The sequence below is a fragment of the Pseudomonas khavaziana genome (assembly GCF_036704165.1).
In the GTDB taxonomy this organism is placed as follows: Bacteria; Pseudomonadota; Gammaproteobacteria; order Pseudomonadales; family Pseudomonadaceae; genus Aquipseudomonas; species Aquipseudomonas khavaziana.
The window spans coordinates 4,082,562-4,197,904 of the sequence record NZ_CP129946.1 but is presented as its reverse complement, the minus strand read 5'-3'; the positions used below and the strand labels follow the sequence as shown (position 1 = coordinate 4,197,904).

Below are 115,343 nucleotides of genomic sequence, written 5' to 3'. Positions count from 1 at the left end.
CTTGAATCAACGCTGGCATGGCGGCTGTCCCCGATGAAGAAAAAAGTGGTTACAATCAGTTTATGTTTAAACATAATGTCTTGAGCTTAAGTGACATAAAGGACCCGAAGCAAATGGAATCTACCTTGAGTGAGGGCGAAGTCGCCCAGTTGCGTGCGTCGGCGTCCAAGGCCTGTTGCCTGCTCAAGGCCCTGGCCAATGAAGACCGGCTGTTGATCCTGTGCCAGTTGACCCAGGGCGAGCGTAACGTCGGCGAGCTGGAAGCCCTGACCGGCGTGCGCCAGCCCACCCTGTCCCAACAGTTGGGCATCCTGCGCGATGAAGGGCTGGTCGCAACCCGTCGTGAAGGCAAATACATTTTCTACGGTCTGGCCAGCCACGAAGTGATTCAAGTAATGAAGACCCTGTCCGGCCTGTATTGCGGCGCGGTCATAAAAAGCTGGGCGTGACGCCATCCGGCAGCGACCCTTGTGTGCATTGACTCAAAAAGGCAGTAGACAATGACCGAACAACACTGGGGACCCACCATCAGTGGCGATATCGTCGTCATCGGCGCCGGCTCGGCAGGCATCGGCCTGTTGGCCAGCCTGCTCAAGCGCGACCCGCACCTGAACATCACCCTGATCGAACCCAACGACTACCACTGTTACCAGCCGGCCTGGACCCTGGTGGGCGGTGGCGCCTACGACCTGGCAAAGACCCGCCGCCCTCTGGCCGACGTATTGCCCAACGGCGTCAGTTGGGTGCAGGCCGCCGTCAGCGAACTGCTGCCCGACGAGCAAACGCTGGTGCTCGACAGCGGCCAGCGCGTGACCTGGAACAACCTGATCGTCTGCCCCGGCCTGCGCCTGGCCTGGGAGAAAATCGAGGGCCTTCAAGACACCCTCGGCCGCCACGGCGTGACCTCCAACTACAGCTATGAGCATGCCGCCTACACCTGGCAACTGGTGCAGCAACTCAAGGGCGGCAAGGCACTGTTCACCCAGCCGGCCATGCCGATCAAATGCGCCGGCGCGCCGCAGAAAGCCATGTATCTGTCGTGCGACCACTGGCTCAAGCAGGGCAATCTCAACAATATCGACGTCGAGTTCAATCTGGCCGGCGCCGCGCTGTTTGGCGTAGCGACCTTTGTGCCGCCATTGATGGAATACGTCGAGAAATACAAGGCGCGCCTGGCGTTCAATTCCAACCTGGTGAAAGTCGACGGCCCGGCGCGCACAGCCTGGTTTGAAGTGAAGGACGCCGAAGGCAAGGTGAACGTCGAAGAGAAAACCTTTGATATGTTGCACGTCGTACCGCCGCAGGTGGCCCCGGACTTTATCCGCCAGAGCCCGCTGGCCGACGCCGCCGGCTGGTGCGAGGTGAACCCCCACAGCCTGCAGCACCTGCGCTACCCGCATATCTTCGGCCTGGGGGATGTGTGCGGCACCAGCAACGCCAAGACCGCCGCCGCCGTGCGCAAGCAGATCGTGGTGGTGGCCGAGAACCTGCTGGCCCTGCGCAAACAGGCGCCGCTGCCGCTCAAGTATGACGGCTATGGCTCCTGCCCGCTGACGGTGGAGAAGGGCAAGGTGGTACTCGCCGAGTTCGGCTACGGCGGCAAGCTGCTGCCGACCTTTCCCCTCGACCCGACCCGGGCGCGTCGCTCGATGTGGTTCCTCAAGGCCACGTTGCTGCCGTGGTTCTACTGGAACGGCATGCTCAAGGGCCGCGAGTGGCTGACCCGCCTGAGCAAGGTGGACTGAATGCTGCTGGCAAGTATCCTGGGGGTATTGATGGGCCTGGTCATGGGCCTGACCGGCGCCGGCGGCGGCATCCTAGGGGTGCCGGCACTGGTGCTGGGGCTGGGCTTGAGTATGACCCAGGCGGCCCCGGTGTCACTGCTCGCAGTGGGCGCGGCGGCGGCAGTGGGCGCGATTGATGGCTTGCGCCATGGGCTGGTGCGTTATCGCGCGGCGCTGTTGATCGCATTGCTGGGTGCGCTGTTTTCGCCGTTGGGCGTGTTCGTCGCCCACCAATTGTCGGAGCAACTGCTGATGGGCCTGTTCAGCGCCTTGATGGTGCTGGTGGCTTGGCGCATGTTGCGGCGCGAGAAAGTCGAAGCCGGGCCAAGCGACCATGGCTCGGCCTCGTGGGGCCAGAAGAACTGCATGCTCAACCAGCAGACCGGGCGCCTGGCCTGGACGGCCAAATGCACGGCCACCCTGGCTGCATTGGGCGCGGTGACCGGCGCAGTCTCGGGGTTGCTTGGCGTCGGCGGCGGCTTCCTGATCGTGCCGGCGTTCAAGCAACTGACCGACGTGCAGATGCGTGGGATCGTCGCGACCTCGTTGATGGTGGTCAGCCTGCTCTCGCTGATCGGCGTGGTGGGGGCGTTTCATGCCGGGGTTAGCATCGAGCCGGTAGGCTGGGTGTTTATCGGCGCAAGCGTCGTCGGCATGCTGGCCGGACGACGCTTGTGTTCGGTGATTCCCGCGCGGGCCTTGCAAGTGGGGTTTGCTAGCCTGTGTGTAGTGGTGGCTGTCGGGATGTTACTCAGCGCAGCTCTCCGACCCTAACTCGAACTCTAGTTCATATGTGTGAGCTGGCTTGCCTGCGATAGCCATAGGTATCTACACAACTGCTTGCTCTTGCGCTGTTGCTGTTGCTGTTGCTCTGGCTTTTGATCTTGATCTCAGGGACAGGCCCATGGTTACTTTTGTGCTTTTACAAAAGTGGCACGCCGTAAGGGCGTAACCTTAAGTGGCCGTTACCGCAGCAACGGATGTGTACTCGGTCTGATTCAACATCCTGGTCGGCTGTCAGGCCGCCATCGGGAGCAAGCTCCCTCGCCACAGGTTCAGGGCCACGCCAAAGTTATTGCTGCGATAGCATCATCTCGGCATTTCCGATGCTATGAGATGAGTGCATTGCCGCCCGTTGCACCCATGCCGTTCACCGTCTATGATTTGCCCCGTCACTGCAAAATCAGTGATCGGGTTTGGTCACCCGTCCAATGTCAGGCGCACAAGCGCCAAACGTAGTATTTCAGGCGTTTTTTTGTGCCTGCGATAGTGCTTTATGGTGGGCTGTGCGCGGGGCACTTTCGAGTGCGCCGGGTGCCTGACATCCCGGTTGACCAACCTGCGTACGGCCTACCACCTTTCGTTTGGTCACGAGGGTGGTGGCTCCATTAATGTCAGGAGCTTCATAGTGAAAAAACCTACACCCAATCCCCCAGAGCAGGCTGATGGACATCCGCTTTTTTGCGTGCGTCCCGATCTGAGTACAGAAGATGCGCTGAGCAATGCCAGTGAAATTCTTGAGAGTGCTGTCATAACGGCTCATGAGGCTGGCGAACATATGTCTGGCGTCCATCGCGAGCAATTGATGACACTGGTGCAGTCAGTTGAAATGGCGCAGATGTTGGTAGACGCTGCACTGGCTCGTGAGTTTCCCGTGGCCGGATCGCCAGTTTAAGACGTTTGTTCTTAATACAAAGCAGTAGTGATGTGGGAGTGGGCTCCTGGCGATTGCGTTGAAACACTTGAATATTTGTCGAATGAGCCACTGCTATCGGGGGCAGGTCCCCTCCCACAGTTTTGACCGTGCACGCTTGAGACATGGCGAGCTGAACGTATCTCAGGTTACTGTTCTCTAAGCAGTGGATTTACCGGCCTTGCGCGTCGGCTCACCAAGGTCACCGAATGGATAAATACACCCCCCACACCTGGCAGCCCCACGAGCGCCCGAGCCTGCCCGGTTCGCCGTCGACGCCGCTGCACCCCACCCACAAGCGCTGGCTGTACGCGATGGTCGGAGTGCTGGTGGCGATCACCGGTGGCCTGGGTAACGCCCTGGTCATCGCCAACCTGCAATACCTGCAAGGCGCCCTCGGCGCGACTACTGCGGAAATGGCCTGGTTGCCCGCCGCCTATGTAATGACCAACGTGTGCATGAACCTGCTGCTGGTGAAATTTCGCCAGCAGTTCGGCCTGCGCGCGTTTACCGAGGTGTTCCTGGTGCTCTATGCGCTGGTGACCTTCGGGCACTTGTTCGTCAACGACCTCAACTCGGCCATTGCCGTGCGCGCCGCCCATGGCATGGTCGGCGCTGCGCTGAGTTCACTGGGCCTGTACTACATGATCCAGGCGTTCCCGGCCAAGTGGCGTTTGAAAGCCCTGGTGCTCGGCTTGGGCACCGCGCAGCTTGCGTTACCGTTGGCGCGGTTGTTTTCCGAAGACTTGCTGCAGATCGCCGAATGGCGCGGGCTATACCTGTTCGAATTGGGCCTGGCCTTGATCTGCCTGGGCTGTGTGTTCCTGCTCAAGCTGCCACCCGGCGACCGCTTCAAGACCTTTGAAAAACTCGACTTTCTCACCTTCGCCATCCTCGCCAGCGGCGTGGCCTTGCTCTGCGCGGTGCTGTCGTTGGGGCGTATCGACTGGTGGCTGGAAGCACCCTGGATCGGCGTGGCCTCGGCCTGTTCCCTGGTGCTGATCATGACGGGGTTGGCCATCGAGCATAACCGCAGCAACCCGATGCTGATGACGCGCTGGCTGGGCAGCGGCGCGATGATTCGCCTGGCCTTGGCGGTGGTGCTGATCCGTATGGTGCTGTCCGAGCAATCCACCGGTGCGGTGGGGTTCATGCAGATGCTCAACATGAGCTACCAGCAGATGCATACCCTGTATGTGGTGATGCTGGCCGGCGCGATCGCCGGGCTGGTGGTCAGCGCATTGACGATCAACCCGGCGCACCTGCTGATGCCCCTGGTGATTTCCCTGGCGCTGATGGCCACAGGCTCGGTGATGGACAGTTTCTCCAGCAACCTGACCCGCCCGCAAAACCTCTACATCAGCCAGTTCCTGCTAGGCTTTGGCGGCACGTTCTTCCTCGGGCCGACCATGGTGCTGGGCACCAAAAACGTGCTGACCAACCCACGCAACCTGGTGAGCTTCTCGGTGATGTTCGGGATTTGCCAGAACCTTGGCGGCCTGATTGGCGCGGCCTTGCTCGGCACCTTCCAGATCGTGCGCGAGAAGTATCACTCGAGCATGATCGTCGAGCACCTGACCTTGATCGATCCACGTGTGGCAGCGCGGGTGCAGAGCGGCGGTTCGGCCTATGGCGGGATCGTCGCCGACCCGGAGCTACGCAACCTCATGGGCATCCGCAGCCTGGCCACGGCGGCCACCCGTGAGGCGAACGTCATGGCCTACAACGATGTCTTCATGCTGATCGCGATTATCGCGATCCTGACCATGCTTTGGATCTTTACCCGCAGCCTGTGGTTGATGAGCACCACCAAGGCAGCAACCCCTCCCGTTCAACCCAGCGGCGCTTCTTCATGACCGAACCGACTTCTACCACCACGACCACCAACGCCATCGCCGCGACCCCGGAAGGCACCACGCCCCCCGGAGCCACGGTGACTGAGCCGCGTTCCCTGCGGGTGCGTATCGTCTCGTCCCTGGGCTTTGCCGCGATTGCCATCATCGGTGTGTTGATCGTGCTGTATGCCTGGCAGCTGCCACCGTTCAGCAGCGCGGTGGAGACTACCGAGAACGCCCTGGTGCGCGGGCAGGTGACGATTATCGGCCCGCAGCTCAGCGGTTATGTATTCGAAGTGCCGGTGCAGGATTTCCAGTATGTGAAGGCCGGCGACCTGCTGGTGCGCCTGGACGACCGCATCTATAAGCAGCGCCTGGATCAGGCCTTGGCGCAACTGGCGGTGCAGAAGGCGTCGCTGGCCAATGTCGTGCAGCAACGCAACAGCGCCGAAGCAACCATCAAGCTGCGCCAGGCCGCGTTGGTCGATAGCCAGGCCCAGGCGCGCAAAAGCACCGCTGACTTGCGCCGCAACGAAGAACTGATCAGCGACGGCTCTGTGTCCAAGCGCGAACTGGACGTGACCCGCGCCGCCAATGCCCAGACCATCGCCGCCGTGGCCCAGGCCCAGGCCAGCTTGGAAATTGCCCGCCAGGACCTGCAGACCGTCATCGTCAACCGCGGCTCCCTGGAAGCAGCCGTGGCGAGTGCCGAGGCGGCGGTGGAACTGGCACGGATCGATTTGTCCAATACCCGCATCACCGCCCCCCGCGACGGCCAGCTCGGGCAGATCGGCGTGCGTCTGGGCGCCTACGTCAATTCCGGCGCGCAATTGATGGCCCTGGTGCCCAAGCAACTGTGGGTGATCGCCAATATGAAAGAAACCCAGATGGACAATGTGCAGGTGGGCCAGCCGGTGACCTTCACCGTGGACGCGCTGAACCATCGCAAATTCCATGGCACGGTGCAGCACATCTCACCGGCAACCGGGTCCGAGTTCAGCTTGTTGCAGGCGGACAACGCCACCGGCAACTTCGTCAAGATCGCCCAGCGCGTGCCAGTGAGGATTACCGTAGACCCGGATCAGGCCGAGAGTGAGCGGTTGAGGCCGGGGTTGTCGGTGGTGGTGAGTATCGATACTGCGGGGCGCCTGAAAAATTCACCACCCTGACCCTGACACAATGCGGAACAAAATGTGGGAGGGGGCTTGCTCCCGATAGCAGTGGATCAGTCATATCTGTAGTGACTGTCACACCGCAATCGGGAGCAAGCCCCCTCCCACATTTGCTCACCTCTGTTCTGACGTTCGGGTTACAGCACCAAGTGTGGCAACCACAACGACAACGCCGGGATGTAGGTGACGGCGATCAACACCAGAAACAGCACCGCATAGAACGGCAGCAGGGCGGTCACGGTTTTTTCGATGCTGACCTTGCCCACCGCCGCGCCGACGAACAATACCGCGCCCACTGGAGGCGTGATCAAGCCGATGCCGAGGTTGACCAGCATGATCATGCCGAAGTGCACCGGGTCGACGCCGATGCCGAGGATCACCGGCATCAGGATCGGCGTGAGGATCAAAATCAGCGGCGCCATGTCCATTACCGTGCCGAGCAACAGCAGCATGACGTTGATGCACATCAGGATCACGTAGCGGTTGTCCGACAGGGTCAGGAACAATGTGGTGATCTTCGCCGGGATCTGCATCAGGGTCATGATGTAGCCGAAGCTGGCGGCGAAGGCGATGAGGATCATCACGATGGAAATGGTGCGCACCGTGCGGTGCATCAGCTTGGGCAGTTCGCTCCACTTGTAGTCGCGGTAGATGAACATGGTGACGAAGAACGCCCACAGCACTGCGATGGCCGCGGACTCGGTGGCGGTGAAGATGCCTGACAAGATGCCGCCAAGGATGATCACCATGGCCATCAGTCCCCAAAGGGCATCAGCGCAGATTTTCAGCGCCTGCTTGAGCGGGATGACTTCGCCTTTGGGGTAGTTGCGCTTTTTCGCGAAGATCAGGCACAGCACCATCAGGCATGCGCTCATTAGAAGGCCCGGCACCACGCCGGCCATGAACAATGAGGCGATCGACACCGTGCCGCCGGCGGCCAGGGAGTAGAGCACCGAGTTATGGCTGGGCGGCGTCAGCAGTGCCTGTACCGAGCCACTCACAGTCACCGCCGTGGCGAACTCACGCGGGTAGCCACGGCGTTCCATTTCCGGGATCAGCACCGAACCGACCGAAGCGGTATCGGCCACCGACGAGCCGGAAATCGCGCCGAAAAACGTCGAGGCCATGATATTGACCAGGGACAGGCCGCCACGCACAAAGCCCACCAGCACCCCGGCAAACGCCACCAGGCGCCGCGACATGCCGCCCTCGGCCATGATCGCACCGGCCAACACGAAGAACGGAATCGCCATCAGCGAAAACTTGTTCACCCCGCCCGCCACCTGGATCATCAAGGCCTGGAAGGGAATGTCGATCCACCACGCGCCGATCAGTGCCGACAGCCCTAGGGCGTAGGCCACCGGCATGCCAATCAGGATCAGGGCGATAAAGCTGCCCAGCAGAATCAATGCGTCCATAGTCAGGCAGCCCCTTCGCTTTCTTCCACCAGGTCAAAGCGCACAACGCGCCGGTTGCTCTGGTCCCCGAGCAGGAGTTTTTCCACCACAAAGATCAGGGTCAGCAGACCGCCAATGGGGATCGGCATGTACGTGATGCCCACGCGCAGGGTGGGAATGGCGCTCATGAACTGGTTCCAGGTCGATAGGCACAGCTTGGTGCCCCAGAGGGTCATGAACAGGCAGATGGTGCCCATCAACAATTGCGAGAAGATGCCGACGATGCGGCGTTGGGCGGGGGGCAGGCGGTCGGTGACCATCGCCACCGACATGTGCGCGCCGGCGCGGTAACTGGCGGCAGCGCCGATAAAGGTGAACACCAGCATCAGCAGGATGGCGGTGGGCTCCGGCCAGCTGGAACCGGTGCCGAGGATGTAGCGGGCGAAGATGCCCCAGGGAATGATCAGCGCCACCCCCAGGACCGAGAGGCCGGCGACCCAGATGCAGGTCATGTAGATACGGTCGTTGATGCGCAGCAGTAGATTCTTCATGGCGTTCACCGTGACCGGGCGCGTCGATGCCGACCGCGCCGGGCCTTATGCAAGGAGCTGGGAGGTTATTGAACGGCGTCGATGCGCTTGATCATGTCTGCATAAGGTGCGCCGTACTTGGCGCGCACCTGGGCGGTGGCGTCGTAGAAGGGCTTTTTGTCGACCGTGATGAACTCGACACCGGCAGCCTTGAGTTTTTCCTCGCTGCTGGCGGATTTCTTGTCCCACAGCACGCGCTCGTCGGCCTGTGCGGCCTTGGCGGCTTGCGTGACCATGTCCTGCTGCGCTGGCGTGAGCTTGTTCCAGGTGATTTTCGACATCACGATAGGCTCGGGCAGAATCAGGTGCTCGGTAAGGGTGTAGTACTTGGCGGTCTGGTAGTGGTTATGTTCCAGCAGGGTCGGCGGGTTGTTTTCCGCGCCGTCGATGACCCCGGTCTGCAAGGCGCTGAAGATTTCGCCGGTGTCCATGGCGATGCCATTGGCGCCCATGGCGTTGAAGGCGTCGATGAACAACGGGTTGCCCTGCACGCGGATCTTCATGCCCTTGAGGTCTTCGATCTTGCGCACCGGCTTCTTGGTGTAGAGGTTGCGCGTGCCGCCATCCATCCAGGCCAGGGCCACCAGGCCGAACTCGGAGTTGGTGATCTTGGCGAGGATTTCGTCGCCGATCTCGCCATCGATGACCTTGCGCATATGCGCCTGGTCACGGAATACGAACGGCAGGTTGAACACGTTCACATCCGGTACCACCGGGCCGACGATGCCGAGGCTGACGCGGGTCATCTGGACTGCGCCGACCTGGGCCTGTTCGACCACTTCCTTCTCGGAACCGAGCACTCCGCCCGGGAAATACTTGAAGGTCAGCTCGCCGTTGCTTTGCTGCGTCAGGGCCTTGCCCATGTTTTCTTCGGCGACCACGGTGGGGTAGCCGGCGGGGTGGATGTCGGCGAATTTGATTTCCAGCGCGTGGGCGGCGCTGCTGAGGGTGATGAGTGCGGCGGCGAGCAAGGTGCGTTTGAAGTCCATGGGGTGTCACTCCTGTCTTGTTATTGTTGTATTCAAGGCACAGCAGTACAGCTAGAGGATGAAGTGCGGTTCGGCCAGTCCCTTGACGCCCGGGTTGAGCGCGAATACGCCGCCGGACAGCGACTGTTCACTCGCATCGTCACGGATCGAGGTGACGTACAGGGTGTCCAGGCGGCTGCCGCCGAAGGCGCACATGGTGGGTTTTTTTATCGGTACGGTGAGGGACTGGTCGAGGCGACCGTCCGGGGTAAAACGGTGGACCAGGCCGGCATCGTTGGCGCAAATCCAGTAACAGCCATCCGCGTCGACAGCTGCACCATCGGGCCTGCCGAGGAAACCATGCATGTCCACAAACACCCGGCGGTTGGACGGCGTGCCGGTGTCGATGTCGTAGTCGAATGCCCAGATCTGCTGCACCAACGGGTGTGAATCAGAGGCATACATTGTGCGGCCATCGGGGCTGAAGGCCAGGCCGTTGAGGGTGATGAAACCATCGAGCTGCGCACAGGGCGCCGTGCCAGACGCATAGCGATAAAGAGTGCCCTCAGCGGCGTTCAAACCCATGTTCAGCACCATGCTGCCCGCCCAGAAGCGGCCTTGGCGATCGCAGCGGCCGTCGTTCAAGCGCATGTCCGGGCGCGGGTGTTCGACACCGGCCAAGAGCCTAGTGTCGAGGCTGCCGTCATTGTGGGGCGTCAGCTCAAAGAAGCCGGTTTCCATGCCTGCCACCCAGTTGCCCGCTTGAGTGCGTGCGATGCAGGCGAGCATTTGTGGCGCCTTCCATGCGCTGAGGTAGCCGGTGGAGGCGTCCCAGCGTTGCAGGCCGCCGTTGGGGATATCCACCCAATACAAGGCGTTTTCTTCGGGCACCCACACCGGGCATTCGCCCACGGCGTTGCGGGCGTCGACAATCAATTCAGCGCTCATGGCTACTCATTCCCTTGGGTTGCTATGCACTCAGTCACCGAACGGCCCTGCCGCGCAAAAGGCCCCGCCCTGGTAGACCGCAGCCGGGTCATCGGCGGCCACTGGCGGCTGGGTTTCGACCTGGGCGCGGAACACTTCGGAGCTGTCCTTGGGCGCAAAGCCCAGGTGCGCGGCGTAGCGGTTGTCCCACCAAGTGTCGAGGTTGGCCGACATGCCGTAGACCACGGTGTGGCCGACATCGGGCGTATACAGCGCGCGTTCGAGCAACTGGGTCAGGTCATCGAAGCTCAGCCAGGTGTGCATCATTCGGCGGTTCTGGGGTTGCGGGAACGAGGAGCCGATGCGGATGCTCACGGTCTGGATGCCGTAGCGGTCGAAGTAGAAACTGGCCATGTCCTCGCCGTAGGACTTGGACAGGCCGTAGTAGCTGTCCGGACGGCGCGGGGAGTGGGCGTCGAGTTGTTCGCCCTGCTTGTAGAAGCCGATCACATGGTTGGAGCTGGCGAAGATCACTCGCTTGACCCCATGGCGGCGGGCGGCTTCGTAGATATGAAAAATACCGCTGATATTGGCACCAAGCACTTCTTCGAACGAGCGCTCCACCGATACGCCGCCAAAGTGCAGGATGGCGTCGACGCCTTCCACCAAGTGGTGCACAGCGTGTTTATCGGCAAGGTCGCAGGGCTGTACCTCTTCGTGAGCGCCGGCAGCAGGGGCCATGTCGGCGATGTCCGACAGGCGCAGGACCTTGGCGTAAGGGCGCATGCGTTCGCGCAGGACTTTGCCGAGGCCGCCGGCGGCGCCTGTGAGCAGTAGGCGGTTAAAGGGAGCGGGCGTTGTGGTGGTCATGGGCATTCCAGATTTTTGTTGTAGGTTGTCGTATGACTATAGGGAAATAGTGTTAGGGATTCCCTGTGTTGTCAACGCCCTTCCAGACAAGTGACTTTCAATGTAGGAGCGAGCTTGCTCGCGAAAAGCGGCAACGATAACGCGTGTTTTCTGAATAAACGCGGTGCCCATAGGTTTCTCGCGAGCAAGTTCGCTCCTACAAAAGCTCTCCCGCATTTAAAGCAGTGATATCGGATAGCTGACAAATATCCGGTTCTCATCAAACTCGTTATTGCTGAAATCCCGGCGCATGGTGGAGTTGCGCCACCGCACATTGAGGTTTTTCAACGCACCACTTTGCACCGTGTAGGCCAGCTCCGATTCGCGTCCCCATTCCTTGCCATCGGTGATCGCCCCGGTGTGCACGTTACTGCCACTGATATAGCGGTTCATCAGGGTCAGCCCAGGGACGCCGAGCACCACGAAGTTGAAGTCATGGCGCAACTGCCAGGATTTTTCCTTGGCGTTGTCGTAGCTGGCGTTATAGCTGTCGTTGGCCAAGGTGCCGCCACTGGTACCGTTGACGCGCATCCACAGGCTGTCGCCGGTGAGCTTCTGCAGGCCGACGTAGAAGGTGTGGCCGTTGTATCTGGCTGAGAACAGGGCGGAAACGGTCTTGTTATCCAGGTCGCCGGCCAGGGCGCTGCCGTCTTCCTTGCCGTTGAAGAAGCCGAGGTTGGCGCCCAGGGTCCAGTCGCCCACGGGTTGGCTGTGGGTCAGATTGAGGTATTGCTGCTGGTAGATATCGGTGAGTTCGGCGTACCACAGGCCAACCTGGGTGCGTTTGTCATTGAAGGTGTATTCGCCGCCACCGAAGTTGAAGCGGTCGGAGGTGAAGGCGGCTTTGCCGTTCATGAACATATCTTCCATGCTCGCGTCGTTGCGCGGGCTGTTGCCGCGAAACTGGCCGCCGTAGAGGGTCAGGCCGGCTATCTCATTGGACGTGACCTGGCCGCCACGGAAGGTCTGGGGCAGGGAACGGCCATCATCGGAGCGCAGGATTGGCAGCACCGGCATCCATTCGCCCACCTTCAATTCGGTCTTCGATAGCTTGGTCTTCAGCGCCACGCCCAGGCGGCCGAAGTTATCGGCGGGGCGGCCATCGTCATGCACCGGCAGCAATTGGGTGCCGGCGGTGCCTTTGCCGCCATCGAGTTTTTGCGAATACAGGCCCAGCACATCGATCCCGAAGCCCACGGTGCCTTGGGTAAAGCCGGACTTGGCGTCGAGAATGAAGTTCTGCGTCCACTCTTCGGCCTTGCCCTGGGGGTTGGTCGGGTTGGTGAAGTTGCGGTTGAAGTAGGCGTTGCGCAGGTTGAGCGTGGCCTTGGTGTCGTCGATAAAACCCTCGGCCTGGACGGCCAGGGGTAGGGTGACGGCCAGGCTGCCGAGGCTGATAAGGCCCAGGCGCGCAGAGCAATTGCGGGCGAATTGACTCACAGTGAGGCTCCCTTTCTTTTGTTGTTTTTATTATTTGTTATACGTCGTCGTACAACATTGAGCGGGATATTTGCGGGGTTTTCGGGGTGTGTCAAGCAGAAGTTATACGATGACCTGGCGAGCCTTGATATAAAGCGGGCATGGTCAAATGTGGGAGGGGGCTTGCTCCCGATGGCGGTGTATCAGTTGGAATGAATGTGACTGACACACTGCTATCGGGAGCAAGCCCCCTCCCACATTTGACCGAGTTCAACTTTAAAAAATTGCCGTGGATTTATCCCGCCAGGACCATCGGCGGCAGGGTGCCAAGGAGTGAAACCGCGGCCACTGCACAGACCCCCAACAGCCACTCCACCATCACACTGGCTTTCAAGCTGCCCAGTCGCTGTTCGCAGCGATCAAGGCGCAGCCGGTTCAGCAGCGCCAGCGCCAACATACCCAGCACCAGCATCACCTTGATCAACAGAATCAGGGCGAAACCACTGAACAACGGCGTGGGCCACAGTTGCCCGGTGAGCACGCGCACGTTGATCAAGCCGGTTACCAGCAAGCCTGCGACCAGGCCATAACCCACGCCGCTGAAGCGGCGCAGAATCGGCTCCAACCGGTGCTCTTGCGCGTGTCTGAGGATCAGCACCAGAACCAGCAACCCACCCAGCCAGGCCCCTACGCACAGCAGATGCACCACCTGGTTGAGGATCAGCAATTGCCCACTCAGCCCATCGAGCATGGCGCCATGGCCAACGGGGGCCAGGGTCGCCAGCAGCAGGGCGATCAATGGCATGCGCAAGACTGGCCAGGGCTTGATCAGCGCGATCACCAGCAGCAGGTTCAGCAGCAGATGCCAGGCCCATACCTGGCCGAAGAAGGTCTTGCCCAACACCAGTTGCACTGTGGCCGGTTGCAGCGCCGCATCCCAACTGCCGGCCATGCTGGCGGTGATCAACAGCAACCACACCAGGCCGGAACCGAGTCCCACCCAGGCCAGGCCACGGGTGATGCGCAGCAATTGCCGGTCCAATGCCGGCTGCCTTTGAGTGCCGAGCAGCCAGGGCCTGAACACCCAGGCCCCGAACATCAACAGCACCACCACGAAATGCAGGAAGCGGCACAGCACCAGCAACGTCGCCATGGGTTATTGGCCGACCTTGAAGCTGTATTCACCGTTGCTCTTGTGGGTGTCGACCGACACCGCGTTCCATACCACTTTGTAATTGCCCGCCGCGAGCGGTGCAGCAGGTGTCACTACCAGGACTTTCTTGTCGGCGTCCGGGGTTTCCAGGCCCTTGATGGCGACTTCGGTGCCGTCCTTGCTCAGGGATACCTTGGTGAACGTCGCCTCGACGCCTTCGCTGAAGGTCAGGCGCAGGTCTTTCGGCGCGGCGACGCTGCTGTCGGCCGCAGGTTCTGCACTCTTGAGGTGGGCATGGGCAAACGCTGCCGAAGCGCCCAGCAGGGATGCCAACAGCGTAACGGTAGTCAGGGCTTTCTTGATCAACATTGTTCAATACCAATCAATGGGAAGGACAAGCAGTGTACGAAGTTTGCACCGCGCCTGTCGCCCCGATCTAGAGCCGATGGTAGTCTTTAGGCCGTGTTGTTGTCAGGGAGCCCTTATGGGCAATCACAAGAGTGGAATTCGTCGGGTCAACGTCGAAAAAATCCTGTTGGCCGCAGAAAAAGTCTTCGCCGAAAAAGGCTATGGCAGCACCGCCATGGCCGACATCGCCGAAGAGGTGCAACTGCCGCGCTCTAACCTGCATTACTACTTCACCACCAAGAGCGAGCTGTACAGCGCGGTGCTGTTCGACCTGCTCGAGTTGTGGAAGCAGGACGCCCTGAGCTTCGAGACGTTCGACGACCCGCGGGTGGTGCTCAGCAGTTATATCCGCGCCAAGATGCAGCGCTCGCGGACACGACCTTATGGCTCCAAGGTCTGGGCCAATGAAATCATCCACGGCGCGCCGACCCTCGGTGAGGCATTGGATGAAAGCCTGTACGACTGGGCCAAGATGAAGGAGGCGAAAATTCGCCAGTGGGTGGAAGACAAACGCATCCTGCCGGTGGAGCCTTCAAGCCTGCTGTACATGATCTGGGCCTCGACCCAGCACTATGCCGACTTTGATCACCAGGTGAAGATCCTGAACGACCACCAGCCGTTGTCGGACATGCAGTTCGAGAAGGCGATCCAGACCGTGACCAGTGTGATTTTGCGGGGGATTGGGTTGGAGCCTTGAGTGGGATGGTGGGGCTTAGGGCCCCATCGGGAGCAAGCCCCTCCCACATTTGACTGTATTCACAAGTCAAAATGTGGGAGGGGGCTTGCTCCCGATAGAGATCTAAAGGGCTACACAGCCTCCCGGTATGGGTTCCTCGGATCCTGGGTCCAATTCAAAAACGGCTTGCCCGTGTCCATCGGCACCATCTCGATACAGTCCGCCACCGGGCAGGTGATCTGGCACAGGTTGCAGCCTACGCACTCATCATCGATCACCTCATATTTATGCGTGCCATCCACCTGCTTCAAGCTGGCAATCGCCTGGTGGGAGGTATCTTCACACGCAATATGGCAACGCCCACAGCCAATGCAGGTTTCTTGGTCAATCTTGGCGATGACCTGGTAGTTGATATCCAGGTACTTCCAGTCCGTGGTATTGCCCACCGCCCGCCCGGAAAAGTCCTGCAGGCTGGTGTAACCCTGGCTGTCCATCCACCGCGACAAGCCATCCTTCATCTCTTCAACGATGCGAAACCCATGCAGCATCGCCGCTGTGCATACCTGCACCGCGCCGCAGCCCAAAGCGACGAATTCCGCGGCATCGCGCCAGTTGCCTATACCGCCGATACCGCAGATCGGCAGGCTTTGGGTCTGAGGATCACGGGCAATTTCAGCCACCATGTTCAAGGCAATCGGCTTCACTGCCGAGCCGCAGTAACCGCCATGGGTACTCTGGGTGCCGACCATCGGCAGGGCGACCATGCGTTCCAGATCCACGCTGGTAATGGAGTTGATGGTATTGATCAGCGACACCGCATCCGCACCGCCGCGATACGCTGCCCGCGCCGCCACGCGGATGTCGGTGATATTCGGCGTGAGCTTGACGATCACCGGTAACGAGCAGTAGGTCTTGCACCAGCGCGTTACTTGCTCCACATACTCCGGCACCTGGCCGACGGCGGCGCCCATGCCGCGTTCGGGCATGCCGTGGGGGCAGCCGAAGTTCAGTTCAATGCCGTCGCAGCCGGTGGCCTCCACCAGGGGCAGGATGTTTTTCCAGGATTCTTCAACGCACGGCACCATCAGCGATACGATCAGCGCACGGTCGGGCCAGTCCTTTTTGACCTGGGTGATTTCCCGCAGGTTGATCTCCAGGGAACGGTCGGTGATCAGTTCGATATTGTTGATGCCCAGCACTTCGCGATTGGCGCCGTAATGTGCTGAGTAACGCGACGACACGTTGACCGCTGCCGGGTCTTCACCCAGGGTTTTCCACACCACGCCGCCCCAGCCAGCTTCGAAAGCGCGGACCACGTTGTAGGCTTTGTCGGTGGGTGGTGCGGAGGCCAGCCAGAATGGATTAGGAGCCTTGATACCGGCGAATACAATCGAGAGATCGGCCATTACGCAGCCTCCACATTCAGCATGAGTTGAGCGTGCATGGCCTCGGCGGCCAGCTTGCCATGTTGCACGGCCTGGACGGTGAGGTCCTGGCCGAGGCTGACGCAATCACCGCCGGCATACACGCCAGGGATGCTGGTGCGCAGCTGTTCGTCGACGAAGATGCGCTCGCCCACACGGTGCAGTTGCTGAGCCAATGGGTCATGCAGCGCGTCGCCGTCAAACCCTTGGCCGATGGCCTTGAAGATCGCGTCGGCGGCCAGCTCGAAGGTTTCGCCGGTGGGCAGCAGGCGACCGTTGTCCAGGCGGGTGCGGGCGAAACGCATGCCGCGTACGCGCCCCTGATCGTCGAGCAACACTTCTTCGGGTTGGGCCCAGGTCAACAGCCGCACCTGATTGGCCTTGGCGATGTCCTGTTCGTGGTGGGTCGCGCCCATGTCCGCCAGACCGCGGCGGTACACAAGGTTCACATCCCGGGCACCGAGGCGAGCCATCTGCACGGCCATGTCGATGGCGGTATTGCCGGCGCCGAGTACGATGCAGCGGTCGGCCAGGGGCAATTGGCTGAGGTCATCGGCCTGGCGCAGTTCGCGGATGTAGTCGGTGGCGGCGAGTAGGCCCGGGGCCTCTTCGTGGGGTAAGCCGAGCTGTTTGCTGGCGGCCAGGCCGAGGCCGAGGAACACCGAATCGAACTGCTGGTGCAGTTCGCTCAAGCTCAGGTTGTCGCCCAGGCGCTGGCCGTGGCGAATTTCGATGCCGCCGATCTGCAGGAGAAAATCCAGTTCCTTCTGGGCAAAATCATCCACCAGTTTGTACTTGGCGATCCCGTATTCGTTCAGGCCACCGGCTTTTTCCCGGGCTTCGAAGATCACCACCTCATGGCCGTGCAATGCGGCACGGTGGGCACAGGCCAGGCCCGCCGGCCCGGCGCCGACTACGGCGATGCGTTTGCCGGTGGGTGCGGCGCGCTGGAACGGGTGCTCGTTGAAGTGCGCGTTGTCGATGGCGTAGCGTTGCAGCAGGCCAATCAGCACCGGGGCGCATTCTTCGGCGTTGTTGCGCACGCAGGCTTGCTGGCAGAGGATCTCCGTGGGGCAGACCCGGGCGCAACTGCCGCCGAGGATGTTGGCCGAAAGGATTTTCTGCGCGGCACCCTGGACGTTGTCGGTGTGGATATTGCGGATGAACGACGGAATGTCGATCTCGCTGGGGCACGCATTCACACAGGGCGCGTCGTAGCAGTACAGGCAGCGCGAGGCTTCCAGTTGGGCCTGGCGGGCGTTGAGGGGCGGTGCCAGGTCGGTGAATTGGCTGGCGAGGGTAGCCCCGTCTTCGCGGGGATGGGGGAGGTGGGTCAGGGTCTGGATCACGGTGTGGGCCTCACGGTTTTTGTTTTGCCTCTGGCGGGCGATCGTTCCCACGCTCTGCGTGGGAATGCCTCAATGGACGCTCTGCGTCTGCTCTCGGGACGCAGAGCGTCCCTGGCTGCGTTCCCACGCAGAGCGGGGGAACGATCATCGAGGGGAAGGTCAGCGTTTTACGGCTGTAGGTCTGGAATGCTCCGCCCGCTTGCTCAACTGCTCAAACACCGACGGATACGCCGGCCGCTCCACATAGCGCCCGGCACCGCGTTCGGCGCGCAGGTCGCCATCGGCCCAGACCAGCTTGCCCTGGCTGATGGTGTGGCTCGGCACGCCACGTACGGTCTTGCCTTCGAAGATGTTGAAGTCGACCTGCTGGTGGTGGGTCTTGGCGGAAATCGTTCGCGTGCCTTGCGGATCCCACAGCACCAGATCGGCATCGGCACCTACGCGCACCGCGCCTTTACGTGGGTAGAGATTGAAGATCTTCGCGGTGTTGGTGGAGGTCAGTGCAACGAACTCCTGCATCGACAGGCGCCCGGTATTGACGCCTTCGTGCCACAGCAGCGCCATGCGGTCTTCGATGCCGGCGGTGCCGTTGGGGATCTTGCTGAAGTCGTCACGCCCGGCGGCTTTCTGTTCGGCGCAAAAGCAGCAATGGTCGGTGGCGGTGGTGTGCAGGTTGCCCGATTGCAGGCCGTGCCATAGAGCCTCCTGGTGCCCGCGCGGGCGGAACGGCGGGCTCATCACATAGCCGGCGGCGGTCTGCCAGTCGGGGTGCTGGTAGACGCTGTCATCCAGCAGAAGGTGGCCGGCGAGCACTTCGCCGTACACCGCCTGGCCCTTGCCCCGGGCATAGGTGATCTCATCCAGCGCTTCCCTGGTCGACACATGCACCAGGTACAGCGGCGTACCGATGGTCTCGGCAATACGAATCGCCCGGCTGGCCGCTTCGCCTTCCACCTGGGACGGGCGCGACAGCGGATGCGCTTCCGGCCCGGTGATACCCTGGGCCATCAGCTTGCGTTGCAGGTGGTACACCAATTCGCCGTTTTCGGCATGTACGGTGGGCACCGCGCCCAGTTCCAGGCAGCGTTCGAAGCTGGCCACCAGGGTGTCGTCGGCGGCCATGATCGCGTTCTTGTAGGCCATGAAATGCTTGAAGCTGTTGACGCCGTGATGGCTGACCAATTCGGCCATTTCCTCGCGCACCTGCTCGCTCCACCAAGTGATTGCCACATGAAAGCCGTAGTCGGAGGCGGACTTCTCCGCCCAGCCGCGCCACTGGTGAAACGCTTCCATCAGCGATTGCTGCGGGTTGGGAATCACGAAATCGATGATCGATGTGGTGCCACCGGCCAAGCCCGCCGCCGTACCACTGAAAAAGTCTTCACTGGCCACTGTGCCCATGAAGGGCAGTTGCATATGGGTATGGGGGTCGATGCCGCCCGGCATCAGGTATTGGCCGCTGCCATCGAGTATTTCAGTGCCGGCGGGAATCTCCAGATCCGTGCCAATGGCGCGAATTAGACCGCCTGCGCATAAAACATCGGCGCGGTAACTTTCATCATGGGTAATAACGGTGGCGCCACGGATCAACAGCGACATGTCGAGTTCCTCACAGGCTTGACCGGCTTGTGCCAGTTCTAAGTGTTGTAATACTGCACGCCGATGGTCGGTTGATTCCTGTCATCGGTGACAGGAATAGAAACTAGCCCGAGTTTTTGGATTGGGCAAGAAGATTTTTCCTCAGCTTTTTCTGATATTAAATTACTGATTTATATAGTGAAAATTATAAATTCACCAAAATGTAGCAACGCCTCACCGTTTTGACGCACTTGACAGGTTCTGCTTTTGAACAACATTTCTTATTGCAAATCAGGCGCTTGAGATATGCCGCTTGACGGCGTCGGCAAATAAAAATAATTGTGTTGCACCAGATTGAGTCCGGACGGTTTGGATAACTTTGGCGTTATGTAGCCTGCGTAACGTGAATAGTCGCCTTGATGCAATCTGAAAGTTGAATAACATCAGCACCTTATATAAACGGTGCGGGTTCAAGTTAGGGTGTCGGCACGGTAATTGAGTGCAGTGGCGGCTGGCGGGAGCCCGTGATGTCATGTTGTTTACGCGGTACTCCGGCCACCTGGACACAACGTTCAGGTGAGCAAAAAATAATTTTAAAAAAACCGTGGAGCGGCCATGCAACAGAACAGATCGCAAGTCATCGAGCGCAACGGCCTGTACGAACTCGACGCCGGCCCCGACGTCCTCGACAGCCCTCGCTACAACCACGACATGGCACCCACCAAGGTGCACGAGCGCACCTGGAACAAGTGGCACATCACGGCGCTGTGGGTCGGCATGTCTATCTGCGTGCCCACCTACACCCTGGGCGGTGTGCTCACCGCGTATTTCGGGCTGTCGGTGGGCGAGGCGCTGATGGCGATCCTGCTGGCCAATATCGTGGTGCTGATCCCACTGACCCTCAACGCGTTTCCCGGCACCAAGTACGGCATACCGTTTCCGGTGTTGCTGCGTTCATCCTTTGGCATCCTTGGCTCCAACGTGCCCTGTCTGATCCGTGCGCTGGTGGCCTGTGGGTGGTTTGGTATCCAGACCATGTTCGGCGGGCTGGCGATCCACCTGTTCCTGGGTTCGATTTTCGACGGCTGGAAGGCCCTCGGTGGCACCGGCGAGGTGATCGGTTTCATGATCTTCTGGTGCCTGAACCTGTGGGTGGTGCTGCGTGGCGCAGAGTCGATCAAGCGCCTGGAAACCTTATCGGCGCCGCTGCTGGTGGCCGTGGGGGTTGGCCTGCTGGTGTGGGCAATGCCGAATGTGTCCCTCAGCGAACTGATGGCGATCCCACCCAAGCGCCCTGAAGGCGCGAGCCTCACCGGCTACTTCATGGCGGGGCTGACGGCGATGGTGGGGTTCTGGGCCACCTTGTCGCTGAACATTCCCGACTTCAGCCGCTACGCCAAGAGCCAGAAAGACCAGATCCTCGGGCAGATTTTCGGCTTGCCGCTGACCATGTTCCTGTTCGCCGCCCTCGGCGTGATCATGACCGCCGCCTCGGTAAAACTGGTGGGGGTCAGTGTCTCTGACCCGGTGACCCTGATCGGCCATATCCAGAGCCCGGTATGGGTGGCCGTGGCGATGGCGCTGATCATTGTCGCCACCTTGTCCACCAACACGGCGGCGAACATTGTCTCGCCCACCAACGACTTCCAGAACATCGCGCCCAAGCTGATCAACCGCACCACGGCGGTGATCCTGACCGGCCTGGTCGGGCTGGCGCTGATGGCCCATGAGTTGCTGAAAAAACTCGGCTTGATCGTTTCCGATGTGAGCCTGGAGACGGTGTATTCCAACTGGCTGCTGGGCTATTCGAGCCTGCTGGGGCCGATCGCCGGGATCATGGTGGTGGACTATTTCATTACCCGCAGACAGCAGCTGGACCTGGCGGGGCTGTACCGCGATGACGTGTACCCGGCCTGGAACTGGAGCGGTTTTATCGCCTTTGGTGTGCCGGTGGTGCTGACGCTGCTGTCTCTGGGCAGCGATGCGTTCAGCTGGTTCTACAGCTATGGCTGGTTCACCGGTTCGGCGTTGGGTGGAGTGTTGTATTACGGCTTGAATGCCAAGCGTGCGACCAACCCAGTGGCTGCCAAATCACCGTTGCAGTGAATGTGAAATGCAAACCAAATGTGGGAGGGGGCTTGCTCCCGATAGCAGTCATTCAGCCAATGCATGTGTGACTGGCCCCCGCAATCGGGAGCAAGCCCCCTCCCACATTTGGACCGCGTTCCACCTGTTGCAATCATAAGAAATACAGACTGAGGAGATCCCCATGAACGCTGCCATCGACGTTCTGCAATCGACCCATCAGCACATCAACCGCGACCGTTTGTGGCAGTCGCTGATGGACCTGGCCAAACTCGGCGCCACCCCCAAGGGCGGGGTGTGTCGCCTGGCCCTTACCGACCTCGACCGCAAGGCCCGCGACCTCTTCGTGCAGTGGTGCGAAGCGGCCGGTTGCACCGTGACCGTCGACGGCATCGGCAATATCTTCGCCCGCCGCCCGGGCCGTAATCCCGACCTGCCCCCGGTGATGACCGGCAGCCACATCGACACCCAGCCCACCGGCGGCAAGTTCGACGGATGTTTTGGTGTGTTGGCTGGCGTGGAGGTGCTGCGTACGCTCAATGATCTAAAGATCGAAACCGAGGCGCCATTGGAAGTGGTGGTGTGGACCAACGAAGAAGGCTCACGCTTCCCGCCGTGCATGATGGGCTCCGGGGTGTTCGCCAAGAAATTCAGCCTGGCCGAGACCTTGGCCAAGGTCGATGTGGATGGCGTCAGCGTGGGTGAGGCGTTGAACGCCATTGGCTACGCCGGAACCCGGCCTGAGAGCGGGCATAAGGTTGGCGCGTATTTTGAAGCCCATATCGAACAGGGGCCGATCCTGGAAGATGAAAAGAAAACCATCGGTGTGGTCCTCGGCGCCCTCGGGCAGAAGTGGTTCGACCTGAAATTGCGTGGCGTGGAAGCCCATGCGGGGCCGACGCCCATGCACCTGCGCAAGGACGCCCTGGTGGGCGCGGCAGCGGTGGTGGCAGCGGTGAATGCGGCCGCGCTGGGGCACCAGCCGCATGCATGCGGCACCGTGGGTTGCCTGCAGGCGTATCCGGGCTCGCGCAACGTAATTCCCGGTGAAGTGCGCATGACCCTCGACTTTCGTCACCTGGAGCCTGCGCGGTTGGATTCGATGATTGCCCAGGTACGCCAGGTGATCGATGACACCTGTGCCAAACATGGGCTGACTTACGAGATGGAACCCACCGCCGATTTCCCGCCGCTGTACTTTGACAAAGGCTGCGTCGATGCCGTGCGCGATGCGGCCAATAGCCTGGGCCTGTCGAACATGGATATCGTCAGCGGGGCAGGGCACGACGCGATCTTCGTCGCCGAACTGGGCCCGGCGGGGATGATCTTCGTGCCGTGTGAAGGTGGTATCAGCCATAACGAAATCGAGAACGCCGCACCGGATGATTTGGCGGCGGGGTGTGCGGTGTTGCTGCGCGCGATGGTGGCCGCTTCAGCGGCCATTGCCAGCGGCAAGCTGGCGGCCTGAAACGCGGTAAAAATGTGGGAGGGGGCTTGCTCCCGATAGCGGTGTGTCAGGTACGTGTGTATTAACTGAACCACCGCTATCGGGAGCAAGCCCCCTCCCACATTTGAACTGTATTTGAAGTTATACCCAGATGGCATCCCACAGTGGGTAGTCGCCAATCCGCTCGACCAACCCCGCTCGCAATGGATTGGCCACCACATACCGGGCCATTTTCACCAAGTCATCTTCCTTGCGCAGGGCACGGTCGTGGAAGCTCTCCTGCCATAACCGCCCCTTACGGCCGCTTGCACCATTCACGGTGCGCGTGCTTTTCGTTTTCACCTGACACATCAAATCCGCCAGCGAGCCTTTTCGTAGCTCGATGATCCAATGAAAGTGGTCGGGCATGATCACCCATGCCAGAGACTTCGCCAGCCCTTGGTACTGGGCGATGCGAAATTGCCAGACCACCAGGCGACCGAGATGGAAGTTGTTGAATATCGGTAGGCGTTCATGGGTGTTGGTGGTGATGAGGTAGATGCGATTCGACTCGCTGAATCGACCGATGCGCAGGCGGTGTGAAGCGGGTAAATCTGCCATTCCCTGGCCCTCTCAGATGTGTCTAGAGAGGCTAGGTCGCAGAGCAAGAAGCTGGTGGGCAGGCTTTTGGCCGGATGTGTCTGGAAGGGCGCAATCGGGGGCAAGCCCCCTCCCACATGAGTTCCGCGATGTTCATACATTGTGTGTCTGGCGCAGAACCAATGTGGGAGGGGGCTTGCTCCCGATGACGGTCGGTCAGTCAATGATGCAGTGTTTGAAATACCGCAATCGGGAGCAAGCCCCCTCCCACATTTAGGGCTGTGCTAGGTCGTAGAATGATGTCAGGCCCCTGGCTGCCAGCCGCCGCCGAGTGCGGTCACAAGTCCCACACTCGCCTGCAACTGCCGCGTCTGCACTGCCTGCAATGTCCGCTGCGCCTGCAACGCTGCCGTCTGCGCGGTGACCACATCCAGGTAACTAACCGCCCCGGCCTGATAGCTGTTCATCGCCAGGGCTTGGGTATACCGTGCCGCATCCGCCGCCGCTTGTTCATCCTGCGCTTGCTGCTGCAAATCCCTTAGCTGGCCCAGGTTATCTTCGACCTCTCTCACGGCTTTCAACACCTGACTACGGTACTGCGCCGAGGCCTCTTCAAACTCGGCCTCGGCCTGGCGTTCGTTGGCACTCAACCGGCCGCCATCAAAGATTGGCAGATTCACCAGCGGTCCCAGCGCCCAATAGCGATTGCCTGCCGACAGCAGGTTACCCACGCCTTGGGTTTGCCCGCCCATCAACCCGGTCAGGTTGAAATCCGGATACCACGCGACCTTGGCCACGCCGATATTCGCGTTGGCCGCAAACACCCGCCGTTCCGCCGCGGCGATATCCGGGCGGCGTTGCAGCAGGTGGCTCGGCAACTGCGACGGAACCCCTGGCAACGCAAGCAACTGCGGGCTGGGCGGCAATGAAAAATCGCTGGCCGCCACCCCCACCAATTCACCAATGGCATGTTCGGTCAGGTTGCGTTGCCCGCGCACTTCATCGCGTTCGGCCTTGGCTTGCGCCAGTTGGTTTTGCGCGCGTGTCAGGTCCAGCTCCGAAGCGATCTGGCCTTCATAACGGCTGCGGGTCAGTTGTAGCGCCTGGCTGAAATCCTCCAGTGAGCTGTCGAGTATCCGGCCCTGTGCATCCAACCCGTTGAGCTGCACATACAAGCTGGCCAATTGGTGTTGAAGGCTCAATCGCGCCACCGCCAGGTCATCGGCGCTCGCTTGCGCCTGGGCATCCCCTGCAGCCACTTGGTTGCGGACTTTGCCCCACAGGTCGAGGTCATAGCTCAGGGAAAAGCCAGCAGTGTTGCTGTTGTACACCGACGGCTGCGTGCTGCCGCGCAGCGGTCGCGAATCCGATTGTCGCTGGCGCAGCGGTTGTGCACTGGCGGTGATTTGCGGGAACAGGCCGGCATGCAACTGGCTGGCATACGCCTGGGACGCATCGAAATGCGCCAGCGCTGCCGCCAGGTCCGGGTTGGCCTCGAGTAGGCGCTGTTGCAGGTTATCCAGGGTTGGGTCGTTGTAAAGCTTCCACCATTCTGGCGCCAATTGATCGGACGGTTGTGCGCTGTGCCACGGGCCGTCGCTGGTCTGTTCGCGGTAATGAGTCGGCAGGTCCACCCTCGGCACTGTGTAGGTGGGCGCCATCGAGCACCCCTGCAATGCCAGCAGCATTAGAGCGGCGAGGGGTTTAAGCCTTGGGCGCATGGGCACCTCCGGAGGCGTCAGCCAGTTGCACCGAGTCGCCTTCGCGCAGGGCATCGGGCGGGTTGTCGATGATGCGGTCGGCGGGCTTCAGGCCTTGGTCGATCACCAGGCGTTCGCCCAGGTCGAGGCCGATATGAATGGCTTGCAGGTGCACATGATTGTGCTTGTCCAACACCGCAACCTGGGTGCCCTGGGCGCGGAAGATCAAGGCGCTGGCCGGGATGCTCACGCCATGGGTATCGGCCGGGATCGGCAGGGTGGCTTCGGCGTAATCGCCGGGCAGCAGTTCGCCGTTCGGGTTGTCGGCAACGAACTGGGCAAGCAGGGTGCCGGAGCGGCGGTCGATGGCGGTGGAGTCACCGATCAGGCGTGCCTTGAAGTGCTCGCCAGGGTGTTCGGGCACGGTCAACTCGGCTTCCAGGCCAGGACGGATTACCGCTGCATAGTTCTGCGGCACCGGCACATACAGGCGCAACTGGTGAGTGTCGGCAATGTTGAACAGCTCAGGGTCGCTGTCGGTATCGGCCTTGATCAACTGGCCGATATCGGTGTTGCGCGCAGTAATGGTGCCGGCGAATGGCGCCCGAATGGTCTTGTAGCTTTCCAGCGCCGACAGTCGCGCATAGTCGGCCGCGGCGGCCTGGGCGTTGGCCTTGGCCGCCGCGGCGTTGGAGGTTTTTTCATCGGCCTCCTGGTGCGATACCGAGTGACTGGCCAGCAGGTTTTGCCAACGGGTCGCGCTGGTGGCGGCCAGGCGCGCATTCGCTTGTTGTTGGATCAGCCGCGCATGGGCCTGGGCCAGTTGTTGATCAAGGTCGGGGCTGTCGATTTCGGCGAGGATCTGCCCGGCCTGAACCTGGCTGCCGATGTCGACTTTCCAGTCCTTCAAGTAACCGCTGACCCGCGCATGGATCGGCGCCTTGCTCCAGGCCTCGAGGTGCGCGGGCAGGCGCAGTGTATCGCCGGCGGCGTTCTGCTTGGGTTGAAATACCATCACTTGGGGGATGGCGGCAGCCTCGGTCCAGGCAGTGACCGATTGTTCGTGCAACGTGCGGGCGTGCAGGCCACTGGCGACCAACAGGGTGGCCAACGTCAGGCCGCCGGCACCCATGAGCATCAGACGCTTGCGCGAGGTTTTTTGATCAGACGACATGTGCGGTTTCTCCAGCTGCAGCGCGAGTAGGGTGACGTCCGTGGACCAGGCTGAAGACCACGGGAACAAACAACAGGGTGGCGAGGGTGGCGAAGATCAGGCCGCCGATTACCGCGCGGCCGAGCGGGGCGTTCTGCTCTTCGGAAATCGCCAGGGGCAGCATGCCGATGATCATCGCCAGGGCGGTCATGCACACCGGGCGGAAGCGTGTGTAGCCAGCTTCCAGCGCCGCCTTCAATGCATCGCCATGTTCGGCCAGGCGTTCACGGCAGAAGCTCACCACCAGGATCGAGTTGGCGGTAGCCACGCCCATGCACAAGATGGCTCCGGTAAGGGCCGGCACCGACAACGAGGTGCCGCTGAGGAACAGCATCCACACGATGCCCGCCAGTGCAGCCGGCAAGGCCGTGATGATCACAAAGGGGTCGGCCCAGGATTGGAAATTGACCACGATCAGCAGATAGATCAGTACGACCGCGCCGAGCAAACCGAAACTCAAGCCACTGAACGCCTCATGCAGCGCATCGATCTGCCCATGCAGGCTGATCGTCGCACCCTTGGGGCGCATGGCGGCGGTGTCATCCAAGACTTTTTGCACGTCTCGGGCGACGCCGCCCAGGTCGCGGCCTTGTACGTTGGCATACAGGTCCAGGGTGGGTTCGATGTTGTAGTGGGTGACCACTGCCGGGCTTTGCACACGGGAAATGGTGGCCACGCCGCCAAGGATCTGCGACTGGCCACCGGCGCCGGTCACGGGTAGCGCTTCCAGGGACGGCAAGCTGTCGAGGCGGTATTGCGGGGTGGCAGCAACAATGGAATAGGACACGCCATTGGCCGGGTTAAGCCAGAAGGTCGGTGCGGTTTGCGAGCTGCCGGCGAGGGAGGCGACCATGCTGTTGGTGACGTCGCGCTCGGTGATGCCCAGGCCATTGGCGCGCATGCGGTCGACATTCACCTGCAACGATGGATAGCCGGTGGACTGCTGGATACGCAGGTCGGCGATGCCCGGCACATGTTGCAGACGCCGCTCCAGTTCCACGGCGTAGGCGCGGTTTTCTGCATCGCTGCGCCCGGAGATTTTTACATCCAGCGGGGCCGGCGCGCCGAAGTTAAGGATCTGGCTGCTGATGTCGGCCGGCAGGAAGGCGAAGTGGCTGCCGGGGAAACTTTGCGGCAGGGCTTCACGCAGTTTTTTCACGTAGTCGGCGGTGGGCGCATGGTCTTTTTTCAGGGTGACCTGGATGTCCCCATCCTGCGGGCCGATGGTGCCGCTGCTGCTGTAGGCCATGTCGATGCCGCTGAGCGGGATGCCGATATTGTCGACGATGGTGTCCAGTTCTTCGGCGGGGATCACTTCACGGATCCGCGCTTCAATGCGGTCAAAGGCCGCGGCACTTTCCTCGATGCGCGTGCCCAGCGGCAAGCGCACGTGCAGCGCCAGGGCTCCTGCATCGGTGGCCGGGAAAAAGTCCTGGCCCAGGCTTGGCAGTAGCAGGAAGGACGCGACTACACAGGCCAGAAAACCCACGATAAAGCGCTTGCGATGACCCAGGGCCAACGTCAGCAAGCCATGGTAGGTGTCGCGGATATTCGAGAAATGGCGCTCGAAACCCTGTTGGAAATTCAACACGGCTTGCAGCGCGGCATTGCGCGGCTGCTCGTGCTGCTCGCCTTCATGGTGGTTGATGAACGCGTCTTCAGGATGATGCCCAACGCCTGGCTCCGGTGTGTGCGGCTTGAGCAGAAACATCGCCAGCGTCGGCACCAGGGTGCGCGACAGGATGAATGAGCTGGCCATGGCAAAGATCACCGCCAGGGCCATCGGCCGGAACAGGTAACCGGCGATGCCTTGCAGCAAGAACATCGGCACGAACACGATGCAGATGCACAGCAGCGAGACGAACGCCGGGCCGACGATTTGTGCGGCACCGTCGAGGATCGCAGTCTTCACCGCCTTGCCTTGTTCCAGGTGCCAGTTGATGTTTTCGATGGTCACCGTGGCGTCGTCCACCAGGATCCCCACAGCCAATGCCAGCCCGCCGAGGGTCATCACGTTGAGGGTTTGCCCGCTGACCGCCAGCAGCGCAATGGCCGACAGTACCGCCAGGGGAATCGATGCGGCAATGATCAGGGTCGAGCGCCAGCTGCCGAGGAACAGCAGGATCATCGCGCTGGTCAGCAACGCGGCGATGATGCCTTCCTGGGCCACGCTGCCCACCGATTGCTTGACGAACACCGAAGCGTCACCCAGCAGCGAGGTTTTCAGTGAAGGCGGCAGGGTTTCGTTGATGCGCGGCAGCATCTGGCGGATGCCGTCGATGATCGACAGGGTCGAGATGCTGCCGTTTTTCAGCGCCGGCATCAGTACTGCGCGATGACCGTCGACGCGCACGATGTTGGTCTGGGGTGGTGAGCCGTCGCGCACGTGGGCCACTTGGCCGATGGTGATCAGCGCACCATCGACGGTCTTGATCGGCAGGTCGTTGAGCTCATCGATCGCCTTGGGGCTGTTGTTGAGCAAAATTGTGTATTCGTTGGGGCCGAGTTTGGCGGTGCCCACCGGGATGATCTGGTTCTGCAGCGCCAGGGCATTGCCCACGTCCTGGGCCGACAAGCCTTTGGCGGCCAGGGCCTGTGGGTCAAGGTCGAGGGTGATCTGCCGTTGCTTGCCGCCCATCGGCGTGGGCATGGCCAGGCCGGGCAGGGCGCTCAGGGGCAGGCGGATATTGTTCTGCACCAGGTCGCGGATCCTGGCTTCCGACAGGCTGGGGCTGGAGAACGCCATTTGCAGGATCGGCACCGTGGAGGCGCTGTAGTTGAGGATCAGCGGTGGGGTAATGCCAGGCGGCATCTGCTTGAGCACGGTTTGTGACACCGCCGTGACCTGGGCGTTGGCGGTGCGGATATCGACCCCCGGCTGGAAGAAGATCTTGACGATGCCCATGCCGGGCAACGATTGCGATTCGATATGTTCGATGTCGTTGACGGTGGTGCTCAAGGAACGTTCATAGGTGTAGATCACCCGCCCGGCCATGGCGTCCGGGGACAGGCCGTTGTACTGCCAGACCACGGCGACCACCGGTATACCGATATCGGGGAACACGTCAGTAGGTGTACGCAAGGCCGCCATGGGCCCGATGATGCAGATGAATATGGCCAACACGATGAACGTGTACGGCTTTTGCAGTGCGGTCTTTACCAGCCCGAGCATGCGTGAGTCTCCGAGAAAAGCAGGGTTGCAAACCCCGGCAGTCTTGCCCGACCCACCTAACACGCACCTTTCAGCCAGGTGAAGGAAGATTTAGTTAACGGCTGAAGATCCTTTCATATGTATTCATTTGTTCTACAAAGGCGGGCTGATCAAGCTTGTCAGCCATCGGATACACCTTTTTTGATGCCTTTGGAGCCCTGCCATGTCACTTAAACCACTGTTGTTGATTCCCGCACTTGGCGTTGTATTGTTGCTCTCGGCCTGCGCCGGCCCAATCCCCAAGGCGGACCCCAGCGAAGCCTGGATCGGCTTGAAGGAAGAAGCGCCGAATGACCTGATGGCCGAACGGGTCGACGGCAAGCGCGTGGATGATGGCCGCTATTTTGAAGTGACCCCGGGGGACCATCGCCTGGACGTGACGTTATTTGAAGAGGAGCCAGGCGACGACAACCAGCAGGATTGCCAGGGTCGGATCGAGTACAAGCATTTCAAGGCGGGCGAACACTACACTCTGGTGGAGTCGAGCCTGGGCACCACCGTGCGTGCGACCCTCGAGGATGGGCACGGCAAGGAAATCGCGGCGACCCAGGACTTCAATTGCATGCCCGGCTAGGTGTGATGCGCTGTCGCCTTGGGAGGCTTGGCGGGGGCTGCGGGTTTGACGTGGGGGTGATGATGCCTGCGGGTCACGCGCATTACGCCCCACAGCATGGCGGCGGCGACCGCCAGCCAACCACAGATCAACAGGAAAATCGTCGTAGCAAGGCTCATTCGGGCCTCCTTTCGCCCCTTGGGGCACACACAGTCTTCTCAATGGACAGTCTAGCTACACGGCGGTTGCCTGCTATTGACCAATGGTCGAGTCTGTCCAACTTGTTTGCTCTATCAGCCGCGCTTTACTGCGCTGGTCAGCTATAGATGTACGGTCTTGCGCGGTCCACTGTAGGAGCGAGCTTGCTCGCGAAAAATTTCAACGGTGACGCGGGCTTCCTGAGTAAACGCGGCGCCTGCAAGTTTTTCGCGAGCAAGCTCGCTCCTACAGGATAGAGAAAGCGCGATTGGGCTATGATCGGGGCCTTTACCGGCAGTTGATCAAGAGAGTCAAAAATTGCGCACACGGTCGAACGTTAGAACATCCTTTCTGCTGGCTGTTGCCCTGGGGCTCGGGGCTTGTTCCAGCCAGCCGTCGAAACTGCCTGGCCTGCCGGAGCGCGTTGAGCTCAACGGCGTGCCGACCTTCCGCAGCGAGGCTTATCAAAGCGGTCCTACGGCATTGGCCAGCATGCTGTCGCAACAAGGCATTGTCATGACACCCGGGCTTTTGGATAAGCCGCTGCGTCTTCCGGGCGCTGAGGCGGGTCTTGAACGCAACATGCAGGTACTGGCCCGTGAATACGGGCTGATGGTCTACCCGCTGGATGCCAAGCTGACTGCGCTGCTTGCGCAGGTGGCGGCCGGTTACCCGGTAATGGCCCGAATCAACTCCAGCTTCTGGTCCGGGGCGCGCTATGTCGTGGTGGTGGGGTTCAACCAGCAGAAGAGTACGGTGTTGCTGCGTTCTGGGAACGAGCGCCGATTGGCCATGGGATTCAGCGACTTCGAGTCGGCGTGGAAGAGTGCGGGGCACTGGGCCATCCTGACTCAGCGGCCGAGCCAGTTGCCGGCCAATGTGGATGCGCAGCGCTGGCGTGATGCGGCGAATGCAACGGGCCAGGCGGGGCAGGAAGGGGCAGCGGCCCAAGCGCTCAAAGTGTTGGCAGAACGCAAATAAAAATGTGGGAGGGGGCTTGCTCCCGATAGCGGTTGGTCAGGATAAGTTTTATAGCCTGGCACACCGCTATCGGGAGCAAGCCCCCTCCCACATTGGGCCTGCTTATTTCAATAAGATGGTGGTCAGTTAGCGGCGAACCTCTACCGCATTCCCCCGATTCTTCAGATTCTTGTCAGCCTTGTAGCGCAACGCCACGTCCGGCACCGCGCCGCCTTTGCCGGTCTCGACCCAACTGCGAATGCGGCTGGCGTCGGCAAAATGAGTGAACTTGCCAAAGGCATCCAGGATCACCAGCGAAACCGGGCGGTTACCCATGCTGGTTACCAGCACCAGGCAATGCCCGGCCTGGTTGGTAAAGCCTGTCTTGGTCAGCTTGATGTCCCAGTTGGCGCGGTTGATCAGGTGGTCGGTGTTGGAAAAACCCAGGGTGTAGTTGGGCTTGCGGAACGCCACGGTCTTTTCCTTGGTGGTGCTCAACTGGCTGAGCATCGGGAACTTGCGCGCATAGGCCAGCAGCTTGCTCAGGTCGCGGGCGGTCGACACGTTATGGATCGACAGGCCAGTGGGCTCAACATAGTGGGTGCTGGTCATGCCCAAGGACTTGGCCTTGGCGTTCATTGCCGCGATGAAGGCCGCGTAGCCCCCCGGATAGTGGTGGGCAAGGCTTGCCGCAGCGCGGTTTTCCGAGGACATCAGCGCGATCAGCAGCATCTCCTTGCGTGGCATCTGGCTGCCGATCTTTACCCGCGAGAACACGCCTTTCATCTCGGGCGTATCGGTGATGTTGATGTCGATGTATTCGTCCATGTTCTGCTTGGCTTCGAGGACGATCAGGCCGGTCATCAGCTTGCTCACCGAGGCGATAGGCACCACCACGTCGGGGTTGCTGGAATAAATGACCTTGTTGGTTTGCAGATCCACCAGCATGGCGCTGCCGGAGGCGATCTGCAGCTTGGAGGCGTCACGCGGGGCCAGGGTGGATTCGGCGGCGTGGGCGAAGGTGCCTGTGAAAGCGAAAAACAGGCTGACAATAGAGAGACGAATTTTCACGCGGATGAACTCGCTAAAAAGTAAGAAATACCGTCTGGGAACGGGTTTTATGATAAATGGCGTTACATTTTAGGAGTATGGATGAAGAACTGTCGAATGTTCTTCTAGAACCAGACGAAAGTGCTTAAAAACTAACAAAAAACGCTTTTTTAGCGAGCAATAAAAAGCCCCGCGATAAGGCAGGGCTTCTTCATTACGCCTGGTTATTAACCGTGCAGGGTTTCCGCAGCGTACAGGGTGTTTTCCAGCAGGCAGGCCCGGGTCATCGGGCCGACCCCGCCTGGAACCGGCGTAATCCAGCCGGCGCGGGGCAGGGCGGTTTCATACACCACGTCGCCAACCAACTTGCCGTCGTCCTGGCGGTTGATGCCCACATCGATGACGATGGCGCCTTCTTTGATCCATTCACCCTTGACCAACCCCGGCTTGCCGGCAGCCACCACTACCAGGTCGGCGCGACCGACGTGGCCGGCAAGGTCTTTGGTGAAGCGGTGGGTGACGGTCACGGTGCAACCGGCCAGCAGCAACTCCATGGCCATCGGGCGACCGACGATATTGGATGCGCCGACGATAACGGCATCGAGGCCGTACAGGTCGACACCGGTGCTTTCCAGCAGGGTCATGATGCCTTTGGGTGTGCAGGGGCGCAGCAACGGAATGCGCTGGGCCAGGCGGCCAACGTTATAAGGGTGGAAACCGTCGACGTCTTTGTCCGGGCGGATACGCTCCAGCAACTTGGACGCGTCCAGGTGCTCGGGCAATGGCAGTTGGAGCAGGATGCCATCGATCGCCGGGTCTTCGTTGAGGCCGTCGATCAGGTCGGTGAGGGCCTGCTGGGTGGTCTCGGAAGGCAAGTCATAGGCCTTGGAAATAAAGCCGACCTCTTCACAGTCTTTACGCTTGTGCGAGACATAAACCTGAGAGGCAGGATCGCTGCCGACCAGGATCACCGCGAGGCCCGGGGTGCGCAGGCCTTGCTGGCTGCGCTGGGTGACTCGTTTGGCGATCTGCTGGCGCAGGCTGGCGGCGATTGATTTGCCGTCGATAAGTTGTGCAGTCATTACGCGTGATTAACCATCGAGAGGGGGAAGAAAAGTGCGCGCATTCTCGCACGCCAAGGCGCGAGGGCAAAGGCGCTTGGTCTGCAAATTGCCCTAACCCCTTAAATAAAATCAGTTTTTTTCAAAAAAGATTTGACGGGTTTCCGGGGGCTCTATACTATTCGTCGCACTTGTCGGGCACAGCCTAGCACTGGTTAAGAAGGTCGAGCAGAATAGTTGTCCTGCAAGGCTGGAAGCACTTAGTTTGTAATCCTTAAAGAGTACAGATTAATAAGGCGCCCGTAGCTCAGCTGGATAGAGCATCCGCCTTCTAAGCGGATGGTCGCAGGTTCGAGTCCTGCCGGGTGCGCCATTAGGCAGCTTTGGCACAAGTAGCGCTATATGGTGGGCGTAGCTCAGTTGGTAGAGCACGGGATTGTGACTCCCGTTGTCGAGGGTTCGATCCCCTTCGTCCACCCCATATTTTGAAAGGCGCCAGATTAATCATCTGGCGCCTTTGCTTTAAGAGCTTCAAGCGCGGATGTGGTGGAATTGGTAGACACACTGGATTTAGGTTCCAGCGCCGCGAGGCGTAAGAGTTCGAGTCTCTTCATCCGCACCAATTAAGCTTTACTCGGCCGTCAGGTCAGTAGGGCTCGACAAAGAAGAAGTGGTTTGGTTTCTTTGTTAACGCAATATGGTGGGCGTAGCTCAGTTGGTAGAGCACGGGATTGTGACTCCCGTTGTCGAGGGTTCGATCCCCTTCGTCCACCCCATATTCGAAAGGCGCCAGATTTAACAGTCTGGCGCCTTTTTTGGTTTCAGCGGTTTGAATATTTCGGCGGTCGCAGGTACTGGGCCGCATCGGCAGGGCGTTTCATCGTATTTGTGTATCTCGATGATGCCGCGCTGCCTGCCTACTCTGTTCGCAGGGCGGGCCGTCAGGGAGATGAACGGCTTCGCCTTCTATATATAAAGAGGCGGCGCAGAGCCCTGGCGCAATTGGCGGTATTTGTCACCGGGGCGAGGTACTTCAGTGCCTTCGTACCGATAAATTGCCGGCGGTTTTCCGGTGTATTCTCAGTAGGGTGACTTCTTGAGTTTGACCCACTAGAATGCATGCCCTTGATTGGGGTCGGAAATGGCCGGCTAATGTCTGTGCAACGAGGAATATCCATGCAAGTTTCTGTTGAAAATACTACTGCTCTCGAGCGCCGCATGAGCATCACCGTGCCGGCAGAGCGTATCGAGACTGCGGTCAACAAGCGTCTGCAGCAGACTGCCCAGAAGGCCAAGATCGCTGGTTTCCGTCCAGGCAAAGTGCCGATGAGCGAAATCAAGCGTCGTTTTGGTGCTGATGCACGCCAGGAAGCTGTGGGTGACGTGATCCAGTCTTCCTTCTACGAGGCTGTTGTCGAGCAGAAGCTGAACCCGGCTGGCTCGCCTTCGATCGAGCCTAAGTCCCTGGAAGCGGGCAAGGACCTGGAATACGTTGCCGTATTCGAAGTGTTCCCAGAGTTCGAAGTGGCCGGTTTCGACGGTATCGCCATCGAGCGCCTGAGCGCCGAAGTGGCTGATTCGGACCTGGACAACATGCTGGAAATCCTGCGCAAGCAGAACACCCGTTTTGAAGTGGCCGACCGCGCTGCCCAGAACGAAGACCAGCTGAACATCGATTTCGTTGGCAAGGTTGACGGCGAAGTCTTCGCTGGCGGCTCGGCCAAGGGCACCCAGTTGGTACTGGGTTCCAACCGCATGATCCCGGGTTTCGAAGATGGCCTGGTGGGCGCCAAGGCCGGCGAAGAGCGCGTGCTGAACCTGACTTTCCCGGCTGACTACCAGAACCTGGACCTGGCTGGCAAAGCCGCCGAGTTCACCGTGACCGTCAACAGCGTTTCCGAGCCTAAGCTGCCAGAACTGAACGAAGAGTTCTTCGCTCAGTTCGGTATCAAGGAAACCGGCATCGAAGGCTTCCGCACCGAAGTTCGCAAGAACATGGAGCGTGAACTGCGTCAGGCAATCAAGTCCAAGGTCAAGAACCAGGTCATGGACGGTCTGCTGGCCGCCAACCCGATCGAAGTGCCTAAGGCGCTGCTGTCCAACGAAGTGGATCGCCTGCGCGTACAAGCTGTGCAGCAGTTTGGTGGCAACATCAAGCCTGACCAGCTGCCGGCCGAGCTGTTCGAAGAGCAAGCCAAGCGTCGCGTTGTGCTGGGCCTGATCGTGGCCGAAGTGGTCAAGCAGTTCGACCTCAAGCCAGACGAAGACCGTGTTCGCGAAATGATCCAGGAAATGGCTTCCGCCTACCAGGAGCCAGAGCAGGTCGTGGCTTGGTACTACAAGAATGACCAGCAACTGAACGAAGTACGTTCGGTTGTGCTGGAAGAACAAGTTGTGGATACTGTTCTGCAGAAGGCTAAGGTGACCGATAAAGCGGTCTCTTACGAAGAAGCAGTCAAACCGGCGGAAGCAGCACAAGCCGACTGATTGTCCAACTCGTTGGAAATTCAACCATAAGCCAGCCTCGCGCTGGCTTATGCGTTTTCAAGACATGACTATTTGGGAGTAACTGCAGAGCATGTTCCGTAATTCCTATATTCAGCAGAACTCTGATATCCAGGCCGCAGGCGGCCTGGTCCCGATGGTTGTCGAGCAGTCCGCTCGTGGCGAACGCGCCTACGACATCTACTCGCGCCTGCTCAAGGAGCGAGTGATCTTTCTGGTGGGCCCGGTAGAGGACTACATGGCCAACCTGATCTGTGCGCAACTGCTGTTCCTTGAAGCGGAAAACCCGGACAAGGACATCCATCTCTACATCAACTCGCCGGGTGGCTCGGTGACCGCGGGCATGTCGATCTACGACACCATGCAGTTCATCAAGCCAAACGTGTCGACCACCTGTATCGGCCAGGCCTGCAGCATGGGCGCGTTCCTGCTGACCGCAGGTGCCGAGGGCAAGCGTTACTGCCTGCCGAACTCGCGTGTGATGATTCACCAGCCACTGGGCGGTTTCCAGGGCCAGGCGTCGGATATTGAAATCCATGCCAAGGAAATCCTCTTCATTCGCGAGCGCCTCAATAAACTGATGGCCCACCACAGCGGGCGCACCCTGGAAGAAATCGAGCGCGATACCAACCGTGACAATTTCATGAGCGCTGAAGCCGCCAAGGAATACGGGTTGATCGACGCAGTGATCGACAAGCGCCCCGCTTAATATAAGCCGCTCAAAATAGGGCTGGTCGGCATGTCCGACCACTGGCGGGCTTGAAAAAGCCCGCATAAGCCTTCATCTTGTGTTGCAAGCCTATCGGATTTGGATCGAACGAATGACTGACACCCGCAACGGCGAGGACAACGGCAAGCTGCTCTATTGTTCCTTCTGTGGCAAAAGCCAGCATGAAGTACGCAAATTGATTGCCGGCCCCTCGGTGTTTATCTGCGACGAATGCGTCGACCTGTGCAATGACATCATCCGCGAGGAGGTGCAGGAAGCGCAGGCCGAGAGCAGCGCGCATAAATTACCTTCGCCTAAAGAAATCAGCGGCATCCTTGACCAGTATGTGATTGGTCAAGAGCGTGCAAAGAAGGTTCTGGCCGTAGCGGTGTACAACCACTACAAGCGCCTGAACCAGCGTGACAAGAAAGGCGACGAAGTTGAGCTTGGCAAGAGCAATATCTTGCTGATCGGTCCTACAGGCTCGGGTAAAACCCTGCTTGCAGAAACCCTCGCCCGCCTGTTGAACGTTCCGTTCACCATTGCCGACGCCACCACCCTCACCGAGGCTGGCTACGTGGGTGAGGATGTCGAGAACATCATTCAGAAACTGCTGCAGAAATGCGACTATGACGTAGAGAAGGCCCAGATGGGTATTGTCTACATCGACGAAATCGACAAGATTTCGCGCAAGTCCGACAACCCGTCGATTACCCGGGATGTTTCCGGTGAAGGCGTGCAGCAGGCCTTGTTGAAACTGATCGAAGGCACGGTTGCTTCCGTACCGCCCCAAGGCGGCCGCAAGCATCCGCAGCAGGAATTCCTTCAGGTTGATACGCGTAACATCCTGTTCATCTGTGGCGGTGCGTTTTCGGGGCTGGAGAAGGTTATCCAGCAGCGCTCCACCCGTGGCGGCATTGGTTTTGGCGCGGAAGTGCGCAGCAAGGAAGAAGGCAAGAAGGTGGGCGAGTCCCTGCGTGAAGTCGAACCTGACGATTTGGTCAAGTTCGGGCTGATCCCGGAATTCGTTGGCCGTCTGCCGGTCCTGGCCACGCTGGATGAGTTGGATGAGGCTGCTCTGATTCAGATCCTCACCGAGCCGAAAAACGCCCTGACCAAGCAATATGCCAAGTTGTTCGAGATGGAAGGCGTAGACCTCGAGTTCCGCACCGACGCACTCAAGTCGGTGGCCAAGCGGGCACTGGAGCGCAAGACCGGTGCGCGAGGCCTGCGTTCGATTCTTGAAGGCGTGCTGCTCGACACCATGTACGAAATCCCCTCGCAGTCTGAGGTGAGTAAAGTGGTGATCGACGAAAGCGTTATTGAAGGCAAGTCCAAGCCACTGTATATCTACGAAAACAGTGAGCCGGCTGCCAAGGCTGCGCCAGACGCGTAAGCGTCCAGCAGTCGCAGTACAAGCAAGGGGCCTTAAGGGGCCCCTTGTTTTTTGGGGTGCATTCTCTGAGTAGCGGTTAAATTCGCGTTTATTCATGCGTTTAACTGCTGGCATTGAGCTTGTTTTTTTTGCATCGAACCCCCATCTTGGTTTCAAGCTTACTTTTCAACTGTCATAGAGGCGAAATCATGAAGACAACCATCGAATTGCCTCTCCTGCCGTTGCGTGATGTCGTCGTCTATCCGCACATGGTTATCCCGCTGTTTGTGGGGCGCGAGAAGTCTATCGAAGCCCTCGAGGCCGCGATGACGGGCGACAAGCAAATCCTGCTGTTGGCCCAGAAGAATCCTGCTGATGATGATCCGGGCGAAGACGCCCTGTATCGCGTCGGCACCGTTGCGACCGTACTGCAATTGCTCAAGCTGCCTGATGGCACCGTCAAGGTGCTGGTGGAAGGCGAGCAGCGCGGCGCGGTAGAACGTTTCATGGAGGTGGATGGTCACCTGCGCGCCGAAGTGGCGCTGATTGAAGAACTCGAAGCCCCGGAGCGCGAATCCGAGGTGTTTGTGCGCAGCCTGCTCTCGCAGTTCGAGCAATATGTGCAGTTGGGCAAGAAAGTCCCGGCTGAAGTCCTGTCTTCCCTCAACAGCATTGATGAGCCAAGCCGCCTGGTCGACACCATGGCGGCGCACATGGCGCTGAAAATCGAGCAGAAGCAAGACATCCTCGAAATCATCGACCTGCCGGCACGTGTCGAACACGTGCTGGCGCTGCTCGATGGCGAAATCGACCTGTTGCAGGTCGAGAAGCGCATCCGCGGCCGCGTGAAGAAACAAATGGAGCGCAGCCAGCGCGAGTACTACTTGAATGAGCAGATGAAGGCCATTCAGAAAGAGCTCGGTGACGGTGAGGAAGGCCACAACGAAATCGAAGAGCTGAAAAAGCGTATCGACGCCGCTGGCCTGCCGAAAGACGCCTTGACCAAGGCCACCGCCGAGCTGAACAAGCTCAAGCAGATGTCACCGATGTCGGCCGAAGCCACCGTGGTGCGCTCCTACATCGATTGGCTGGTGCAGGTGCCGTGGAAAGCCCAGACCAAGGTGCGCCTGGACCTGGCCCGTGCCGAAGAGATCCTCGATGCCGACCACTACGGCCTCGAGGAGGTCAAGGAACGCATCCTCGAGTACCTCGCTGTACAAAAGCGCGTGAAGAAAATCCGTGGCCCGGTGTTGTGCCTGGTCGGCCCTCCGGGTGTAGGTAAAACCTCCCTGGCGGAGTCGATTGCCAGCGCGACCAACCGTAAGTTTGTGCGCATGGCCCTGGGCGGGGTGCGTGACGAGGCGGAAATCCGTGGTCATCGCCGTACCTACATCGGTTCGATGCCAGGAAGATTGATTCAAAAGATGACAAAAGTGGGTGTGCGCAACCCGCTGTTCCTGCTCGATGAAATCGACAAAATGGGCAGCGACATGCGTGGCGACCCGGCGTCGGCGTTGCTCGAGGTGCTCGATCCAGAGCAGAATCACAATTTCAACGACCATTACCTGGAAGTCGACTACGACCTGTCCGACGTAATGTTCCTGTGCACCTCCAACTCCATGAACATTCCACCAGCGTTGCTGGACCGGATGGAGGTGATTCGTCTGCCGGGCTACACCGAAGACGAGAAGATCAACATCGCGGTGAAATACCTCGCGCCCAAGCAGATTTCAGCCAACGGCCTGAAGAAGGGCGAGATCGAATTTGACGTCGAGGCGATCCGCGACATCGTGCGTTACTACACCCGCGAGGCCGGCGTGCGGGGCCTCGAACGCCAGATTGCGAAGATCTGCCGTAAGGCGGTCAAGGAACATGCCCTGGAAAAACGCTTCTCGGTGAAGGTGGTTGCTGACTCCCTGGAACACTTCCTGGGCGTGAAGAAATTCCGCTACGGCCTGGCCGAGCAGCAGGATCAGGTCGGGCAGGTGACTGGCCTGGCGTGGACCCAGGTGGGTGGCGAATTGCTGACCATCGAAGCCGCGGTAATTCCGGGCAAAGGCCAATTGATCAAGACCGGCTCCCTGGGTGACGTGATGGTCGAATCCATTACGGCCGCGCAGACCGTGGTGCGTAGTCGCGCCCGCAGCCTGGGCATCCCCCTGGACTTCCACGAGAAGCACGACACCCACATCCACATGCCGGAAGGGGCGACTCCGAAGGATGGCCCCAGCGCTGGTGTAGGCATGTGCACGGCCCTGGTGTCGGCATTGACCGGCATTCCTGTGCGCGCCGACGTGGCAATGACCGGGGAAATTACCCTGCGTGGCCAGGTATTGGCGATCGGTGGTCTGAAAGAGAAATTACTCGCCGCACACCGGGGTGGAATCAAGACAGTGATCATTCCTGAAGAGAATGTTCGCGATTTGAAGGAAATTCCTGACAATATCAAGCAGGATCTTCAGATTAAACCGGTTAAATGGATTGACGAGGTCCTGCAAATTGCGCTGCAATACGCGCCGGAGCCCTTGCCGGATGTGGCTCCGGAGATAGTCGCGAAGGACGAAAAACGCGAGTCCGATTCCAAGGAAAGAATTAGCACGCATTAATGTGTTAAAGCCTGGGGGCTTCCTTGACAGCTTTTTAGAGCCCTTGTTATAAAGCGGCTCTTAAGTGTCTGTAGGCCATTCAGCACTGGTTTTTGCTTTTACCAAAAAACTTAGAATCATACTCAATAGATATATAAGGGGACTTAGAGTGAACAAGTCGGAACTGATTGATGCTATCGCCGCATCCGCTGATATCCCGAAAGCTGCTGCTGGCCGTGCGCTGGACGCAGTAATCGAATCCGTCACTGGCGCTCTGAAGGCCGGCGACTCCGTGGTACTGGTAGGCTTCGGTACTTTCTCTGTGACCGATCGCCCAGCTCGCACTGGCCGTAACCCACAGACCGGTAAAGCACTGCAAATCGCTGCTGCCAAGAAACCAGGTTTCAAAGCCGGTAAAGCTCTGAAAGAAGCGGTTAACTAAGCTTCGTTCTTGCCTTACCTACCCGGGTTAGACGCAGGTCTGGCCTGGCAGCGGAGCGGCAGCTGACCCACATATCCATTGGGTCGCCATGCCGGGGGTGTGGGTTCTAACCCCCGTCCGCTCCGCCAGTTACGAGAAGGCGCATCCTCGGATGCGCCTTTCTTCTATCCGGACTCTACCCACGCTCCACGGTTGCCTAAATTTGAAGTTCAACCGTTTCTGGGGGACGCATGCTGCAAAATATCAGGGACAATTCACAAGGCTGGATTGCCAAGACTATTATCGGGATCATCGTCGCATTGATGGCGTTCACCGGTATCGAGGCTATTTTCCAGGCTTCGGGTAACAACAAGCAGGACGTGGCCAAGGTCAACGGGGAGGAAATCACCCAGACCGAATTGAGCCAGGCTGTCGACATGCAACGGCGCCAGCTGATGCAACAGTTGGGTAAGGATTTCGACGCTTCCCTGCTGGATGAAAAACTGCTGCGCGACGCCGCCCTCAAGGGCCTGATCGATCGCAAGCTGCTGCTGCAAGGCGCTGCGGATTCCAAGTTCGGCTTCTCGGAAGCGGCACTGGACCAGGTGATCCTGCAGACGCCGGAATTCCAGGTGGACGGCAAGTTCAGCGCCGAACGCTTTGACCAGGTGATCCGTCAGCTGGGCTACAGCCGTATGCAATTCCGTCAGATGCTGACTCAGGAAATGCTGATCGGCCAGGTTCGCGCAGGTATCGCCGGCAGCGGCTTCGTGACCGACGCCGAGGTGCTGGCATTTGCCCGTCTGGAAAAGCAGACCCGCGATTTCGCCACCGTCAATATCAAGGCTGACCCTGCGGCGGTGAAACTCACCGATGACGAGGTCAAGGCTTACTACGACCAGCACGCCAAGGAGTTCATGACCCCGGACCAGGTGGTCATCGACTATCTGGAACTGAAGAAGTCGTCGTTCTTCGACCAGGTCACCGTCAAGGACGATGAGCTGCAGGCTGCCTACGAGAAGGAAACCGCCAACCTCGCTGAACAGCGTCGTGCCGCGCACATCCTGATTGAAGTCAACGACAAGGTCACCGAGGCGCAAGCCAAGGCCAAGATCGAAGAGATCCAGGCGCGCCTGGCCAAGGGTGAGAAGTTCGAAGCCCTGGCCAAGGAGTTCTCCCAGGATCCAGGTTCGGCCAACAATGGTGGCGACCTGGGCTTTGCCGGTCCGGGCGTTTACGATCCGGATTTCGAAACCGCCCTGTACGGCTTGAAGCAAGACCAGGTATCGGCGCCGGTGCGCAGCGCTTTCGGTTGGCACTTGATCAAGTTGCTGGGCGTTGAAGCACCTGAGGTGCCATCGTTCGCCAGCCTGAAAGACAAGCTGACCCGCGAGCTCAAGACCCAGCAGGTAGAACAGCGGTTTGTCGAAGCGACCAAGCAATTGGAAGATGCGGCATTCGAAGCGTCCGACCTGGCCCAGCCGGCATCTGACCTGAAGCTGACCGTGCACACCTCCGCGCCATTTGGCCGCGAAGGTGGCGAAGGTGTCGCGGCCAACCGTGCCGTGGTCACCGCCGCATTCAGCCCGGAAGTGCTGGATGAAGGTGCCAACAGCAGCGCCATCGAACTGGACCCGGAAACCATCATCGTGCTGCGTGCCAAGGAGCATCTCAAGCCGGCCCAACTGCCGCTCGAGAAGGTCGAGGCCGCCATTCGCACACAGATGACCAAGGAGCGCGCGAGTGCTGCTGCCAAGGCCCATGCTGACGAGTTGATCGCCAGCCTGCGCGACGGCAAGACCGCGTTGGACCAGCCGATCGACGGCCAAGCCTGGAAGGTCACCGAAGCGGCGACCCGTGGTCAGGAATCCATCGACCCGGCCGTGCTGCAAGCCCTGTTCCGCATGCCCAAGCCTGCGGCCAAGGACAAGCCGACCTTCACCACCGTGACCCTGCGCGATGGCAGCCTGGTGATCGTGCGCTTGAACGGCGTCAACGAAGCGGCAGCGCCTACGGACGAAGAAAAGGCGCAATACCGTCGCTTCCTCGCTTCCCGTATCGGCCAGCAGGACTTCGCGGCGTACCGCAAGCAGCTGGAAACCCAGGCAGACATCAAGAAATACTGATGCCGGCCTGAATAAAAAGACCCCGTCCTGAAAAGGCCGGGGTCTTTTTTTGCTCTCGTTAAAGCGCTGCTGAACTCGTCTTAAGTAGGCTTGCCGGCGAACTTGAGCTTGCCCCAGGTCAGGCCGATCAGCGCCGCCAGGGTTGAAGCGGCCAATACACTCAGCTTGGCAGCCGACAGCAGGGCCGGGTCGGAGAAGGCCAGGGAAGAGATAAAGATCGACATGGTGAAACCGATCCCCGCCAACAGGCCGACCAGGCCCACCCCGGTCCAGGTCACACCATCGGGCAGCTTGCAGATATTGAGCTTGACCAGGGCCAGGCTCGCCAGCATCACGCCCAACGGCTTGCCGAGCACCAGGGCGAAGATGACACCCATGAACACGCCGTGGGCCAGCGGGTCATCCAGGTTGAAACCGTCCAGGCTCACTCCGGCATTGGCCAGCGCGAACAGCGGCATCACGCCGAACGCGACCCATGGGTGCAGCGCCGACTGCACCCGTTGCACCGGCGGCAATATTTCCCGCTGGGCTTCGCGCAGTTGCTTGAGGGGCTGGGCAACCTGTTGGGGGCCTTCTGACGATTGCGAAAAACGCTCCATCAGTTCGTTGAACGTGCGTTCGATGGTCTCCAGCGGACGTTCAGTGGTGGGCTTGGAATTGACCGGCGTCATCAAGCCAAGGATGACCCCGGCGAGGGTAGGGTGCACGCCGGTCTTGAGCAGGCCAAACCAGACAATCGCGCCTGGCAGCAGATAGATCGCGGCCTTGCCGATGCCCATGCGCTGAAACACCAGCACCAGGGCCAGGCCGCCTACGGCAATCACCAGCCCCATGTAATCCAGGCTAGCGGTGAAGAAGATAGCGATGATCAGGATCGCCACGATGTCATCGATGATCGCCAGGGCCAGCAGCAGGATACGCACGCCACTGGGAATCGATTTGCCCAGCAACGCCAGCACGCCCACGGCAAAGGCGATGTCGGTCGCGGTGGGCACGGCCCAGCCACTCGCGGCGCCAGTGCCGTGGTTGAGCAGGGTGTAGATGAGCGCCGGCATCAGCACGCCGCCCAGCGCCGCGCCCAACGGCAGCGTGGCGAGCTTGAGGTTGGCGAGGGCACCGTCCTTGATTTCCTGGCGGATCTCGGCACCGACCACCAGGAAGAAGATAGTCATCAGCCCGTCATTGACCAGAAAGTGCAGGGAGCGTGAGACGCTGTAGTCGCCCAGCCCCAGGGTGATGGGGGTGTTCCAGAAGTGCTCGTAGGACGCCGCGGCGGGGCTGTTGGCCCAGATCAGCGCCGCAATGGCCGCCAGCAGCAGGACGATACCGCTGACGGCTTCGATACGGGAAAAGCGCTCAAGGGCAGACAACGCGCCCTCAGCCAGACGTTGAGGGCGAGGGATCGCAGGGTGTTTATCAGGCACGACAAATCTCCATTGGCGGCCCGACCAATGCTTGGCTTTTAACCTGCGCCGTACTTTATGCAGCGACGCACCCAGGGGGGATGATAGGAAGCTGATGAATAAGTTGTAAACAAACTTGTCATCGTGCGTGGGTTGTCTTACCCAGGATTGCGCCCACCGCCAGGCTCATCAGGCCTAAAACTGCCCATGGGAATACCTCGACACCGAAGCTTTGCAGCAATAAACCACCTGCCAATCCTCCCCCGGCAATGCCCAGGTTCCACACTGTGACCAGCATTGATTGCGCGGCATCGGCCGAATGGCCCGCTGACTTGGCCAGGGCGGTTTGCAACAGGGCCGCGAGACCACCGAACGCCAGGCCCCACAACGCCACGCTGATGTAGAGGCTGATTGGCGAGCTGATCCAGAGCCCAAGCAGCAAGGCGGCCACGGCGAACATCGCACAACTGATGAGGGTCAGTAGCCGTAAATGCCGGTCAATCCAGATGCCTACCAGCCAGATGCTCAACAAGGCCATCAAGCCGAACACGAGCAATACCCTGTCGATGTCGCCGCCAATCCCGGCCGGCACCAGGAGCGGCGCGATGTAGGTGTAGAGGATGTTGTGGGCCAATACGTAGGTAAGGGTCACCCACAGCACCGGACGTATGCCCGGTAAGGTCAGTACGTTATGCAAGCCCAGGCGTTTGCTTGCCGGTTCACCGGCGAAGTCCGGCAGTTGCCAGCGCGCCCATACCAGCAGTAACAGGGTCAGGCCAGTCATGATGGCGAAGCTGGTGCGCCAACCGACCAGCGTACCCAGCAACGTGCCGGCAGGTACGCCGAGGGACAAGGCCAGCGGCGCGCCGAGCATGGCCACGGCAATCGCCCGGCCCTGCAGGTGAGGCGCAACCATGCGGCTGGCATAACCCGCCAGCAGTGCCCACAGCAGCCCAGCGAACACACCCGCGAAAAAGCGTGCGATCAAGGTCAGGCCATAGTGGCTGGAAAACGCGGTAACACTGTTGACCAAGGCAAAGCCGCCAATGGCAATCAATAGCAGGGGACGTCTGCGCCAGCCTCGGGTCAGTAGCGTCAGGGGGATGGCCGCGAGTAACGAGCCGAGGGCGTAGAGCGTCACCAACTGCCCGACCAGGGCCTGGGACACGCCCAGCCCTGCACTCATTTGCGGCAGCAATCCGGCGGGCATCGCCTCGGTAAGAATGGTGATAAAGCCAGCCGAGGCCAAGGTCAGCAAGCCTGCCAGGGGGAGGGCCTCATGCTGGGGGGCAGTAGCGGCCAATAAAGGGCTGTCGTTCATGGGGTTCTCCTTGAAGAGGCAAGGAGACAGGGTATGGGGCTGCGGCGTGCGGAAAAACAGGCTAAGGTTCCGAACTTATCGGACGTTGTTGTCCGTAATCATTCAAGGCATCACCATGGACAATCTGGGCAGTCTCTCGGTATTCGTACAGGTCGCGGACACCCGCAGCTTTACCGCGGCGGGCCGGATATTGGGTGTGTCATCCTCGGCGGTAGGCAAAAGCATCGCGCGGATGGAAGAGCGCCTGGGGGTCCGGCTGTTTCATCGCAGCACCCGCAGTATCACCCTGACCAGTGAGGGCGCGCTGTTCCTGGAGCGCTCGCGACGCATCCTGGCGGAAGTGGAGGCGGCCGAACAGGAGTTGACCCAGGCCAGCGCCACGCCTCGAGGGAAGTTGCGTATCAGCGTGCCCCAGGTGCGTGGTTTGTTGATGCCGGTGATCAGCGACTTTATGCGGGCCTATCCGGAAATCGAGTTGGACGTGGATTTTTCCGACCGCATGGTGGACGTGATCGAAGAGGGCTTTGATGCGGTGATTCGCACCGGCAAACCGGAAGATTCGCGCTTGATGGCGCGCCATCTGGGGCACTACCAATTGGTCCTCGTCGGCACGCCCGGCTACTTTGAGCAGCACGGCATTCCAAGTCAGCCGCAACACCTGGATCACCACGCCTGTCTGCGGCATAAATTCTGCGCCACCGGCAAGCTGGAGCCCTGGCCCCTGCGTCAGGTTCCGGGCTCAACGGAGCCGAGCCTGCGCACGCCATTGGTCAGTACCACCATCGAGTCGCTCTATCATGTGGTGCAGGAAGGTCTCGGTATTGCATGCCTGCCGGACTACATGGTCAACCAGGCGGTAAGCACAGGGCAATTGCAGCGAGTGCTGGACGAGCACCTTGAGCACCGCGGCAGTTTCTGGTTGTTGTGGCCGGCCAGTCGCCATGCCTCGGCCAAACTGCGGGTATTCATCGACCATATGTGTGCCGGGCTTTTTCCTACCGGCGCGGTTCCCTGAGCCGGTGACGTTTTACCGACAGGAATGCGCGCCTCCAAGGCTCGTTCTGTTGCACAATACCGTCCGGACCGTTTTCCTCAGGATTTTCAATGTCGACATCATTTCACTTGCGCAGCCTCGGGTTGGCGCTGGTGCTGGCGGGCGCAGCGGGTTGCTCGTCACCCAAGACCGCTATCTATGAACACGAGAATTTCGATGACTCCGGTACGTTTTCCCGTGATTACCCGGTCAGCGACGTGGCCGCCTGTGAAGCGGCGCGCCGTGCGTTGCTGAGCCAGGGTTACATCATCACCAGCAGCGATCCCAAGTTGGTGGCCGGCAACAAGAGCTTCCAGCAGACCGGCGAAACCCACCTGCAGATCAGCTTCAATGTGGTGTGTGCCGCAGATGGCAAGGGCAGCAATCACTCGACGATGTTTGCCAATGCCTTGCAGGATCGCTATGCGTTGAAGAAGGTCAACAACTCCGCCAGCCTGGGCGTGGGTGTACTGGGCTCGGTGTCGATGCCGATTGGCTCCACCGATGACTCGATGGTGAAGGTGGCGAGCGAAACCGTCTCGGCGCCGAAGTTCTACGAGCGGTACTTCGCCCTGGTGGATGTGTTCCTGCCCCAGGAGGTGAAGCAGGCCGAGCATATTCCCGAAAAGCCCAAGGCTGACCTGGGCATGCCCGAACCCAAGGCTGCGCCGGCTGCCGAGAAGGTCGAGGCGCCGCAGGACACACTGCCGCCTGCCGCCGCGCAACCGCTTGCGCCGCCACCTGAGGCAGCGCCGATCGCGCCGACTCCAGAGCCGAACCCGGAACCTGCGCCGGCCCCGACACCGGTAACCGAGCCTGCGCCGGCGCCGAGCAACCCCAGCCTGCCGGCACCGACAGAGGCGATTCCGCCGCTGCCAGCGCCTGCGCAGTGACTCAGACGGCTACGGGATCTACCTTGTCGACGTTGATCCCGTAGCGGCTGATGGCCAGGGCGATTTTGTCCCGGCCAATCACACCGTCATCCGCCAACGCCTTCAAGGCCGCCAGAACAATGAAGTGGCGGTCGACCTCGAAAAACTCGCGCAATGCTTCGCGGGTATCCGACTGCCCGAACCCGTCGGTGCCCAGTGCGACGAAACGGCGACCGTGCACGAAGGGGCGAATCTGGTCGGCAAATAACTTCATGTAGTCTGTCGCTACCACCACTGCTCCGGTTCTCCCGGTGAGGCAGGTTTCGACATAGCTCTGGCGCGGCTCGCTTTGCGGATGCAGCAGGTTCCTGCGCTCGGCGGCATGCCCGTCACGGCGCAGCTCGGTCAAGCTGGTGACGCTCCAGACATCGCTGTGCACGGCGAAATCCTTGGCGAGCAGCTCGGCTGCGGCGATCACTTCGCGCAAGATCGAGCCGCTGCCCATCAGTTGCACCTGCGCTTGCGGGTGGGTGCTCAGCGGATACATGCCCTTGAGGATTCCTTCTTCAACGCCTTCGGGCATCGCTGGGTGCGGGTAATTTTCGTTGAGCAGGGTGATGTAGTAATAGATGTCCTCTTGCTCGACATACATGCGCCGCATGCCCTCGCGAATAATCACCGCCAGTTCGTAGGCAAACGTTGGGTCATAGGCCACGCAGCACGGAATCACCGACGCCAGGATATGACTGTGCCCGTCGTCGTGCTGCAAGCCTTCGCCCATCAGCGTGGTGCGCCCGGCCGTGGCACCCAGCAGGAAGCCGCGCGCACGTGCATCACCCGCGGCCCAGGCCAGGTCGCCAACGCGCTGGAAGCCGAACATCGAATAGAAAATGTAGAACGGCACAGTCATCAGGCCATGATTGCTGTAGGACGTACTCGCCGCGATCCACGAAGAAATGGCGCCGGATTCATTCAGCCCTTCCTGCATGATCTGTCCATCCTTGCTCTCCTTGTAGTAGCTCAATTGCCCTGCGTCCTGGGGGGTGTAGAGTTGTCCGACGGCGGAGTGGATGCCGATCTGGCGAAACAGGCTTTCCATGCCGAAGGTACGCGACTCATCCGGCACGATGGGCACGATCAGCTTGCCCAGGTGCGGGTCCTTGAGCAGGGTGCCGAGGATGCGCACAAAGGCCATGGTGGTGGAGATGGCGCGTTCGCCGGTGTCTTTGAGTTGGGTGGCAAACGCGCTCAGTTCGGGGATCTGCAGGGGGGTGACAGCCGTGTGGCGCGCCGGTACATAGCCGCCCAGGGCTTGGCGTCTTGCGGCGAAGTAGCGGGCTTCTTCGCTGTCGGCGGCGGGTTTGAGGTAAGGGATTTCGTCGAGCCGGTCATCGGCGACTTCCAGGCCGAAGCGGTCGCGAAAGGCCTTTACCGCGTCGGCGCCCATCTTCTTCAGCTGATGGTTGATGTTCTGGCCTTCGCCGGCTTCACCCATGCCAAAACCCTTCACGGTCTTGGCCAGGATCACCGTTGGCTGGCCCTTGTGGCGCACGGCGGCGGCGTAGGCGTTGTAGACCTTGTCCGGGTCATGCCCGCCCCGTGAGAGTTTCCAGATATCGTCGTCGGACATGTCCGCAACCAGCGCCAGCAACTCCGGGTATTTGCCAAAGAAGTGTTCACGCACATAAGCGCCATTCTGGGATTTGTAGTTCTGATAGTCGCCGTCCACGCACTCCATCATGCGTTGGCGCAGTAGGCCGCTCTGGTCCTTCTCCAGCAGTGCGTCCCAACCGCCTCCCCAGATCACCTTGATCACATTCCAACCGGCGGCGCGATACAGGCTCTCGAACTCCTGGATTACCTTGGCATTGCCGCGCACCGGGCCGTCCAGGCGTTGCAGGTTGCAGTTGACCACGAAGATCAGGTTGTCGAGTTTTTCGCGGCCTGCCAGGGAGATGGCGGCCAGGGATTCCGGCTGGTCCATTTCGCCATCGCCGAGGAAGGCCCACACCTTGCGGCCCTGGTGTTGCTTGAGGGCGCGAAACTCCAGGTAACGCATGAACCGCGCCTGGTAGGCGGCGGTAATCGGCCCAAGGCCCATGGACACGGTGGGAAATTGCCAGAAATCGGGCATCAGCCGTGGGTGAGGGTAGGACGACAGTCCCTCGCCGCCGGCCTCGCGACGGAAGTTGTCGAGTTGGGCTTCGCTGATGCGGCCTTCCAGGTAGGCGCGGCCGTAGATGCCTGGGGAGGAGTGGCCCTGGATGTACACCAGGTCGCCGTCGAAGGTGTCGGTTCGGCCACGGAAAAAATGATCGAAGCCGACGTCATACAACACCGCCGCTGATGCGTAGGTGGCGATATGCCCACCCACACCTGAGTGTTTACCTGCGCGCAAGACCATCGCCATGGCGTTCCAGCGGATAAATGCATTGGTGCGACGCTCGATATCCAGGTTGCCAGGGTAGGGCAGTTGGCGTTCGACCGGGATGCTGTTGACGTAGGGGGTGGTGACCCGCCCGTAGAAGTCGCCATGGCGCGCAACGTCGAAATCCAGCAACTGGTCGATCAGGTAATGGGCGCGGGGGCGGCCTTCGGTGGACAGCACCGATTCGATGGACTCCAGCCATTCGCGGGTTTCCTGTGGATCATCGTCGAGTCTTGCTGTGTTATTCGAGGTCATGTGAGGCTCCAGGGTAGGCGGATTCAAGCGGCGAGCTCCTTGTGGGAGTGACGCAAATGTAGTTGCAATTGCAACTACATGACGGAATCTAGCGCGGGATGAGCTACTATTGCAACCTTCTTGAAATCCCCCGGATGGTGTTGCATGTCGTCGAAAGAGCCGGATGTCTGGTTCCGTTTTGTCAGGGCCCATAGGACGGTCATCCGTGAAATCGAGCGGAGGCTGGCCGCGGCGGACCTGCCGCCGTATGCCTGGTACGACGCCTTGTGGGGCCTGGAAAGCGGGCCCGACGGTACCCGGCGCATGCACGAATTGGCCGATGTGCTGGCCATCGAGCGTTACAACCTCACGCGCCTGGTGGATCGCCTGGAAAAGGACGGCCTGGTGGTGCGCTCGCGTTCCGACGGCGACGGTCGTGCGGCGTTTGCCTCGATCACGGACGCCGGCCGGGTGCTGCGCAAAAAAATGTGGAAGATCTACGAAAGCACCGTGGACGAGCTGTTCCTGTCGCAGATCGAACCTGGGCAACGCCAGGCGTTTGCCGATGCCCTGGAGCGCACTGCGGGGCTTGCGATGGAGGCGGGCGTGCCGACCCGCAGCCGCGGCAAGCGCTGAGCAACAATCAAAAGCCAATGCATGCCTGCTCTTATCAAACTACAAGTAAGCTACTGATTTTAAAGAGTTAAAATTTAGTCCTAACGCCGGATATTTTGGCGGCGGTCCAGGTTGCTGCGCGACGGCGCCACGTCGACGATGTGACCGGGTTGTTGGGTTGTTGGGGCGAGTACATATCCGTTGCTTAGGTAACGGCCACTATAGGTTCCGCCCTTACGGCGGCTCACTTTGCAAAAGCGGCAAAGTAAGCAAAACGCTCTTGCCCCACCACTCGGCCGGCGTTTTTCAAGGTAGTTGTCGCGTCAACCGTCTGCTATGCCGCTTTTTGTTCGGTCTGCTGTTCCCTATCCGGATTCAGCAGCACCGTTCCTACTGGTTCCCAGTTACGTGTTTGTCCTGACCACCGTTCAGGTCTTTTCCGGCGCTCCCGCTCATACAGCTCATGACGCAGCGCCAGTATCTGATGATCTTTCCCTCCATGGCGCTCTGATGGGGTGACGAAGCGGATCCGGCTGTGCCTGTGTTCGCTGTTGTACCACCGCATAAAATCCCTCACCCAAGTCCGTGCAGCGTCTAAGCTGGCGAAGCCTTCCAAGGGCCATTGCGGGCAGTATTTCAATGTTCTAAACAGTGATTCCGAATACGGGTTGTCATTGCTTACACGTGGACGACCGCGAGAAGGCGTGATACCCAGCTCATACATTTTGCTTAACAGCGTCACCGATTTCATTGGCGCTCCGTTATCAGAGTGCAATACCAAGGGCTCACGCAGGCACTTCTCATTGATCACGCTACGTTGCAACAGCGCAGCAGCTTTTTCACCACTTTCTTCATCATAAACTTCCCAACCTACCGCCTTGCGGCTGTAAATATCTTCGATCAAATACAGGTAAAAATACTTACCGCGTATGGGCGAAGGAAGATACGTGATGTCCCACGACCACACCTGATTAGGCCTCTGAGCTGCGTGCGTTGTCGGCATTACTACGCGCCGAGGTCGTCGACTACGACCTCTGTGGTGTTGTTGGCCGGCTGCTCGCAAGATGCGATAAAACGTAGCTTCCGACGCCAGATACCGTGCTTCGTCTGCCAGGCGCGGAACGATCTGGCTGGGAGGTAAATGGGCGTATAGCGGGCTGTTGCACAGGGTTACGATGGCTTGTCTTTCAATTTCACTCAGCGCATTACGCGGCTTGGGCCGCAAGGTGGTGGTGCGCGCATCGGCCTGTAACTCTGGCGCCTGAGTCCAGCGCTGCAAGGTTCGCAGCGACAGTCCAACCTCTTGGCAAGCGCGTAATTTTCGGGCGCCTGCGACGATGGCTTCAATCAACCAACCCACCAACAACTGCCGTTCCGGCAAAGAAGTCAGTTGTCCTCGCCGTCGGTCCCCCAGTAATCGTTGAGCTTTTTTCGCAGCACTAACAACGCTGCGGTTTCGGCCAATGCAGCGTCTTTACGGCGCAGATCGCGCTCCAGCTCCAGGATGCGTTTTTTGTCTTTACGCGTCTGCTCATGGTCAGCCATTTTTTGGATCTGCACCGCCTCTTGACCGCTAATACAGGCTTGACGCCAAGCATTGATCTGCTCGGGGTAAAGGCCGTTTCGACGGCAGTACTCACCTAATTCAAGTTGCGTCAGGCTGGCTGTTTCAATGACAGCGGTCAACCGGGCCTCAGCAGACCATTTATCAGAAAGCGATATATCTTCTGGCACTTTGCTTCCTTGGACACTGGCCATCTTGCGCCAGGTATACAGCGATACATCGCTGACCCCTTCACGGCGACAAACTTCGGCTACCGTCAGGTTCAGCGGGGGAAGCAACATCTTAAGCAATGTGGCTTTACGTTCGGGTGAATAGTACGTCACAACCTGTCTCTTTCCGCCCTCGGTATGCTTTTTTGGGGGTAAATCAGGAGAGGCGACAACTATCCTGACACCGGGGGCCCCACCACTCGGCACCTCGCCTAGGCTCGGTGTGCCCGTAATCCGCCATGGATTTGGGGGGCGCCGCCACGCGCCATCCATGGCGCGGGGCGGCTAAACCGGCATCCCTGCCGGTTTACCCCCCAAATCCCTGTCGAATTCCGGCCAGCGTGGTTTAACGGGGCGCCTGAGATCAAAAACACAGCGAGGCGGCCTTATAGCCGACCTGATCGTTGAAGCGTGCGCGTACCCCTGTGGGAGCGGGCTTGCCCGCGAAGGTCGTTAACGATGACGCGGGAAACCAGAAAGAACGCGGCGTTCTCAGGTTTTTCGCGAGCAAGCTCGCTCCTACAGAAAAGCACAAGCGCCGCCAGCGTATCTGCGATGCGCAGCGAGTCGCTCTTGATCTTGCTTTTGATCTTAGGCGCCCCGTTAAACCAAGCCGGAGTGAGGGCACACCGAGCCTAGGCGAGGTGCCGAGTGGTGGGGCAAGAGCATTTTGCTTACTTTTGCCTGGGCCGGCATTCCGGCCTTTCAAAAGTGAGCCGCTGTAAAAGCGGAACCATAAGTGGCCGTTGCCCAAATAACGGATATGTACCCAGGACGAAAACCAACATCCTGCTCGGCTGTCAGGCTGCCACGGGAACGAGCTCCCTAGTTTGCGGCGCGACAGCGTCACATCGAAGATGTGGCGGCGGCTCCCACACTCCAGCTCATCCAAGTGGGTAGCGGGCCATTGCCTTCGTCACGTCTAATGCATCGATCCGTCCTTGCTCCGCCAACGCCCTGAGCGCCGATACCACCACCCAATACCGACTCGGCGCCGTCGCCTGCACCGACCCCGCGCCCAACGCTATAAACCGCGTATCTACGTGGGCTCTCAACTGATCGACAATCGCCTGCGGATAGCCGGTCACTGCAATCACCGGCGCTGTATTTCCCGCCAGGCACTCACGCAAATGGCAACTGCGCGTGGGGGCCAGGGGATGCAAGCGATTCCAGCGCTCGGCCGCCGCCGCCTCACGGGCCAGCCGTGTGTAGCTGGGGCAGCTCCATACCTGCGCGGTGATATTCCAGTCCTGTGCCAGCAACCGAGCGGCGAGCATGACTTCTTCAAGCGCCCGGCCAGCGCCGAGCAGGCGCACATCTGCCACTTGGCCACGTTGGATCGGATACATGCCTTTGTGGGCGTCTGCACGGTCCTGGCTATCCAGCGTGGTGCTAGCGTCCTGATCATGCAGCGCCAGGTAATAAAAACCCGGCTGCCCGTCGACGTACAGCGTGCGCAGCCCCGCCAGCACAATCGCCCTGGCTTCGTCACCCGAGGCGGGATCGTAGGGGGTGCAGCGCGGATGGGTCGCCAGCCACAACGGCAGCGACGGGTGCGCGCCCTTGGGCCATGGGGAGGGCTGGTTTTCGATGTCATTGCACAAGATGCCACGCTGGGCGATCTGGTCCGACAGTGCACACAGCTGTGCCGACGATGTCGCGCTGTGCAGGTAGAGCAGGGGTTTTTCGCCGTTATTGCGCGCGAACCAGGTGGGCCAGTTGCCCACGCGGCGGCTGCGTGACTGGCCGCGGATCACCCAGGCTTCTCGGCCGGATTCCAAGGTATTGGCGATAGTCATGACCGTATTCAACGGCGAGTTGCCCGGGCTGGCGGCGGTGTCGAGCGCATCGATGCAGCGCTGCGCAGAATACGCGGTGGAAGCAGGCATGGGGCGAAGCTCCTTTCAACGGATGCTCGTACCCTAATGGAAATGTGGTTGCATTTGCAATGATTGCAATTGCATCTGAAAAGCCTCGCGTTTAAATCATCCCGACCCTGGCGCGTTTAACCCTGAAATACCGGAATGTCATCACGTCGACATTTTTTCGTCATGACGGCACTTTAGGCTGGGTTTGCAGGTCATTTATCTGCAACCGCTTTCAATTCAAGAAGGAGTTCACCATGGACGAATACCAGGAAGAATTGCTGGAGTACCAGGCATTCGAGCTGGATCCGCTGGATCCCGCCGACGATGCCACCGAGCTGTAAGACCGACCTCAGGCGCAATGCCGCTGACTGCGGCGAAATTCCCCTGGGGTCTGGTTGTTCCAGCGCCTGAAGGCCCGCTGGAAGGCTTGGGCCGAAGAAAAACCGAGCAAGTAGGCGATTTCGCCGAATGCCAGTTCCGTATCGCGAATATAGGTCATGGCCAGGTCGCGGCGGGTGTCGTTGAGAATGGCGCGAAACTGCGTGCCTTCCTCGGCCAGTTTGCGCCGCAGTGTCCAGGTCGGCAGTTTCAAGCGTGCCGCCACTTCTTCCAGGTCGGGTTCCCGGCCGCCATTGAGCATCGGCCCGAGCAACTGGGTGATGCGCTCGCGCAGGCTACGGGTGCGGGTCAACTGCTCCAACTCTCTCTCACACAACTGCAACAACAGGTGCCAGGTGCTGGGGCAATGCTGTGGGTTGCGCAGGGCCAGGGTCGGTTGGCTGAGGCGCAGTTGATTGGCGTCGGCGCCGAAGTGCACCAGGCCGTCTCCCAGCACGCTGTATTGTTCGTGGTAGTCCGGCGCCTGGAATTCGATTTCGATCCGTTGCGCCTGCACCGGCTGCTGCGCCAGGCCAGACAATTGCTGCAGCCAACCGGCGATGATCGAATCGACGACAAAACGGTTATAGGCGTTGTAGGGGCTGATGGAATAGAACCGCAGCCAAGCGCCCTTGGCATCCTCGTGAAAACTCGATTGCCCGCGATAGTTGGAGCCGTACAGCGCTTCAAAGCGTGTCAGTGTGCGCGCCGCTTCGCGCACATTGGGCGCCTGGGCGGCGGTGACGCCGGCTAGGCCAGCCTGGCTCAAGCGACTGAGCTGGCCCATGCGCAGGCCCAGGCCCGGGTCGCCGGTCAGTTGGATGGCCGCGTGACCCAGGCGCATGTAGCGCGGGATCGATAAGCGTGCGCCGGCCTCGGCCAGGCGTGCCGGATCGAGGCCGTATTGCAGCAGCAGCGGTTGCGGGTCCAGGCCGTGGCTGTGGATGGCGTCGGCCAGGGTGTGCACGAAGCCCACCGACAAATCCCCCAGGCGCACCGGCTTCAAGGGCTACAACCAGATGTTCAGCAGGCGCGCACCGCGGGCGTCGCTGTCGGCGAACACTTGCCCGTTGCTGCTGAGAAAGCTCTGGCCGGCACTGCCCAGGTCCCAGAACTGCCCACGTAAAAATACGCTCATGCCCGCCGTGGCTTGGCTGACGGGTTGCTGGCTGATCAGGGTCAGGCGGCGCCAGGCAGCGCCCTCACTGGTTTCTTCGGGCTTGAGACTGACTTCAGCAGGTGTCGACACGCTCTTGAAGCCACGCCATGGGCGGTCCCAGGTGTCGCGCCCGGTGACAAAGGCTGGCACCGCGATCAGTTGAGCACCCTGTTCGTTGAGCTTGCGGTAGTTGTCCGGGTACCAGCTGTCGCTGCCTACCAGAATACCCAGGCGCCCGGCGGGCGTGTCGACCACGCTGAGGATGTTTTCATCCCCTGGCGCGATAAACCCGCGTTCATCGTAGATCGGGTAGAGCTGGCGCTGCGGCTGGCCCAATGGCAGGCCGTCGGCGGCAAACACCAGGCTGGCGTTGTACAGCGGGCCGTGGCCTACCTGCAGCACCCCCTGGCTGACAGTCGGGTTGGGCAGGGCGATGGAACCGGCCACCAGGGTCACGCCGAACTCCTTGGCCAGGCCGCCGAACAGTACTTGGTAGTCTTGGGCCATGGCCGGGGCTTTCATGCGCAGATACGCGTCGTCCATGCGGTTGTCACCGGTGGCGCTGATCCAGGCACGCATGAAGGGCAGCGGGTTGCTGATCGACAGCCAGTGCATGGCGTCCTTCAGATGCGCGGCCTGGTACAGCTCGTTTTTTTCGCCACTGAGCATCAGCCAGGTGCCGATATGTTCGGGCAGCACCACGATGGTCTTGGGGTTGATCAGGCCCAGGTCCCGTGCGTTTTGCAGGTAGGCCGAAAGCTTCAGGTGCAGGCGTTCCAGGCTCTGGTAGTCGGCGGGGAACAGCTCGGGCTGGATGCCCAGCAGGTTGCCACGCTCGGCCGGCTGGCCCTCGTTGACGGCGAGGGTGATGCGCAGGTCCGACAGGTAATGCGCCACGGGGCGCTCCTGGGTCCAGACCAGATACGCGGCGAGGGCGGCAACCAGGGCCATGGTGACGGTGAATGCTAGAAGTTTACGCATGGGGCAACAGACAACAGACCGGGTACAGGGTTCGCGACTAGGGTAGGGCCCATGGCGCGGCTTGCCAAGGGGCGCTGTGCATTTGGATCAATAACTTGTCAGTTTCAGTCATTGAGCCGTGCTCCGCTGCCTCTTAGTCTGTGGGACATAAACCGATGGCACGCCGTTCGAGTGCGCCACGTCCCGTGATGATCCGTTGTGGAGCTGTACCATGACCGCTGCTGCCTACCCGCACCTGCTGGCCCCGTTGGACCTGGGTTTCACCACCCTGCGCAACCGTACCCTGATGGGCTCGATGCACACCGGCCTGGAAGAAAAACCCGGTGGTTTCGAGCGCATGGCGGCCTACTTTGCCGAGCGCGCCCGCGGTGGCGTGGGCCTGATGGTCACCGGCGGCATTGGCCCGAATGATGAAGGCGGTGTGTATGCCGGTGCCGCCAAGCTGACCACTGACGAAGAAGCGCAGAAACACAAGATTGTCACCCAGGCCGTGCACGAGGCGGGTGGCAAGATCTGCATGCAGATCCTCCACGCCGGACGCTACGCCTACAGTCCCAAACAGGTGGCACCCAGCGCGATCCAGGCGCCGATCAACCCGTTCAAGCCCAGGGAACTGGATGAAGAGGGCATCGAGAAGCAGATCCAGGATTTCGTCACCTGCTCGTTGCTGGCCCAGGTCGCCGAATACGACGGCGTGGAAATCATGGGCTCGGAAGGCTACTTCATTAACCAGTTCCTCGCTGCCCACACCAACCACCGCACCGACCGCTGGGGCGGCAGCTTTGAAAACCGCATGCGCCTGGCGGTGGAAATCGTGCGCCGTGTGCGTGAAGCCGTAGGCCCGAATTTCATCATTATCTTCCGCCTGTCGATGCTCGACCTGGTGGAAGGTGGCAGCGTCTGGGAAGAAGTCGTGCAGTTGGCCAAGGCCATCGAGCAGGCCGGCGCGACCATTATCAACACCGGTATCGGCTGGCACGAAGCGCGCATCCCGACGATCGCCACCAAGGTGCCCCGTGGCGCGTTCAGCAAAGTCACGGCCAAATTGCGCGGCGCGGTGCAGATCCCGCTGATCACCACCAACCGTATCAACACCCCGGAGGTCGCCGAGCAGATCCTGGCCGAAGGCGATGCCGACATGGTCTCGATGGCGCGACCGTTTCTCGCCGACCCGGAGTTCGTCAACAAGGCCGCGGCCGGGCGTGCTGATGAAATCAACACCTGCATCGGCTGCAACCAGGCGTGCCTGGACCACACCTTCGGCGGCAAGCTGACCACCTGCCTGGTCAACCCGCGGGCCTGCTATGAAACCGAGCTCAATTATTTACCGGTCAAGCAGATCAAGAAAATCGCGGTCGTCGGTGCTGGCCCTGCGGGCCTGGCCGCTGCCACCGTGGCCGCCGAGCGCGGGCACCAAGTGACCTTGTTCGATTCCGCCAGCGAGATCGGCGGCCAGTTCAATATCGCCAAGCGCGTGCCGGGCAAGGAAGAGTTCTTTGAAACCCTGCGTTACTTCAAGCGCAAATTGCAGACCACCCACGTCGAGCTGTGCCTGAATACTCGCGTGGATGTCGAGCAACTGGTGGCGGGTGGTTATGACGAGGTGATCCTGGCCACCGGCATCGCGCCACGCACCCCGGCGATCCCGGGCGTCGAAAACCCCAAGGTCTTGAGTTACCTGGACGTGATCCTTGAGCGCAAGCCGGTGGGCAAGCGCGTAGCGGTGATTGGCGCCGGCGGCATCGGCTTTGACGTATCGGAATTCCTCGTACACCAAGGCGTGTCCACCAGCCTGGATCGCGAGGCGTTCTGGAAAGAATGGGGTATCGACACCCAGTTGCAAGCGCGTGGCGGTGTGGCCGGGATCAAGCCCGAGCGCCATGCGCCGGCCCGTGAAGTGTTCCTGCTGCAGCGCAAGACTTCCAAGGTCGGCGATGGCCTGGGCAAGACCACCGGCTGGATCCACCGTACCGGCTTGAAGAACAAGCAGGTGCAGATGCTCAACAGCGTCGAGTACTTGAAGATCGATGATCAAGGCTTGCACATCCGCATCGGCGCCGAGGGCGAAGCGCAGGTGCTGGCGGTGGACAATATAGTCATCTGCGCTGGCCAGGACCCGCTGCGCGAGTTGCACGACGGCCTGGTCGCCGCCGGCCAGAACGTACACCTGATCGGCGGTGCCGATGTGGCCGCCGAGCTGGACGCCAAGCGCGCCATCAACCAGGGCTCGCGCCTGGCGGCCGAGTTGTAAAGCGACAACAGGGGCGGTGTTAGACTACCGCCCCTTTTTTCATGCAGATGCGCCCCCATGGGTCCTTTCGACTGGCTGCCCCACGCGCCCCTTGAACCTTTGAAACTGGATTGGCTGAACGGCGTCGAGCTGGCCGTGCTGCGCCTGGACCGCATCGACCCGCTGATCAGCGGCAACAAATGGTTCAAGCTTACTGAACACCTGGCTCAGGCTCGCGCTATTGGCGCCAAAGGGGTTATCAGCCTCGGCGGGGCCTACTCCAACCATCTGCACGCATTGGCGGCGGCGGGCAAGCGCTTTGATTTTCTTACCGTCGGCCTGTTGCGCGGCCATCCTCAAGAAACACCCACCGTGCTCGATCTCAAGACCTTCGGCATGCAACTGCATTGGCTCGGTTATGGCGGCTATCGCGCACGCCATGAGCCGGGCTTTTGGCTGCCTTGGCGCGAACAATATCCCCACCTCCATCCGGTGCCCGAGGGTGGCGGTGGGCTGGCTGGTGCGCTGGGCTGCGGGGTGTTGGTCGAACAGGCACGGGGGCAGTTGAGCAACCTCGGTTGGGCGGATTACGATGCTTGGTGGTTGGCGGCGGGTACCGGCACGACATTGGCCGGGTTGGTGTTGGCCGAGGCTGGCGCGCATCCGGTGTATGGCGCCATGGCGGTGCCGAATGACCACGGAGTGGCGCGAAATGTGAGTGCCCTGGTGCAGGGCGGTTATGAACTACTGGAGACCAGCCGAGGCGGCTTTGCCAAGGTCGATCCGCTGCTGCTCGATTTTATCCAGCACACCGAACATGCCTGCGGGTTGCAGCTGGAGCCGCTCTATACCGGCAAGGCGTTGCTGGCATTGAAGCAACAGATCGAGGCCGGACGTTTCACCCCCGGCACTCGCCTGATCTTCATCCATACCGGTGGCCTACAAGGCCGCCGAGGCTTCCCGTAGGAGCGAGCTTGCTCGCGAAGAACGTCAACGATGACGCGGGTAGCCTGAATGCACGCGGCGCCTTTGGGTTTTTCGCGAGCAAGCTCGCTCCTACAGGGTATCGGCTATCAGTTGGCGGGCTTGTGCCTGCCCGGCATCATGCGCAGAGCAGTGTTATCGCGCACCACATAATGGTGAAAGATCCCCGCCAGCGCATGCAGCCCGATCAGCCAATAACCGACCTGGGCGAACAACACATGCCAGCCTTCAATCTCCTCGGCCAACGCCTTGTTTTCTGCGATCAGCGGCGGCAGCTCGATCCCATAGAACATCACCGAATGCCCTTTGGCACTGACGATCAACCAACCGGCAATCGGCAAGCCGATCATCAACGCATACAACGCCCAGTGCATCAGCGTCGCCAGCAGGCTCTGCCATGGCGGCGGTGCCGGCACGATCTTCGGCGCCACGCCCAGGCTGCGTGCAAACAGGCGCAGCCACACCAGCACAAACACGGTCAGGCCGAGCATGAAGTGCATTTCGACGATCAACGTGCGCGCACCGCTGCCTTTGGGGAATTGCCCGCGCAGTTCAATGCAGGCGTAGACCACCGCCAGCAGCACCACCATCAACCAGTGCAGCGCAATCGACATGCTGCTGTAGCGTGAATCGGAATTTTTCCACGGCATTGCTGGGTTCCTCTCTCATCAGGGCATACCTCCGTTCTTTGGCGACGGAGTGGTTTAACTGTATGCCCGTTTCAAGCGGTTCGCTCGTTGCAAATGCCGTTGTCTTGATCCTGGTCAGTCGCTCTGCGGCATTTCCCCGCGGGCCAGGCGAGCATTGATCTCGGCGATGACAGTCGGCAGATCGGTGATGGTATCGATTAGATAATGCGGGCGCGAACTTTCGAACATCGCTTCGATACGCTGGCGCTCGCTGGCCAGTGTGGTGCTGTCCAGGGCACGGAATTGATCGAAGGTCAGGCCCAGGGCATTGCCCGAGCAGGTCAGCGCCACCGTCCACATCCCGGCGCGACGGCCTTCGAGTATGCCCGGCACGGTGTCATCGACCTTCACGCAGGCGGCCACATCATCAATGCCCAGGGCGATCACGTTGGCCAGCGCCTGGGCCGGCCACGGGCGACCGTTGGGGACTTCGTCGGTGGCGACCACATGGTCGGCAACATAGCCGTTGGTGGCGGCCAGGGCCACGACCTTGTCCATCACTTGCTTGGGGTAGCCGGAGCAGGAGCCGATCTTGATCCCTTGTGCCCGCAGCGCTGCAATGGTGTCGAGGGCGCCGGGGATCAGCGCCGAGTGCTCGGCGATCTTCTCGATCTGCAGTGGCATGAAGCGCTGGTAGATGGCGGTCACATCATCATCGGTCGGCGTGCGGCCGAAGGCCTCGCGGTAGCGCTCGGCAACCTGTGGCTGGTCGCAGAGGGTGCGGATATGGTCCCACTTGCCCATGCCCATCGGGCCACGGGCTTCCTCGATAGAGACTTGCACGTCGAACTCGGCAAACGCCTCGACAAAGATCTGCGTGGGCGCGAAGGAGCCGAAATCGACCACGGTGCCGGCCCAGTCGAGGATAACGGCCTGGAGGGTGTTGGGGTTTTGATAGTTCATGGTTCAGATCCTGTGGGTAATGAAACTCATGTAGGCGCGAGCTTGCTCGCGAAAAACTTCCGGGCATCGCGTTGAGTCAGAATGCCCGCGTCATGGTTAATGGTCTTCGCGAGCAAGCTCGCTCCTACACATTTCTTGCAGCACCTCGGCGATGGCCTTGACCGCTGCGCGCATGCCGGCCGCGTCGACATGGCCGATGCAGCCCACGCGAAAGGTTTCCACCTGGGTCAGCTTGCCCGGATAAAGGATGAAGCCCTTGGCCTTGACCCGTTCGTAGAAGTCCTTGAACTGGTAGCCCGGGTCTTTTGGTGCGTGAAAGGTGACGATGATCGGCGCCTGGATCGCCGCCGGCAGAAAGCTGCGCAGGCCCAGTGCGGCCATGCCATCCAGCAGGGCCTGGCAGTTGTCCGCGTAGCGTTGATGGCGGGCGGGCAGGCCGCCTTCTTCGGCGTATTGCAGCAAGGCTTCATGCAGGGCGGCGACCACGTGGGTCGGTGGGGTGAAGCGCCATTGGCCGGTCTTGACCATATAAGTGTGCTGGTCGAACAAATCCATCGCCAGGGAATGACAATTGCCCTGGGACGCGGCCAGCGCGGCTTTTTCTGCGAAGACAAACCCCATGCCCGGTACGCCTTCCAGGCATTTGCCGGAGGCGGCGATCAACGCCTCGAACGGGACTTCGCGGGCATCGATCGGCAGCGCGCCGAAGGAACTCATGGCGTCGATGATCAGGCGCTTGCCGTGGCGTTTGACGACCTGGGCGATCTCCGGCAGCGGGTTGAGAATGCCGGTGCTGGTTTCGCAATGGATCAACGCGACGTGGGTGATAGCCGCGTCAGCCTGCAGTAGGCGATCTACATCGGCAGCGGTGGTGGGCTCATCCTCAGCGGTTTCAAAGGTGCTGAACGTGCGGCCAAGCACCTCGCAGATCTTCGCCAGGCGCTTGCCGTACGCGCCGTTGATCAGCACCAGCACCTTGCCTTCGCGGGGGACCAGGGTGCCAATGGCCGCTTCGACGGCGAAGGTGCCGCTGCCTTGCAACGGCACGCAATGATGGCTGTCAGCACCGTTGAGAATCGCCAGCAGTTGCGTGCAAACGCTGGCGGTGAGCTGGTTGAAGCGGTCATCCCAGGAGCCCCAATCCACCATCATCGCCTGGCGAGTGCGGTTTGATGTGGTCAGGGGACCAGGGGTCAACAGGATCGGCGCGGCAGTGGTCATCTCAAATCCTCGCAAGGTGTCGGGGTTGAAGCTACGGCGCCTAAATTGCAGTTTGGCTTGTTATCAATCAAATTGTTTGTTGTTATGCGAGCTATCAGTGAGGCCGATAGCTATGAACCTGTTCCAATTGCGTGCATTCGATGCGGTGGCCCGCGAGGGCAGTTTTACCCGGGCAGCCGCTCGACTGTTTATCAGCCAGCCAGCGGTGACCGGGCATATCAAGGCGTTGGAGGAGCACTACCAGATCCCGTTGTTGCGCCGCACTGCCCGGCGCGTGGAGTTGACTGAGGAGGGCGCACGCCTGGCGGCCATCACCCGGGCGATCTTCGGTTTGGTGGACGAGGCGCAGACCATGCTGGAGGCCAACCGGCAGTTGCTCACTGGGCGCTTGGAAGTGGCGGCCGATGGCCCGCACTTGGTAATGCCGATGATCGCCAGCCTGCGCTCACGCTATCCGGGCATTACCGTGAACCTGCGCCTGGGCAATGCCCAGGAGACCCTGGCGGCGCTGCTGTCCGAACATGCGGACGTCGCGGTGCTTACCGAGGTGGAGCCGCGCAATGGCCTGCACTTGCAGCCTTTGGACGAGTCACGGATTTGCGCGCTGGTGCCGGCTGCGCATCCGTGGGCCAGGCAGCCCAACGGGATCCAATTGGCGCAACTGCACGAGGTGATCATGGTGCTGCGAGAGCCCAGCTCCATCACCCGGCGCACCTTTGACGACGCTTGCCTGGCGGCGCATGTGCAGCCCAAGGTGCTGCTGGAGTTGGACAGCCGTGAGGCCGTGACCGAAGCGGTCGCGGCAGAGTTGGGCGTGGGTGTGGTGTCGTCGATGGAGGTCAGCCCGGACCCGCGTGTGCAAGCGGTGCCGATCCTGGGCGATGGTCTGCTCAACCGGCATATGCTCGGGTGCATGGAGCGGCGCCGCTCGCTGCGCTTGATTCAGGCATTTTTCGAATTGGCATGAAGGCTCTCACGCACGATGTCCAAAAAGCTCGCCACCACCCGGCGTGAGCTCTGTTCCTTCAGGCACACCAGGGTTTCCTTCATGCGCTGGGTGCAATCGCGGATCGGCATGGCGTACACCCGTGCGTCGGCGCCGAACTCGGCCGCCGACACCACGCCCACGCCAATACCCACCACCACCGCCTCGCGGGCGGCTTCGCGGCCTTCCACCTGGATTGCCGGGCGAATGCGCAGGCCGGCCTGGCTCATTTCCTGCTCCAGTGTCTGACGGGTGACCGAGCCGATTTCACGCAATACCAACGGCGTATCATCGAGGTCGGCCAGGCAGATCGAATCGCGTCCGGCCCAGGGGTGGTTGCGTGCGACGAACGCCAGGAGTTGGTCGTCGGGCAGGGGCAGCGACACCAGGCGCGCATCGTCGACATCGCGCCCCAACAGCGCCAGGTCGGCCTGATAGTTATAGAGGCGCAGTAACGATTCATCGGTGTTGCCGGTTTCGATCTTCACGCTGATCCCGGGGTACAGCTGGCAGAAGCGCGCAATCTGCGGCAGTACATGCACCGGGGCATCCACCGCCAGGGTGAGGGTGCCGGTAAGCAGGGCGCGGGAGTCCTGCAGCAATTCCTCGGCTTCGGCCTCGATCACAAACAGCCGTTGAGTAATGCCCAGCAGGCGTTCACCGAGATCGGTCATGCGTACCGAGCGCTTGTTGCGGTGAAACAGCAGCACACCGAAGCGCTCTTCGAGTTTGCGTACCTGGTCGGAAATCGCCGGCTGGGTCAGGAACAGGCGCTCGGCGGCCCCGGTAAAACTGCCGTGGACGGCCACCGCGTGGAAGGCCTTGAGCTGGGCATGGGAAACCGACATGGCAGATCCTCTTACAAGCTGGGCTTATATTTGAAATACGATAAATCGATTTTACCTATTAGTCAGCCATTGCTTTGATGCACCTCAGTTGCCGTAGGTTGAGTCCTACAACCTCGGTGGCCATGGGCGCAGGCAAACCGCACCCATCTGACCAATGTTGCGCCACCACGGCCCGGCATTGCAGTGCTCAACCATAAAAACAACAGGCGTTTTCTTTCGATTCTGCCGGCACACTCACACCTGAGGTCAGAACCACCATGAATATCCCTATGGGTAGCATCAAGCGTTGGCGCGTGCAGATTTTCGCCATCACCTGGCTGGCGTACGCCGCTTTCTATTTCACCCGCAAAGCATTTTCCGTAGCGAAGCTGGGGATTGGCGACGACCCGGGTTTCCCTCTCGACAAAATGATGATGGCCAACCTGGATGGCCTCTACCTCGCCGCGTACGCCGTGGGCCAGTTCACCTGGGGCATGCTCGCCGACCGCTTCGGGCCGCGGGTGGTGGTGCTCGGCGGCTTGCTGGTTTCCGCCGCCGCGGCGCTGGTGATGGGCACGTTCGCCACCTTGCCGATCTTCGTCACCTGCATGTTGATCCAGGGCTTGGCGCAATCCACCGGTTGGTCGGGGTTATGCAAGAACCTTGGCAGTTTCTTCCCGGCCCAACAGCGGGGGCGGGTGTTGGGGCTGTGGAGTTCGTGCTACGCCTTTGGCGGCTTGGTCGCTTCGCCGTTTGCCGGCTGGTGGGCGTATACGCTGATCGGCAGTTGGCATGCGGCGTTTATCTCCAGTGCCGCAGTGGTGGCCGTGGTGGCCGTGCTGTTCTTTATGTTCCAGCGCAATACCCCGCAGGATGTAGGCTTGCCGGCGGTGGAGCCCGAGCCGGTCTTGAGCGCCGAAGAGGCTGCTGCTGAAAAGCGTATCAGCGTGCTCGAACCGCTGCGTGCGATCCTGCGCAACCGCACGGTGCTGACCCTGGGGCTGGCGTACTTCCTGCTCAAGCCGGCGCGTTACGCGATCCTGTTGTGGGGCCCGGTGATCGTCTACGAGCAGATGCCATCAGTGGGCAAGGTTGGCGCGGCCATCGTGCCTACTGCGTTCGAGCTGGCCGGCTTGCTCGGGCCGGTGCTGATCGGCCTGGCCTCCGACAAACTGTTCGGCGCCCGGCGCATGCCCGCCTGCGTGCTGAGCCTGCTGGCGCTGACCGTAGCCTTGGCGTTGTTCATGGGCGCGCTGCACACCGGCAGCGTGGTGCTGGTGATGGCCCTGCTGTTTGTGATGGGCCTGACCCTGTACGGCCCTGATTCGATGATCAGCAGCACGGCGGCCATCGACTTCGGCACGGCCAAGGCCGGCGCCACGGCGGCAGGTTTCGTTAATGGTTGCGGTTCGGTGGGAGCGATCCTTGGCGGTTTGCTGCCGGGCTACTTCGATACGGTCACGGTATTTATCGTCTTTGCCGGCGCGGCGCTGTTTTCGTCGCTGGTGCTGATGCCCTACTGGAACGCCAGGCCTGCGGTACTGGCCCAGGTCGGGGACTTCGTCCCTGATCGCAACGTCACAGGCAAACCCCTGCGCACCTGAGGCACCTGGCCGGTTTTTTGGTGGATTAGAGTGTTTTTGCGCTATAAACTCTGCCCCCAAAGCGCCGGCCAGTAGACGTTTCGGCGCCATGGATAGTAGAGAGTGAGTCATGGGCGCACAGTGGAAAGTCAAACATAAAGAAGCGGCAGCCAATGCCAAGGGCAAGATCTTCGGCAAGCTGGTGAAAGAAATCACCATCGCCGCCCGTAACGGTGCCGATACCGCGACCAACGCGCACCTGCGCCTGGTGGTGGAGCAAGCCAAGAAAGCCTCGATGCCCAAGGAAACCCTGGACCGCGCAATCAAGAAGGGCGCCGGTCTGCTCGGTGAAACCGTGCAATACCACCGCGTGACCTACGAAGGGTTTGCCCCGCACCAGGTGCCATTGATCGTCGAGTGCGTGACCGACAACATCAACCGCACCGTGGCGGAAATCCGCGTGGCATTCCGCAAAGGCCAACTGGGCGCCTCCGGCTCGGTGGCCTGGGACTTCAATCATGTCGGCCTGATCGAAGCCTCGCCGGATACCCCGGATGCAGATCCGGAAATGGCCGCCATTGAAGCCGGCGCCCAGGATTTTGAAGACGGTGAAGAAGAGGGCACCACCTTGTTCATCACCGAAACCACCGACCTGGATGCCGTGCAAAAGGCCTTGCCGGAGCAGGGTTTTACCGTGCTGTCGGCCAAATTGGGCTACCTCTCGAAGAACCCGGTCAGTGGCTTGACGGATGAGCAGATGGCCGAAGTCGAGGCGTTCCTGGAAGGCCTGGACAACCATGATGATGTGCAGGATATGTTTGTCGGCCTGGCTGGCTAGCCACTGGACAAATGCGGTCAAAAATGTGGGAGGGGGCTTGCTCCCGATAGCAGTGGGTCAGACACAGAGGTTGTGGCTTATACACCGCTATCGGGAGCAAGCCCCCTCCCACATTGTTTCAGCGGTGTTAGATAGAGCTCAGTACGCCTTCAATTTCATCAAAGCTCGGCCGCGCCAACACATCGGGCTGGCAGCAGCTTTTTTGCAGTTCAATCAGGACTTCACTTACTGCCCCTTCACTCCGCTCCAACAATTCCCCCAGCAACACCCCGAATGCGCGCACTTCAATACGCTGCAACGCCCTGGATTCCAAGGTGTCGGCCGTGGCATGGAATGACGCCGCGCCGAAGTCTGCGAGCAAACAATCACCCGTCGCATTCCACAGAATGTTGTGGCCATACAGGTCACCATGGGTAATCCCCTGACGGTGCAAGTGCGCCGCCGCCGAAGCGATCCCTTGTGCCATGCGCAGCGCCACGTCGAGGCTGAAACGCGTTTCGGGTTCGTAGATGTCCCGGGTGCAAGACGCCAGGCTAGGCAGAGCCGCGAGGTTGCGGTAGCTCGGGTCGATCAGGCTCATGACCAATGCCGCCTGACCCTGCGGGTGCCCGATGACACGGCCTTGCACCTTGATCAGGTTGGGATGCAGCCCGGCGGCAATGCAGGCTTGCATTTCATGCTGCGGTGACCCGTCGCTGGTGATGGTGCCCTTGTATAGCTTGACCGCGACCGGCAGCGCCTGGGGTTTCCAGATTGCCTTGTGAATGATCCCGGAAGCGCCTTCGCCCAATACTTCTCCCAGTTCCAGTTCAGACCAGGGAATGTTCGGCGTCCCATCATCGCCCGTCACGGTCACGGCCATTTCCACCGGGTTGCCGGCGTAGGCCAGCCAGGTCAGGCTCGGCAGCGTCAGCAGCCAATCCGGCAGGTGTGTAAGGCGATTGGAGGCGATGCGGATCAGCTCCAGGTTTTTGCATTGGGCCAGGCTATGCGGCAGATGCGTCAGTTGGTTACCGGCCAGCATCAACTTTTGCAGCAACGGGCGCTGCCCCAGTTCATCGGGCAATTGGCTGATGCTGTTATCGGTGAGGATCAGCCAGCGCAACTGGGGCGGCAGTGCGGCGGCGGGCACGTGGCTGATTCGATTGGCCTTGAAGCCGATCATGCTCAGCTTCGCGCACTGCCCCAGGCACTGTGGTAACTCGGTAAAGGCGTTGTCCGAGCAGAACAGCACCCGCAAGTGCCTCAGGCGATGCAGGTCGTCGGGCAGGCTGCTCAGGGCATTTCCCGTGAGGTTGAGGATTTCCAGGGAGTCGGCCAGTTGGAAGATTTCCCGGGGGAACTCGGTCAGCCCGCAGGCGAGGTCCAGGCGCGTGGCGCCGGCCAATTGGCCGGCCTTGAGTTGGGCGAGGGTAGTCATGAACAGCGCGGCACTCGGATGGGGGGCGTAAAAGGCGCTCATGATACCGGGTCGGGGGCGGTTTGCGCGCAGGGTGTTTGCAACTGGCGCAGGCGGCTGGCAGTGCGGGCGAGGTCGATGGCCTGACCTTCCAGGCATTTATCCAGGGGCTGGTGGCCGATGAGCGTCAGGCGTTTGTCCTGGTCATAGAGCACATCCACCAGGTTGATAAAACGCTGCTGCACGGCAATTGGGCATTCGGCCAAATGCGGCAGGCCGTCGATGATCCAGTGGTCGAAATCCTTGCACAGCAGCAGGTAATCCATGACCGCTGTGAGTTGTTCGCACAGGTCGTTGAAGGTGAAGACGATGGTTCGCCCCTGATGGCCGCGGCACAGTAGCTGTCGAGTGCCAACATCCAGGGGTTGCGCCGGGCAATCCGTGGTGGGCAACCCGAGGCTTTCACGTTGAACCGGCGTACCGGGCCACACATATTGGCCGCTGGTAAAGCGCTGTTGTGCGTGGGCCTGGGGCAGGCTGCGAAAGTCCTGGGGCGAGTTGACTTCCAGTACGTCCATGCGCGCAGCAATCAGGTCGATCACCGGCTTGAATCGTTCGTGGTACAGCGGGTTGGGCAGCAACCCTTCGGGCGGATAGTTGGAGGTTACCAGCACCAGCACGCCGCGTTGGAAAAGCGCCTGGAACAAGCGGCTGATGAGCATCGCATCGCCGATATCGTGGACGTGGAACTCGTCGAAGCACAGCACTCGGCAGTCGGCCAGCAGCTGATCGAGGGTGATGGCCAGGGCGTCGTCGCGCCCGCGGTGCAGGAACATGCCTTGGTGCAGGCGGGCGAAGAAATCGTGAAAGTGCACACGTTGCTTTTCGGCGAGGGGCAGGGCCTGGAAGAACCCGTCCAGCAGCCAGCTTTTGCCGCGCCCCACCGGGCCGTGCAGGTACAGGCTACGGGCGGCTTGGCCGTTGAGCAGGTGTTGGGCTTCGCGATTCAGGGCGGTAATCGCCCGGATTTGCCCCTCACTGAGGGTATAACCCTGTTGCTCGGCCTTTTTTTGGAAGTATGCCGAGATAGGCGAGGCGTTCGAGAGCCTGGGTTGTTTCGCGAACAGGCGCTGGAGCAGGGAAAGCACGGGCAATGGAGTATCACTCTGTGTTGCGGCGGTCGTTCACTCTAGGACGCCTGCCTCGATTTGACCAATAGGGAAAAGGCCAGCAGCTATCTCAAAAAAGCATGCCACTCCAAGAAGCCATCCAAACTGGCAGTTTCTTTTTCGATGGCTAACCTCATACAAAGTTGTCACCCCTGTATAAGGAATTGGGGCTGTGAAGGGATCGGCGGTATTGGCTGTCATGGGCGCGATGTTCTGCAACCCGGCTGACGCTGCGCAACTCCAGGTGGAGGTGCGTATCGACGTGCAGCGCGGCTGCCAGTTGGTGGGCACCACCCGTAATGCGGGCATCGAGCAACTGGGCGTATTGAATTTCGGCAGCGGCCCGCGCCTGGATGACCTGGCCGGCCCCCTGAGTGCGGCCCTGATCAGCCAGCGCCAGCCGCGCCTGGAATGCAACCCTGACACGCCTTATCAGATGCGCGTTGATGGCGGGCTGCATGGCGGCGTAGGCGAGGTGCGCTACCTCGCCAATGCGGCCGCCTCAAGCAAACCCATCCCCTATCGAATCTACGCTGACGCTGCGCGGTTGATCCCTTTGCCGGTGGACGTGCCGATCAGTGGCCGCGTACCGGACTCCGGCTCGGTCGACTTACCGTTGTATGGCCGCATCGAACCGCTCAAAGACATCCCCACCGTCGGCCGTTACTCCGACCTGCTCAAGGTTACGGTCACATGGTAAGCCGCTGCCTGGCCGTTGCGGCCTTGGGCGCCTTGCTGTTGCCGGCCGATGATGCACTGGCGGCCGCGGTCAACGGGCAGATCCACGCACGCCTGGTAATCACCGCCAGTTGCGAGGTCAGCAAAGGCGTGGAGCGTGCGCCGGTAACCCCCGAAGGCGGCACCGCATTGCTCGATTTCGGCAGTCAGGGGCCGACCTGGAACGACACCTTGGGCGCAACCATTGCCGATGGCGACAAGGCGCCGCTGTCGGTGTCCTGCAACCCTTCGGTGGTCAGCAGCTTCACTGTGACCATCGACGGCGGTGCCCACGGCGACGGCACCACGCGCCGCCTGAGCAATGGTCGCCAGACCATCCCCTATCGCCTTTCGGCCGATGCCTTGGGCCAGAGCGCCTATCGCATCGGCCAGCAACGCAACTTCGTCGTGACCCAGGGCACCCAAGTACCCATCCCGGTATTCGGCTCCGTGGTGGCGAATACCAGGGCCTTACCGGCCGGCATCTACACAGACACCCTGACGGTGACTCTGGATTGGTAAACCATGAGGATAAATATCATGCATGTACTTGTATCGCGAATAGGCGTCTGTGCCCTGGGCCTGGCGATGGCTTCCAGCCTGAATGCGGCGACCACAGTGACCGGGCAGATCACCTCCAGCCTGACCTTGATCGCCAGTTGCCAGGTGAACGGCTCCGGGGCGGCCACCGGGCTGAACTTCGGTAGCCTGAACTTCGGCACCACCAACAGCCTGTTTACCAATGCCGATGCGCAATTACTCGGCGGCACCGGCACCGGCGGGGCGTTGTCGATCCTGTGTTCGGCCGGCACCACGCCGGCGGTGAAAGTGCGCGCCGGTGCCCATGACGGTGCCTCGCCGGGTGGCACCCGTGCGTTGGCCGATGGCGCGGGCAACTTTGTACCGTACGACTTCTACACCGACAGCGGTTTCTCTTCGCTGCTGGCCATCGATGGCGTGATCACACTTGCCGCGAGTACCGGCGTGGCGCAAACCGTGGGCCTGTATGGGCGGGCGGTGGGTAAGGCGGGGCTGCCGGCGGGCACCTACACCGACACCGTGGCCGTGGAGCTGACGTTCTAACAATGTGGCTCAGAGCGTGGTTGGCCTGTGGGCTGGCGTTGCCGCTGCCGTTGGCGGCGGTGACCAGCCAGAGCTTCCAGGTCAGCGCGACCATTACCCCAGGCTGCCTGATCGTGGGCGGCGGCTCCAACTACGGCGCGTTGGCCTACGGCAGCTATTCGGCCCTGGCCACTGGCACGGTTACTGCGGCCATCACCGGCGGGGTGACCTTGCAATGCACGCCCGGAGTGGCCCTGAGCATGAGTGTGAATGGCGGCCTGCACAGCAGCACCGGGCGCAATTTGCAGCTCAACACGGGCAGCGCGCGAGTGGCTTATCAGTTGTTTCGGGATGCGGCATTCAGCCAAAGCCTGGGCATCAGCCAGAGCGTCAGTGTGAGCTACAGCGATGCAAACACCATCAGCCTGCCGATTTACGGGCGGGTGGTATTGCCGGGCAATCAGCCCGGGGGGACGTACAGCGACACGTTGCAGGTGCAGCTGTCGTGGTAAGGCTAACGGTATTGAGGAGTGCAGATATGCGTTCAACCTCCCGGCGGTGGTGGGCCGCGGGTTTTGCCTTGGGGCTTTGGTGCAGCTCAGGGTTGGTGCAGGCAGCCAGTTCGGTGCTGATCTGGCCCATCGACCCGGTGTTGGAGGCCGATCAACAGGCCAGTGCGTTGTGGCTGGAAAACCGTGGCACCGAGACCGCCAACCTGCAGATTCGCGTATTTGCCTGGAGCCAGAACGGCTTCGACGAGCAGTACCAGAACCAGCGCGATGTGATCGGCAGCCCGCCGGTGGCCAGGATCGAACCCGGCCAGAAGCAACTGGTGCGCCTGACCCGCACCCGTGAAGTGCCGCCGGGGCAGGAGTTGGCCTACCGCATCATCATCGATGAAATCCCCTCGGCGCTGCAGGTGCCCGTGCCGCCGGAGGGCAAGAACACCGCGGCGGCGATCCGCTTCCAGATGCGTTATTCGGTGCCGTTGTTTGCCTACGGCGCTGGCCTCTGGAGCAAGGACGATGCCACCCGCCAACGCGATCCCAAGGGCGTGGGCAAGCCGGACCTGAGTTGGCATAAGGTCAACGTGGGTGGGCGCAGTTACATCGAGGTACGCAACCAGGGCGCCGTGCATGCGCGGCTCACCGATGCCTCGTTCAAACAGGGTGGGCAGGTCCGGCCGCTGGTGGAAGGGTTGCTCGGTTATGTATTACCGGGTGCAAGCATGCGTTGGCCAGTGCCGGATACGGTGTCGGCGGACCAGCCGTTGCAAGTGCGGGTCAACGGCGCGTCGCAATTGGAGAGCCTGGCGCCGAAGCGGTGATGGTTGTAGCGGGACGGGCTTAAGCCCTGGGTTTGACAGGATGGAGATGTCCATGGAAGGACCTAACACCAGCGAGAGTCGTGGCTGGGCTCGGGGTTTATGGCCGTCGGTGGCATTGGCAAGCGGACTGTGGGGCGCCGCAGTGGCGGGGGAATTGCCGCCGCCGCCGAGCAGCATGGAGGCAGTCGCGGATGCGCAGCTGTTCCTGGAATTGGTGGTCAACCAGATGGACACCGGTCGGGTCATCGCGGTCGACCAGCGTGCTGGCCAGCTGTTTGTGCCCGCCAGCGCCCTGCAGGACGTGGGCATGAAGCTGCCCGGTGAGCCCGTCGGCAGCGTGGCCCTCGACCAGGTGCCCGGCCTCCACAGCGACTATGACAGCCACGGCCAGCGCCTGCTGCTGGATGTGCCGCCGTCATGGTTGCAGGAACAGTTTATCGGTCACCGCAATACGTACCCGCGCACCCAGGCCATGAGCAGCTTCGGCGCCTTGCTCAACTATGACGTGTATTTCAACGACACCGACGACGGTGGTAGCTACCTGGCCGCCTGGAACGAGGTGCGGCTGTTCGACAATTGGGGCACCTTGTCCAACACCGGGCAACTGCGTCAGACCCTGGCCGATGGCATCATCGACAGCCCCCTCAATAACGGCTACCGGCGCTACGACACTACTTGGCGGTTTTCCGATGATGAGCGCCTGCTCACTTACGAGGCCGGCGACGTGATCAGCGGCTCGCTGCCCTGGAGCAGCTCGGTGCGCCTGGGCGGGGTGCAACTGTCTCGGGACTTCTCTGTACGCCCGGACCTGGTCACTTACCCCTTGCCGCAGTTTGCCGGTGAGGCGGCGGTGCCCTCGTCGGTGGACCTGTTTATCAACGGCTACAAATCCGACAGCGCGCAGCTGCAACCTGGCCCTTACACCTTGACCAACATCCCATTCATCAACGGTGCTGGTGAGGCCGTGGTGGTCACCACCGATGCGCTGGGTCGCCAGGTCTCGACCACAGTGCCGTTCTATGTGACCAGCACCTTGCTGCAACAAGGCTTGACGGATTTTTCGGTGGCCGCCGGCACCTTGCGCCGCGACTACACCCTGCGGGATTTCGGCTACGGGCCGGGCGTGACCAGCGGCACCTTTCGCTATGGCTATTCGGACAACCTGACCCTGGAAAGCCACGCCGAAGCGTCCAGTGACCTGACCCTCGGCGGGCTCGGCGGCAACCTGCGCCTGGGTAACTTCGGCGTGCTCAATACCGCCGTCAGTCAGAGCCAGTTCGACGGCCGCAGCGGCCAGCAACTGAGCCTCGGCTACCAGTACAACAGCACGCGCTACAGCCTGATGTACCAACGGGTGGAACGGCGCGACGAGTATGCCGACCTGACCCTGGTCGACACCCCTTATGCCAGCCTCAGCAAGCGCAGCGAGCAGGCGACCCTGAGCCTCAACCTTGAGCGTTTCGGCAGCCTGGGCCTGGGCTATTTCGACGTGCAGGCGGCGGACGATTCGCGCACGCGCCTGCTCAACCTGAGCTGGAGCAAACCGCTGTGGCGTAACACCAGCTTCTACCTGTCGGCCAACCGTGAGATCGGTGACAGCAACTGGGCCATGCAAGCGCAACTGGTCATCCCGTTCGACCTCAACGGCAGCCTGGCCTTGAGTACCGAGCGCAGCAAGGACGGTGCCAGTCGCCAGCGCATCAACTACAGCCGCTCGGTGCCCAGCGAAGGCGGCGTCGGCTACAACCTCGGCTATGCCCAGGGCGATAGTCCGACCTATCGGCAAGCCGACCTGACCTGGCGCTTGCAGTCGGTGCAGTTGCAGGCGGGGGTGTACGGCAGCAGCGATGCCCAGACGCGTTGGGCGGATGCCAGCGGCTCACTGGTGTGGATGGGCGGCCAGGCCTTTGCCGCCAACCGCATCAATGACGCGTTTGTGGTGGTCAGCACCCAAGGGTTTGCCGGGATTCCGGTGCGCTACGAAAACCAGCTGGTGGGCCAGACCGATCGCAATGGCCACTTGCTGGTGCCGTGGAGCAGTGCCTATTACCGCGGCAAATATGAGATCGACCCGCTGAACCTACCGGCGAATGTGCAGAGCCCTAATGTTGAACAGCGCGTCTCGGTGCGCCGGGGCAGCGGCTATCTGCTGGAGTTCCCGCTGCGCCGGGTGCTCGCCGCCAGTATCACCCTGGTGGACCGCCAGCATCAGGAGCTGCCGCTGGGCAGCCTGGTGGTGCACGAGCAAAGCAACACCCAGGCGGTGGTGGGCTGGGATGGCCTGGTGTATCTGGAAAACCTCAGTGGCCACAACACCCTGCAGGTCACCCTCAGCGAAGGTCGGACCTGCCAGGCGAGATTCGATATCGATGCGCAACAACAGGATGTGCCCCTGATCGGGCCGTTGGTGTGCCAATGAACAACTGAGCAAGGAGGCTTCGGGTGAGGCATAAGGCATGGCTGTACGCAGCAGCGGTGTTGTTTTCTGGGCAGGCAATGGCGGTATGCTCGGTGGTTTCCACCGTACCTGCCAGTTTTGGCTCGATCAGTTCGATGACAGTGCGCACGGCCGCGCAAACCAGTTCCACCACCAACGCCGGGTTGAGCTGCACCTCGGCGTTGATTTCGTTGCTGGTGTCCACCGACCACTTCTACGCCACGATCACCTCGGCCACGGGGGGCATGGTCGGGCCGACCGGTGATGTGATCGGCTACACCATTTATGGCAACAACAGCACCAGTTACCCGATTACCCGCGGCAGCCAATTCGATTTTGGTGGCGCCGGTGGGATTGCACAAAGCATTGGCCTGATCGCCGGGCCCGGAGCGAAAACCGTACCGCTGTACCTGAGCAGCATCACCGGCAGCAACGTGGCGGCCGGCTTGTATACCGAGACATTGAACATCGCCTGGAACTGGAATTATTGCTCGGGGATCGGCATTGGCGGCATCTGCCTGGGGCGCGACATTGGCAGCGGCACGGCGTCCCTGACCGTCAGCATGACCGTGACCAATGACTGCCAGATCACCGCGCCGAATATCAGCTTTGGCAGCGCGCCGGTGGTCAGTGGGTTTACCGCGGTGACCGGACAGACCATCAACATCGCCTGCACCAAGGGCAGTGCCTATACCGTGGGCTTGAGCGACGGCCAGAACCCGGTCAGCGTCGGCGGGCGCCGGCGTATGATTTCCGGCACGAGCTACCTGGCCTACGACATTTTCAAAAGCGCCGGCACCACGCGTTGGGGCAGTGTCGGTGCGGCGCGGCGCGCCAGCTCCACGGCCGAGATCAACCCTGGCAACGGCTTGGGCATCGGCAGCCAGGTCTACAACTACAACGCGCGGATCTACACCGACCAGCCCACGCCGCCAGGCGGCACCTATGTCGACAACGTGGTGCTGGACGTGGGCTTCTAGAACTTCATCAACGGTGTGGTGGGCTGGTCTACCGGGCTGACCATTGCGTAGTTATAGCCGCCGCCTGACCAGTATTCGGCCTGCAAGCCATCGGCGCTGCGGCTGCCGCGGGGCAGGAAACCGTTGTTCGGGCCTGGCGGCCGTATATAGAAGCTGATGCGCCGGCCTTGCGGGTCTTGGTATAGCACCATGGCTGCCGCGCCCTGGTCGGTGGTGAGCAGGCGCCCGCTGACCGGCTTGAACCCCGCCTGGCTCAGGTCGGGCAGGCGGTGGGCTTGATTGAAATAGCGGTCGAGCCAGGCCTGCATAGTGCCGCTACCCTCGGCACTGAAGTCGGCGGGCATGATGCCGTCCTGGGCAAACAGGCGGTAGGCCTGCATGGCATCGGTCATCGGCAATAGCGGCGGTTGGGTGGCTTCGCGGGCCTGCCAGCCGCCTATCCCGCCGAGGCTCACGGCAATCAGCAGCAGCGCCGCGGTGGCGAAGTGGCGGCGGGACTGACGCTTGATACGCTGGCGAATGAGTGCAGGGTCCAGTGCCGGGTTGTTCGGCTGTTGCAGCGCGCCGCTTAAAGACGCACGCAATAATTGCGCATCCTGTTGCCAGGCCTGGACCTGGGCGGCCACTTCGGGGTGGCTGGCCAGCCAGGTTTCAAGCACGCGGCGGTCACTCTCCAGTAATTGGTGATCGACGTAGGCATGCAAGTCGCGTTCGCTGGGGGGCAGGCTGATCATTTGAGTCTCCGCAGGGCAGGGCCGGCAATTTCGCCATCGCTGAGTTGACGCAACGCTTGGCGCGCACGGGACAGGCGTGACATCACGGTGCCGATGGGCACGTCGAGGATGTCGGCCACGGCCTTGTAGCTCAAGCCCTCGACAGACACCCACAGCAGCAGGGCACGCTGTTCGGCGGTGAGCTGGTCGAAGGCTTGCAGGGTGGATTGGGCCATCACCGTGCGCTCCACCGAAGGCTGCGCGTCATCGCGGCCGGTGAAGAATTCGAGCATGCGCGCATAGCGTCGGCTGCGGCGGTGGGCGTCGAGGAACTGCCGGTAGAGGATCGAGAACAGCCAGGCGCGCAGGTCACCTTCCAGACGTTTATCGGCCCAGGCGATGATCGCCCGTTCCAGAGTCGCCTGCACCAGGTCGTCGGCGCTGCTGCTGTTGCGCGTCAGGGACACGGCAAAACGCCGCAACCTGGGGATGAGTTCACGTAACTGTTCGTCGAGTTCATGCATGGGTGTCTGGCTGGTCACTACGCTGGGACTAGAAAGACGTCCGGCGTTAAAGGTTATTCCACGGCCCGCAAAATAATTCGAAGGTCAGGGAATAGAGCAAATCGGCGTTCGTCTTAATGCTCCGACCTTATGTTTCACCCTAAGGCCACTGGCCCTGGAGTTCCTGCATGGTAGATCACTCATCACCCCCCCGTCCTCCATTGAGCACTACGAGCCTGATCCTACGTCTGGCGGGTATCGGCGCCGTGGTTGCCGTTGTCGCTGGGGCATTTGCCTACGTCAACGGTACCCTTGACCCACAACGCCTACGGCCTAAAACCTTGGTCAATGCTCTGGAAACCAATAACGGCGTGCACCCAGGCTTTCGCCGTAACCACGCCAAGGGCGTGTGCGTGGCCGGTTACTTCCAGAGCAGCGCCGAGGCGCGTGCGTACTCCAGTGCCCAAGTGTTCAGCGCGGCCAAGACCCCGGTCATCGGCCGGTTTGCCTTGCCCAGCGCCAACCCTTATGCGCCGGACAGCAGTGTGCCGATCCGCAGTTTTGCCGTGCAATTCAGCCAGGCCAACGGCCAGCAGTGGCGCACCGGCATGAACAGCATGCCGGTATTCCCGGTGGGCACCCCCGAGGCGTTCTACCAGTTGCTCAAGGCGGGCGCGCCTGATCCGGCCACTGGCAAGCCGAACCCGGCCAATATGCCGGCATTTTTTGCCGCGCATCCGGAGACGGCACCGTTCCTGGCGTGGGTCAAGACCGCCAAGCCATCGGCCAGTTACGCGACTGAAACCTATAACGGCATCAATGCGTTTTACCTGGTGAGCGCCGATGGCAAACGCCAGGCCGTGCGGTGGGGCGTGGTGCCGCTCAGCCAGGACGCACCGGGTGATACCGCGCCGGATGGCGCTGATTTCCTCGAGAAAGATCTGGTGCAACGCCTCGCCACCGGGCCGTTGCGTTGGCAATTGAACATGACCCTGGCCAACCCCGGCGACCCGCTGGATGACGCGAGCAAGACCTGGGCCGGCGAGCACAGGGTGCTGAACGCCGGCACCCTGGTGCTGCAAAGCAGCCAGCCCCAGGCAGACGGTGATTGCCGCGATATCAACTTTGACCCGCTGATTCTGCCCAGCGGCATCGAGGCCTCCAATGATCCGTTGCTGGCTGCCCGCTCAGCCGCGTATGCCAGTTCGTACCTGCGCCGCGCCGGTGAAGTCAGCCCGTTGCACAGCGCCCCTCAGGAGTCGAAGCCATGAATGCCCAGCCCCGCTTTTTTGCCCCCCTGGCACGTCTGCTGCACTGGCTGATGGCGCTGATGATCATTGCCATGCTGTTTATCGGCGCGGGGTTGGCCGCGTCAGTGTCTGAGCGCCATGAGTGGTTGATCCACCTGCACAAGCCGCTGGGGATCGCGATACTGGCCCTGGTGATCGTGCGGTTGGTGGTGCGCTTTTGCACACGACAGCCGCCATTGCCAGCGGATTTGCCCGCGTGGCAAGTGCTGGCGGCCAAGGCTTCCCATGTGCTGCTGTATGCGTTGATGCTGGTGTTGCCGCTGCTGGGCTGGGCGATGATTTCGGCCGCCGGTGATCCGGTAATGCTCAGCAGCAGCGTGCAACTGCCCGCGCTGGTGGGGGCGAATGCGCCGTTGTTTGCGCTGTTGCGCAAGGCCCACGGCTATCTTGCCTACCTGTTGTTCCTTACGGTACTGGTGCACTTGGCGGCGGCGTTGTTCCACGGTTTGATCCGCCGCGATGGTGTCTTGCAAAGCATGACCGGCACCAAGGACTGATGGCTTTTGTGGCGAGCAAGCTCGCCACATGTGCTTAACGCAAGAGGCCGACAATATCGGCGACGCTGCTCAAGACGTCCTTGCCCAGCTGTTTCGAGCGATCGCCTGACCAGCCGGTGCGCAGGTTGGGTGCGTCGTCGTTGTCCTTGAAGGGCATCTCGAGGGTCAGGGACAGGCAGTCATACTTTTCACCGACCGCGTTGCAGGCCAGGGTCATGTTGGCTTCGCCCGGCAGGTCGCGGGTGTAGCCGTGGGTGGTCTGGAAGTCCCGGGTCAGGTGGCTCAGATGGCGGCGGAAGTGTTTTTCCAGAGCCTCGATGCGCGGTGTGTAGCCAGGGTTGCCTTCGCAGCCGGCGGTGAAGACGTAGGGGATCTCTTCGTCGCCGTGGATATCGAGGAACAGGTCCACGCCATATTTTTCCATCTGTTCCTGGACGAACAGGACTTCCGGGCTGAGTTCCTGGCTGGCGTTTTGCCAGGCGCGGTTGAGGTCCTGGCCCATGGCGTTGGTGCGCAGGTGGCCATGGAAGGCGCCATCGGGGTTCATGTTCGGAACCAGGTACAGGTCAGCCGCGGCCAGCAGCTTTTTCAGCTCGTCGTCGCCGTCCTGTTGCAGGCGTTCGATAACGCCTTCCATAAACCATTCGGCCATGTGCTCGCCGGGGTGCTGCTGGGCAATGATCCATACCTTGCGGCGACCTTCGCCCCCTTTGCCGCGTCGTAGCAGTTGGATATCGCGGCCTTCGACGCTCTTGCCGGTGGCGAGCAGGGTGACGCCTGCGTACTTCAGGGCTTGATCGATCAGCCAGTCGTGGCGTTCACGGCTGTAGGGCTCGAAATAGGCGAACCAGACGTGTTTTTCCCGGGTCTGGAGGGTGATATGCAGGATCTCGCCGTCGAAGCGCGTCGGTACCCGGAACCAGTTGATATGGTCGTAGGACGCCACGGCGTTGTACCCGCTCCAGGCATGTCGATAGGACGAGCGACCCGCGTTGCTCAGGCGAAAGGTGTGGGTATGCCCCACGTGCATGCCTTCGGCCTTGAAGTGGAACCATTGGAAGTGATCGCTGCGGGTATCGGGTTTGATTGCCAGCAACAACTGATAGGCATCGCTGGCATCCAGGACCTGGATGTTACCGCTGTCGAAATCGGTGCTGATCTTGATGGAGGTCAAGGCCACGGTCATAGTCTGGTTGCCTGAATATGAGTGAGGTGGTGGCTATATTACACAGGCGGCAGGCAAAACCTGGATGCAAAATTGTTGCACGGGGAGGGGGCGTCATCCCTGACGCCGCGGCAGCTTAGAGTCTATGAGATTGATTCTCAAGCGCTAAATCGCAAAGATCCGGGCTAGAGCAGTCGAGTGGCTTTCTTTAGGCGATAGTCTTTTGCTACCATGCGCGCCATCAAGCAACACACAGTCTTCATTAGCCTGAAGCCACGCCAGGGAAACTGGCAAAAAAAAGACCCGGCCAAAGAGCCGGGTCAAAAACCGTGATTAGCCTGATGAGGAGATATTCCAAGAGTCCGACCTAAGGTCTCTTGGTCTATCGACTGATCTCGCGATCAGCTGGGTCCAATAATAATCATTATCATTTGCAAGTCAAATGTTTTTATCCGTGAGATAGAAATATTTTTCCTTGACGCTTTTTATGCGCTTGCCTGGGCCACTGGCCCTTGCAACGACCGCTCCACCATCGCCTTGGCCATATCAATCAAATACACCACGGAAAACGCCAGGTCGCGCTGAGTGCCTTGATGGCTGCACGCTGATTCATAGGCGGTTGCCGCTGCACTGCGCAACAGGTCCGAGGCATGCACCAGAGCTTCCTCTTGGCTGATGCCCGGTTTGATCACGAACATGGCGTCATCCTGGGCCGGCGCCGACATCTCTTCTTTCAAGTAATAATCCAGCGCGCGCTGGGCCGCACCGCTGTTGTGCATATCGTGTAATTCAATGTGTTCAGGTGTTTCGGGCAATGGATACGGGCTGTTCGTCATAAGCGGCAGTACTCCGGTGGGTGTCGAAATCCTTAGGCTTGATGATAGTACGTATCGTATTTATGTCGTTTTATGGATTACTACAAACTGTTTATTGCCCTGAAAAATACACGTCGTATCGTCAGGCGCCATGGATAAATGGATAGCGTTGGTCAAGGCCAACATGAAAGACCGCAAGGTCACGCAAGGCGAACTGGCGGAGCGTCTGGGCATGTCCCAGGGCGGTGTTGGCCACTGGCTCAACAAGCGCCGCGTGCCGAGCCTGGCGGACATGAACCGGGTGCTCGCGGAACTGGGGTTGGGGGGCCTGGAAGTGGCGCTCGAGATTCGCGAGCGGGCCGCAACAGAGGCGGCGTTGGAACGACGCTACAACCCGTATTTCCGCTACCCGGTCAGCGACTGGAAGCACGCGTGCGAGTTACGTGAAGAGCGGGCGACCTATGAAACGAGTCGCTACGAATTGACCGATTACCACGCTCAGGGCAAGGCGTTCTGGCTACCGGTGACGAGCGATGCCATGACTGCCCCCACGGGCCTGAGCATCGGTGCCGGGATGATGATCCTGGTGGACCCGGCCATCGAGCCCGAACCCGGCAGACTGGTGGTTGCCCAATGGGCTGGCAGCCCCCAGGCGACCTTTCGCCAATTGCAGGAAGAAAGCGGCCAGCGTTACCTGGTGCCGCTCAATCCCACTTACCCCAAGGCGCTGCTCACCGAGGATTGCCGAATCCTGGGGGTGGTGGTGCAAGCCACGGCGAAGTTCTAGCCGGCCGTCTCGAGTTCCACCAGTGCGCTGCCTTCGGCGACCATTTCACCTTCCTGGCAGAACAACGCCTTGACCACCCCGGCCTGAGGCGCACGGATGCTGTGTTCCATCTTCATGGCTTCCAGCACCACCAGTTGAGTGCCAGCCTCAACGGTTTGGCCCACCTCTACCAACACGCGCACGATGCTGCCGTTCATCGGAGCGGTGAGGCCACCTTGATGGGATTGCCCGGCCTCCACCGCCGCAATCGGGTCGAACAGGCTGACCGCATGCATCTCACCGTCCCAACGCAGGTACAGGCTGCCTGCGCTGCGGACCGCCAGGTAAGCACGGCGCACCCCTTGGTGCTCGATCAGCAATTGCTCGCCGCACAGTTGTGGCGCGTCCCTCGATAATGTCACCAGCCGATCCTGTCCATTGCAGCTCAGGTGCAGCGAAACCTCGGCCGGCAGGCCCGCACGAAAGCCCTGGTTGTTGGCCCACGGGCCATCGCCCATCGGCAGGCTCTGCATAAACGCCGAGCCCGCCGCCTGCCAGAACGCATCGCTCAATGCGCCGGGCTCTGGCAACAGCTCTTCCTGATAGCGCGGGATAAAGCCGGTATCCAGTTCGGCTGCCGCAAACGCGGGATGACCGATGATACGTCGCAGAAAACCCAGGTTAGTCTTGAGCCCGCCGACCGCAAATTCATCGAGCATGCTCAGTAACCGCAAACGCGCCTGTTCACGGTCTTCGCCCCAGGCAATCAACTTGCCGAGCATCGGGTCGTAGAAGGGCGATACGTCGTCGCCTTGCTCGACACCGCTGTCCACCCGGCGGCCCGGGCCCGGGTCGGACTCGCGGTACAGCGCCAGGTGCCCGGTGGCCGGCAGGAAGTCATTGGCCGGGTCTTCGGCATACAGCCGCACTTCAATCGCATGGCCGTTCAACGGCACCTGGTCTTGAGTGATCGGCAGCGCCTCGCCCTGGGCCACCCGGATCTGCCAGGCCACCAGGTCGAGACCGGTGATCGCCTCGGTCACCGGGTGTTCCACTTGCAGTCGCGTGTTCATCTCCATGAAGAAAAACTCGCCACGGGCATCCAGCAGAAATTCCACCGTGCCTGCGCCTACATAACCGATGGCCTGGGCTGCCCGCACAGCTGCTTCGCCCATGGCCCGGCGCTGCTCGGCACTCAAGCCCGGCGCCGGGGCTTCTTCGACGACCTTTTGGTGGCGACGCTGGATCGAGCAGTCGCGCTCATTGAGATACAGGCAGTGGCCATGCTGGTCGGCAAACACCTGGATCTCGACATGCCGCGGCTTGAGCAGATATTTCTCCACCAGCATCTGCCCATTGCCGAAGGATGACAGCGCTTCACGCTGGGCAGAGGCCAGGGCTTCGGCCAACTGGCTGACATCCTCGACCACCTTCATGCCCTTGCCGCCGCCGCCGGCCGTGGCCTTGAGCAGCACCGGGTAGCCGATACGCTCACAGGCGGCGCGGAAGGTTTCCAGGTCCTGGGCCTCGCCGTGGTAACCCGGCACCAGCGGTACGCCAGCGGTTTCCATCAGGGCCTTCGCCGCTGATTTGCTGCCCATGGCGTCGATGGCAGAGGCGGGCGGGCCGAGGAAAATCAAGCCGGCGGCCTCGATGGCGCGGGCGAAGCCAGCGTTTTCCGAGAGGAAACCGTAGCCGGGGTGAATCGCCTGCGCACCGCTGGCGTGGGCGGCGGCAATCAATTTGTCGACTTGCAGGTAGCTGTCGGTGGCTTTGCTGCCACCCAGGTCGACACGGATGTCGGCCTCGCGGCTATGACGTGCATCGCGGTCGATGGCGCTGTGCACGGCCACGGTGGTCAGGCCCATGGCCTTGGCGGTGCGCATGACCCGGCAGGCAATCTCGCCACGATTGGCCACCAGTACGGTGGTGAGTGTGCTCATGAACGCGGCTCCTGTGCTTGCCAGCTCGGCGCACGCTTTTGCAGGAACGCACGCAAACCTTCCTGGCCCTCGGCGCTCACCCGAATGCGCGCGATGGCGTTTTCGCAATAACGTCGCAGCGCAGGCGTGAGGGCACCGTTGCCCACTTCGCGCAGTAAATCCTTACTGGCACGCATCGCCGCCGGGCTGTTTTGCAGCAGGTTTTCGACCCACTGGTCCACCTGCTGATCCAGGGTTTCGGCCGGATAACTTTCTGCCAGCAAGCCGATTTCCCGTGCTCGCTGGCCGCCGAACCGCTCGGCCGTCAGGGCATAACGACGGGCAGCGCGTTGGCCGATGGCCTGCACCACGAAGGGGCTGATCACCGCCGGCGCCAGACCGATGCGCACTTCCGACAAACAGAACTGCGCCTCATCGGCGCCAATGGCCATGTCACAGCAACTGATCAGGCCCAACGCGCCACCGTAGGCTGCGCCTTGCACCACGGCCAGCGTGGGGATTTTCAGCTTGGACAGGTTGTACATCAGCTCCGCCAGTTCGCGGGCGTCGTCCAGGTTGGTGTGGTAGTCAAGCTCGGCCGATTGCTGCATCCAGGCCAAGTCGGCGCCGGCACTGAAATGCTTGCCGCGCCCACGCAGTATCAAAAAACGCAGGGACGGGTCGCCTTGCACCCGGTCCAGGGCAATGATCAGTTCGCGGATCATCTCGGCGTTGAACGCGTTGTTCTTGGCTTCACGACTGAGCCACAGCGTGGCAAAGCCACGGCTGTCAGTGATCAGTTCGAGGGTGTTGAAGTCGTTCATGCAAGGAGCTCCATGATAATAAGAGGCCTCCTGTAGGAGCGAGCTTGTTGTGGCGAGCAAGCTTGCTTGCGCTGGGGTGCGCAGCGCCCCCAAAAAAGCCGGGACTGCTGCGCAGTCAGCGGGAGCAAGCTCCCTCGCCACAACAAGCTCGCGCCTGCAGGTTACATGCGGAACACGCCGAAGCGGCTCGGCTCGATGGGGGCGTTCAGCGAGGCGGACAAGGCCAGGGCCAGCACGTCGCGGGTCTGCAACGGGTCAATGACGCCGTCATCCCACAAGCGCGCGCTGGAGTAGTAGGGGTGGCCCTGGGTTTCATACTGGTCGAGTATCGGTTGCTTGATTGAAGCTTCCTCATCGGCGCTGAACGCGTTGCCTGCGCGCTCGGCCTGTTCCCGCTTGACCTGCACCAGCACCCCGGCGGCCTGTTCGGCACCCATCACGCCGATGCGTGCGTTTGGCCACATCCACAAGAAGCGTGGGTCGTAGGCGCGGCCGCACATACCATAGTTACCGGCACCAAAGCTGCCACCGATAATCACGGTGAACTTCGGCACCTTGGCGCACGCCACGGCGGTCACCAGCTTGGCGCCATGCTTGGCGATGCCGCCGGCTTCGTACTTCTGGCCGACCATGAAGCCGGTGATGTTCTGCAGGAACAGCAGGGGAATCCCGCGCTGGCAGGCCAGTTCGATAAAGTGCGCGCCTTTCTGCGCGGCCTCGGCGAACAGAATGCCGTTGTTGGCCAGGATCGCAATCGGGTAGCCATGCAAATGCGCAAAGCCGCACACCAAGGTGGTGCCGAACAGGGCCTTGAACTCATCGAACACCGAGCCGTCCACCAGGCGTGCGATCACTTCGCGTACATCGAAGGGTTGCTTGGCATCCGCCGGGATCACACCGTACAGCTCTTCGCTGCTGTACAGCGGCGCCACTGGCGGCCGTTGCACCAATTGGCCTTGCTTGCGCCAATTGAGGTTGGCGACGCTGCGCCGAGCCAGGGCCAGGGCGTGTTCATCGCTGTCGGCATAGTGGTCGGCCACGCCGGAGATCTTGCAGTGCACATCGGCGCCGCCGAGGTCTTCGGCGCTGACCACCTCACCGGTGGCGGCTTTCACCAGCGGTGGCCCGGCAAGGAAGATGGTGGCTTGCTGGCGCACCATGATCGCTTCGTCGGCCATGGCCGGCACGTAGGCGCCGCCGGCGGTGCATGAGCCCATCACCACGGCGATCTGCGGGATGCCCTGGGCGCTCATGTTGGCCTGGTTGAAGAAGATCCGCCCAAAGTGCTCACGGTCCGGGAACACCTCGTCCTGGCGCGGCAGGTTGGCGCCGCCGGAGTCCACCAGGTAGATGCACGGCAGGCGGTTCTGCTCGGCGATGGTCTGGGCGCGCAGGTGTTTTTTCACGGTCAGCGGGTAGTAGGAGCCGCCTTTGACTGTGGCATCGTTGGCGACGATCATGCATTCGACGCCTTCCACGCGACCAATGCCGGCAATGACTCCGGCCGCCGGTACGTCTTCGCCATACACCTGATAAGCCGCCAACTGGCTGAGCTCGAGAAACGGCGAGCCCGGGTCGAGCAGGCGATTGATACGCTCACGGGGCAGCAACTTGCCCCGCGAGGTGTGGCGTTCCTGGGCCTTGGTGCCGCCGCCTTGTTGCACATGGGCGAGCAGGCTGTGCAGGGCGTCGACCTGTTCACGCATCGCCGTACTGTTGGCGGCGAACTCCGCCGAGCGTGGGTTGAGCTGGGTATGCAGGGTGGCCATGACGCGCTCCTTCAGCGGGTTTCGTTGAAGAGTTCGCGGCCAATCAACATCCGCCGAATCTCGCTGGTACCGGCACCGATTTCATACAGCTTGGCGTCGCGCAGCAGGCGGCCGGCGGGGAATTCGTTGATATAGCCGTTGCCGCCGAGAATCTGGATTGCATCGAGGGCCATCTGCGTGGCGCGCTCGGCGCTGTAGAGGATCACCCCGGCGGCGTCCTTGCGCGTGGTCTCGCCGCGCTCGCAAGCCTGGGCCACCGCGTAGAGATAGGCGCGGCTGGCGTTGAGCTGGGTGTACATGTCGGCGACCTTGCCCTGGATCAGCTGGAATTCACCGATGCTCTGGCCAAACTGCTTGCGGTCGTGAATGTAGGGCACGATCAGATCCATGCATGCCTGCATGATCCCTGTGGGGCCGCCGGACAGCACCACGCGTTCGTAGTCCAGGCCGCTCATCAGCACTTTCACACCGCCATTGAGCACGCCGAGGATGTTGTCTTCGGGCACCTCCACGTCATCGAAAAACAGCTCGCAGGTGTTGGAGCCACGCATGCCCAGCTTGTCGAACTTGTTGCTGCGGCTGAAGCCTTTCCAGTCGCGCTCGACGATGAAGGCGGTGATGCCGTGGGCGCCTTTCTCCAGGTCGGTCTTGGCATAGATCACGTAAGTGTTGGCGTCGGGGCCGTTGGTGATCCAGGTCTTGCTGCCATTGAGGACGTAGTAGTCGCCGCGTTTATCGGCGCGCAGTTTCATCGAGACGACGTCAGAGCCGGCATTCGGCTCGCTCATGGCCAGGGCGCCGACATGCTCGCCGCTGATCAGCTTGGGCAGGTACTTGAGTTTTTGCTCGTGGTTACCGTTGCGGTTGATCTGGTTCACGCACAGGTTGGAGTGCGCGCCGTAGGACAGCGCCACCGAAGCCGAACCGCGACTGATTTCTTCCATGCTCACCACGTGGGCCAGGTAACCCAGGCCGGCACCGCCATATTCTTCCGGCACGGTGATGCCCAGCAGGCCCATGTCCCCGAACTTGCGCCACAGGTCGGCGGGGAACAGGTTGTCGATGTCGATCTGGGCCGCGCGCGGTGCGATCTCCTTGGCCACGAAGGCCTGCACCTGGTCGCGCAGCATGTCGATGGTCTCGCCGAGGGCGAAGTTCAGGGACGGGTAACTCATGGACAGGCACCTTAATGTGAGCTTTGTTGTTGTGTGGGTTGGGCGCCAGGGGAGGGCGCTCACCTTTACGTTAACGTAAGCTTGCGTTGCGGTGCTGTCAATCGTAGTTTACGTATACGTCAACCTACAAAAAAGACAACAGGGGTCGTTATGCATCAACCGAATCAGAGCTACAGCCGTGGTTCCCAGGACAAGACCTTGCTGGCCATGACTATCGGCCAGGTTTTTGATCGCACCGCCGCGCAATTTCCCGACGGCGAAGCCTTGGTGGTCCGCCATCAACAGCGGCGCTACACCTGGCGGCAACTGGCCGAGACGGTTGATTTGCATGCGCGGGCATTCCTGGCTTTGGGCATGCAAACCGGTGACCGCCTGGGCATCTGGGCACCCAATTGCGCTGAATGGCTGATCTGCCAGGTGGCAAGCGCCAAGCTCGGGGTGATCCTGGTCAATATCAACCCGGCGTACCGCAGCAGTGAGTTGGACTACGTGCTCAAGCAATCCGGCTGCCAGTGGCTGGTGTGCGCCGGTGCGTTCAAGACCTCCGATTACCACGCCATGCTCCAGGCGCTGAAGCCCGACCTGCGCGGCCTCATCAGCCTTGACCCCAGCCCGCCGCCGGGCTTCATGCCCTGGTCGCAGCTGTCGGGCCTGGGCGCCGGTGTCCCGCCCGAGCAACTGCACAGCCGCGAGGCCAGCCTGCACTTTGACCAACCCGTGAATATCCAGTACACCTCCGGCACCACCGGCTTCCCCAAGGGCGCCACCCTCAGTCACCACAACATCCTCAATAACGGCTACATGGTCGGCGAAAGCCTGGGCTTGACGGCGCGGGACCGCCTGGTGGTCCCGGTGCCGCTGTATCACTGCTTTGGCATGGTGATGGGCAACCTGGGTTGCATCACCCACGGCACCACCCTGATCTATCCCAACGATGGATTCGACCCACTGCTCACGTTGAGTGCCGTCGCCGAAGAAAAAGCCACCGGCTTATATGGTGTGCCAACCATGTTCATCGCCATGCTCGATCACCCTCGCCGCGCCGAGTTCGACTTGTCCAGCCTGCGTACCGGGATCATGGCCGGGGCCACGTGCCCTATCGAAGTGATGCGCCGAGTCATCAACGAAATGCACATGAGTGAAGTGCAGATCGCCTACGGCATGACCGAAACCAGCCCGGTGTCACTGCAAACTGGTGCGGATGACGATATAGAGCGGCGCGTCACCACGGTGGGCCGCACCCAACCGCAACTGGAAACCAAGATTATCGACGAGGCCGGCAACACCGTCGCGCGCGGCGTGATAGGAGAGCTGTGCACCCGTGGCTACAGCGTGATGCTCGGTTACTGGAACAACCCCGAAGGCACCCGTGAGGCTATCGATGACGCCGGCTGGATGCACACCGGCGACCTGGCGACCATGGATGAGCACGGCTATGTGTGCATCGCCGGGCGCAACAAGGACATGATCATCCGCGGTGGCGAAAACGTGTACCCACGGGAGTTGGAAGAGTTCTTCTTCACCCACCCGGCGGTGGCCGACGTGCAGATCATCGGCGTCCCCGATGAGCGCTATGGCGAAGAAATCGTGGCCTGGATCAAGTTCCATCCGGGTCATGCCGCCAACGAGCTTGAACTGTTGAGCTGGTGCAAGGACCGCATCGCCCATTTCAAGACGCCCAGGCACTTCAAGTTTGTGAACGAGTTTCCGATGACGGTGACGGGCAAGATTCAGAAGTTTCGCATGCGTGAGATCAGCATCGAGGAACTGACGCGTTAACTACTTAGCCCAGGAAACAGGTGCAGCTCTTTAAATTGGTCTTTTGAGAATTCTCACTGGACCTGATATGAGCGATATGGACACCGCATTCGCACTGGTAGAAGCGCAAAGTATTCATACCGGTCCGATCAGGGAGCACATCCCTGGTTGGTATACCGACTCTTCGTTGCGCCGAAAGCGCGAACTGGCTGAATTTGCACTGGAGGTGCCGGACTTTTACCGCTGCGCCGATACCGTGGCGCGTGAATCGATCCATGCAGCCCATGCCGACGGTTGGGCTGCATTGAATGCGATAGACCGTGTTTTTGATGGGCTCAAGGACAGCGTCGAGTATGTCGAACCCTTGTTGGTCAAGGCGATAAAAGAGCAGTTCAATCTTGAGCTGGATGTCCGGCGAACCTTTTTTGCGCGCAAAATTTACTACCGAAAACGTGTCGATGAGCGCAGCGATTTGGGGGGCGCATTTGCGTTTGCGACAAATGTTGGCGGACAGAGAGACTATTACTACTCAGGCATCACGTTGCTGGAAGCCGCAATGGGTAACTTCTCTGCTAGCGAAGCGCTTCAGGGGACGTGCGACGATTGCCAACTGATTACGCGGTTTGATTTCCATAGCAACAGCGAAATATTGTCCACCGAATTTGCCGTCAAGCAGTTGGCGCTGCCGCTGCCAGCCTATCGGTTTGCCGACCTTTGCCGCAGCCTTGATCTGGGTAAGCAGTACCAGGCGCATGTCGACTCAGTGCTTGTTCCCGCTGACGAACCAGGAACCGAGGCGGGTACGGCAGTCAACGCATTGCTGCGGGAATTGGTTGCGTATAAAAAAAAGCAATTGGAGGTTCAGGCCCGGGTCGCACTGGTGCGTCAACACATCGCACCGGACAGTTTTCAGATGATCTTGGATTACGCAGCCTACCGTTTAGGGCAGAAAACCGTTAGCTGGAGGGGAGGGAATATGATGTGCTCCTCTCCGACGATCGAACGTGTGCAAACCAGGCAGATCATGTTGTTTTACACCGACGCCCCCCGTGTCGAGAACTACCTGCTTTACGTACCGGGTGACCCAAACAAGCCCCTGATGGAATACACGTCGCTATGGGCAGTGGCCGATGATTTGGCCAAACGTCTGTGCTCATCCGAGTATCGTCTGTTTTTCAGTCGATTTATTCCGGTTGAGCACCAAAGTGAGTTTTTTACTGCGGTTAAACGGACCCTGGATCCTGAAGACATCTATGGGCTGCATGACAACTTCACGTTAGACAGCAGCGCAGGGCATCACCGGCCTCGGATATTTGAGACAACCTACTACGTCGATTGGCATTACTGGTCGCAGCAGCAACTGACCCTCGTCCGCGATAACGCCAAGGCACTGGTGGTGTCCACGGCAGATCAAGACACACGCGCCAGGCTTGAATGGTTACAGGCGGTCGGCAGTGCGGCGTTGGACGTCTTTAACCTGGCCTCATTCGTTGTTCCGGGGCTAGGTCCCTTGATGATGATGGTCGGTGCCATTCAGATAATGTATGAGCTGGAGCAAACCGTTTCCAACTTCAGGGCAGGGGATACGAAAGAGGGGTGGGCACACGCGTCGGGGATCATGCTGAACCTGGCGCTTGCAGCTGCCGGGCACAAGCTTATTCCGGTCATCAGCGAGTCTGAGTATGTCAAAGGCTGGGTGCATGTGGTCTCGCCCCAGGGGAAAACACGTCTGGCGAGGCCGAACGTGGACGATTATCAACAATCGGTGACGATGCCATCGCGTGCGCGCCCGGATTCCATGGGGTTGTATACCCATGCCGGCAAACGCTACTTACCGGCACGGAACGGGCGTTATTACGAGCTGGCGTTTGCGGATGACGCCTTCACTCTCCGTCACCCCAGCGATGTACGACGCTATGCGCCACGCGTTACGCATAACGGCATGGGCGCCTGGGTACACGAATTTGAGCAACCACTCAGTTGGGACCGGCGCACCCTTATGCGGCGTATCGGCCCTGCTGTGGATGGGCTCAACGACGAGCAGTTAGAGCAGATTTACCAGGTCAGCGGAGTCCAGGAAGACCAGTTGCGCAAGATGTACATCGACCTGGCGTCACCGCCACCGCTAGTGGCTGAGACCATCCGGCGTTTTCAGATTGATCGTCGTTACGGCGGTTTTATTGAGCAGATGCGCAGCCCGGACCCAGCGGTCTACAGTCGGGCAGATCCTGATCTGCAGCTGGAACTGATGACCCACGAGAGTATTTGGCCCTCTTCCAGGGGCCTGAGTGTCATCGGTACCGAGCAAGGCACCACGATTTATCAGGCGCCTGCTGGATCGCAAACGTTGGCCCAAGTGGCGATCAGCGAGCAAGCGTTGGCCAACGGGCAACTGCTCGACACGGTGATCGCGGACCTGAGCGACGAGCAGTTGAAGGTCTTGTTGGGTGAGGATGTACAGGAAGCCCGACTGCGCGAAGGGCGCGATGATAATTCGTACTCAGGCGGGTACTCCCAGGAACTGAAAAAATTGCTGCGCCGCCCCCGTGATCCTGGAGCGACGCTGTCGAGGTTGCGACTGCGTTTGGTACTGGCGGCGCGATCCAGGCGTGAGGAGCTGTTGAACGCCGTACCTCAGAGCCCGGATGAGCCGGCGCGGTGGGTCCAGGAGACGTTTCCCGAGTTGCCTGCGGTTGCGGTAGGGCAGTTGCTGGAACATATGGATGAGACGCAGCGTCAACAATTGACTACCACCCAACGTCCTCCCTTGCGGCTTTCCCAAGAGGCACGCGAATACCTGGATGCTTTTCGACTGCAACGAGCTTACGAAGGCCTCTACCTGTATGAAGGCACGAGCGAAGACATAGCGCGTCTCGCCCTGCACACCTTGGAAAAAATACCGGGATGGTCGGATACGGTACGTATCGAATTACGCGACGGCTCGTTTACGGGGCCGGTGTTGGACAGCATCGGGCCGAATAAGGCCGAGCGGACCAGTGTTTTGATCAAACGTGCTGATGGTCGCGTAGGGAGTTCATGGCACTCCTATGACACGGACAGGTTCTACGAGTCACTGTTTAACATGGTACCGATGCCTGATGTCGAGGTCATGGTTTACCCTGGAGAAGCGCGCTGGACGAACTTGCGCCAAGCCTTGCAGCGACAGGCACCCACCCCGGACGAGTTACGCGATACCCTTGATATGCCCAGCGTCAGGCAGGGCTATCAATCGCCGATGGCATTGGCTCAAGGTGCCCGGGGGCTTAGCGCGGTAGCGCCCTCAACGCGCGCCTTCCAATGCCGCTTCGAAGCTCACAGCCTGTATCCCGGTTCTACGCTGGAGCAAATTGAGGCCTACCTGAACGTCAAGGGGCAGGGGGATGCCTTCATGCTCAAGGAGGTTCGCCGATTGCAGGTTGAATTTAACCGCTTGGGCAAGGACTTGCAGCGATGGGCAAACACGCACCCCAGCAAGTTAAAGGTCGCAGAGAGCATCAAGGCGTGCTGGCAGCGACGTACCGAGTTTGTTCACAATAATGCAGGTGAGGTAACAGGTTATGCCCTTGACCTCAGCAATTGGCTTGTCGAAGACTTGCCGACGTTGACGGTCGAAATGCCCCATGTGTCGAGTCTGTCTCTGCGACGCATGGGCTTGCTCAATAACGTCGGGGAGTTTCTGGAGGCCTTCAAGGGCCTGCGCCACCTGGTTTTGGATGGAAACCGGCTGACCGACCTGCCAAAAATCATTGGCAGCATGAGCGGGCTGACCCAATTGTCCCTGGGGGGCAATCAACTGCGGTTGACCCTGGACAGTGTGAAGGCGTTGGCTCGCTTGAAGCATTTAAGGGTGCTCTCTCTGTCGAACAACCCTCTGGTGCTGGCTCCGGATGTAAGCGCCATGGCGCAGTTGGATCAGCTCTACCTGGCCCATTGCCAGTTGAACGTGTTGCCCGTCGGGGTGCTTGAGCTGCGTCGGTTAAGGCGCCTGGACTTGCGTGGCAACCTGTTGGTGGAGCTGCCCCAGACGCTATTTCAGCGAACCGCGGCGCAGAACCGCGGGACGACGTTGCAGCAGAACCCTGAATTATCCCTGCACACCCTGGACCGAATTGAAGCTTATAGACTGCGCAGCGGGGTGGCATTGCTCGACAGGGCGATGCCACGGTATGTCACTGAGAACGTTGCTTTGTTGGTTTGGCTTGAAGAAATGCCAGTTGCTCAACGTGTACAGCTGACACAGCTATGGCAGGACCTTAGGGTAGAGCCTGGGGCCGATGCTTTTTTTCGGCTGATTGCGGATATGACGCGTTCGGCGACTTACAAGGCTGCCCCGGCACGCGCCGGACTCGCGGAGCAAGTCTGGACGCTGATAAAAGATGTTGCGGACGATGAGCAACTTCGTCGGGAGATTTTCGCGGCGGTCGACGCCCCAGGTACCTGTACGGACCAACGCACCGATGTGCTGTTCAAGCTCCGTCTACAGGTGCGAATTCATAAAGCTGGGCTTGACGCCGGTACTTTGCAGGTTGAGTCGGGGCTGATAGCGCTGGGCAGGGGCCATTTTCGTCTGGTGGAGCTGGATAAACTGGTCAGCGCTGATATTGCAGCGCGTCAATCGGCGTTGCACGCACGTGCTGCTGCTACTGCGGTGAGCGAGGCTGCGGCTGTCGCTCGGGAACAAGCATTGCCAAATGCCGCCGATTTGTCCGAGGCCGCACAGGCGGCAACAGAGGCTGCAGAGAGCGCAGAGGCCGCGGCGCAACTGGGGGCGCCAGGGGCCCAGGCCGCAGATGCTGCCGAACGTCAGGCACGCGAGATTGCGAATACGGCAGGCATTGTTGATTGGCCCAGAGAGCCCTTTAGTGAAGGTCTCGAGGTGGATCTGGTTTATCGCACCTCCTTGGCCGATCGGCTCGAACTGCCGCTCCAGCCGCGCCTCATCATGTTTGGGGATATCTACCCGGTCAGCGAACCGGTCATACGCCAAGCCGGCGACACAATTGAGCACAAGGAGGCCGTGCCGGGTGTGCTGGCGCGTTTTTTGGTGGAAGAGGCTTTTTGGGAGGATCACCTGAGGAAGCTCTATACCAGTGACATTGAGCAACGCTTCAGTCAAACCAAACAAATGCTTCAAGAAAAATCGTCCGCCCTGGATGACCTCGAAGATAGCGTCGGGAACTATTATGGAACCGAGAATGCTGAGGCGCGTCGCTCGCATCTAGAGGATGTCAACGAGGCGTTGGAGGAAGTACAGAGGCTTTTCGGTTTAGAGCTTCAGCAGATTGTCGATCCTGCGGGGATGCCGCAAGGGGACTTTCTATCAACCCAACGCATTGCATTGGGAGATGCCTGGGTTTTAGAGGAAAAGCGTGCTCTGGTGGCTGTTACCCAATCAATCCTGGATCGACCCGTGCCCCTCTGAACCGTGCGTCAGGAAGCACAAAGGGGACCCGAAGGTCCCCTTTAATTTGTCGTTGCGTGCTCTTTTCTTATTATTGAGGGGCGGCCTGTTGTTGTTTTTGGTAGCCGTGGCCCGTACCGCTGTTTTTGGCGACCCCATCCGGGATCAAGAGCAAACGTATTTTTTTGAACGCTGACCTGCTTCTTCGTAAACGATCCAACCAGTGGGCAGCTACCTGAGGTAGTTTTATTTTTCTCTATCCGGTTGCGGGTTGCGGCATGCCGTACCCTGGGAAGCACATCTTCTCCAAAAAAATCTGTTAGCTGCGTCTCTGCCGTGTTGTTTTTGTTATGTCAGAGTCGTTTCGTCTTATTTTTATTAGGTTTGGAGCTTTTTATTCTTGTTATGCCATAGAGATAGCAGAAGGCGTGCCAACTTTATAAATTCCTTTAAAATCAATGATTTAATTTTTTAGCCAGATATATTTGTTGGGTCGCACCATAAATTCTGTTCCCTCGTTACCCGTTGTGCGGGTGTGCGGTAACACATTGTCACAGCTGTGCTACTCACCCGGCGTTACGCGCTCTCGCTACACGGGAACCCGTGGGCCGCCCAAGCACGTCGCAGATCTGCTGACCCGCGCCAATCAAGCGCTCCAGGTCAATGCCCGTGTCGATACCCAGGCCATTGAGCAGGTACAGCACATCCTCGGTAGCGACGTTACCGCTCGCGCCCTTGGCGTAAGGGCAACCGCCGAGGCCGGCGATGGAGCTGTCGAACACCTGGATGCCTTCCAGCAGGCTGGCGTAGACATTAGCGATGGCCTGGCCATAGGTGTCATGGAAATGCCCGGCCAGCTTGTCCCGCGGCACCTGGGCACCGACCACTTCGAACAGCCGCCGGGTTGCCCCCGCCGTGCCGGTGCCGATGGTGTCGCCCAGGGACACTTCATAGCAGCCCATGGCATACAGTTCGCGAGCGACGGCCGCCACCTGCGCTGGGGCGATATCGCCTTCATACGGGCAACCCAACACGCACGACACATACCCGCGCACGCTGATGCCTTGCTGCTTGGCCGCGTCCATGATGGGTGCGAACCGCGCCAGGCTTTCGCTGATGGAGCAGTTGATATTGCGCTGGGAAAACGCTTCGGACGCTGCGGCAAATACCGCAACTTCCTTGACCCCGGCCGCCAGCGCATCCTCGAACCCGCGCAGGTTTGGCGCCAGCGCCCCATAGGTCACGCCGGGCTTGCGCTGGATCTGTGCAAACACCTCGGCTGAGCCGGCCATTTGCGGCACCCATTTGGGCGAGACAAAACTGCCGACTTCGATATAGCTCAACCCGGCGTCGCTCAAGGCGTCCACCAGCTGGACCTTATCCGCCACGCTGATGGGCTGGGCTTCGTTCTGCAAACCGTCGCGCGGGCCGACTTCCACCAGGCGTACGTGTGAGGGGAGGGACATGGCAGTTACCTTCTGGTCAATGGCCGGCTTGGCTGATGGTGTGCGCGAGTGCCTGGGTGCAACGCTCTTCGGCGGTGTCCAGCTCGAGCTTCATTTGTTCGATATCCAGCAACTGTTGCTCAAGTTGTTCACGGCGTTCGGCGATCTTGGCCAGCATGCTGTTGAGTTGGATCTGGTTGCCGCCGGTGGGGTCGTAGAGTTCGATCAGCTCGCGGCATTCGGCCAGGGAAAAGCCGATGCGTTTGCCGCGCAGGATCAGCTTGAGGCTGACTTTGTCCCGCGCCGAGTAGATGCGCTCCTGGCCCCGGCGTTCCGGGGCCAGCAGGCCTTGTTCTTCATAGAAGCGAATGGCACGGGTGGTGATGTCGAGCTCGCGGGCGAGGTCGGAGATGCTGTAGGTGGTGCTCATGGCGGTGCTCAAGAAAGGCTTGGCGCTAAGCTAATTGCAGGTTGACGTGAACGTCAAGGCCGCCATCAACACTGTAGGAGCGAGCTTGCTCGCGAAAAATCCGAGAGCACCGAGCTAAACCAGGCAGCCCTCGTCATCGTTGACGATTTTCGCGAGCAAGCTCGCTCCTACAACGTCAGGGCTCAGGCTTGTTGTTTATCGAGTTTCTTTTCATGGGCCGTCACCTGCTGGCACAACTCGATCATCTGCTCACGCATCCAGCGGTTCGCCGGGTCCTGGTCGGTGCTTTCATGCCAGTACAGATGGGTTTCCACCAGCGGTACGTCATTGACCGGCAAATTGAACCAGTGCAGTTCATGACGGCGGGCGAAGCGCTCGGGCACGGTCATCACCATGTCGGTCTGCTGCAACACCTGGGAAGCCATCAGGTAATGCTGGGAACGCAGGGCGATCTTGCGCTGGATGCCCATTTTGCCCAAGGCCAGGTCTACATGGCCCAACCCGTTACGGCGGCTGGAGATATGGATATGGGTCAACGACAGGTAGTCATCCAGGCTGAATTTGTCCTTGCCCGCCATCGGGTGGCCCTTGCGCATGGCGCACACGTAGCGGTCTTCCATGAGCTTGACATGGCGCACCTGTGGGTCGGTGTTGAGCGGTGCGTCCACGGCAAAATCCAGGCGCCCGGCCGCCAGCTCCTTGGTGGTTTCACGGCGCTTGGACAGGAAACTCTCGATCACCACCGTCGGTGCCAGGCGGCGCAGGCGCTGGAACAGCTGCGGCAGGATCACCGCCTCGGTGAGGTCGGTCATGCTGATGCGGTAGGTCTTGGCCGCCTGCTGCGGGTTGAAGATGCGGCTTTCCTGCACCGACACCCGCAGCAACGACAGCGCATTGCGCACCGGGCCGATGATGTTCTGCGCCATGGGCGTGGGCACCATGCCTTGGGCGGTGCGTACGAACAGCGGGTCGTTGAAGGTCTCGCGCAGGCGGGCCAGGGCGTTGGACACCGCCGGTTGAGTGATGCCGACGATCTGCCCGGCACGGGTCAGGTTGGCTTCGGTGTAGATCGCATCAAAGACGATGAAGAGGTTGAGGTCGACCTTGCTCAGATTCATTTCGTTGCGCTCTTATTGTTAGAGGTCCATACGCCGATCATATATCGGTGATGAATGTTAATACACGCCGAGAATAGGCTAGGTAAATTATCAACGCTGTTCTAGCATCGATTGCATGACCTAAACAACCTCTCAGAGAAGGGAGCTGCCCATGGATTTCGCCTATTCGCCCAAGGTTCAGGAACTGCGTGAACGTGTCACTGCGTTCATGGATGCTTACGTCTACCCGGCCGAGCCGGTGTTCGAGCGGCAGGTCAGCGAAGGTGATCGCTGGCAGCCCACCGCCATCATGGAAGAGCTCAAGGCCAAGGCTAAGGCCGAGGGCTTGTGGAACCTGTTCCTTCCCGAATCCGAACTGGGCGCGGGGCTTACCAACCTTGAATACGCACCGCTGGCGGAAATCATGGGCCGCTCGTTGCTCGGCCCGGAGCCGTTCAACTGCTCCGCGCCCGACACCGGCAATATGGAAGTGCTGGTGCGCTACGCCAACGAAGAACAGAAACAGCGCTGGCTCGAACCGCTGCTGCGCGGTGAGATTCGCTCCGCCTTCGCCATGACCGAACCGGACGTGGCTTCCTCGGACGCCACCAACATGGCCGCCCGCGCCGAACGCCAGGGCGACGAGTGGGTAATCAACGGCAAAAAATGGTGGACTTCAGGTGCTTGCGACCCGCGCTGCAAAATCCTGATCTTCATGGGCCTGAGCAACCCGGATGCACCGCGCCACCAGCAGCACTCGATGATCCTCGTTCCTGTGGACACCCCCGGGGTGAAAATCCTGCGTCCGCTGCCGGTGTTCGGCTACGACGACGCGCCCCACGGCCACGCCGAAGTGCTGTTCGACAACGTGCGCGTGCCCTACGAAAACGTGTTGCTGGGGGAGGGGCGTGGCTTCGAGATCGCCCAGGGCCGCCTTGGCCCAGGCCGTATCCACCACTGCATGCGCTCCGTCGGCATGGCCGAACGCGCCTTGGAATTGATGTGCAAACGCTCGGTCAGCCGCACCGCGTTCGGCAAACCCTTGGCGCGCCTGGGGGGCAATATCGACAAGATCGCCGACTCGCGCATGGAGATCGACATGGCGCGCCTGCTGACCTTGAAAGCGGCGTACATGATGGACACGGTGGGCAATAAAGTGGCGAAAAGCGAAATCGCCCAGATTAAGGTGGTGGCGCCGAATGTAGCCTTGAAGGTCATCGATCGTGCGATCCAGATCCATGGCGGCGCCGGGGTTTCCAATGATTTCCCGCTGGCCTATATGTACGCCATGCAACGCACCCTGCGCCTGGCCGACGGCCCGGACGAGGTGCACCGTGCAGCGATCGGCAAGTTCGAGATTGGCAAGTACGTGCCGCGGGAGTTGATGCGTAGCGGGCAGTAGCACCGCGTCGCCTCTATCGGGAGCAAGCCCCCTCCCACATTTTGACTGTATTCACAAATCCAAATGTGGGAGGGGGCTTGCTCCCGATGAGGCCAGTCCAAGCACCTCAAACTCCAAGGCTCAGTACACCCAAACCTCCACCCGCCGATTCTTGATCCTACCTTCGTCCGCGGTATTCGCCGCCACCGGCATCTGCGCGCCGAACCCGCGGATATCCTTGAGCACCACGCCGCTCTTTGCCAGCTCGCGGCGTACTGCCATAGCCCGCAGCTTCGACAGCAACGCCGCACGCTGCGGATCATTCTTGGCATCGCCAAACCCCACCAGGGTTACCTGTTTATCGAGCTTGCCGTGGCTTCGTATATAAGCCACCACCCGCTGCAGATCCTGGCGCGCCTTGTTGTCGAGGCTGGCGCTGCCTTCCTCGAAACGAAAATTCACGGTCAAACGCTGGGCGTCACGGGCGAGGGCCTGGTAGTCGTCGGGCATTGACGGGCGTGGCGCCACGCCAATCGCCTGCACCTGTTGGGCGATAAAGCCATTGGCGGCGACTATCGCCTGGCCCTTGCTGCCTTGGGCGAAGTCCACCAGCGCCTTGGCCCAGGGGTTGCGGGAGGAGGGCGGCAGGTAAAAGAACAGCCGCCGTGACAGCGGGTAATCCTCGGTGGCAATCAAGCTGGTCAACGGCAACATCGGTTGTGAGTCGCCGTCGACAATCGCCACTGCCTTGGCCTGGCGTACGTAGGGCAAGCCGATAAAACCGATGCCCTGGGGGTCATGACTGACCGCATCGGACAGCGCCTCGCTGGACTCGAAACGCTGTGCGGTCCCGGCAAGCGGTTTGCCGCGTCGGCTCAACACCAGTTCCTTGAAGGTGTCGTAGGTGCCGGACTGATCATCCCGGGCGTAGACATGAATGGCCCCGCCAATGCCGCCCAGCGCTTCCCAGGTGCTGACCTCGCCGTTGAAGACCTGCGCCAGTTGCTCGGTGTTCAGCGTATTGAGTGGATTGCGCGGGTTGAGGATGATTGCCAGGCCATCGATGGCAATCACCTGTTCGGCTTCGGGGCTTTTCAGGTCGCCCAGGGACTCGAGGTCTACCAGTTCGCTGTCCTTGATCGGGCGGGACGCCGCGGCGAGGTCGGCACGGTTGTTTTTCAGCGCAGCAAAACCGGTGCTGGAACCATGGGCAGCCACTTCGATGGTCACGGTCTTGCCTTGGCGCGTCTTGCCAACCAGCCGTTGTTCGTTTGCCCCGTCACCCGGTTCGCTGTGTACACCTTGCAGGCCTTGATGCTCCATCAGGCCCTTGACCAACGCCGGGCCGAGTGCCGCCCCGATGGTATTGGAACCCTGGATGCGCAGCGCCGGGCCTTGGCCTGGGACGGGAAGGGGAGCGGCCACGGTGGGCAGGGAGATCGCAAAGCACAGGAACAGAACGCGCAGCCTCATGCTGGCACCTTCTTAAGCCAAAGGGAGTGCCGCGAGATTAAGTCAGGCAGATGGCATGAATATTACAGGCACACAGCAGGACAAAATGTGGGAGGAGGCTTGCTCCCGATTGCGGTGTATCAGCTACAGATGAGCTGGCTGACACACCGCAATCGGGAGCAAGCCCCCTCCCACATTTAGATCTTCACCAAGCTCGCTATCAGCTCAGTTCCAGCCAGATCGGCGCATGATCCGACGGTTTCTCCAAGCCGCGCAAATCGTAATCCACCCCGGCATCCTTGACCCGCGGTACCAGTCCGGTGGACGCCATGATCACGTCAATGCGCAGCCCACGCTTGGGCTCGTCTTCAAACCCACGGCTGCGGTAGTCGAACCAGCTGAAGCGGTCGGCCACGTCCGGGTTGAGGTGGCGGAAGCTGTCCACCAGGCCCCAGTTCTTCAGGCGTGCCATCCACTCGCGTTCTTCCGGCAGGAAGCTGCACTTGCCGGTTTTCAGCCAGCGCTTGGCGTTGTCGGCGCCGATGCCGATGTCACAGTCCTCCGGGGAAATGTTCACGTCGCCCATCACCACCAGTGCCTGGTCGTTGCTGAACTGGCTTTCCAACAGGTGCTGCAAGTCTGCGTAGAAGCGCTGCTTGGCTGGGAACTTGGTCGGATGGTCGCGGCTTTCACCCTGGGGGAAGTAGCCGTTCATGATGGTCACCGGGTGGCCGTTTTCATCGGCGAAGGTGCCCCAGATAAAACGCCGCTGGGCGTCCTCTTCATCGCTGGCAAAACCTTTGTGCACGCTCAGGGCTTCTTTGCGCGAGAGCAGGGCCACGCCGTAGTGGCCTTTCTGCCCGTGGTAGTACACGTGATACCCCAGGGCTTGCACTTCGGCCAGGGGGAACTGGTCATCGTGGACCTTGGTTTCCTGCAGGCCGATCACGTCCGGTTGATGCTTTTCAATCAGCGCCGCCAGCTGATGAGGGCGAGCACGCAGCCCGTTGATATTGAAGGAGACGATTTTCATGGTCGGCAGTCCAGTCTGGCAAAAGGGCGATGCTAGCCGACAAGTCCGACGGGGGCCAGCGTGGCGGTAGGATGAATGCGCTGCTAATGTCTGGGAACGACTGGAGTTGTTCAGGTTCGTACCCATAAGAACGCCATGTTTGAGTGGCGCCCAGGAGATTGACTGTTATGCCAGACACTTCGACGGCCGTTGCCGACATTCGCCTGCTCAATAGCGGTTACTCCCGCGAGGCGCGATCCCTGCTTTACCAGGCGTATCGCCACGAGCCGACCTTCGCCTACATCTTCGAAGCCGAGCGAGCGGGTTATGAGCAACGGGTACGCGCCACTGTGCGCGAACTGGTCAAGCAGCACTTCTTCCAGAAACTTCCCGCCATCGGTCTGTTCGTCAACGACCGGCTGATTGGCATCGCCCTGATTGCACCGCCCCAGCGGCGCCTTGGCATCACCGAGAGTTGGGCGTGGCAGATCCGCATGTGGCTGAGTACCGGCGTGCGCGGGACGCGGCGTTACCTGGAATACCATCAGGCGGTCCTGGCATGCCTGCCCAGTGAGTCGGTGCATGTATTGCCGCTGTTGGGTATTCACCCACAGTTCCAGGGCAAGCACTTCGGAGAGCAACTACTGGAAGCCGTACACAATTGGTGCGCCGACGACCCGCATTCCTCCGGGGTAGTGCTCGACACCGGCAACTCCCGCTACCTGGATTTCTACAAGCGCCAAGGCTATGAAGAGATCGGCGAAGTCGCCGTAGGCCCGGTGCTGGAGCATGTGTTTTTCCATCCCAATCCCCAGGCGTTACATGCTGCAACGGCTTAGACAGAATTATTCAGACAAATCCGGGTTCAAAGACTCTCCCCAGCTCGTGTAGCATCCGCGCCTATGAAGTTTCCAGGAAGATTTACCAGCGGCTTGATTCTGCTGTTCACAAGCTGCGGCGCATTCGCGCAAAGCGAACTGGACGTGCGGATCAAACCCTCAAACGACGCGTTGAAAGCCAACATCGAAGGCTACATCGGCGGGGTGGGCGATCGTGATGAAGAAGCCTTGCTGCGGTTCAGCCGCGGCGCCGAGGAGCAGGCGCGTAAAGCAGCCCAGGCCCTGGGCTACTACCAGCCACGGATCGCCAGTGATGTCAGGGGCGGGAAGAACCCGCGCCTGACGCTCACCATCGACCCCGGCGAACCGGTGCATCTGCGCGACGTGACCATTCGGGTCGATGGCCAGGCCGCGAGCCTCAAGGTTTTTCGCGTGCCTGCCAGCGACGACCTCAAATCCGGCGCGGTGCTCAACCACGGCCATTACGAAGACGCCAAGCGCCTGATCCAGAACCAGGCTTCGCGCTACGGTTTTTTCAGCGGGCGCTTTACCAGCCAGAAGCTGGCGGTGGATCCCCAGGCCGGCGTGGCCGATATCGAACTCATTTACGACAGCGGCCCGCGCTACAGCATGGGCAAGGTCAGCTTCAGCGGCGACACGCCCTTTGATGAAGAACTGCTGCAACGCATGGTGCCGTTCAACAGCGGCACGCCGTATGACTCCGAACTGATCGCCGAACTTAACCAGAACCTGCAAGCCAGCGGCTTCTTCGAAGGCGTGCGGGTGGACGCCAGCCCCACTGCCGCGACCAATGACGTAATCCCGGTTGCCGTGCAGCTGGAAACCCGCAAGCCGCGCACCATGGGCCTGGGCCTGGGTTACTCCACCGACGTCGGCCCACGTGGCAAAGCCAACTGGACACGGCATTGGGTCAACCCCCAGGGTCATAGTTATGGTTGGGAAGCCGAGTTGTCGGCGCCCCGGCAGAACGTCGGCCTGTGGTACGACATCCCCCTCGATCCGCCGCTCACTGACAAGTTGCGTTTCGCCGGCGGCTATCAGAATGAAGAGATCGCCAACACCGACACCTTGAGCAAGCTGCTCACCATCGGCCCCGAATGGCACAGCAAATTGCCCAGCGGTTGGACGCGGGTGATTTCCCTCAAATACCAGCGCGAAGAATACCGCCTGGGCAATGATTCGGGCCTGAGTAACCTGCTGATGCCAGGCGTGAGTTATTCCTACCTGCGCAGTGACAACCGTATCGACCCACACCATGGCTATCGCCTGATGTTCGACACCAAGGTCGCGAAGGAAGGCCTGGGGTCCGACACCAACCTGCTTTACGGCACGGCCACCATCAAAGGCCTGACCACCTTGTGGGACAACCACCGCTTCCTGGGTCGTGCGCAATTTGGCGGCAGTGCCACCAATGGCTACAAATCCGTGCCGCCGTCGTTGCGCTTCTTTGCCGGTGGCGACCAGAGCGTGCGCGGCTACGAGTACCAGACCCTGTCGCCCGAGAACGACCGCGGCGACCGCATCGGCGGCCGCTATATGGTGGCCTTGAGCGCTGAGTATCAATATTCCATCACCGACAAATGGCGCATCGCGACCTTTGTCGACCAGGGTAACTCCTTCAACAACCTGGACTTCCCCAGCCTGAAAACCGGCGTGGGCGTTGGTGTGCGCTGGGTCTCGCCAGTCGGGCCGATTCGCCTTGACCTTGCCCATGCCCTCGAAGATCCGGGCGGCGTTCGATTGCACTTTTCCATGGGGCCTGAGCTGTGATGCGTGGTTTGAAAATCGCGGGGCTTGCGCTGGTCGCTGTCCTCGTCGTGCTGTTGTTGGCTCTGTGGTCGGTACTGGGTACCCAAGCGGGCAGTCGCTGGGCACTGGGCCAGGTGCCGGGGTTGAGCGTGGAAAGTTTCCAGGGCCGCCTGGGCGGGCAGTGGAGTGCCGATCATCTGGTGTGGCAGCAGGATGGCAGCCGTGTCGAGTTAAATGCGCCGAAGTTTGACTGGTCGCCCGGGTGTCTGCTGCGCATGACCCTGTGCATCAACCAGTTGGATGTGAACCAGGTCAGCCTGGCGTTTGCGCCCAGTACCGAAGAAAGCGACAGCGGGCCGATCCAGCTCCCCGATCTGAAGCTGCCGGTTGCCCTCCAGTTGGGCGATGTGCGCATCGGCAGGCTGCTGTTCAACGGCAGTGAAGAACTCAAGGGCCTGCAACTGGCGGCGCACTGGACCGACGCGGGTATGCAGATTGACTCGGTGCACGTGCAGCGCGACGGCCTGGTGCTGGATCTTGCCGGACTGCTGCAACCCAGTGGCAATTGGCCGCTAACCGCCAGCGGCAACCTGAGCCTGCCCTACGCCCCGGGCGGCGCTCCCTGGACCATCGCCCTCAAGCTCGACGGCGACCTGCTCAAGACCCTCAAGCTCGACGCTGACAGCAGCGGCTACCTGCCGGCCAAGCTCAGCGGCGAACTGCAACCCATGGTGGAAAACCTGCCGGCGCAGTTGCACATCACCTCCGAGGCGTTCAAGCCCAGCGCTGACCTGCCTGACACCCTGCAACTCAACCAACTGGACCTGAATGCCAAGGGCGACCTGAAAAGCGGCTATCAGTTAGTAGGCAAAGCCGTGCTGCCGGCGGAAAAAGGCCCGGTGGATTTACTGCTGCAAGGCAAGGTCGATGCCAAGGGCGCACAGATTGCCGGCCTGGACCTGAATGCCGGCGATAAGCAAAGCCTCAAACTCAGTGCCAACCTGGACTGGCAACAAGGTTTCAGTGCTGACGCAAAAATTGACTGGCTGGACTTCCCCTGGCATCGCCTGTATCCCGTGATCGACGAGCCACAAGTGGCGTTGCGCAGCTTCAACGGTGAAATCTCTTATAAAGACGGCAATTACCTCGGCAACCTCAAGGCCGACCTCGACGGCCCGGCGGGTAAATTCAATCTGGTCACGCCTTTCAGTGGCGACCTCAAACAAGTGTTCCTGCCCGAGTTGAAGCTGACCGCCGGCCAAGGCAAGGCCGAAGGCCACCTGAACCTGCAATTTGCCGACGCCATTGCCTGGGATACGGCGCTGGATCTGTCGGCGCTGAACCCGGCCTACTGGGTTGCAGAGTTGCCCGGCACCCTGGCTGGGCTGCTGCGCAGCAAAGGCGAATTCAAAAATGAACAGCTCAAGCTCAACGCCGACCTGGACCTCAAGGGTCGCCTGCGTGGACAGACGGCGGTACTGGCGGCCAAGGCCGAAGGTGGTGGGGAACAATGGACCCTTGCCAACCTGGATATCCGCCTCGGTGACAACCGCATCAACGGCAGCGGCAGCCTGCAACAACGCCTGGCCGGGCAGATCGACATCAAGCTGACGCGCCTGGCCCAGCTCTGGCCGCAACTGCGCGGGCAAATCAATGGACGCGTCGATGTAGCCGGCACCTTGAAAGCCCCCCAAGGCAAGCTCGACCTCAAGGGCCAGCAACTGGCATTTGCCGACAACCGCCTGCAAACCCTCAACCTCGACGCCAACCTTGATAACGCCCAGCGCGCCAGGCTCGACCTCAAGGCCAGTGGCATTCAGGCTGGCGAAACCCAGGTCGGCATCCTCAGTGCCAGCGCCCAGGGCGATATCAAGAGCCAGAAGGTCCAGTTGGACCTCGCCGGCCCTCTGGTCAAGCTGGCCCTGGCCCTGGACGGCAATCTCGACAAAGGCAACTGGCGCGGGCGCCTGGCCAGCGGTGGCGTACAAGCCGGTGGCAAGGATTGGCGACTGCAAGCCCCGGCGAAAATCGAGCGCCTGGCCGATGGCAAGCTGACCTTCGGCGCGCACTGCTGGGTCTCCGGCCCCGCCAGCCTGTGTGGCGAAGACCAGCGCCTGATGCCCGAGCCGAAGCTGCGCTACCACCTCAAGCAATTCCCCATCGACAGCCTCGCGGCATTCTTGCCCAAAGACTTCGCCTGGCAGGGTAAGCTCAACGCCGACGTACAACTTGATTTGCCACAGAGCGGCCCCAAAGGCGTGGTTTCGGTGGATGCCAGCGGCGGCACCCTGCGCGTGCGCGACAAGGGCCAGTGGTTGGATTTTCCCTACAACACCCTGAAGCTGGAAACCACCCTCAACCCCAAGCGCATCGACACCCAGCTTAACTTCCATGGCGGCAAGCTCGGCGAGTTGCTGTTGCAGGCGCAGATCAACCCACTGCCGAGCAACAAGCCGATCACCGGCAATTTCAGCCTCACGGGCCTGGACCTCGCCGTAGCGCGGCCCTTTGTGCCGATGGTGGAAACGCTCAACGGCAAGCTCAACGGCAGTGGCCGCATCTCCGGAGGTTTGCTCGCGCCCCTGGTCAACGGCAACCTGAACCTGGTGGAAGGCGAAGTCTCCGGGCCGGAACTGCCCATCAGCCTCGAGGGCCTGAACCTGCAGGCGCAGATCGCTGGCGAAAGCGTGCAGCTCAACGGTGGCTGGCACAGCGGCAAGGCCGGGCAGGGCAGCCTCAAGGGCCAGATCGACTGGGGCCGTGCGCTGGTGGTTGATCTCAACCTCAAGGGCTCGCAACTGCCGGTGACGGTGGAACCCTATGCCAAGCTGGAAGTGGCGCCCGACCTGAAGATCAGCCTCAAGGACGACAAGCTGGCGATTGCTGGCAAGGTCCATATCCCCCGTGGCGATATCACCGTGCGCGAACTGCCGCCGTCGACGGTCAAGGTCTCCGATGACACCGTGATCATCGGCAGCCAGACCGAAGAGGGCAAGCCGCCGATGGCCATGGCCATGGATATCGACGTGGAGGTGGGCGAAGACCAGCTCAACTTCGCCGGCTTCGGCCTCACCGCCAAGGTCCAGGGCCATGTGCACATCGGCGACAACATGGATACCCGTGGCGAACTGTGGCTCAACGACGGTCGCTACCGCGCCTACGGCCAGCGCCTCAATGTGCGCCGTGCGCGGCTGCTGTTCGCCGGGCCGCTGGACCAACCGTTCCTGGATATCGAGGCGGTACGCATCGTCACCGAATCCAGCCGCACGGTCACCGCAGGTATTCGTCTCAGTGGCAGCGCCGAACAACCCACCACGCAGATCTTCTCCGAACCGGCCATGGCCCAGGAAGACGCGCTGTCGTACCTGGTACTGGGGCGTTCGCGCACCAACACCGGCGAAGACAACAACATGCTCGCCGAAGCCGCCCTGGGCCTGGGTTTGATGGGCAGCGCCGGAGTGACTACGGATATTGCCAACAAACTGGGTATCCAGGACTTCGACCTCGATACCCAGGGCACCGGCAACAGCACCGCCGTGGTGGCCAGCGGCAAGATCAACGAGAAGCTCAGTTTGCGTTATGGGGTCGGGGTGTTTGAACCGGCTAACACCATTGCCTTGCGTTATTTGTTGAGTAAGAAGGTGTACCTGGAGGTGGCGACGGGTGTGGCCAGCTCTCTTGATATCTTCTACAAACGCGACTTCTGATCGGTATGCGGTAAAAAATGTGGGAGTCCCCACCACATCTTCGATGTGACGCTGTCGCGCAGCAAACTAGGGAGCTTGCTCCCGTGGCGGCCTGACAGCCGAGCAGGATGTTGGTTTTCGTCCTGGGTACATATCCGTTATTTGGGCAACGGCCACTTATGGTTCCGCTTTTACAGCGGCTCACTTTTGAAAAGCCGGAATGCCGGCCCAGGCAAAAGTAAGCAAAACGCTCTTGCCCCACCACTCGGCACCTCGCCTAGGCTCGGTGTGCCCGTAATCCGACATTGATTTGGGGGGCCGCCGCCACGCGCCATCCATGGCGCGGGGCGGCTAAACCGGCATCCCTGCCGGTTTACCCCCCAAATCCCCGTCGAATTCCGGCCAGCGTGGTTTAACGGGGCGCCTGAGATCAAAAACACAGCGAGGCGGCCTTATAGCCGACCTGATCGTTGAAGCGTGCGCGTACCCCTGTGGGAGCGGGCTTGCCCGCGAAGGTCGTTAACGATGACGCGGGAAACCAGACAGAACGCGGCGTTCTCAAGTTTTTCGCGAGCAAGCTCGCTCCTACGAGAGAAGCAGAAGCGCCGCCAGCGTATCTGCGATGCGCAGCGAGTCGCTTTTGATCTCAGGCGCCCCGTTAAACCACGCTGGCCGAACGCAGGCTTGAAGCCGTGGGTAACCCGGCAGGACGCCGGGTTAGCCGTCCTGGGCCAAGGAGGGCCCATGACGGCGGCCCACGGATTCAAGCCGGAGTGAGGGCACACCGAGCCCGGGCGAGGTGCCGAGTGGTGGGGCAAGAGCGTTTTGCTTACTTTGCCGCTTTTGCAAAGTGAGCCGCCGTAAGGGCGGAACCTATAGTGGCCGTTACCTAAGCAACGGATATGTACTCGCTCCAACAAACCAACAACCCGGTCACATCGTCGACGTGGCGCCGTCGCGCAGCATCCCGGGCCGCCGCCAAAATATCCGGCGTTAAGACTAAATTTTAAATCTTTAAAATCAGTAGCTTATTTGAAGTTTGATAAGAGGGGGCTTGCCCCCGATAGCGGTATATCAGTCAGCTTGCTTGTAGCTGACCCACCGCAATCGGGAGCACGCTCCCTCCCACATTGGTTTTCATTTCAATCCAGCCTTCAGCCAACTACCAAGCAAACTAATAATTCCATTTGACATTCGCTGCCTAAGCAGTAACATCTCGTCACACATTCACTGCCTAGGCAGTAATAAGGTGACTTTCGATGCCTCACTTCACCCCCGATAACTTCCACAACTGCCACCTCGGCCTGTTGCTGGGGCGCGCCGCGATTCTCAAGGACCGCATCATCGACACCCATATGGAACCCCACGGCATCACTGCCGCGCAGTTCAAGGTGTTGATCATCATGGCCCAGTTCGGCGTCGATACCCCGGCCGAGCTGTGCCGCAACCTGTCCCTGGACAGCGGCTCGATGACGCGCATGCTCGACCGACTGGAACAAAAAAACCTGCTCAGCCGTAAGCGTTCCGAGCTGGACCGGCGCCAGGTGCAGTTGGTGCTGACCGCCGAGGGCCAGCGCCTGGCGGACATGCTCCCGCACATTGGCGCCCAGGCCCTCAACCAGTTGGCCGGCGTCCTCGAGGCGGGCGAGCTGGAGACCCTGGAGCGAATCCTGAAGAAAATGCTCATCGCTGCGGGTGACCCCATCACTATCCAGCGGGTAGGTAAATCATGAACACACGCGCATTCAGCCTGGTGCTGGCGGCGATGACGTTGGCCGGTTGCGCCAATTACAGCGGTCTCGACACACAAGGCCAGCGCCTCGACGCCAATACCCTGCAAACCGGTAAATCCCTCGGCGGCGTGACGTTGTCGAACGCTGCCTGGCCGGCTGCCGACTGGTGGAAAAGCCTTGGCGACCCACAGCTCGACAGCCTGATCGCCGAAGCCCTGCAAAACAGCCCCGACATGCAAGTCGCCGACGCCCGTGCCCATCAGGCCGAAGCCGCTGCCTATGCCGCCAACGCTGCGCGCATGCCAACCCTGGATGCCAGCGCCGGTGTCAGCCGTTCGCGCCTGGCCAAGGACCAGGACCCACGCGGGCAGGGCGATGCGTACTCGACGGTGCGCAACATCGGCGCCAGCTTCAACTACAACTTCGACCTCTGGGGCGGCCAGCGCGCCGCCTGGGAAGCCGCCCTGGGCGAGGCCCGTGCCGCCGAAGTCGACCAACAGGCCGCACGCCTCACCCTGGCCGCCAACGTGGCCAAGGCCTACAGCGACCTGGGCCAGGCGCATATCGTGCGCGACCTGGCGGTCGACGACCTCAAGCGCACCCGCCAGATGCTCGACTTGAGCAAGCGTCGCCTGAGTTCAGGCATCGACAGTGAATATCAATACCAGCAGACCGAGAGCCTGGAAGCCAGCTCCCAGTCGCAGCTGATCGATGCGGAAAAACAACTGCAAAGCGCCAAGATCGCCCTGGCGGTGTTGCTCGGCAAAGGCCCGGATCGGGGTGGCGAGTTGGCCCGTCCCGCGGTGCTCAAGCCCAGCGCCGTCGCCGTACCTTCGGTATTGCCCGCCGAGCTGCTCGGCCGTCGTCCCGACCTGATCGCAGCACGTTGGCGAGTAGAAGCGGCGAGCAAGAACATCGACGCGAGCAAGACCCGCTTCTACCCCAACCTCAACCTGAGCGCGAGCGCCGGGGCCGAGTCGTTGCTGGGGGACGCGATGTTCGGTTCGGCCAGCCGTTTTTTCAACATTGCACCGACGATTTCCCTGCCGATCTTCGACGGCGGCCGCCTGCGTGCCGACCTCGACGCCCGCGACGCCGATTACGACCTGGCCGTGGCCCAGTACAACAAGACCCTGGTGCAAGCCCTGGGTGATATCGGCACCACCCTCTCGCAATTGCGCGACACCGGGCGGCAGATCCAGGCCCAGCAACATGCCGCCGACATCGCCCAGCAGTCCTACGACACCGGGGTGCAACGCTACAGCTCAGGCATCGGCAACTACCTGGATGTGCTCAGCATCGAGCAGCAATTGCTGCAGGCCCAGCGTCAGCTGGCGACCTTGAATGCGGCGCAGATCGACCTGTCGATTCAACTGATGCAGGCCCTGGGTGGCGGGTACAACGCCAGCAATGTGGCCGCGACCACCCCAGCTACACGCACGGAATAATTTGAGGTATTTGTCATGGCCACTGCCGACAGCAACAACGCTACTGAACAACCCAAAGACAACAACCCACGCAAACGCAAAGTCATGCTGATCGGCCTGGCGCTGATCGTCATCCTTGGTGTGGTGGGCGTGTGGGCGTGGTATGAGTTCTACGGGCGCTTCAATGAAAGCACCGACGACGCCTACGTGAACGGCAACGTGGTGGAAATCACCCCGCTGGTCACCGGCACCGTGGTCAGCATCGGCGCCGACGATGGCGACCTGGTCCATGAAGGCCAGGTGCTGATCAACTTCGACCCCAACGATGCTGCCGTCGGCCTGCAAAGTGCCCAGGCCAACCTGGCCCGCACCGTGCGTCAGGTGCGCGGCTTGTACAGCAACGTCGATGGCATGAAAGCCCAGGTCAATGCACAGAAGGCCGACGTGCAAACCGCCCAGGACAACTACAACCGGCGCAAGACCCTGGCCCAGGGCGGCGCGATCTCCCAGGAAGAACTGTCCCACGCCCGCGACAGCCTGACTGCCGCCAAGAACGCCTTGACCAACCTCGAGCAACAACTGAAAACCACCAATGCCCTGGTGGATGACACGGTGATTTCGTCGCACCCCGACGTGCAAGCGGCCGCCGCGCAATTGCGCCAGGCGTACCTGGCCAATGCGCGCAGCACCCTGATCGCGCCGGTCACCGGTTATGTGGCCAAGCGCACCGTGCAACTGGGCCAGCGCGTGCAGCCGGGCACCGCGCTGATGGCGGTGATCCCGCTGGATCAGTTGTGGATCGATGCCAACTTCAAGGAAACCCAACTGCGCGACATGCGTATCGGCCAGCCGGTGGATATCGAGTCGGACATCTACGGCAGCGACGTGAAGTACAGCGGCACTGTCGACAGCCTCGGTGCCGGCACCGGCAGTGCATTCGCCCTGTTGCCGGCGCAGAACGCCACCGGTAACTGGATCAAGATCGTGCAACGGGTGCCGGTGCGCATCCATATCAACGCCGAAGAGTTGGCCAAGCACCCGCTGCGAGTGGGCCTGAGTACTGTGGTGAATGTGGACCTGCACGACCAGAGCGGCCCCGTGCTGGCGCAACAGGCGCCGCAAAAGGCGTCGTTCACCACCAACGTGTATGAGCGCCAGTTGGCCGAGGCCGATGCCATGATCAATCAGTTGATCCATGACAACAGCGTCGCCGCTCCCAAGGCTGCGCAACGCTGATGAGCAATAACGCCTCGTTCACGCCACCCAGCCTGTTGATGGCCACTATTGGCCTGTCGCTGGCGACCTTCATGCAGGTGCTCGATACCACCATCGCCAACGTGGCGTTGCCGACCATTTCCGGCAACCTGGGCGTGAGTTCGGAGCAGGGCACCTGGGTCATCACTTCGTTCGCGGTGAGCAACGCCATTGCCTTGCCGCTCACCGGCTGGTTGAGCCGACGCTTCGGCGAGGTGAAGCTGTTCCTGTGGGCGACCATCCTGTTTGTGCTGGCGTCGTTCCTCTGCGGGATTTCCACCTCGATGCCCGAGCTGATCGGCTTTCGGGTGCTGCAAGGCTTGGTCGCCGGGCCGTTGTACCCGATGACGCAGACGCTGTTGATCGCGGTCTACCCACCCGCCAAGCGCGGCATGGCCCTGGCGTTATTGGCGATGGTCACGGTGGTGGCGCCGATTGCCGGGCCGATCCTCGGCGGCTGGATCACCGACAGCTACAGCTGGCCGTGGATCTTCTTTATCAACGTGCCCATCGGCATCTTTGCGGTGATGGTGGTGCGTGCGCAGCTGAAAAAGCGCCCGGTGGTCACCAGTTACCAGCCGATGGACTACGTTGGGCTGCTGAGCCTGATCGTCGGGGTCGGTGCCTTGCAGATCATTCTCGACAAGGGCAATGACCTGGACTGGTTCGAATCCAACTTCATCATCATCGGTGCGGTGATCTCGGTGATTGCCCTGGCGGTGTTTGTCATCTGGGAAATGACCGACAAGCACCCGGTGGTCAACCTGCGTCTGTTCGCGCACCGTAACTTCCGCATTGGCACCATCGTGTTGATCCTCGGTTACGCGGGCTTCTTCGGCATCAACCTGATCCTGCCGCAGTGGCTGCAAACCCAGATGGGCTACACCGCCACCTGGGCCGGGCTGGCCGTGGCGCCGATCGGCATTCTGCCGGTGCTGATGTCGCCATTCGTGGGCAAGTACGCGCACAAATTCGACCTGCGCCTGCTGGCGGGCCTGGCATTTCTGGCGATTGGCTTGAGCTGCTTCATGCGCGCAGGCTTCACCAACGAAGTGGACTTCACCCACATCGCCATGGTGCAGCTGTTCATGGGCATCGGCGTGGCGCTGTTCTTCATGCCGACCTTGAGCATCCTGATGTCCGACCTGCCGCCGCACCAGATTGCCGACGGCGCCGGGCTGGCGACGTTCCTGCGTACCTTGGGCGGCAGCTTCGCGGCGTCGCTGACCACCTGGATCTGGATCCGCCGCGCCGACCAGCACCACGCCTACATGAGCGAGAGCATGACCCCCTACGACTCGGCCACCCGTGATGCCATCCAGGCGCTCGGTGGAGCGGGGCAGAAGGCGTACGCGCAACTGGATCAAGTCCTCACCAGCCAGGCGTACATGATGTCCACCGTGGATTACTTCACGTTGCTGGGGTGGATGTTCATGGGCTTGATGTTACTGGTGTGGCTGGCCAAACCGCCATTTACCGCAAAGGCCGGGCCAGCAGCCTCGGGCCACTGATAGCCAAGGCTGAAATGCAATCAAACTGTGGGAGGGGCGGTGCGACGATTCGACTTGCCCCCGATGGCGGTGGGTCAGTCAACACATCTGATACTGACCCACTGCAATCGGGAGCAAGCCCCCTCCCACATTGGATCGATGGTGTATTTGAGTCAGGCGCCAGGCAGTGCCGGTACTACCTGCACCGAGTTGGGGCCAGCAGCCTCGGGCCACTGAAAGCAAAGGTTGAAATGCAATCAAACTGTGGGAGGGGGCAAGCCCCCTCCCACAGTTTAATCTCTGTTCACATTCGACCAGTGGTGTTTGAGAGTCAGGCGCCAGGCAATGCCAACTGCGGGTTGACGAAGTCAAACGCCGCCAGTTGAAAGCCTTGCTCATCCACCTGCAACGCCCAGCCCTGTTTGTCCCAGTCCCCCAGTACAATACGCTTGGCCGCCTGGTCGCCAATCTGCAACTTGTGGATCGCCGGGCGGTGGGTATGGCCGTGGACCAGGGTGTGCACGCCGAACTGCTGCATCACCCGCGGTACTTCTTCGGGGGTGACATCGACAATATCGTTGGCCTTCATGCGTACTTGGGCAGAACTTTCACTGCGCAGCTTGCGCGCCAGTTTGTGGCGCGTGCCCAAGGGCAGGTGACGCAGGATAAACAACACAATCGGGTTACGCAGGATGCGCCGCAGCTTCATATAGCCAAGGTCGCGGGTGCAGAGGCTGTCGCCGTGCATCAGTAGCACAGGCTCGCCATACAATTGCACGACACTCGGGTCCTTGAGCAAGGTGGCGCCTGCCGCTTTGCAGAACGCCTTGCCGATCAGGAAATCGCGGTTGCCATGCATGATGAAAATCGGGGTGCCGCTGTCGCTCAGTTCACGCAACGCCGCACAGATGGAACGCTGGAAGGGGGTCATACCATCGTCGCCAATCCAGGCTTCAAAGAAGTCCCCCAGAATGTACAACGCCTGGGCGCCACGGGCGCGGCCGTGGAGCAGATCCAGAAACGCCCGGGTAATATCCGGGCGTTCCTCTTCCAGATGCAAGTCTGAAATCAGCAATATCACGCTTCGATGATCTCGGCTTTCTCGATGATCACGTCGTCTGCTGGAACGTCCTGGTGACCGGCCTTGGAGGTGGTGGACACGCCTTTGATCTTGTCGACAACGTCGGTGCCTTGGGTGACTTTACCGAACACCGCATAACCCCAACCCTGCAC

The 115,343-nt window shown here is 60.8% G+C and carries 92 protein-coding genes and 4 tRNA genes (2 of these 96 cut by a window edge); 49 read left to right on the top strand and 47 right to left on the bottom strand.

The annotated features are described in order from the left end of the window. Window positions 1–19: the beginning of an MBL fold metallo-hydrolase gene (locus tag QYQ93_RS18475; protein ID WP_043048745.1), read on the bottom strand. Its footprint begins 845 nt before the window's first position; the window shows 19 of its 864 coding nt (coding positions 1–19); it begins with the start codon at window positions 17–19; the stop codon falls past the left edge of the window. Between the two features lie 94 nt (window positions 20–113). Here QYQ93_RS18475 and QYQ93_RS18470 point away from each other — a divergent pair, with 94 nt between their 5' ends. From QYQ93_RS18470 to QYQ93_RS18445, 6 genes are all read left to right on the top strand, one after another. Then, the gene (locus QYQ93_RS18470) at window positions 114–449 is read left to right on the top strand and encodes an ArsR/SmtB family transcription factor (protein WP_043048744.1); all 336 of its coding nucleotides are present in this window, start codon (window positions 114–116) and stop codon (window positions 447–449) included. 51 nt (window positions 450–500) lie between these two features. Beyond that, on the top strand, window positions 501–1,745 hold the full coding sequence (locus QYQ93_RS18465; protein ID WP_338475213.1) for an FAD/NAD(P)-binding oxidoreductase: 1,245 nt from the start codon (window positions 501–503) through the stop codon (window positions 1,743–1,745). Beyond that, window positions 1,746–2,558: a sulfite exporter TauE/SafE family protein gene (locus QYQ93_RS18460; protein ID WP_338475212.1), complete on the top strand. Its 813-nt coding sequence runs from the start codon at window positions 1,746–1,748 to the stop codon at window positions 2,556–2,558. A gap of 634 nt (window positions 2,559–3,192) precedes the next feature. Continuing rightward, window positions 3,193–3,459, top strand: a complete 267-nt coding sequence (locus QYQ93_RS18455) for a DUF6124 family protein (protein WP_338475211.1) — start codon at window positions 3,193–3,195, stop codon at window positions 3,457–3,459. Window positions 3,460–3,686: 227 nt separating this feature from the next. Beyond that, window positions 3,687–5,333 carry an MFS transporter gene (locus QYQ93_RS18450; protein ID WP_043048738.1) on the top strand — a complete coding sequence of 549 codons (1,647 nt, stop codon included), beginning with the start codon at window positions 3,687–3,689 and terminating at the stop codon, window positions 5,331–5,333. Continuing rightward, a complete protein-coding gene (locus QYQ93_RS18445) occupies window positions 5,330–6,481 on the top strand; it encodes an HlyD family secretion protein (RefSeq protein WP_043048736.1) in 1,152 nt (383 codons plus the stop codon). The genes QYQ93_RS18450 and QYQ93_RS18445 overlap by 4 nt, the downstream gene beginning before the upstream one ends. 140 nt (window positions 6,482–6,621) lie before the next feature. Here the strand turns inward: QYQ93_RS18445 and QYQ93_RS18440 are convergent, their stop codons facing one another. From QYQ93_RS18440 to copC, 8 genes are all read right to left on the bottom strand, one after another. Then, entirely contained in the window at window positions 6,622–7,902 is a 1,281-nt protein-coding gene (locus tag QYQ93_RS18440) for a TRAP transporter large permease (protein WP_043048735.1), read from the bottom strand. A 2-nt stretch (window positions 7,903–7,904) separates the two neighbouring features. Beyond that, a complete protein-coding gene (locus tag QYQ93_RS18435) occupies window positions 7,905–8,432 on the bottom strand; it encodes a TRAP transporter small permease (RefSeq protein ID WP_043048734.1) in 528 nt (175 codons plus the stop codon). Window positions 8,433–8,497: 65 nt separating this feature from the next. Beyond that, window positions 8,498–9,460, bottom strand: coding sequence for a TRAP transporter substrate-binding protein (locus QYQ93_RS18430; RefSeq protein WP_217882438.1), 963 nt, complete (start codon window positions 9,458–9,460; stop codon window positions 8,498–8,500). A gap of 51 nt (window positions 9,461–9,511) precedes the next feature. Beyond that, a complete protein-coding gene (locus tag QYQ93_RS18425) occupies window positions 9,512–10,387 on the bottom strand; it encodes an SMP-30/gluconolactonase/LRE family protein (protein ID WP_338475210.1) in 876 nt (291 codons plus the stop codon). A 30-nt stretch (window positions 10,388–10,417) separates the two neighbouring features. Next, window positions 10,418–11,236, bottom strand: a complete 819-nt coding sequence (locus QYQ93_RS18420; protein ID WP_043048730.1) for an NAD-dependent epimerase/dehydratase family protein — start codon at window positions 11,234–11,236, stop codon at window positions 10,418–10,420. A gap of 216 nt (window positions 11,237–11,452) precedes the next feature. Beyond that, window positions 11,453–12,715: an OprD family porin gene (locus QYQ93_RS18415; protein WP_338475209.1), complete on the bottom strand. Its 1,263-nt coding sequence runs from the start codon at window positions 12,713–12,715 to the stop codon at window positions 11,453–11,455. Window positions 12,716–12,989: 274 nt separating this feature from the next. Then, complete coding sequence (gene copD / locus QYQ93_RS18410) at window positions 12,990–13,847, bottom strand: copper homeostasis membrane protein CopD (protein ID WP_043048728.1); 858 nt, start codon at window positions 13,845–13,847, stop codon at window positions 12,990–12,992. Between the two features lie 3 nt (window positions 13,848–13,850). Then, entirely contained in the window at window positions 13,851–14,216 is a 366-nt protein-coding gene (copC, locus tag QYQ93_RS18405; RefSeq protein WP_043048726.1) for a copper homeostasis periplasmic binding protein CopC, read from the bottom strand. A gap of 115 nt (window positions 14,217–14,331) precedes the next feature. On the opposite strand from copC, the gene QYQ93_RS18400 reads away from it, so the two are divergent. Further along, window positions 14,332–14,952, top strand: a complete 621-nt coding sequence (locus tag QYQ93_RS18400) for a TetR/AcrR family transcriptional regulator (protein WP_043048725.1) — start codon at window positions 14,332–14,334, stop codon at window positions 14,950–14,952. Between the two features lie 110 nt (window positions 14,953–15,062). On the opposite strand, the gene preA is transcribed toward QYQ93_RS18400, so the two are convergent. From preA to hydA, 3 genes are all read right to left on the bottom strand, one after another. Further along, on the bottom strand, window positions 15,063–16,337 hold the full coding sequence (preA, locus tag QYQ93_RS18395; RefSeq protein WP_124412605.1) for an NAD-dependent dihydropyrimidine dehydrogenase subunit PreA: 1,275 nt from the start codon (window positions 16,335–16,337) through the stop codon (window positions 15,063–15,065). Next, window positions 16,337–17,704 (bottom strand): NAD(P)-dependent oxidoreductase, encoded by a 1,368-nt coding sequence (locus QYQ93_RS18390; RefSeq protein ID WP_338475208.1) that lies wholly within the window; start codon window positions 17,702–17,704, stop codon window positions 16,337–16,339. Before QYQ93_RS18390 ends, preA begins: the two co-directional genes overlap by 1 nt. 159 nt (window positions 17,705–17,863) lie before the next feature. Beyond that, the gene (gene hydA / locus QYQ93_RS18385; RefSeq protein ID WP_338475207.1) at window positions 17,864–19,303 is read right to left on the bottom strand and encodes a dihydropyrimidinase; all 1,440 of its coding nucleotides are present in this window, start codon (window positions 19,301–19,303) and stop codon (window positions 17,864–17,866) included. Window positions 19,304–19,897: 594 nt separating this feature from the next. Here hydA and QYQ93_RS18380 point away from each other — a divergent pair. Both QYQ93_RS18380 and QYQ93_RS18375 read left to right on the top strand, forming a co-directional pair. After that, a complete protein-coding gene (locus QYQ93_RS18380) occupies window positions 19,898–21,388 on the top strand; it encodes an NCS1 family nucleobase:cation symporter-1 (RefSeq protein ID WP_124412602.1) in 1,491 nt (496 codons plus the stop codon). A 163-nt stretch (window positions 21,389–21,551) separates the two neighbouring features. Beyond that, complete coding sequence (locus tag QYQ93_RS18375) at window positions 21,552–22,835, top strand: Zn-dependent hydrolase (protein WP_043048719.1); 1,284 nt, start codon at window positions 21,552–21,554, stop codon at window positions 22,833–22,835. Window positions 22,836–22,955: 120 nt separating this feature from the next. Here the strand turns inward: QYQ93_RS18375 and QYQ93_RS18370 are convergent, their stop codons facing one another. The 4 genes from QYQ93_RS18370 to QYQ93_RS18355 all read right to left on the bottom strand — a co-directional run bounded on the left by QYQ93_RS18370 (window position 22,956) and on the right by QYQ93_RS18355 (window position 29,478). After that, on the bottom strand, window positions 22,956–23,414 hold the full coding sequence (locus QYQ93_RS18370) for an REP-associated tyrosine transposase (RefSeq protein ID WP_338475206.1): 459 nt from the start codon (window positions 23,412–23,414) through the stop codon (window positions 22,956–22,958). A gap of 281 nt (window positions 23,415–23,695) precedes the next feature. Next, window positions 23,696–25,114 carry an efflux transporter outer membrane subunit gene (locus QYQ93_RS18365; protein ID WP_338475205.1) on the bottom strand — a complete coding sequence of 473 codons (1,419 nt, stop codon included), beginning with the start codon at window positions 25,112–25,114 and terminating at the stop codon, window positions 23,696–23,698. Then, window positions 25,098–26,267 carry an efflux RND transporter periplasmic adaptor subunit gene (locus QYQ93_RS18360; RefSeq protein WP_338475204.1) on the bottom strand — a complete coding sequence of 390 codons (1,170 nt, stop codon included), beginning with the start codon at window positions 26,265–26,267 and terminating at the stop codon, window positions 25,098–25,100. The genes QYQ93_RS18365 and QYQ93_RS18360 overlap by 17 nt, the downstream gene beginning before the upstream one ends. Next, on the bottom strand, window positions 26,257–29,478 hold the full coding sequence (locus QYQ93_RS18355; RefSeq protein ID WP_338475203.1) for an efflux RND transporter permease subunit: 3,222 nt from the start codon (window positions 29,476–29,478) through the stop codon (window positions 26,257–26,259). The genes QYQ93_RS18360 and QYQ93_RS18355 overlap by 11 nt, the downstream gene beginning before the upstream one ends. A gap of 202 nt (window positions 29,479–29,680) precedes the next feature. Between QYQ93_RS18355 and QYQ93_RS18350 the strand changes: the two genes are divergently transcribed. Beyond that, window positions 29,681–30,091, top strand: a complete 411-nt coding sequence (locus QYQ93_RS18350; protein WP_124356202.1) for a hypothetical protein — start codon at window positions 29,681–29,683, stop codon at window positions 30,089–30,091. Here QYQ93_RS18350 and QYQ93_RS18345 read toward each other — a convergent pair. Continuing rightward, a complete protein-coding gene (locus QYQ93_RS18345; protein WP_338475202.1) occupies window positions 30,088–30,249 on the bottom strand; it encodes a hypothetical protein in 162 nt (53 codons plus the stop codon). The two genes, QYQ93_RS18350 and QYQ93_RS18345, sit on opposite strands and share 4 nt — an antisense overlap. Window positions 30,250–30,586: 337 nt before the next feature. Here QYQ93_RS18345 and QYQ93_RS18340 point away from each other — a divergent pair, with 337 nt between their 5' ends. Continuing rightward, a complete protein-coding gene (locus QYQ93_RS18340; RefSeq protein ID WP_043048711.1) occupies window positions 30,587–31,249 on the top strand; it encodes a peptidase C39 family protein in 663 nt (220 codons plus the stop codon). Window positions 31,250–31,375: 126 nt separating this feature from the next. Here the strand turns inward: QYQ93_RS18340 and pbpG are convergent, their stop codons facing one another. Next, the gene (gene pbpG / locus QYQ93_RS18335) at window positions 31,376–32,299 is read right to left on the bottom strand and encodes a D-alanyl-D-alanine endopeptidase (protein WP_043048710.1); all 924 of its coding nucleotides are present in this window, start codon (window positions 32,297–32,299) and stop codon (window positions 31,376–31,378) included. 206 nt (window positions 32,300–32,505) lie between these two features. Then, the gene (folD, locus tag QYQ93_RS18330; protein WP_043048708.1) at window positions 32,506–33,360 is read right to left on the bottom strand and encodes a bifunctional methylenetetrahydrofolate dehydrogenase/methenyltetrahydrofolate cyclohydrolase FolD; all 855 of its coding nucleotides are present in this window, start codon (window positions 33,358–33,360) and stop codon (window positions 32,506–32,508) included. A gap of 275 nt (window positions 33,361–33,635) precedes the next feature. Between folD and QYQ93_RS18325 the strand changes: the two genes are divergently transcribed. The 10 genes from QYQ93_RS18325 (at window position 33,636) to QYQ93_RS18280 (ending at window position 43,060) form a co-directional block, all read left to right on the top strand. Next, a tRNA-Arg gene (locus QYQ93_RS18325) sits at window positions 33,636–33,712 on the top strand. A gap of 32 nt (window positions 33,713–33,744) precedes the next feature. Further along, a tRNA-His gene (locus QYQ93_RS18320) sits at window positions 33,745–33,820 on the top strand. 56 nt (window positions 33,821–33,876) lie between these two features. Continuing rightward, a tRNA-Leu gene (locus QYQ93_RS18315) sits at window positions 33,877–33,961 on the top strand. Between the two features lie 78 nt (window positions 33,962–34,039). Further along, window positions 34,040–34,115, top strand: a tRNA-His gene (locus QYQ93_RS18310). Window positions 34,116–34,515: 400 nt separating this feature from the next. Continuing rightward, entirely contained in the window at window positions 34,516–35,826 is a 1,311-nt protein-coding gene (gene tig / locus QYQ93_RS18305) for a trigger factor (RefSeq protein ID WP_124378521.1), read from the top strand. Window positions 35,827–35,917: 91 nt separating this feature from the next. Beyond that, on the top strand, window positions 35,918–36,553 hold the full coding sequence (gene clpP, locus QYQ93_RS18300; RefSeq protein WP_043048706.1) for an ATP-dependent Clp endopeptidase proteolytic subunit ClpP: 636 nt from the start codon (window positions 35,918–35,920) through the stop codon (window positions 36,551–36,553). 112 nt (window positions 36,554–36,665) lie between these two features. Further along, window positions 36,666–37,949 (top strand): ATP-dependent Clp protease ATP-binding subunit ClpX, encoded by a 1,284-nt coding sequence (clpX, locus tag QYQ93_RS18295; protein ID WP_017136464.1) that lies wholly within the window; start codon window positions 36,666–36,668, stop codon window positions 37,947–37,949. A 188-nt stretch (window positions 37,950–38,137) separates the two neighbouring features. Beyond that, window positions 38,138–40,534, top strand: coding sequence for an endopeptidase La (gene lon / locus QYQ93_RS18290; protein ID WP_043048705.1), 2,397 nt, complete (start codon window positions 38,138–38,140; stop codon window positions 40,532–40,534). 148 nt (window positions 40,535–40,682) lie between these two features. Further along, entirely contained in the window at window positions 40,683–40,955 is a 273-nt protein-coding gene (locus QYQ93_RS18285; RefSeq protein ID WP_003174819.1) for an HU family DNA-binding protein, read from the top strand. 230 nt (window positions 40,956–41,185) lie between these two features. Further along, window positions 41,186–43,060 carry a SurA N-terminal domain-containing protein gene (locus tag QYQ93_RS18280; RefSeq protein WP_057013457.1) on the top strand — a complete coding sequence of 625 codons (1,875 nt, stop codon included), beginning with the start codon at window positions 41,186–41,188 and terminating at the stop codon, window positions 43,058–43,060. Window positions 43,061–43,140: 80 nt separating this feature from the next. Here QYQ93_RS18280 and nhaA read toward each other — a convergent pair whose 3' ends face one another. Continuing rightward, window positions 43,141–44,484 (bottom strand): Na+/H+ antiporter NhaA, encoded by a 1,344-nt coding sequence (gene nhaA / locus QYQ93_RS18275; RefSeq protein ID WP_338475201.1) that lies wholly within the window; start codon window positions 44,482–44,484, stop codon window positions 43,141–43,143. 118 nt (window positions 44,485–44,602) lie between these two features. Continuing rightward, entirely contained in the window at window positions 44,603–45,784 is a 1,182-nt protein-coding gene (locus QYQ93_RS18270) for an MFS transporter (protein ID WP_338475200.1), read from the bottom strand. A 115-nt stretch (window positions 45,785–45,899) separates the two neighbouring features. Between QYQ93_RS18270 and QYQ93_RS18265 the strand changes: the two genes are divergently transcribed. Then, complete coding sequence (locus QYQ93_RS18265) at window positions 45,900–46,799, top strand: LysR family transcriptional regulator (protein ID WP_043048698.1); 900 nt, start codon at window positions 45,900–45,902, stop codon at window positions 46,797–46,799. A gap of 89 nt (window positions 46,800–46,888) precedes the next feature. Beyond that, complete coding sequence (locus QYQ93_RS18260) at window positions 46,889–47,710, top strand: DUF2242 domain-containing protein (protein ID WP_338475199.1); 822 nt, start codon at window positions 46,889–46,891, stop codon at window positions 47,708–47,710. 1 nt (window position 47,711) lies between these two features. On the opposite strand, the gene aceE is transcribed toward QYQ93_RS18260, so the two are convergent. Beyond that, window positions 47,712–50,372 (bottom strand): pyruvate dehydrogenase (acetyl-transferring), homodimeric type, encoded by a 2,661-nt coding sequence (gene aceE / locus QYQ93_RS18255; protein WP_338475198.1) that lies wholly within the window; start codon window positions 50,370–50,372, stop codon window positions 47,712–47,714. Window positions 50,373–50,516: 144 nt separating this feature from the next. Between aceE and QYQ93_RS18250 the strand changes: the two genes are divergently transcribed. Beyond that, window positions 50,517–50,987, top strand: a complete 471-nt coding sequence (locus QYQ93_RS18250; protein ID WP_043048694.1) for a MarR family winged helix-turn-helix transcriptional regulator — start codon at window positions 50,517–50,519, stop codon at window positions 50,985–50,987. Between the two features lie 313 nt (window positions 50,988–51,300). On the opposite strand, the gene QYQ93_RS18245 is transcribed toward QYQ93_RS18250, so the two are convergent. The 4 genes from QYQ93_RS18245 to QYQ93_RS18225 all read right to left on the bottom strand — a co-directional run bounded on the left by QYQ93_RS18245 (window position 51,301) and on the right by QYQ93_RS18225 (window position 57,125). Beyond that, window positions 51,301–52,853 (bottom strand): IS3 family transposase gene (locus tag QYQ93_RS18245; RefSeq protein ID WP_124421718.1). Its coding sequence is split into 2 segments (ribosomal slippage): window positions 51,301–52,391 and window positions 52,391–52,853, totalling 1,554 coding nucleotides; the frame shifts between segments, so codons are not numbered across the junction. A 770-nt stretch (window positions 52,854–53,623) separates the two neighbouring features. After that, on the bottom strand, window positions 53,624–54,628 hold the full coding sequence (locus tag QYQ93_RS18235) for a transketolase-like TK C-terminal-containing protein (protein ID WP_338475197.1): 1,005 nt from the start codon (window positions 54,626–54,628) through the stop codon (window positions 53,624–53,626). Between the two features lie 328 nt (window positions 54,629–54,956). Further along, window positions 54,957–55,991: an AraC family transcriptional regulator gene (locus QYQ93_RS18230; RefSeq protein WP_043049933.1), complete on the bottom strand. Its 1,035-nt coding sequence runs from the start codon at window positions 55,989–55,991 to the stop codon at window positions 54,957–54,959. Between the two features lie 3 nt (window positions 55,992–55,994). Beyond that, window positions 55,995–57,125, bottom strand: a complete 1,131-nt coding sequence (locus QYQ93_RS18225; RefSeq protein ID WP_043049934.1) for a carbon-nitrogen hydrolase family protein — start codon at window positions 57,123–57,125, stop codon at window positions 55,995–55,997. 211 nt (window positions 57,126–57,336) lie between these two features. Between QYQ93_RS18225 and QYQ93_RS18220 the strand changes: the two genes are divergently transcribed. Together QYQ93_RS18220 and QYQ93_RS18215 are read left to right on the top strand one after the other, a co-directional pair. Further along, window positions 57,337–59,376, top strand: coding sequence for an NADPH-dependent 2,4-dienoyl-CoA reductase (locus tag QYQ93_RS18220; protein WP_043049935.1), 2,040 nt, complete (start codon window positions 57,337–57,339; stop codon window positions 59,374–59,376). A 57-nt stretch (window positions 59,377–59,433) separates the two neighbouring features. After that, window positions 59,434–60,321 carry a 1-aminocyclopropane-1-carboxylate deaminase gene (locus QYQ93_RS18215; RefSeq protein WP_338475196.1) on the top strand — a complete coding sequence of 296 codons (888 nt, stop codon included), beginning with the start codon at window positions 59,434–59,436 and terminating at the stop codon, window positions 60,319–60,321. Window positions 60,322–60,428: 107 nt separating this feature from the next. On the opposite strand, the gene QYQ93_RS18205 is transcribed toward QYQ93_RS18215, so the two are convergent. The 3 genes from QYQ93_RS18205 to QYQ93_RS18190 form a co-directional block, all read right to left on the bottom strand. Beyond that, window positions 60,429–60,989 carry a cytochrome b gene (locus QYQ93_RS18205; protein ID WP_338475195.1) on the bottom strand — a complete coding sequence of 187 codons (561 nt, stop codon included), beginning with the start codon at window positions 60,987–60,989 and terminating at the stop codon, window positions 60,429–60,431. Window positions 60,990–61,103: 114 nt separating this feature from the next. Then, window positions 61,104–61,931 carry a phosphonoacetaldehyde hydrolase gene (gene phnX / locus QYQ93_RS18200; RefSeq protein ID WP_338475194.1) on the bottom strand — a complete coding sequence of 276 codons (828 nt, stop codon included), beginning with the start codon at window positions 61,929–61,931 and terminating at the stop codon, window positions 61,104–61,106. Window positions 61,932–62,027: 96 nt separating this feature from the next. Further along, complete coding sequence (locus tag QYQ93_RS18190) at window positions 62,028–63,152, bottom strand: 2-aminoethylphosphonate--pyruvate transaminase (protein ID WP_338475193.1); 1,125 nt, start codon at window positions 63,150–63,152, stop codon at window positions 62,028–62,030. A 112-nt stretch (window positions 63,153–63,264) separates the two neighbouring features. Between QYQ93_RS18190 and QYQ93_RS18185 the strand changes: the two genes are divergently transcribed. Continuing rightward, on the top strand, window positions 63,265–64,119 hold the full coding sequence (locus QYQ93_RS18185) for a LysR substrate-binding domain-containing protein (protein ID WP_338475192.1): 855 nt from the start codon (window positions 63,265–63,267) through the stop codon (window positions 64,117–64,119). Here the strand turns inward: QYQ93_RS18185 and QYQ93_RS18180 are convergent. Then, window positions 64,095–64,985, bottom strand: coding sequence for a LysR substrate-binding domain-containing protein (locus tag QYQ93_RS18180; protein ID WP_338475191.1), 891 nt, complete (start codon window positions 64,983–64,985; stop codon window positions 64,095–64,097). The two genes, QYQ93_RS18185 and QYQ93_RS18180, sit on opposite strands and share 25 nt — an antisense overlap. A gap of 257 nt (window positions 64,986–65,242) precedes the next feature. Here QYQ93_RS18180 and QYQ93_RS18175 point away from each other — a divergent pair, with 257 nt between their 5' ends. Beyond that, window positions 65,243–66,568 carry an MFS transporter gene (locus tag QYQ93_RS18175; RefSeq protein WP_057025249.1) on the top strand — a complete coding sequence of 442 codons (1,326 nt, stop codon included), beginning with the start codon at window positions 65,243–65,245 and terminating at the stop codon, window positions 66,566–66,568. A 109-nt stretch (window positions 66,569–66,677) separates the two neighbouring features. After that, entirely contained in the window at window positions 66,678–67,385 is a 708-nt protein-coding gene (locus QYQ93_RS18170) for a YebC/PmpR family DNA-binding transcriptional regulator (RefSeq protein WP_005789254.1), read from the top strand. 127 nt (window positions 67,386–67,512) lie between these two features. Here the strand turns inward: QYQ93_RS18170 and QYQ93_RS18165 are convergent, their stop codons facing one another. Together QYQ93_RS18165 and zapE are read right to left on the bottom strand one after the other, a co-directional pair. Beyond that, a complete protein-coding gene (locus tag QYQ93_RS18165; protein WP_338477273.1) occupies window positions 67,513–68,805 on the bottom strand; it encodes a protein kinase in 1,293 nt (430 codons plus the stop codon). A 38-nt stretch (window positions 68,806–68,843) separates the two neighbouring features. After that, complete coding sequence (gene zapE, locus QYQ93_RS18160) at window positions 68,844–69,938, bottom strand: cell division protein ZapE (protein ID WP_043049943.1); 1,095 nt, start codon at window positions 69,936–69,938, stop codon at window positions 68,844–68,846. 214 nt (window positions 69,939–70,152) lie between these two features. On the opposite strand from zapE, the gene QYQ93_RS18155 reads away from it, so the two are divergent. The 7 genes from QYQ93_RS18155 to QYQ93_RS18125 are packed head-to-tail and all read left to right on the top strand — an operon-like array spanning window position 70,153 to window position 76,476. Then, a complete protein-coding gene (locus QYQ93_RS18155) occupies window positions 70,153–70,653 on the top strand; it encodes a spore coat U domain-containing protein (protein ID WP_338477272.1) in 501 nt (166 codons plus the stop codon). Then, window positions 70,647–71,192, top strand: a complete 546-nt coding sequence (locus QYQ93_RS18150; protein WP_338475190.1) for a spore coat U domain-containing protein — start codon at window positions 70,647–70,649, stop codon at window positions 71,190–71,192. The genes QYQ93_RS18155 and QYQ93_RS18150 overlap by 7 nt, the downstream gene beginning before the upstream one ends. Before the next feature lie 18 nt (window positions 71,193–71,210). Next, the gene (locus QYQ93_RS18145) at window positions 71,211–71,753 is read left to right on the top strand and encodes a Csu type fimbrial protein (RefSeq protein ID WP_043049972.1); all 543 of its coding nucleotides are present in this window, start codon (window positions 71,211–71,213) and stop codon (window positions 71,751–71,753) included. A 2-nt stretch (window positions 71,754–71,755) separates the two neighbouring features. Further along, window positions 71,756–72,244: a Csu type fimbrial protein gene (locus tag QYQ93_RS18140; RefSeq protein WP_217882407.1), complete on the top strand. Its 489-nt coding sequence runs from the start codon at window positions 71,756–71,758 to the stop codon at window positions 72,242–72,244. 26 nt (window positions 72,245–72,270) lie between these two features. Beyond that, on the top strand, window positions 72,271–73,059 hold the full coding sequence (locus tag QYQ93_RS18135) for a molecular chaperone (RefSeq protein WP_338475189.1): 789 nt from the start codon (window positions 72,271–72,273) through the stop codon (window positions 73,057–73,059). Between the two features lie 40 nt (window positions 73,060–73,099). Next, window positions 73,100–75,478 carry a fimbria/pilus outer membrane usher protein gene (locus tag QYQ93_RS18130; RefSeq protein WP_338475188.1) on the top strand — a complete coding sequence of 793 codons (2,379 nt, stop codon included), beginning with the start codon at window positions 73,100–73,102 and terminating at the stop codon, window positions 75,476–75,478. Between the two features lie 23 nt (window positions 75,479–75,501). Next, window positions 75,502–76,476 (top strand): Csu type fimbrial protein, encoded by a 975-nt coding sequence (locus tag QYQ93_RS18125; protein WP_080889093.1) that lies wholly within the window; start codon window positions 75,502–75,504, stop codon window positions 76,474–76,476. On the opposite strand, the gene QYQ93_RS18120 is transcribed toward QYQ93_RS18125, so the two are convergent. Next, window positions 76,473–77,210 carry an anti-sigma factor gene (locus tag QYQ93_RS18120; RefSeq protein ID WP_338475187.1) on the bottom strand — a complete coding sequence of 246 codons (738 nt, stop codon included), beginning with the start codon at window positions 77,208–77,210 and terminating at the stop codon, window positions 76,473–76,475. The genes QYQ93_RS18125 and QYQ93_RS18120 overlap by 4 nt on opposite strands. Then, on the bottom strand, window positions 77,207–77,713 hold the full coding sequence (locus QYQ93_RS18115; RefSeq protein WP_043049949.1) for a sigma-70 family RNA polymerase sigma factor: 507 nt from the start codon (window positions 77,711–77,713) through the stop codon (window positions 77,207–77,209). The genes QYQ93_RS18120 and QYQ93_RS18115 overlap by 4 nt, the downstream gene beginning before the upstream one ends. A gap of 167 nt (window positions 77,714–77,880) precedes the next feature. On the opposite strand from QYQ93_RS18115, the gene QYQ93_RS18110 reads away from it, so the two are divergent. Both QYQ93_RS18110 and QYQ93_RS18105 read left to right on the top strand, forming a co-directional pair. Then, on the top strand, window positions 77,881–78,963 hold the full coding sequence (locus QYQ93_RS18110; protein ID WP_338475186.1) for a catalase family peroxidase: 1,083 nt from the start codon (window positions 77,881–77,883) through the stop codon (window positions 78,961–78,963). Then, on the top strand, window positions 78,960–79,499 hold the full coding sequence (locus QYQ93_RS18105; RefSeq protein ID WP_043049951.1) for a cytochrome b: 540 nt from the start codon (window positions 78,960–78,962) through the stop codon (window positions 79,497–79,499). The genes QYQ93_RS18110 and QYQ93_RS18105 overlap by 4 nt, the downstream gene beginning before the upstream one ends. A 34-nt stretch (window positions 79,500–79,533) precedes the next feature. Here the strand turns inward: QYQ93_RS18105 and QYQ93_RS18100 are convergent, their stop codons facing one another. Both QYQ93_RS18100 and QYQ93_RS18095 read right to left on the bottom strand, forming a co-directional pair. After that, entirely contained in the window at window positions 79,534–80,685 is a 1,152-nt protein-coding gene (locus QYQ93_RS18100) for a M14 family metallopeptidase (protein WP_338475185.1), read from the bottom strand. A gap of 464 nt (window positions 80,686–81,149) precedes the next feature. Continuing rightward, window positions 81,150–81,500: a DUF6124 family protein gene (locus QYQ93_RS18095; protein WP_080889094.1), complete on the bottom strand. Its 351-nt coding sequence runs from the start codon at window positions 81,498–81,500 to the stop codon at window positions 81,150–81,152. Between the two features lie 130 nt (window positions 81,501–81,630). Between QYQ93_RS18095 and QYQ93_RS18090 the strand changes: the two genes are divergently transcribed. Further along, window positions 81,631–82,266, top strand: coding sequence for a LexA family protein (locus QYQ93_RS18090; protein ID WP_043049954.1), 636 nt, complete (start codon window positions 81,631–81,633; stop codon window positions 82,264–82,266). On the opposite strand, the gene QYQ93_RS18085 is transcribed toward QYQ93_RS18090, so the two are convergent. From QYQ93_RS18085 to QYQ93_RS18070, 4 genes are all read right to left on the bottom strand, one after another. Further along, the gene (locus QYQ93_RS18085; RefSeq protein WP_338475184.1) at window positions 82,263–84,188 is read right to left on the bottom strand and encodes an acetyl/propionyl/methylcrotonyl-CoA carboxylase subunit alpha; all 1,926 of its coding nucleotides are present in this window, start codon (window positions 84,186–84,188) and stop codon (window positions 82,263–82,265) included. The genes QYQ93_RS18090 and QYQ93_RS18085 overlap by 4 nt on opposite strands. Then, window positions 84,185–84,991, bottom strand: a complete 807-nt coding sequence (locus tag QYQ93_RS18080; protein ID WP_043049956.1) for a gamma-carboxygeranoyl-CoA hydratase — start codon at window positions 84,989–84,991, stop codon at window positions 84,185–84,187. Before QYQ93_RS18080 ends, QYQ93_RS18085 begins: the two co-directional genes overlap by 4 nt. Before the next feature lie 161 nt (window positions 84,992–85,152). Beyond that, window positions 85,153–86,760 carry a carboxyl transferase domain-containing protein gene (locus QYQ93_RS18075; protein WP_043049957.1) on the bottom strand — a complete coding sequence of 536 codons (1,608 nt, stop codon included), beginning with the start codon at window positions 86,758–86,760 and terminating at the stop codon, window positions 85,153–85,155. Between the two features lie 11 nt (window positions 86,761–86,771). Next, window positions 86,772–87,935, bottom strand: a complete 1,164-nt coding sequence (locus tag QYQ93_RS18070) for an isovaleryl-CoA dehydrogenase (RefSeq protein ID WP_043049958.1) — start codon at window positions 87,933–87,935, stop codon at window positions 86,772–86,774. Window positions 87,936–88,085: 150 nt separating this feature from the next. Here QYQ93_RS18070 and QYQ93_RS18065 point away from each other — a divergent pair, with 150 nt between their 5' ends. Beyond that, window positions 88,086–89,714, top strand: a complete 1,629-nt coding sequence (locus tag QYQ93_RS18065) for an AMP-binding protein (protein WP_338475183.1) — start codon at window positions 88,086–88,088, stop codon at window positions 89,712–89,714. A gap of 67 nt (window positions 89,715–89,781) precedes the next feature. Continuing rightward, on the top strand, window positions 89,782–95,115 hold the full coding sequence (locus QYQ93_RS18060; protein WP_338475182.1) for a dermonecrotic toxin domain-containing protein: 5,334 nt from the start codon (window positions 89,782–89,784) through the stop codon (window positions 95,113–95,115). 545 nt (window positions 95,116–95,660) lie between these two features. Here the strand turns inward: QYQ93_RS18060 and QYQ93_RS18055 are convergent. From QYQ93_RS18055 to QYQ93_RS18045, 3 genes are all read right to left on the bottom strand, one after another. Beyond that, a complete protein-coding gene (locus QYQ93_RS18055) occupies window positions 95,661–96,560 on the bottom strand; it encodes a hydroxymethylglutaryl-CoA lyase (RefSeq protein ID WP_043049961.1) in 900 nt (299 codons plus the stop codon). A gap of 16 nt (window positions 96,561–96,576) precedes the next feature. Continuing rightward, a complete protein-coding gene (locus QYQ93_RS18050) occupies window positions 96,577–96,969 on the bottom strand; it encodes a MerR family transcriptional regulator (protein ID WP_043049962.1) in 393 nt (130 codons plus the stop codon). Between the two features lie 182 nt (window positions 96,970–97,151). Beyond that, window positions 97,152–98,087 carry a LysR family transcriptional regulator gene (locus QYQ93_RS18045; protein ID WP_056846586.1) on the bottom strand — a complete coding sequence of 312 codons (936 nt, stop codon included), beginning with the start codon at window positions 98,085–98,087 and terminating at the stop codon, window positions 97,152–97,154. A gap of 151 nt (window positions 98,088–98,238) precedes the next feature. Between QYQ93_RS18045 and QYQ93_RS18040 the strand changes: the two genes are divergently transcribed. Beyond that, complete coding sequence (locus QYQ93_RS18040; RefSeq protein ID WP_043049964.1) at window positions 98,239–99,468, top strand: acyl-CoA dehydrogenase; 1,230 nt, start codon at window positions 98,239–98,241, stop codon at window positions 99,466–99,468. 120 nt (window positions 99,469–99,588) lie between these two features. Here QYQ93_RS18040 and QYQ93_RS18035 read toward each other — a convergent pair whose 3' ends face one another. Both QYQ93_RS18035 and xthA read right to left on the bottom strand, forming a co-directional pair. Continuing rightward, entirely contained in the window at window positions 99,589–100,920 is a 1,332-nt protein-coding gene (locus tag QYQ93_RS18035) for a substrate-binding domain-containing protein (RefSeq protein ID WP_043049965.1), read from the bottom strand. 199 nt (window positions 100,921–101,119) lie between these two features. Then, window positions 101,120–101,932 carry an exodeoxyribonuclease III gene (gene xthA / locus QYQ93_RS18030; protein ID WP_043049966.1) on the bottom strand — a complete coding sequence of 271 codons (813 nt, stop codon included), beginning with the start codon at window positions 101,930–101,932 and terminating at the stop codon, window positions 101,120–101,122. A 167-nt stretch (window positions 101,933–102,099) separates the two neighbouring features. Here xthA and QYQ93_RS18025 point away from each other — a divergent pair, with 167 nt between their 5' ends. The 7 genes from QYQ93_RS18025 (at window position 102,100) to QYQ93_RS17990 (ending at window position 114,131) form a co-directional block, all read left to right on the top strand. Next, entirely contained in the window at window positions 102,100–102,750 is a 651-nt protein-coding gene (locus tag QYQ93_RS18025; RefSeq protein WP_043049967.1) for a GNAT family N-acetyltransferase, read from the top strand. Window positions 102,751–102,813: 63 nt separating this feature from the next. After that, window positions 102,814–104,541, top strand: a complete 1,728-nt coding sequence (locus QYQ93_RS18020; RefSeq protein WP_124421743.1) for an autotransporter assembly complex protein TamA — start codon at window positions 102,814–102,816, stop codon at window positions 104,539–104,541. Further along, window positions 104,541–108,227, top strand: coding sequence for a translocation/assembly module TamB domain-containing protein (locus QYQ93_RS18015; protein WP_338475181.1), 3,687 nt, complete (start codon window positions 104,541–104,543; stop codon window positions 108,225–108,227). Before QYQ93_RS18020 ends, QYQ93_RS18015 begins: the two co-directional genes overlap by 1 nt. Window positions 108,228–109,465: 1,238 nt before the next feature. Further along, window positions 109,466–109,939, top strand: coding sequence for a MarR family winged helix-turn-helix transcriptional regulator (locus tag QYQ93_RS18005; protein ID WP_043051540.1), 474 nt, complete (start codon window positions 109,466–109,468; stop codon window positions 109,937–109,939). Next, window positions 109,936–111,387 (top strand): efflux transporter outer membrane subunit, encoded by a 1,452-nt coding sequence (locus QYQ93_RS18000; RefSeq protein ID WP_043051539.1) that lies wholly within the window; start codon window positions 109,936–109,938, stop codon window positions 111,385–111,387. Before QYQ93_RS18005 ends, QYQ93_RS18000 begins: the two co-directional genes overlap by 4 nt. Window positions 111,388–111,402: 15 nt before the next feature. Beyond that, window positions 111,403–112,602, top strand: coding sequence for an efflux RND transporter periplasmic adaptor subunit (locus QYQ93_RS17995; RefSeq protein ID WP_338475180.1), 1,200 nt, complete (start codon window positions 111,403–111,405; stop codon window positions 112,600–112,602). Beyond that, entirely contained in the window at window positions 112,602–114,131 is a 1,530-nt protein-coding gene (locus QYQ93_RS17990) for a DHA2 family efflux MFS transporter permease subunit (protein WP_043051537.1), read from the top strand. Before QYQ93_RS17995 ends, QYQ93_RS17990 begins: the two co-directional genes overlap by 1 nt. 310 nt (window positions 114,132–114,441) lie before the next feature. Here the strand turns inward: QYQ93_RS17990 and lpxH are convergent, their stop codons facing one another. Further along, complete coding sequence (gene lpxH / locus QYQ93_RS17985; RefSeq protein ID WP_032880584.1) at window positions 114,442–115,191, bottom strand: UDP-2,3-diacylglucosamine diphosphatase; 750 nt, start codon at window positions 115,189–115,191, stop codon at window positions 114,442–114,444. Then, on the bottom strand, window positions 115,188–115,343 hold the end of the coding sequence (locus QYQ93_RS17980; RefSeq protein WP_124378471.1) for a peptidylprolyl isomerase. The gene runs 351 nt beyond the window's last position; only the last 156 of its 507 coding nucleotides appear in the window; the start codon falls outside the window, past its right edge; it ends in the stop codon at window positions 115,188–115,190. The genes lpxH and QYQ93_RS17980 overlap by 4 nt, the downstream gene beginning before the upstream one ends.

Bases quoted from the DNA above. Each gene is read 5' to 3' on its own strand.
- QYQ93_RS18470 (WP_043048744.1), top strand. From the start codon at position 114: ATGGAATCTACCTTGAGTGAGGGCGAAGTCGCCCAGTTGCGTGCGTCG.
- QYQ93_RS18465 (WP_338475213.1), top strand. From the start codon at position 501: ATGACCGAACAACACTGGGGACCCACCATCAGTGGCGATATCGTCGTC.
- QYQ93_RS18460 (WP_338475212.1), top strand. From the start codon at position 1,746: ATGCTGCTGGCAAGTATCCTGGGGGTATTGATGGGCCTGGTCATGGGC.
- QYQ93_RS18450 (WP_043048738.1), top strand. From the start codon at position 3,687: ATGGATAAATACACCCCCCACACCTGGCAGCCCCACGAGCGCCCGAGC.
- QYQ93_RS18445 (WP_043048736.1), top strand. From the start codon at position 5,330: ATGACCGAACCGACTTCTACCACCACGACCACCAACGCCATCGCCGCG.
- QYQ93_RS18440 (WP_043048735.1), bottom strand. From the start codon at position 7,902: ATGGACGCATTGATTCTGCTGGGCAGCTTTATCGCCCTGATCCTGATT.
- QYQ93_RS18435 (WP_043048734.1), bottom strand. From the start codon at position 8,432: ATGAAGAATCTACTGCTGCGCATCAACGACCGTATCTACATGACCTGC.
- QYQ93_RS18430 (WP_217882438.1), bottom strand. From the start codon at position 9,460: ATGGACTTCAAACGCACCTTGCTCGCCGCCGCACTCATCACCCTCAGC.
- QYQ93_RS18425 (WP_338475210.1), bottom strand. From the start codon at position 10,387: ATGAGCGCTGAATTGATTGTCGACGCCCGCAACGCCGTGGGCGAATGC.
- QYQ93_RS18420 (WP_043048730.1), bottom strand. From the start codon at position 11,236: ATGACCACCACAACGCCCGCTCCCTTTAACCGCCTACTGCTCACAGGC.
- copD (WP_043048728.1), bottom strand. From the start codon at position 13,847: ATGGCGACGTTGCTGGTGCTGTGCCGCTTCCTGCATTTCGTGGTGGTG.
- copC (WP_043048726.1), bottom strand. From the start codon at position 14,216: ATGTTGATCAAGAAAGCCCTGACTACCGTTACGCTGTTGGCATCCCTG.
- QYQ93_RS18400 (WP_043048725.1), top strand. From the start codon at position 14,332: ATGGGCAATCACAAGAGTGGAATTCGTCGGGTCAACGTCGAAAAAATC.
- preA (WP_124412605.1), bottom strand. From the start codon at position 16,337: ATGGCCGATCTCTCGATTGTATTCGCCGGTATCAAGGCTCCTAATCCA.
- hydA (WP_338475207.1), bottom strand. From the start codon at position 19,303: ATGTCGCTGTTGATCCGTGGCGCCACCGTTATTACCCATGATGAAAGT.
- QYQ93_RS18380 (WP_124412602.1), top strand. From the start codon at position 19,898: ATGCAACAGAACAGATCGCAAGTCATCGAGCGCAACGGCCTGTACGAA.
- QYQ93_RS18375 (WP_043048719.1), top strand. From the start codon at position 21,552: ATGAACGCTGCCATCGACGTTCTGCAATCGACCCATCAGCACATCAAC.
- QYQ93_RS18370 (WP_338475206.1), bottom strand. From the start codon at position 23,414: ATGGCAGATTTACCCGCTTCACACCGCCTGCGCATCGGTCGATTCAGC.
- QYQ93_RS18365 (WP_338475205.1), bottom strand. From the start codon at position 25,114: ATGCGCCCAAGGCTTAAACCCCTCGCCGCTCTAATGCTGCTGGCATTG.
- QYQ93_RS18360 (WP_338475204.1), bottom strand. From the start codon at position 26,267: ATGTCGTCTGATCAAAAAACCTCGCGCAAGCGTCTGATGCTCATGGGT.
- QYQ93_RS18355 (WP_338475203.1), bottom strand. From the start codon at position 29,478: ATGCTCGGGCTGGTAAAGACCGCACTGCAAAAGCCGTACACGTTCATC.
- QYQ93_RS18350 (WP_124356202.1), top strand. From the start codon at position 29,681: ATGTCACTTAAACCACTGTTGTTGATTCCCGCACTTGGCGTTGTATTG.
- QYQ93_RS18345 (WP_338475202.1), bottom strand. From the start codon at position 30,249: ATGAGCCTTGCTACGACGATTTTCCTGTTGATCTGTGGTTGGCTGGCG.
- folD (WP_043048708.1), bottom strand. From the start codon at position 33,360: ATGACTGCACAACTTATCGACGGCAAATCAATCGCCGCCAGCCTGCGC.
- tig (WP_124378521.1), top strand. From the start codon at position 34,516: ATGCAAGTTTCTGTTGAAAATACTACTGCTCTCGAGCGCCGCATGAGC.
- clpP (WP_043048706.1), top strand. From the start codon at position 35,918: ATGTTCCGTAATTCCTATATTCAGCAGAACTCTGATATCCAGGCCGCA.
- clpX (WP_017136464.1), top strand. From the start codon at position 36,666: ATGACTGACACCCGCAACGGCGAGGACAACGGCAAGCTGCTCTATTGT.
- lon (WP_043048705.1), top strand. From the start codon at position 38,138: ATGAAGACAACCATCGAATTGCCTCTCCTGCCGTTGCGTGATGTCGTC.
- QYQ93_RS18280 (WP_057013457.1), top strand. From the start codon at position 41,186: ATGCTGCAAAATATCAGGGACAATTCACAAGGCTGGATTGCCAAGACT.
- QYQ93_RS18270 (WP_338475200.1), bottom strand. From the start codon at position 45,784: ATGAACGACAGCCCTTTATTGGCCGCTACTGCCCCCCAGCATGAGGCC.
- QYQ93_RS18265 (WP_043048698.1), top strand. From the start codon at position 45,900: ATGGACAATCTGGGCAGTCTCTCGGTATTCGTACAGGTCGCGGACACC.
- QYQ93_RS18260 (WP_338475199.1), top strand. From the start codon at position 46,889: ATGTCGACATCATTTCACTTGCGCAGCCTCGGGTTGGCGCTGGTGCTG.
- aceE (WP_338475198.1), bottom strand. From the start codon at position 50,372: ATGACCTCGAATAACACAGCAAGACTCGACGATGATCCACAGGAAACC.
- QYQ93_RS18250 (WP_043048694.1), top strand. From the start codon at position 50,517: ATGTCGTCGAAAGAGCCGGATGTCTGGTTCCGTTTTGTCAGGGCCCAT.
- QYQ93_RS18235 (WP_338475197.1), bottom strand. From the start codon at position 54,628: ATGCCTGCTTCCACCGCGTATTCTGCGCAGCGCTGCATCGATGCGCTC.
- QYQ93_RS18225 (WP_043049934.1), bottom strand. From the start codon at position 57,125: ATGCGTAAACTTCTAGCATTCACCGTCACCATGGCCCTGGTTGCCGCC.
- QYQ93_RS18220 (WP_043049935.1), top strand. From the start codon at position 57,337: ATGACCGCTGCTGCCTACCCGCACCTGCTGGCCCCGTTGGACCTGGGT.
- QYQ93_RS18215 (WP_338475196.1), top strand. From the start codon at position 59,434: ATGGGTCCTTTCGACTGGCTGCCCCACGCGCCCCTTGAACCTTTGAAA.
- QYQ93_RS18205 (WP_338475195.1), bottom strand. From the start codon at position 60,989: ATGCCGTGGAAAAATTCCGATTCACGCTACAGCAGCATGTCGATTGCG.
- phnX (WP_338475194.1), bottom strand. From the start codon at position 61,931: ATGAACTATCAAAACCCCAACACCCTCCAGGCCGTTATCCTCGACTGG.
- QYQ93_RS18190 (WP_338475193.1), bottom strand. From the start codon at position 63,152: ATGACCACTGCCGCGCCGATCCTGTTGACCCCTGGTCCCCTGACCACA.
- QYQ93_RS18185 (WP_338475192.1), top strand. From the start codon at position 63,265: ATGAACCTGTTCCAATTGCGTGCATTCGATGCGGTGGCCCGCGAGGGC.
- QYQ93_RS18180 (WP_338475191.1), bottom strand. From the start codon at position 64,985: ATGTCGGTTTCCCATGCCCAGCTCAAGGCCTTCCACGCGGTGGCCGTC.
- QYQ93_RS18175 (WP_057025249.1), top strand. From the start codon at position 65,243: ATGAATATCCCTATGGGTAGCATCAAGCGTTGGCGCGTGCAGATTTTC.
- QYQ93_RS18170 (WP_005789254.1), top strand. From the start codon at position 66,678: ATGGGCGCACAGTGGAAAGTCAAACATAAAGAAGCGGCAGCCAATGCC.
- QYQ93_RS18165 (WP_338477273.1), bottom strand. From the start codon at position 68,805: ATGACTACCCTCGCCCAACTCAAGGCCGGCCAATTGGCCGGCGCCACG.
- QYQ93_RS18155 (WP_338477272.1), top strand. From the start codon at position 70,153: ATGGGCGCGATGTTCTGCAACCCGGCTGACGCTGCGCAACTCCAGGTG.
- QYQ93_RS18150 (WP_338475190.1), top strand. From the start codon at position 70,647: ATGGTAAGCCGCTGCCTGGCCGTTGCGGCCTTGGGCGCCTTGCTGTTG.
- QYQ93_RS18145 (WP_043049972.1), top strand. From the start codon at position 71,211: ATGCATGTACTTGTATCGCGAATAGGCGTCTGTGCCCTGGGCCTGGCG.
- QYQ93_RS18140 (WP_217882407.1), top strand. From the start codon at position 71,756: ATGTGGCTCAGAGCGTGGTTGGCCTGTGGGCTGGCGTTGCCGCTGCCG.
- QYQ93_RS18135 (WP_338475189.1), top strand. From the start codon at position 72,271: ATGCGTTCAACCTCCCGGCGGTGGTGGGCCGCGGGTTTTGCCTTGGGG.
- QYQ93_RS18130 (WP_338475188.1), top strand. From the start codon at position 73,100: ATGGAGATGTCCATGGAAGGACCTAACACCAGCGAGAGTCGTGGCTGG.
- QYQ93_RS18120 (WP_338475187.1), bottom strand. From the start codon at position 77,210: ATGATCAGCCTGCCCCCCAGCGAACGCGACTTGCATGCCTACGTCGAT.
- QYQ93_RS18115 (WP_043049949.1), bottom strand. From the start codon at position 77,713: ATGCATGAACTCGACGAACAGTTACGTGAACTCATCCCCAGGTTGCGG.
- QYQ93_RS18110 (WP_338475186.1), top strand. From the start codon at position 77,881: ATGGTAGATCACTCATCACCCCCCCGTCCTCCATTGAGCACTACGAGC.
- QYQ93_RS18105 (WP_043049951.1), top strand. From the start codon at position 78,960: ATGAATGCCCAGCCCCGCTTTTTTGCCCCCCTGGCACGTCTGCTGCAC.
- QYQ93_RS18100 (WP_338475185.1), bottom strand. From the start codon at position 80,685: ATGACCGTGGCCTTGACCTCCATCAAGATCAGCACCGATTTCGACAGC.
- QYQ93_RS18095 (WP_080889094.1), bottom strand. From the start codon at position 81,500: ATGACGAACAGCCCGTATCCATTGCCCGAAACACCTGAACACATTGAA.
- QYQ93_RS18090 (WP_043049954.1), top strand. From the start codon at position 81,631: ATGGATAAATGGATAGCGTTGGTCAAGGCCAACATGAAAGACCGCAAG.
- QYQ93_RS18085 (WP_338475184.1), bottom strand. From the start codon at position 84,188: ATGAGCACACTCACCACCGTACTGGTGGCCAATCGTGGCGAGATTGCC.
- QYQ93_RS18080 (WP_043049956.1), bottom strand. From the start codon at position 84,991: ATGAACGACTTCAACACCCTCGAACTGATCACTGACAGCCGTGGCTTT.
- QYQ93_RS18075 (WP_043049957.1), bottom strand. From the start codon at position 86,760: ATGGCCACCCTGCATACCCAGCTCAACCCACGCTCGGCGGAGTTCGCC.
- QYQ93_RS18070 (WP_043049958.1), bottom strand. From the start codon at position 87,935: ATGAGTTACCCGTCCCTGAACTTCGCCCTCGGCGAGACCATCGACATG.
- QYQ93_RS18065 (WP_338475183.1), top strand. From the start codon at position 88,086: ATGCATCAACCGAATCAGAGCTACAGCCGTGGTTCCCAGGACAAGACC.
- QYQ93_RS18060 (WP_338475182.1), top strand. From the start codon at position 89,782: ATGAGCGATATGGACACCGCATTCGCACTGGTAGAAGCGCAAAGTATT.
- QYQ93_RS18055 (WP_043049961.1), bottom strand. From the start codon at position 96,560: ATGTCCCTCCCCTCACACGTACGCCTGGTGGAAGTCGGCCCGCGCGAC.
- QYQ93_RS18050 (WP_043049962.1), bottom strand. From the start codon at position 96,969: ATGAGCACCACCTACAGCATCTCCGACCTCGCCCGCGAGCTCGACATC.
- QYQ93_RS18045 (WP_056846586.1), bottom strand. From the start codon at position 98,087: ATGAATCTGAGCAAGGTCGACCTCAACCTCTTCATCGTCTTTGATGCG.
- QYQ93_RS18040 (WP_043049964.1), top strand. From the start codon at position 98,239: ATGGATTTCGCCTATTCGCCCAAGGTTCAGGAACTGCGTGAACGTGTC.
- QYQ93_RS18035 (WP_043049965.1), bottom strand. From the start codon at position 100,920: ATGAGGCTGCGCGTTCTGTTCCTGTGCTTTGCGATCTCCCTGCCCACC.
- xthA (WP_043049966.1), bottom strand. From the start codon at position 101,932: ATGAAAATCGTCTCCTTCAATATCAACGGGCTGCGTGCTCGCCCTCAT.
- QYQ93_RS18025 (WP_043049967.1), top strand. From the start codon at position 102,100: ATGCCAGACACTTCGACGGCCGTTGCCGACATTCGCCTGCTCAATAGC.
- QYQ93_RS18020 (WP_124421743.1), top strand. From the start codon at position 102,814: ATGAAGTTTCCAGGAAGATTTACCAGCGGCTTGATTCTGCTGTTCACA.
- QYQ93_RS18015 (WP_338475181.1), top strand. From the start codon at position 104,541: ATGCGTGGTTTGAAAATCGCGGGGCTTGCGCTGGTCGCTGTCCTCGTC.
- QYQ93_RS18005 (WP_043051540.1), top strand. From the start codon at position 109,466: ATGCCTCACTTCACCCCCGATAACTTCCACAACTGCCACCTCGGCCTG.
- QYQ93_RS18000 (WP_043051539.1), top strand. From the start codon at position 109,936: ATGAACACACGCGCATTCAGCCTGGTGCTGGCGGCGATGACGTTGGCC.
- QYQ93_RS17995 (WP_338475180.1), top strand. From the start codon at position 111,403: ATGGCCACTGCCGACAGCAACAACGCTACTGAACAACCCAAAGACAAC.
- QYQ93_RS17990 (WP_043051537.1), top strand. From the start codon at position 112,602: ATGAGCAATAACGCCTCGTTCACGCCACCCAGCCTGTTGATGGCCACT.